General features: G+C 37.6%; 112 protein-coding genes and 5 tRNA genes (2 of these 117 cut by a window edge). 30 read left to right on the forward strand and 87 right to left on the reverse strand.

Annotated elements, in window-relative coordinates:
- The 24 genes from L323_RS38765 to L323_RS38870 form a co-directional block, all read right to left on the reverse strand.
- Positions 1-895 carry the 5' portion of a phage portal protein gene (locus L323_RS38765; RefSeq protein WP_020817069.1) on the reverse strand. It extends 347 nt beyond the left edge of the window, so only the first 895 of its 1,242 coding nucleotides appear in the window; its start codon is at positions 893-895; its stop codon lies beyond the left edge, outside the window.
- Positions 896-1,186: 291 nt separating this feature from the next.
- Positions 1,187-1,630 carry a GIY-YIG nuclease family protein gene (locus tag L323_RS38770; protein WP_020817070.1) on the reverse strand — a complete coding sequence of 148 codons (444 nt, stop codon included), beginning with the start codon at positions 1,628-1,630 and terminating at the stop codon, positions 1,187-1,189.
- A 57-nt stretch (positions 1,631-1,687) separates the two neighbouring features.
- Positions 1,688-1,972 carry a hypothetical protein gene (locus tag L323_RS38775; RefSeq protein WP_020817071.1) on the reverse strand — a complete coding sequence of 95 codons (285 nt, stop codon included), beginning with the start codon at positions 1,970-1,972 and terminating at the stop codon, positions 1,688-1,690.
- A gap of 23 nt (positions 1,973-1,995) precedes the next feature.
- Complete coding sequence (locus tag L323_RS40650; protein WP_131451056.1) at positions 1,996-2,631, reverse strand: hypothetical protein; 636 nt, start codon at positions 2,629-2,631, stop codon at positions 1,996-1,998.
- A gap of 130 nt (positions 2,632-2,761) precedes the next feature.
- On the reverse strand, positions 2,762-4,306 hold the full coding sequence (locus L323_RS38780) for a terminase large subunit (protein ID WP_020817073.1): 1,545 nt from the start codon (positions 4,304-4,306) through the stop codon (positions 2,762-2,764).
- A complete protein-coding gene (locus L323_RS38785; protein WP_020817074.1) occupies positions 4,299-4,784 on the reverse strand; it encodes a phage terminase small subunit P27 family in 486 nt (161 codons plus the stop codon). The genes L323_RS38780 and L323_RS38785 overlap by 8 nt, the downstream gene beginning before the upstream one ends.
- 94 nt (positions 4,785-4,878) lie before the next feature.
- Positions 4,879-5,367 (reverse strand): gamma-glutamylcyclotransferase family protein, encoded by a 489-nt coding sequence (locus L323_RS38790; RefSeq protein ID WP_020817075.1) that lies wholly within the window; start codon positions 5,365-5,367, stop codon positions 4,879-4,881.
- Positions 5,368-5,446: 79 nt separating this feature from the next.
- Positions 5,447-6,352 carry an amidoligase family protein gene (locus tag L323_RS38795; RefSeq protein WP_020817076.1) on the reverse strand — a complete coding sequence of 302 codons (906 nt, stop codon included), beginning with the start codon at positions 6,350-6,352 and terminating at the stop codon, positions 5,447-5,449.
- Positions 6,353-6,488: 136 nt separating this feature from the next.
- On the reverse strand, positions 6,489-7,244 hold the full coding sequence (locus L323_RS38800; RefSeq protein WP_020817077.1) for a hypothetical protein: 756 nt from the start codon (positions 7,242-7,244) through the stop codon (positions 6,489-6,491).
- 88 nt (positions 7,245-7,332) lie between these two features.
- Positions 7,333-8,571 (reverse strand): site-specific DNA-methyltransferase, encoded by a 1,239-nt coding sequence (locus L323_RS38805; protein WP_020817078.1) that lies wholly within the window; start codon positions 8,569-8,571, stop codon positions 7,333-7,335.
- Positions 8,561-9,001 carry a helix-turn-helix domain-containing protein gene (locus L323_RS0121250; RefSeq protein WP_031342519.1) on the reverse strand — a complete coding sequence of 147 codons (441 nt, stop codon included), beginning with the start codon at positions 8,999-9,001 and terminating at the stop codon, positions 8,561-8,563. Before L323_RS0121250 ends, L323_RS38805 begins: the two co-directional genes overlap by 11 nt.
- Before the next feature lie 363 nt (positions 9,002-9,364).
- A complete protein-coding gene (locus L323_RS38810) occupies positions 9,365-9,874 on the reverse strand; it encodes a hypothetical protein (RefSeq protein WP_020817079.1) in 510 nt (169 codons plus the stop codon).
- A gap of 73 nt (positions 9,875-9,947) precedes the next feature.
- Complete coding sequence (locus L323_RS38815; protein ID WP_020817080.1) at positions 9,948-10,301, reverse strand: HNH endonuclease; 354 nt, start codon at positions 10,299-10,301, stop codon at positions 9,948-9,950.
- Between the two features lie 145 nt (positions 10,302-10,446).
- Complete coding sequence (locus tag L323_RS38820) at positions 10,447-10,842, reverse strand: hypothetical protein (protein ID WP_020817081.1); 396 nt, start codon at positions 10,840-10,842, stop codon at positions 10,447-10,449.
- On the reverse strand, positions 10,842-11,264 hold the full coding sequence (locus tag L323_RS38825; RefSeq protein WP_020817082.1) for a DUF1492 domain-containing protein: 423 nt from the start codon (positions 11,262-11,264) through the stop codon (positions 10,842-10,844). Before L323_RS38825 ends, L323_RS38820 begins: the two co-directional genes overlap by 1 nt.
- Positions 11,254-11,553, reverse strand: coding sequence for a VRR-NUC domain-containing protein (locus L323_RS38830; RefSeq protein ID WP_020817083.1), 300 nt, complete (start codon positions 11,551-11,553; stop codon positions 11,254-11,256). Before L323_RS38830 ends, L323_RS38825 begins: the two co-directional genes overlap by 11 nt.
- Before the next feature lie 152 nt (positions 11,554-11,705).
- Positions 11,706-14,222, reverse strand: a complete 2,517-nt coding sequence (locus L323_RS38835; RefSeq protein WP_020817085.1) for a phage/plasmid primase, P4 family — start codon at positions 14,220-14,222, stop codon at positions 11,706-11,708.
- Entirely contained in the window at positions 14,215-14,643 is a 429-nt protein-coding gene (locus tag L323_RS38840; RefSeq protein ID WP_020817086.1) for a DUF4406 domain-containing protein, read from the reverse strand. The genes L323_RS38835 and L323_RS38840 overlap by 8 nt, the downstream gene beginning before the upstream one ends.
- A 3-nt stretch (positions 14,644-14,646) precedes the next feature.
- Positions 14,647-16,572: a bifunctional 3'-5' exonuclease/DNA polymerase gene (locus L323_RS38845; protein ID WP_020817087.1), complete on the reverse strand. Its 1,926-nt coding sequence runs from the start codon at positions 16,570-16,572 to the stop codon at positions 14,647-14,649.
- Positions 16,573-16,650: 78 nt separating this feature from the next.
- The gene (locus L323_RS38850) at positions 16,651-17,415 is read right to left on the reverse strand and encodes a hypothetical protein (protein WP_020817088.1); all 765 of its coding nucleotides are present in this window, start codon (positions 17,413-17,415) and stop codon (positions 16,651-16,653) included.
- A gap of 184 nt (positions 17,416-17,599) precedes the next feature.
- On the reverse strand, positions 17,600-18,028 hold the full coding sequence (locus tag L323_RS38855; RefSeq protein ID WP_031342522.1) for a hypothetical protein: 429 nt from the start codon (positions 18,026-18,028) through the stop codon (positions 17,600-17,602).
- Entirely contained in the window at positions 18,003-19,271 is a 1,269-nt protein-coding gene (locus tag L323_RS38860; protein WP_242835338.1) for a DEAD/DEAH box helicase, read from the reverse strand. The genes L323_RS38855 and L323_RS38860 overlap by 26 nt, the downstream gene beginning before the upstream one ends.
- A 98-nt stretch (positions 19,272-19,369) precedes the next feature.
- Positions 19,370-19,549: a hypothetical protein gene (locus L323_RS38865; protein WP_020817090.1), complete on the reverse strand. Its 180-nt coding sequence runs from the start codon at positions 19,547-19,549 to the stop codon at positions 19,370-19,372.
- Positions 19,550-19,583: 34 nt separating this feature from the next.
- Entirely contained in the window at positions 19,584-19,790 is a 207-nt protein-coding gene (locus tag L323_RS38870) for a helix-turn-helix domain-containing protein (protein WP_020817091.1), read from the reverse strand.
- 231 nt (positions 19,791-20,021) lie between these two features.
- Between L323_RS38870 and L323_RS41830 the strand changes: the two genes are divergently transcribed.
- The 3 genes from L323_RS41830 (at position 20,022) to L323_RS38880 (ending at position 21,517) form a co-directional block, all read left to right on the forward strand.
- Complete coding sequence (locus L323_RS41830; protein ID WP_242835339.1) at positions 20,022-20,282, forward strand: helix-turn-helix domain-containing protein; 261 nt, start codon at positions 20,022-20,024, stop codon at positions 20,280-20,282.
- Complete coding sequence (locus tag L323_RS41835) at positions 20,279-20,458, forward strand: hypothetical protein (protein WP_242835340.1); 180 nt, start codon at positions 20,279-20,281, stop codon at positions 20,456-20,458. Before L323_RS41830 ends, L323_RS41835 begins: the two co-directional genes overlap by 4 nt.
- Positions 20,459-20,569: 111 nt before the next feature.
- Positions 20,570-21,517: an ImmA/IrrE family metallo-endopeptidase gene (locus tag L323_RS38880; protein ID WP_020817092.1), complete on the forward strand. Its 948-nt coding sequence runs from the start codon at positions 20,570-20,572 to the stop codon at positions 21,515-21,517.
- A 92-nt stretch (positions 21,518-21,609) separates the two neighbouring features.
- Here L323_RS38880 and L323_RS38885 read toward each other — a convergent pair whose 3' ends face one another.
- The 9 genes from L323_RS38885 to L323_RS38925 all read right to left on the reverse strand — a co-directional run bounded on the left by L323_RS38885 (position 21,610) and on the right by L323_RS38925 (position 34,025).
- Positions 21,610-22,167, reverse strand: coding sequence for a hypothetical protein (locus L323_RS38885; RefSeq protein WP_020817093.1), 558 nt, complete (start codon positions 22,165-22,167; stop codon positions 21,610-21,612).
- A gap of 111 nt (positions 22,168-22,278) precedes the next feature.
- Positions 22,279-23,160 carry a GIY-YIG nuclease family protein gene (locus L323_RS38890; RefSeq protein ID WP_020817094.1) on the reverse strand — a complete coding sequence of 294 codons (882 nt, stop codon included), beginning with the start codon at positions 23,158-23,160 and terminating at the stop codon, positions 22,279-22,281.
- Positions 23,161-23,428: 268 nt separating this feature from the next.
- Entirely contained in the window at positions 23,429-24,127 is a 699-nt protein-coding gene (locus L323_RS38895) for a M48 family metallopeptidase (protein WP_020817095.1), read from the reverse strand.
- On the reverse strand, positions 24,128-27,223 hold the full coding sequence (locus L323_RS38900; RefSeq protein ID WP_020817096.1) for a type I restriction endonuclease subunit R: 3,096 nt from the start codon (positions 27,221-27,223) through the stop codon (positions 24,128-24,130).
- Entirely contained in the window at positions 27,210-28,358 is a 1,149-nt protein-coding gene (locus L323_RS38905) for a restriction endonuclease subunit S (protein ID WP_020817097.1), read from the reverse strand. Before L323_RS38905 ends, L323_RS38900 begins: the two co-directional genes overlap by 14 nt.
- Positions 28,352-30,790: a type I restriction-modification system subunit M gene (locus tag L323_RS38910; RefSeq protein ID WP_020817098.1), complete on the reverse strand. Its 2,439-nt coding sequence runs from the start codon at positions 30,788-30,790 to the stop codon at positions 28,352-28,354. The genes L323_RS38905 and L323_RS38910 overlap by 7 nt, the downstream gene beginning before the upstream one ends.
- A gap of 896 nt (positions 30,791-31,686) precedes the next feature.
- Entirely contained in the window at positions 31,687-33,072 is a 1,386-nt protein-coding gene (gene rlmD, locus L323_RS38915) for a 23S rRNA (uracil(1939)-C(5))-methyltransferase RlmD (RefSeq protein ID WP_020817100.1), read from the reverse strand.
- Positions 33,073-33,250: 178 nt separating this feature from the next.
- Positions 33,251-33,457: a ferritin family protein gene (locus L323_RS38920; RefSeq protein ID WP_014315097.1), complete on the reverse strand. Its 207-nt coding sequence runs from the start codon at positions 33,455-33,457 to the stop codon at positions 33,251-33,253.
- Between the two features lie 13 nt (positions 33,458-33,470).
- Positions 33,471-34,025 (reverse strand): mismatch-specific DNA-glycosylase, encoded by a 555-nt coding sequence (locus L323_RS38925; protein ID WP_020817101.1) that lies wholly within the window; start codon positions 34,023-34,025, stop codon positions 33,471-33,473.
- A 152-nt stretch (positions 34,026-34,177) separates the two neighbouring features.
- Here L323_RS38925 and L323_RS38930 point away from each other — a divergent pair, with 152 nt between their 5' ends.
- The 3 genes from L323_RS38930 (at position 34,178) to L323_RS38940 (ending at position 35,606) form a co-directional block, all read left to right on the forward strand.
- Positions 34,178-34,720 (forward strand): hypothetical protein, encoded by a 543-nt coding sequence (locus L323_RS38930; RefSeq protein WP_020817102.1) that lies wholly within the window; start codon positions 34,178-34,180, stop codon positions 34,718-34,720.
- Positions 34,705-35,154, forward strand: a complete 450-nt coding sequence (locus tag L323_RS38935; protein ID WP_020817103.1) for a GerW family sporulation protein — start codon at positions 34,705-34,707, stop codon at positions 35,152-35,154. Before L323_RS38930 ends, L323_RS38935 begins: the two co-directional genes overlap by 16 nt.
- 92 nt (positions 35,155-35,246) lie before the next feature.
- Positions 35,247-35,606 (forward strand): phage holin family protein, encoded by a 360-nt coding sequence (locus tag L323_RS38940; RefSeq protein WP_020817104.1) that lies wholly within the window; start codon positions 35,247-35,249, stop codon positions 35,604-35,606.
- A gap of 178 nt (positions 35,607-35,784) precedes the next feature.
- Here the strand turns inward: L323_RS38940 and L323_RS38945 are convergent, their stop codons facing one another.
- The gene (locus L323_RS38945) at positions 35,785-38,097 is read right to left on the reverse strand and encodes a methyl-accepting chemotaxis protein (protein ID WP_020817105.1); all 2,313 of its coding nucleotides are present in this window, start codon (positions 38,095-38,097) and stop codon (positions 35,785-35,787) included.
- A gap of 230 nt (positions 38,098-38,327) precedes the next feature.
- On the opposite strand from L323_RS38945, the gene L323_RS38950 reads away from it, so the two are divergent.
- Both L323_RS38950 and L323_RS38955 read left to right on the forward strand, forming a co-directional pair.
- Complete coding sequence (locus L323_RS38950) at positions 38,328-39,176, forward strand: M23 family metallopeptidase (RefSeq protein ID WP_020817106.1); 849 nt, start codon at positions 38,328-38,330, stop codon at positions 39,174-39,176.
- Positions 39,177-39,411: 235 nt separating this feature from the next.
- Positions 39,412-41,976 (forward strand): transglycosylase domain-containing protein, encoded by a 2,565-nt coding sequence (locus tag L323_RS38955; RefSeq protein ID WP_020817107.1) that lies wholly within the window; start codon positions 39,412-39,414, stop codon positions 41,974-41,976.
- 59 nt (positions 41,977-42,035) lie between these two features.
- Here the strand turns inward: L323_RS38955 and proB are convergent, their stop codons facing one another.
- From proB to fusA, 4 genes are all read right to left on the reverse strand, one after another.
- Entirely contained in the window at positions 42,036-42,854 is an 819-nt protein-coding gene (gene proB / locus L323_RS38960; RefSeq protein ID WP_020817108.1) for a glutamate 5-kinase, read from the reverse strand.
- A 72-nt stretch (positions 42,855-42,926) separates the two neighbouring features.
- Entirely contained in the window at positions 42,927-43,619 is a 693-nt protein-coding gene (locus L323_RS38965) for a phosphatase PAP2 family protein (RefSeq protein ID WP_020817109.1), read from the reverse strand.
- Between the two features lie 83 nt (positions 43,620-43,702).
- A complete protein-coding gene (locus L323_RS38970) occupies positions 43,703-44,569 on the reverse strand; it encodes a hypothetical protein (RefSeq protein WP_020817110.1) in 867 nt (288 codons plus the stop codon).
- Between the two features lie 150 nt (positions 44,570-44,719).
- Positions 44,720-46,804 carry an elongation factor G gene (gene fusA, locus L323_RS38975; RefSeq protein WP_020817111.1) on the reverse strand — a complete coding sequence of 695 codons (2,085 nt, stop codon included), beginning with the start codon at positions 46,802-46,804 and terminating at the stop codon, positions 44,720-44,722.
- Positions 46,805-47,246: 442 nt separating this feature from the next.
- On the opposite strand from fusA, the gene aroF reads away from it, so the two are divergent.
- Positions 47,247-48,272 (forward strand): 3-deoxy-7-phosphoheptulonate synthase, encoded by a 1,026-nt coding sequence (gene aroF / locus L323_RS38980; RefSeq protein WP_020817112.1) that lies wholly within the window; start codon positions 47,247-47,249, stop codon positions 48,270-48,272.
- Positions 48,262-49,362, forward strand: a complete 1,101-nt coding sequence (locus tag L323_RS38985; RefSeq protein WP_020817113.1) for a prephenate dehydrogenase — start codon at positions 48,262-48,264, stop codon at positions 49,360-49,362. Before aroF ends, L323_RS38985 begins: the two co-directional genes overlap by 11 nt.
- A 48-nt stretch (positions 49,363-49,410) precedes the next feature.
- Here the strand turns inward: L323_RS38985 and L323_RS38990 are convergent, their stop codons facing one another.
- Positions 49,411-50,049 carry a redox-sensing transcriptional repressor Rex gene (locus L323_RS38990; protein ID WP_014315111.1) on the reverse strand — a complete coding sequence of 213 codons (639 nt, stop codon included), beginning with the start codon at positions 50,047-50,049 and terminating at the stop codon, positions 49,411-49,413.
- 225 nt (positions 50,050-50,274) lie between these two features.
- Here L323_RS38990 and csaB point away from each other — a divergent pair, with 225 nt between their 5' ends.
- Positions 50,275-52,512 carry a polysaccharide pyruvyl transferase CsaB gene (gene csaB / locus L323_RS38995; RefSeq protein ID WP_020817114.1) on the forward strand — a complete coding sequence of 746 codons (2,238 nt, stop codon included), beginning with the start codon at positions 50,275-50,277 and terminating at the stop codon, positions 52,510-52,512.
- 54 nt (positions 52,513-52,566) lie between these two features.
- Here csaB and L323_RS39000 read toward each other — a convergent pair whose 3' ends face one another.
- On the reverse strand, positions 52,567-54,471 hold the full coding sequence (locus L323_RS39000; RefSeq protein WP_020817115.1) for an ABC-F family ATP-binding cassette domain-containing protein: 1,905 nt from the start codon (positions 54,469-54,471) through the stop codon (positions 52,567-52,569).
- A gap of 158 nt (positions 54,472-54,629) precedes the next feature.
- Entirely contained in the window at positions 54,630-55,628 is a 999-nt protein-coding gene (locus tag L323_RS39005; RefSeq protein WP_020817116.1) for a 3-oxoacyl-ACP synthase III family protein, read from the reverse strand.
- 258 nt (positions 55,629-55,886) lie between these two features.
- On the opposite strand from L323_RS39005, the gene L323_RS39010 reads away from it, so the two are divergent.
- On the forward strand, positions 55,887-57,371 hold the full coding sequence (locus L323_RS39010) for a methyl-accepting chemotaxis protein (RefSeq protein ID WP_020817117.1): 1,485 nt from the start codon (positions 55,887-55,889) through the stop codon (positions 57,369-57,371).
- A gap of 77 nt (positions 57,372-57,448) precedes the next feature.
- On the opposite strand, the gene L323_RS39015 is transcribed toward L323_RS39010, so the two are convergent.
- On the reverse strand, positions 57,449-58,447 hold the full coding sequence (locus L323_RS39015) for a 3-oxoacyl-ACP synthase III family protein (protein WP_020817118.1): 999 nt from the start codon (positions 58,445-58,447) through the stop codon (positions 57,449-57,451).
- Positions 58,448-58,786: 339 nt separating this feature from the next.
- On the opposite strand from L323_RS39015, the gene L323_RS39020 reads away from it, so the two are divergent.
- The gene (locus L323_RS39020) at positions 58,787-60,274 is read left to right on the forward strand and encodes a methyl-accepting chemotaxis protein (protein ID WP_020817119.1); all 1,488 of its coding nucleotides are present in this window, start codon (positions 58,787-58,789) and stop codon (positions 60,272-60,274) included.
- Positions 60,275-60,339: 65 nt separating this feature from the next.
- Here the strand turns inward: L323_RS39020 and L323_RS39025 are convergent, their stop codons facing one another.
- From L323_RS39025 to L323_RS39040, 4 genes are all read right to left on the reverse strand, one after another.
- A complete protein-coding gene (locus L323_RS39025; protein WP_020817120.1) occupies positions 60,340-61,131 on the reverse strand; it encodes an N-acetylmuramoyl-L-alanine amidase in 792 nt (263 codons plus the stop codon).
- A gap of 156 nt (positions 61,132-61,287) precedes the next feature.
- On the reverse strand, positions 61,288-62,151 hold the full coding sequence (locus L323_RS39030) for a hypothetical protein (RefSeq protein ID WP_020817121.1): 864 nt from the start codon (positions 62,149-62,151) through the stop codon (positions 61,288-61,290).
- The gene (locus L323_RS39035) at positions 62,152-62,688 is read right to left on the reverse strand and encodes a hypothetical protein (RefSeq protein ID WP_020817122.1); all 537 of its coding nucleotides are present in this window, start codon (positions 62,686-62,688) and stop codon (positions 62,152-62,154) included.
- A gap of 76 nt (positions 62,689-62,764) precedes the next feature.
- Positions 62,765-64,528 carry a leucine-rich repeat domain-containing protein gene (locus tag L323_RS39040; RefSeq protein WP_020817123.1) on the reverse strand — a complete coding sequence of 588 codons (1,764 nt, stop codon included), beginning with the start codon at positions 64,526-64,528 and terminating at the stop codon, positions 62,765-62,767.
- Positions 64,529-64,684: 156 nt separating this feature from the next.
- On the opposite strand from L323_RS39040, the gene L323_RS39045 reads away from it, so the two are divergent.
- Complete coding sequence (locus tag L323_RS39045; protein ID WP_020817124.1) at positions 64,685-65,017, forward strand: YlbF family regulator; 333 nt, start codon at positions 64,685-64,687, stop codon at positions 65,015-65,017.
- Positions 65,018-65,088: 71 nt separating this feature from the next.
- Here L323_RS39045 and L323_RS39050 read toward each other — a convergent pair whose 3' ends face one another.
- From L323_RS39050 to L323_RS39125, 16 genes are all read right to left on the reverse strand, one after another.
- Positions 65,089-65,538, reverse strand: coding sequence for a hypothetical protein (locus L323_RS39050; protein WP_020817125.1), 450 nt, complete (start codon positions 65,536-65,538; stop codon positions 65,089-65,091).
- Between the two features lie 301 nt (positions 65,539-65,839).
- Positions 65,840-66,286: a hypothetical protein gene (locus L323_RS39055; protein WP_020817126.1), complete on the reverse strand. Its 447-nt coding sequence runs from the start codon at positions 66,284-66,286 to the stop codon at positions 65,840-65,842.
- Positions 66,287-66,414: 128 nt separating this feature from the next.
- Entirely contained in the window at positions 66,415-66,660 is a 246-nt protein-coding gene (locus L323_RS39060) for a hypothetical protein (protein ID WP_020817127.1), read from the reverse strand.
- Positions 66,661-66,730: 70 nt separating this feature from the next.
- Entirely contained in the window at positions 66,731-67,114 is a 384-nt protein-coding gene (locus L323_RS39065; protein ID WP_020817128.1) for a hypothetical protein, read from the reverse strand.
- 77 nt (positions 67,115-67,191) lie between these two features.
- Positions 67,192-67,563 carry a hypothetical protein gene (locus L323_RS39070; RefSeq protein WP_020817129.1) on the reverse strand — a complete coding sequence of 124 codons (372 nt, stop codon included), beginning with the start codon at positions 67,561-67,563 and terminating at the stop codon, positions 67,192-67,194.
- Positions 67,564-67,698: 135 nt separating this feature from the next.
- A complete protein-coding gene (locus L323_RS39075; protein ID WP_020817130.1) occupies positions 67,699-68,106 on the reverse strand; it encodes a hemerythrin domain-containing protein in 408 nt (135 codons plus the stop codon).
- Positions 68,107-68,251: 145 nt separating this feature from the next.
- Positions 68,252-68,809 carry a DUF2812 domain-containing protein gene (locus tag L323_RS39080; protein ID WP_020817131.1) on the reverse strand — a complete coding sequence of 186 codons (558 nt, stop codon included), beginning with the start codon at positions 68,807-68,809 and terminating at the stop codon, positions 68,252-68,254.
- Positions 68,809-69,135: a PadR family transcriptional regulator gene (locus L323_RS39085; protein WP_020817132.1), complete on the reverse strand. Its 327-nt coding sequence runs from the start codon at positions 69,133-69,135 to the stop codon at positions 68,809-68,811. The genes L323_RS39080 and L323_RS39085 overlap by 1 nt, the downstream gene beginning before the upstream one ends.
- Positions 69,136-69,333: 198 nt before the next feature.
- A complete protein-coding gene (locus L323_RS39090; RefSeq protein WP_020817133.1) occupies positions 69,334-69,819 on the reverse strand; it encodes a DinB family protein in 486 nt (161 codons plus the stop codon).
- A gap of 333 nt (positions 69,820-70,152) precedes the next feature.
- Positions 70,153-71,154 (reverse strand): ABC transporter ATP-binding protein, encoded by a 1,002-nt coding sequence (locus L323_RS39095; RefSeq protein ID WP_038276266.1) that lies wholly within the window; start codon positions 71,152-71,154, stop codon positions 70,153-70,155.
- 23 nt (positions 71,155-71,177) lie between these two features.
- Complete coding sequence (locus tag L323_RS39100; protein ID WP_020817135.1) at positions 71,178-72,245, reverse strand: hypothetical protein; 1,068 nt, start codon at positions 72,243-72,245, stop codon at positions 71,178-71,180.
- 32 nt (positions 72,246-72,277) lie between these two features.
- On the reverse strand, positions 72,278-73,078 hold the full coding sequence (locus L323_RS39105) for an ABC transporter permease (protein WP_020817136.1): 801 nt from the start codon (positions 73,076-73,078) through the stop codon (positions 72,278-72,280).
- Between the two features lies 1 nt (position 73,079).
- Positions 73,080-73,838 (reverse strand): ABC transporter permease, encoded by a 759-nt coding sequence (locus tag L323_RS39110; protein ID WP_020817137.1) that lies wholly within the window; start codon positions 73,836-73,838, stop codon positions 73,080-73,082.
- Positions 73,839-73,867: 29 nt separating this feature from the next.
- Positions 73,868-75,403 (reverse strand): amino acid adenylation domain-containing protein, encoded by a 1,536-nt coding sequence (locus L323_RS39115; protein ID WP_020817138.1) that lies wholly within the window; start codon positions 75,401-75,403, stop codon positions 73,868-73,870.
- 43 nt (positions 75,404-75,446) lie between these two features.
- Positions 75,447-76,880 (reverse strand): PhpK family radical SAM P-methyltransferase, encoded by a 1,434-nt coding sequence (locus L323_RS39120; protein WP_020817139.1) that lies wholly within the window; start codon positions 76,878-76,880, stop codon positions 75,447-75,449.
- A 65-nt stretch (positions 76,881-76,945) separates the two neighbouring features.
- Positions 76,946-77,221 (reverse strand): phosphopantetheine-binding protein, encoded by a 276-nt coding sequence (locus tag L323_RS39125; protein WP_242835342.1) that lies wholly within the window; start codon positions 77,219-77,221, stop codon positions 76,946-76,948.
- Positions 77,222-77,818: 597 nt separating this feature from the next.
- Between L323_RS39125 and L323_RS39130 the strand changes: the two genes are divergently transcribed.
- Positions 77,819-78,928, forward strand: a complete 1,110-nt coding sequence (locus L323_RS39130) for a hypothetical protein (protein ID WP_020817141.1) — start codon at positions 77,819-77,821, stop codon at positions 78,926-78,928.
- A gap of 52 nt (positions 78,929-78,980) precedes the next feature.
- Here the strand turns inward: L323_RS39130 and L323_RS39135 are convergent.
- From L323_RS39135 to L323_RS39200, 15 genes are all read right to left on the reverse strand, one after another.
- Positions 78,981-79,055 (reverse strand) — tRNA-Cys (locus tag L323_RS39135).
- A gap of 44 nt (positions 79,056-79,099) precedes the next feature.
- A tRNA-Gly gene (locus L323_RS39140) sits at positions 79,100-79,174 on the reverse strand.
- 39 nt (positions 79,175-79,213) lie between these two features.
- Positions 79,214-79,289, reverse strand: a tRNA-Phe gene (locus L323_RS39145).
- Positions 79,290-79,293: 4 nt separating this feature from the next.
- Positions 79,294-79,370, reverse strand: a tRNA-Asp gene (locus L323_RS39150).
- 22 nt (positions 79,371-79,392) lie between these two features.
- A tRNA-Val gene (locus L323_RS39155) sits at positions 79,393-79,468 on the reverse strand.
- 145 nt (positions 79,469-79,613) lie between these two features.
- The gene (gene hslO / locus L323_RS39160; protein WP_020817142.1) at positions 79,614-80,492 is read right to left on the reverse strand and encodes an Hsp33 family molecular chaperone HslO; all 879 of its coding nucleotides are present in this window, start codon (positions 80,490-80,492) and stop codon (positions 79,614-79,616) included.
- Positions 80,493-80,641: 149 nt separating this feature from the next.
- Entirely contained in the window at positions 80,642-80,842 is a 201-nt protein-coding gene (locus L323_RS39165) for a cold-shock protein (RefSeq protein ID WP_015926262.1), read from the reverse strand.
- Between the two features lie 255 nt (positions 80,843-81,097).
- On the reverse strand, positions 81,098-81,844 hold the full coding sequence (locus L323_RS0121270; RefSeq protein WP_031342530.1) for a class I SAM-dependent DNA methyltransferase: 747 nt from the start codon (positions 81,842-81,844) through the stop codon (positions 81,098-81,100).
- Positions 81,845-81,909: 65 nt separating this feature from the next.
- Positions 81,910-82,077 carry a small, acid-soluble spore protein, alpha/beta type gene (locus L323_RS39170; RefSeq protein ID WP_004621484.1) on the reverse strand — a complete coding sequence of 56 codons (168 nt, stop codon included), beginning with the start codon at positions 82,075-82,077 and terminating at the stop codon, positions 81,910-81,912.
- 62 nt (positions 82,078-82,139) lie between these two features.
- The gene (locus tag L323_RS39175; RefSeq protein WP_020817143.1) at positions 82,140-83,375 is read right to left on the reverse strand and encodes a S41 family peptidase; all 1,236 of its coding nucleotides are present in this window, start codon (positions 83,373-83,375) and stop codon (positions 82,140-82,142) included.
- 140 nt (positions 83,376-83,515) lie between these two features.
- The gene (locus L323_RS39180) at positions 83,516-84,643 is read right to left on the reverse strand and encodes a murein hydrolase activator EnvC family protein (protein WP_020817144.1); all 1,128 of its coding nucleotides are present in this window, start codon (positions 84,641-84,643) and stop codon (positions 83,516-83,518) included.
- A gap of 58 nt (positions 84,644-84,701) precedes the next feature.
- Positions 84,702-85,616, reverse strand: coding sequence for a permease-like cell division protein FtsX (gene ftsX, locus L323_RS39185; protein WP_020817145.1), 915 nt, complete (start codon positions 85,614-85,616; stop codon positions 84,702-84,704).
- Positions 85,585-86,292: a cell division ATP-binding protein FtsE gene (gene ftsE / locus L323_RS39190; protein WP_014315148.1), complete on the reverse strand. Its 708-nt coding sequence runs from the start codon at positions 86,290-86,292 to the stop codon at positions 85,585-85,587. The genes ftsX and ftsE overlap by 32 nt, the downstream gene beginning before the upstream one ends.
- Positions 86,293-86,343: 51 nt before the next feature.
- Positions 86,344-87,423: a PucR family transcriptional regulator gene (locus L323_RS39195; RefSeq protein WP_020817146.1), complete on the reverse strand. Its 1,080-nt coding sequence runs from the start codon at positions 87,421-87,423 to the stop codon at positions 86,344-86,346.
- Positions 87,424-87,558: 135 nt separating this feature from the next.
- Positions 87,559-88,806: an MFS transporter gene (locus L323_RS39200; RefSeq protein ID WP_020817147.1), complete on the reverse strand. Its 1,248-nt coding sequence runs from the start codon at positions 88,804-88,806 to the stop codon at positions 87,559-87,561.
- Positions 88,807-89,081: 275 nt separating this feature from the next.
- On the opposite strand from L323_RS39200, the gene L323_RS39205 reads away from it, so the two are divergent.
- The 4 genes from L323_RS39205 to L323_RS39220 all read left to right on the forward strand — a co-directional run bounded on the left by L323_RS39205 (position 89,082) and on the right by L323_RS39220 (position 91,435).
- The gene (locus L323_RS39205) at positions 89,082-89,558 is read left to right on the forward strand and encodes a GyrI-like domain-containing protein (protein ID WP_020817148.1); all 477 of its coding nucleotides are present in this window, start codon (positions 89,082-89,084) and stop codon (positions 89,556-89,558) included.
- 38 nt (positions 89,559-89,596) lie between these two features.
- The gene (locus L323_RS39210; protein ID WP_020817149.1) at positions 89,597-90,094 is read left to right on the forward strand and encodes a DUF2589 domain-containing protein; all 498 of its coding nucleotides are present in this window, start codon (positions 89,597-89,599) and stop codon (positions 90,092-90,094) included.
- Positions 90,095-90,164: 70 nt separating this feature from the next.
- Positions 90,165-90,719, forward strand: a complete 555-nt coding sequence (locus tag L323_RS39215) for a DUF2589 domain-containing protein (protein WP_020817150.1) — start codon at positions 90,165-90,167, stop codon at positions 90,717-90,719.
- 122 nt (positions 90,720-90,841) lie between these two features.
- On the forward strand, positions 90,842-91,435 hold the full coding sequence (locus L323_RS39220; protein WP_020817151.1) for a hypothetical protein: 594 nt from the start codon (positions 90,842-90,844) through the stop codon (positions 91,433-91,435).
- A 126-nt stretch (positions 91,436-91,561) separates the two neighbouring features.
- On the opposite strand, the gene L323_RS39225 is transcribed toward L323_RS39220, so the two are convergent.
- The gene (locus tag L323_RS39225) at positions 91,562-92,680 is read right to left on the reverse strand and encodes an ABC transporter ATP-binding protein (protein ID WP_020817152.1); all 1,119 of its coding nucleotides are present in this window, start codon (positions 92,678-92,680) and stop codon (positions 91,562-91,564) included.
- A 336-nt stretch (positions 92,681-93,016) separates the two neighbouring features.
- Here L323_RS39225 and argC point away from each other — a divergent pair, with 336 nt between their 5' ends.
- From argC to L323_RS39260, 7 genes are all read left to right on the forward strand, one after another.
- Positions 93,017-93,958: an N-acetyl-gamma-glutamyl-phosphate reductase gene (argC, locus tag L323_RS39230; RefSeq protein WP_020817153.1), complete on the forward strand. Its 942-nt coding sequence runs from the start codon at positions 93,017-93,019 to the stop codon at positions 93,956-93,958.
- Positions 93,959-94,006: 48 nt separating this feature from the next.
- Entirely contained in the window at positions 94,007-94,918 is a 912-nt protein-coding gene (gene argB, locus L323_RS39235; protein WP_020817154.1) for an acetylglutamate kinase, read from the forward strand.
- Positions 94,919-95,112: 194 nt separating this feature from the next.
- Positions 95,113-96,315, forward strand: a complete 1,203-nt coding sequence (locus L323_RS39240; RefSeq protein WP_020817155.1) for an aspartate aminotransferase family protein — start codon at positions 95,113-95,115, stop codon at positions 96,313-96,315.
- Positions 96,316-96,359: 44 nt separating this feature from the next.
- On the forward strand, positions 96,360-97,415 hold the full coding sequence (gene carA, locus L323_RS39245; protein ID WP_020817156.1) for a glutamine-hydrolyzing carbamoyl-phosphate synthase small subunit: 1,056 nt from the start codon (positions 96,360-96,362) through the stop codon (positions 97,413-97,415).
- Between the two features lie 68 nt (positions 97,416-97,483).
- A complete protein-coding gene (carB, locus tag L323_RS39250) occupies positions 97,484-100,696 on the forward strand; it encodes a carbamoyl-phosphate synthase (glutamine-hydrolyzing) large subunit (protein ID WP_020817157.1) in 3,213 nt (1,070 codons plus the stop codon).
- Between the two features lie 26 nt (positions 100,697-100,722).
- The gene (gene argF / locus L323_RS39255) at positions 100,723-101,640 is read left to right on the forward strand and encodes an ornithine carbamoyltransferase (RefSeq protein ID WP_020817158.1); all 918 of its coding nucleotides are present in this window, start codon (positions 100,723-100,725) and stop codon (positions 101,638-101,640) included.
- A 20-nt stretch (positions 101,641-101,660) separates the two neighbouring features.
- The gene (locus tag L323_RS39260; protein WP_020817159.1) at positions 101,661-102,137 is read left to right on the forward strand and encodes a GNAT family N-acetyltransferase; all 477 of its coding nucleotides are present in this window, start codon (positions 101,661-101,663) and stop codon (positions 102,135-102,137) included.
- 87 nt (positions 102,138-102,224) lie between these two features.
- On the opposite strand, the gene L323_RS39265 is transcribed toward L323_RS39260, so the two are convergent.
- A complete protein-coding gene (locus tag L323_RS39265; protein ID WP_020817160.1) occupies positions 102,225-102,824 on the reverse strand; it encodes a DUF3794 domain-containing protein in 600 nt (199 codons plus the stop codon).
- 194 nt (positions 102,825-103,018) lie between these two features.
- Here L323_RS39265 and cooS point away from each other — a divergent pair, with 194 nt between their 5' ends.
- Both cooS and L323_RS39275 read left to right on the forward strand, forming a co-directional pair.
- Positions 103,019-105,151, forward strand: a complete 2,133-nt coding sequence (gene cooS / locus L323_RS39270) for an anaerobic carbon-monoxide dehydrogenase catalytic subunit (RefSeq protein WP_020817161.1) — start codon at positions 103,019-103,021, stop codon at positions 105,149-105,151.
- A 32-nt stretch (positions 105,152-105,183) separates the two neighbouring features.
- Positions 105,184-105,528 carry a cupin gene (locus L323_RS39275; protein ID WP_020817162.1) on the forward strand — a complete coding sequence of 115 codons (345 nt, stop codon included), beginning with the start codon at positions 105,184-105,186 and terminating at the stop codon, positions 105,526-105,528.
- A gap of 320 nt (positions 105,529-105,848) precedes the next feature.
- Here L323_RS39275 and L323_RS39280 read toward each other — a convergent pair whose 3' ends face one another.
- The gene (locus tag L323_RS39280; RefSeq protein ID WP_031342535.1) at positions 105,849-106,751 is read right to left on the reverse strand and encodes a YitT family protein; all 903 of its coding nucleotides are present in this window, start codon (positions 106,749-106,751) and stop codon (positions 105,849-105,851) included.
- Positions 106,752-106,957: 206 nt separating this feature from the next.
- Here L323_RS39280 and L323_RS39285 point away from each other — a divergent pair, with 206 nt between their 5' ends.
- On the forward strand, positions 106,958-107,701 hold the full coding sequence (locus L323_RS39285; protein WP_020817164.1) for a WecB/TagA/CpsF family glycosyltransferase: 744 nt from the start codon (positions 106,958-106,960) through the stop codon (positions 107,699-107,701).
- A gap of 289 nt (positions 107,702-107,990) precedes the next feature.
- Here the strand turns inward: L323_RS39285 and L323_RS39290 are convergent, their stop codons facing one another.
- From L323_RS39290 to L323_RS39320, 7 genes are all read right to left on the reverse strand, one after another.
- A complete protein-coding gene (locus L323_RS39290; RefSeq protein ID WP_020817165.1) occupies positions 107,991-109,868 on the reverse strand; it encodes an FAD-dependent oxidoreductase in 1,878 nt (625 codons plus the stop codon).
- Between the two features lie 141 nt (positions 109,869-110,009).
- Positions 110,010-110,540, reverse strand: coding sequence for a hypothetical protein (locus tag L323_RS39295; RefSeq protein ID WP_020817166.1), 531 nt, complete (start codon positions 110,538-110,540; stop codon positions 110,010-110,012).
- A gap of 28 nt (positions 110,541-110,568) precedes the next feature.
- Complete coding sequence (locus tag L323_RS39300; protein ID WP_004621433.1) at positions 110,569-110,919, reverse strand: type II toxin-antitoxin system PemK/MazF family toxin; 351 nt, start codon at positions 110,917-110,919, stop codon at positions 110,569-110,571.
- Positions 110,913-111,197, reverse strand: coding sequence for a CopG family ribbon-helix-helix protein (locus L323_RS39305; RefSeq protein WP_020817167.1), 285 nt, complete (start codon positions 111,195-111,197; stop codon positions 110,913-110,915). Before L323_RS39305 ends, L323_RS39300 begins: the two co-directional genes overlap by 7 nt.
- A 152-nt stretch (positions 111,198-111,349) precedes the next feature.
- The gene (gene alr / locus L323_RS39310) at positions 111,350-112,519 is read right to left on the reverse strand and encodes an alanine racemase (RefSeq protein ID WP_020817168.1); all 1,170 of its coding nucleotides are present in this window, start codon (positions 112,517-112,519) and stop codon (positions 111,350-111,352) included.
- A gap of 87 nt (positions 112,520-112,606) precedes the next feature.
- The gene (locus L323_RS39315; RefSeq protein ID WP_020817169.1) at positions 112,607-114,157 is read right to left on the reverse strand and encodes an NAD(P)H-hydrate dehydratase; all 1,551 of its coding nucleotides are present in this window, start codon (positions 114,155-114,157) and stop codon (positions 112,607-112,609) included.
- Positions 114,158-114,177: 20 nt separating this feature from the next.
- Positions 114,178-114,804 carry a hypothetical protein gene (locus L323_RS39320; RefSeq protein WP_020817170.1) on the reverse strand — a complete coding sequence of 209 codons (627 nt, stop codon included), beginning with the start codon at positions 114,802-114,804 and terminating at the stop codon, positions 114,178-114,180.
- A gap of 298 nt (positions 114,805-115,102) precedes the next feature.
- Here L323_RS39320 and L323_RS39325 point away from each other — a divergent pair, with 298 nt between their 5' ends.
- A protein-coding gene (locus L323_RS39325; RefSeq protein ID WP_020817171.1) for a nucleotide sugar dehydrogenase crosses the window boundary here: on the forward strand, positions 115,103-115,343 show its 5' portion. Its footprint extends 1,034 nt past the window's final position; only the first 241 of its 1,275 coding nucleotides appear in the window; the start codon lies at positions 115,103-115,105; its stop codon lies beyond the right edge, outside the window.

Raw genomic sequence — 115,343 nt, forward strand, 5'->3', positions numbered from 1 at the left:
GCTGCTCTATGTTGGAAAAACTAGACTTCTCAAGGTCACCTATCATATGAGGCGGTATTCTGAAAATCCTTGCAATCTCATTGATTTGAAATTTCCGAGTTTCTAAAAACTGTGCCTGCTCTGGTGGAATTCCAATGCTCTGAAACTTCATGCCCTCCTCTAACACAGCAACCCTGTGGGCATTGGAACTTCCCTGATATACACTGTTCCAACTTTCTCTTACCCTTGCCGGGTCTTTAACCACACCGGGATGCTCAAGAACACCTCCCGGATTGGCACCGTTTGCAAAGAATTTAGCACCATATTCTTCAGTGGCAATTGCCATACCTATTGCATTCTTAGCCATAGCAATAGGTGAATAACCTATGAGTCCATCAAAACCAAGTCCGGGAATGTGCAGAACCTCATAACTTTTTAGGGGATAACTTTGTCCTTCTTTGTTGTATATGTAATAAAGTTCACCTTTTTCAGTTCTGTCTACGGTCATTTTGTTAGGAAGTAAAGGATACAGGGCTATTACCTTTCCTCTTCCATCCCGGATTATCTGAGCGTATGCATTTCCCCATAATAAAAGATGACCCATAAGTGTTTCACGGAACACAAATGAAGTCATCTCGGGATTAGGTTCATCTGCAAGCAGATGATATATTTGATGTTCTGTTGCTTTTTCCTTACCATGTTGTGTGTAACGATATGTATGCAGTGGTAAAGATGCTATTGTTTCAGCTAGTATTCTGACACAGGCATACACTGCTGTGGTTTGCATCGCTGTCCGTTCATTTACCGTTTTGCCGCTTGTGGTACTGCCAAAAAAATAGCTGTATGTGCTTCCGGGCAAGCTATTTTTAGGGCCTGCTCTTGCTTCAAAAAATCTTGATAGTAATGGTAGTTTCATTCTCGTTCCTCCTAAAAATGGGCATAAAAAAGCACCCATATATGAGTGCTAAACAATTTATTTTAGTTGTAGTTTAATTGACGCTTTTTTTAACATTTCAATAGCTTTAGGATCATCTTTATTTATCCTATCAGAATCAATAATATAATTTAGGGATTCTAAAACCTTATTATCTCTAGCAATTCTCAGTAGAGCATTAACTCGTACCCTTGTATCCCCATAGTCACTACTCTACCCTGATAGTTAAAAACATCCTTTATAAAGCAGTTGCATAAATAAGTGGGTATGCTGTTAATGCTCCTCTTCAATATATATGGAATCAAGAACAAATCCTAATAATCCTTCGATATGACCTCTTTCTCTTGAATTGCTTACTCCAATGTATTTAAAGTAACAGTTGTCTTTAATCCACTTTTTGGCTTCTTCATAGTTAGTTATTTGTGGAAATCTCTCATTATCTTCAACTAAATATTTTTTCAATCTAGCTGTCGATTTATTACCTTGTAAGTGATTAGTATAAAGCCTTCTTCTTAGTTTTTTAGTCCTACCAACATATAAAGTTTGATCTGTTGTTTTATCAAAAATTGCATAAACAACTGCTAAGTCATCTTCTAACATACTTGGCAACAAATCACCGAAGTAATACTTCGTAGCATTTTGGAGTTCGGAACAAACAGTCTCTATTTCTTTAGTCTTTTCATCTGTTAAATATATCAACATTGGCATCCTACTCATTGATTTTCCTCCATAATAATAACCTTCATGAGCAACTGGTCTAAAGATGTGTTAACCTCATTTTCTCAACCAGCTATCATTGAACTTATCTCTAAATTCCTCCATTACATCTTCGAAACGTGTTAACCCCTCAGCCTTCAAGTGCTTAGAAAATGTAATTGCATTTTCTGTCGCAAGCGCTGACCAAAAATATTGAACCATTTTTTCTGCGCTAAGCCTGCCCATTCTCCCAACTGTAAGATTAACCCCGCTCTTAATCTTTGCAGGACATTTCTTTGAATCTAGGATAGGATCAAATACCTTGTTGTGAAGATATTGCATAAGTTCTTGCTCTTTAGTCATATTCATGCGCCTCCTTGTTATAGCTATTTTTTTAAACGGATTAATTCTGTTGCAGCTTTAAGCCTGCGTTCTGGGTCTGCCGACTTCAATTCTTCTTCAAGTACAGTCAAAGCGTCACTAAATAAACTGTCTAACCTTTCAGTATTCTCTTTATTCAAAGATAACTGCTTACCGGTAATCTTATCTAAGCCCGCTTCTTCAATAGAATCTGGGAATTGACATATAGTGTTTCTATTGCTAATTAGTTTTTGGATACTGCTTTCAAGCTTTGTTATAAGTACTCGGTCTGTCCATTCAACATTTCTTCTATGGCACATACCATCTTCTTCATTGTCATATTGTTGTTCATATTTATATTCTCCCACAGTCCCTATATACACCCAGCCCTTTTCAGCTATCAGTACAACATCACCAGTTTTCATCGTATTTGAAAAAGTGTTCACTTGCCCTAATGCATTTCCCAACTTATGACCTGTATAACCATAGGTTTGTTCAAGTCTTTTACGTATTTCATCTGTCGATACTTGGGTCAAATCTCCTATACCCGGCCATCCTATGCAGACAAATTTCTGATCGACAAATTCTCGAATCCTTTCGATCCCATGTGGCTTTGTTTTCATTTGAAAAATATTCATAATCATACTCCTCTTCCATCGCATCCATCAGGCTTCCTTACGTTTATCTACGATTAATATATCATAGTAATATTTTCCTGTCAATAACTTTTTTCATGATGAATCCTCATGGTTTCATGATGAATTACCACGCAAGGAAGATGTGTAACTTTTATCATAGTACTAGTATCCCTCTCTCATCATAAACACTACCCTTATTTTCATTCCTTATTGCTCTGTCCAGTGCCATAATAAGCGCGACTGCACCATCTATTCGTTCGGTACTCTTTTCTTTATCGGGTTTGATGTTACCCGCCGGGTCAATTTTCACATAGATGTTATCCATCATCCAACGTAGTACAGGATTGCCTCCGTGAGCCATTCTTTTTTCTAGTGTCAGTTTCATTAATTCCTTGGATGGCGGAGACATGTCCTTGTAGCCTTGTCCGAAGGGAACTACTGTAAAGCCCATCCCCTCAAGGTTCTGAACCATTTGGACTGCACCCCAGCGGTCAAAGGCTATTTCTTTTATGTTATATTTTGTTCCTAATTCTTCAATAAATGTTTCAATAAATCCATAGTGAACAACATTTCCTTCAGTTGTTTTTATATAGCCCTGTTGTTCCCATACATCATATGGCACATGGTCCCGTCTTACTCTTAACTTCAGATTATCATCAGGTATCCAGAAGTATGGTAGCACTATGTATTTTTCATCTACTGTTCTTGGGGGAAACACAAGTACAAAGGCTGTAATGTCGGTGGTACTTGAAAGGTCAAGCCCCGCATAGCACTCCCGACCTCTAAGTGAGTCTATATTTATCTTGAATGCACACTCATCCCATTTATCCATAGGCATCCAGCGGGTAGACTGCTTAACCCATTGGTTAAGTCTTAGCTGTCTGAATATATTTTCCTCAGCAGGGTTTTCCTTTGCACTTATGTATGCATTTCTAACCTTCTCAATATCAATTGTATGTCCAAGAGAGGGATTGGCCTTGTACCAGTTTTGTTCGCTACCCCAGTCGTCATTTTCTTCTATTCCATATATAACTGGGTAAAAGGTATGATCAATTTTTCTGCCATCAATAATATCCTGCGCCTTTTGATGTTGTTCATAGCATATGGAATTTCTGTCCGTTCCGGCTGTGGTTATAAGAAAAAACAGCGGTTGAAGTCTTGCATCACCGCTGCCCTTGGTCATTACATCAAACAGCTCCCTATTTGGCTGACTGTGAAGTTCGTCAAATATAACGGTATGAACATTAAGCCCATGCTTTGTATATGCCTCCGCCGAAAGTACCTGATAGAAGCTGTTTGTAGGTTTGTACACCAACCGTTTCACTGACATTACAGGTTTTATTCTTTTCTTTAAAGCCGGGCATTGATCAACCATGTCCACTGCCACGTCAAAGACAATTGCCGCTTGCTGTCTGTCGGAAGCACAGCCGTATACCTCGGCTCCCCATTCCCCGTCACCACAAGTCATGTATAAGGCAACACCTGCCGCAAGCTCGGATTTACCGTTCTTTTTTGGTATTTCTACATAAGCTGTGTTGTACTGCCGGTATCCGTTTTCTTTTACTGTTCCAAACACATTTCTGATAATTTTGTCCTGCCAGGAAAGTAAATCAAAGGGTACTCCACGCCACTGACCCTTTGTATGCTTTAAGCAGTTGATAAAGTTAATTGCATGCTGTGCTTTTGCTTCATCATACACTCTTCTTACCCCCGCTTAGCAGTATTAATTCCATTGGATCGTTTACCTCCTGCTGATTACTGTCGCTGACTATTCTGCTTCTTGCAGACGGTGTAAGTCCAAATTGCTCACAGAATTTGTTCATTATTTTTAAATATGTCTGGGCGATGGATACCTGTGGCACCTGCTGCCAGTACCCTGAAGGGGTTTTTACTATTGTTCCGTGCTTTGATATAAATTCTTCGGCTTCCTTCCATCTTGCATATGCCTGGCAATAGCCTGCAAAGACTGCCATATCCACCTCTGTCAATATTCCAAGCTGCTCAAGTTGCTTTGCTGTTCTTTTCCATTCCTTTTTCGCTTCATTGTCCAGCCACATTGGGCATTTGGGTGCCTTTCTTTTTGGTTTGGGCTCTTTTTTATTCAATTCCCGTTTACCGGGGTTTCCCTCAAGCTCTTTTATTGCCGTGGGTATTGGCTTTCGCCCTCTCTGTGCCATAGATATCACCTCCATTCTGAAAAGTATCTTGTATGGAAAATTCCCCACAAGAAAAGGGCCTACCTAAGTAAGCCCCTCAAATGTATTTATATATTTATCTGGTAAATGTAAACCGACTATTTTCTAGTTCAGTTACCTCCCGGTTGTTTTCAGCAATAGCTTCTCTAAGTGTCCGTAGCAGAATTTTATTATCTCGATACCCTTTCCATATAACATCAAGATAGTAGCTCGAAGGCTGTGCCGGAAGTTCTTCGTATTGCTTTGCCATCACATACACCATTGCTTGTATATTTCCGTCTTTTGTTTCTACCTCAACTTCTTTTTTTACATACAGCCTTGGATACCCTTCGTATATATCCAGTGCCTTTTCACAATCCGGGGTTATCTCCCACAAAACTATGGGTACTGTTCTGCCTTGCATTTTTTCTATGTTTGCTACTCCGGTGTTTATTCCTCTGAAGGTCAGCCTGTAATTCAGAAGCTTTCCTGTTCCTATTACCCTGGCATTGGGACACCTTCTACGCATTTGTTCAATGTTCATGTTTGAACCGTAGGCCCCATATATTTTTGTTGTTTTCTTCATTGTATCTTTTCTCCTTGTTGTTTGAAGTGAGGGCCATTCCTGCCCTCACAAGCCTTTTTTATCTATTCCTTTATCACCTTCAAGCTGCATTTCGCCAAGCCGAGTTTCCTTGTAGGTTTGTAAGTAAGTGAAGCCTGCAGGTTTCAAATTCCTCTCCGATAAGCCCCAACCTCAGCATCCAGCATCTAAAGGTGTACTTTTCATTATCTGTTTGGGTCCTTTTTGCACTTGCCGACTTTTGTGTGATTGCCTGATGGCTTATTGCCAGACAAAACTGTATGTATGCTTTAATCTTTCCGGCATGGGTTGTCCCATTGAAAAGCCTGAACTCGACTGTTCCCTTGTCAAAAACGCTGTGAAGGTTAAGCCCGTGGTATCTGCTGTTGTGGTAGTGTCTGTTTCTGTTTTCGTAACCGTAGCCTGCATACCAAATGTCTGCCAAAGCCTCCAGAGTCTTTGGTTTCTTCTTGTTAATGGTGGTTATAAGGTCTTCGTTAACCTTTTTGCAGTATCTGAGTCTGGCAGGGTCTATTTCAAGACTTTTATAAAGTAAGTCTTCTTTGCTTGCCATCAGGTTTATCAAGTTTTTCAGGCTTGTGGGAGTGTGTTTTTCTGCATCAACATGTATGTGAATCCCGCATTGATATTTGCTTTCACTTAATGCTCCAGCATGTCTTAGCTGTCTTACAAGTTCCTGAAGGGTTCCAATATCCGCGTAGGTTAGAATCGGGCTGACCAACTTTACGCTGTATTCTCTTGTTGCCGAAACTATTTGGCCCTTTACCTTTTTGCTTGCTATGATGCTTGCATCGCTTACAAATTTCCAACTCCGTCCGTCTGGCATTGTAACTCTGTATTCATCGTATGTACCACCATGGTATTCAAGCTTTGCTCTCTCTCCGAAAAACCTTGTTGCAACCTCAGCAGCCTTTGCTCTTGTTATCCCTGTCATTTCAATTTCGATCCCAAATCTCTGTGTTTTCATTTTACCCCGCCCCTCCCAAAGTAAATATTTTCCTTTTGTTAGTGTACATATTAGCTCTGAAAGAGGCTTATATCCAGTCATTTAGAGGGATTATATCAACAAAAAGCACAGCTCTTTATTGTTGATTTTTCACGTTTCATGAAAAATATTCTCCGGCGGTTTTTGTGTTTCTAAATGCTCCATTGCCACTAAGGTTTTGAAGAATTACTTCTCTTGCTTTTTTATATTCCTTACCCTTAAGCCCAAGCCTAATTAGCCAAGTTCTCATTGTAAACTTCTCATTGTCGGTGTCTGTGGCCTTGGGTAACGCGTATTTTAATTCCTTGGCACTGTTACTCAGAAGGGATACAAAATATGTGTACGCTTGGAGTTTGTGAGGTTCTTGTAGGTTACCTGCGAATTTGAAGGTTATATTTCTATTGTTAAAATCAAATTCTAACCCTCTGCAGCAACCTTGTCCGTGATCGTGTAATGCCTTTTGAAAATCCTCCAAGGTTTGAATCTCAGTTTTGTTTATGTTTGAGATAAAATCCGTGCTCACAATATCCGTTTCTGCATCAAAGGCTTTCTTTATAAGAATCTGCTTACTGTAAATCATATTTACAAGGTTTCTTAAGGTCACACCCGTATGGCCCTCCATTGGGAGCGCCACTTCTAATTCCAGTATTTCGGTTTCATTTACAGCCTCATTTACGGCTGTCATTTTCGGCCCATTGAGTAGTCTTTCAAGTTCAACCACCGTACCATCTTCTGTTGTTATCCTCCCGACTCTGTCAATCATTAGGATTTCTTCTGGCCCTTCTATCTGATAAGCAAAGCTTGGTGCTCCCATGTATTTTGCTTTAACTTCAAAGTGTTTCTCTAATGCTTTTATAATCTCTTTTCTATCCATGAGTGACCTCCTGTAATTTTTGTTATTACATATATCACTCTAAAGTACAGGATTAGCAAGTATTATACAGAGGAAAGCCGAGCTTATTTTACTCAACGCTATTATCCCTTGTGATATCACTATATTGGGTTTTAACTCCGTCTCGTATAAGGTAAACACCGCTGTCACTTCCAACCTGTTCTATGTATCTTTTTACAATAACATCAGAATACTTTTCATCCAGCTCAATAGTGTGGCAGATACGGTTTGTCTGCTCACAAGCCATCAAGGTTGAACCGCTTCCACCAAAGGGGTCAAGAACTATGCAGTTGCTCATGCTGCTGTTTGTTATAGGGTAAGCACACAGTGCAATGGGCTTCATTGTCGGATGCAAATCATTCTTCGATGGCCTGTCAAAGTTCCATATGGTACTCTGCTTTCTGTCTCCGTACCAGTTGTGTTTGCCGTCCTTCTTCCATCCGAAAAGCACTGGCTCATGTTTCCACTGATAAGGACTCCTGCCAAGCACTAAGCTCTGCTTAGCCCAAATACACACACCTGACAAATACAAACCTGCTTCCTTGAATGCCTTTCTGAAATTTAAACCCTCTGTGTCTGCATGGAACACATATATTGATGCATCCTTTTCCATAGACTCTGCCATATTAGTGAAAGCCTTTAAGAGGAAATCGTAAAATTCCTCATTCTTTAGGTTATCATTTTGTATCTTTCCTGCCTTTGCCTCGTAAGCTACATTATACGGCGGGTCCGTTACAACAAGATTTGCTTTCTGACCATCCATCAAAACATCATATACATTCGGGTCGGTGCTGTCTCCACATACGAGCCTGTGCCTGCCAAGGAGCCAAACATCGCCTTTCTGTGTAATAGCCGGTTCTTTCAAAGCTTCCTCTACATCGAAGTCATCCTCCTTGACTTCCTTCGAGTGTACATCATTAAAAAGCTGATCTATCTCAGGAGGGTCGAACCCGGTAAAGGATACATTGTAATCCAGCGACTGTAAGTCCTTAATCAAATCAGCCAGCAGTTCTTTATTCCATTCACCGCTGATTTTGTTAAGAGCAATATTTAAAGCCTTTTCCTTGGTCTTATCAATATCTATAATTACACAGTCTATTTCATTAAAGCCTAATGTTTTCAGTACTGATATTCTCTGATGCCCACCAATCACCGTTAAATCCTTATTTACTATAACCGGGTCAACATATCCAAACTCATTTATGCTGTTTTTTATTTTTTCAAATTCTGAATCACCAGGTTTTAGTTTTTTCCTTGGATTATAATCAGCAGGCACTAGGGTATCTATTTTTAATTTTTTAAATTCCATCTTCCTCATCCTTCCAAAACCTTGATTTTATATAACAGTTGTGGCTACAATATTTTCTGTTTCGATTACCATAGCAGGTGAATTCCTTGTTACAGTTGGGACAAATGTATTTATATATGGCGGATTCTTTTTTATTCCGCTTGTCCTGGTTTTCATTCCACCATTTCCTGCGACATTCTTCAGAACAGAACCGTTTACTTCTTCCCCGCTGATTTTGAACAAGTGGCTTGCTACAGCGGGCACATATAAGATGTTGATTTATTTGCTCATTTACATTGAGTGATACAGCCTTTGAATCTCCGGCAAGACCGTTGCGCTTACAATAACCTCTGATACTGTCTCTTGAAATACCGAGTATTGCGGCAATAGCCTTGTACCCTATTCCCTTAAGCCTTAGTTCATGTATCTGCTGCTTCTCAACCTCAGTCATTCTTATATCCCTTTCTGCGTAAACAGTATTTAAAAAACAACGCAAAAAACGCTTAAAGCAACTATTTTTTATAGTCTTTTAAGCGTTTTCTTTATCATTGCTTACATGCTAAATTTATTATAAAGCCATTGATTTTTCAGGACTTTAAAGTGATTTAATTGAAATGGGGCATTAATACCTTTTTGCAAAACGAAATATCCCATATGCCTCGTGTCCTGTGGCTTTCCATCCCTATTCTCATCTTAATTGATATCCCCCCTTGCTTAATTCTGCGAAAATTCGCGTCAAGGGGGGCGGCGGTTGCGGCTCTAGGGTTTGCAGAGATTTGAGGGGCCCTAGGCTTAATTCCTTGTTACTAATAAACTACACATCTTTATAATTAAATTTAGTGTTTATATAAGATATTATGCTGTATATTCTTAGCATTTCATGGATCTCAAACTCTTCGTAATTATTATAGACTGTGACACCTATCTTTATATCCGGCTTATGTTCCTCTAGTATTTCAATAGAACCTACATTATTTTCTTCAAACTCAATTAGCATGATGTCTTTATTACCATCTTTTTCTTTGAGTTTCATTCCGTACATTAAATTACTTCCGATAACTTTAAACATATCATCTACAGTTTCCAAAAAAATATCAAATCTGATTTCTTGGAGTTGATTTAATATTATATCTAATGATTCTATTTTCTCTTTGTACCATTTTTGTTTCGGGTTTAAAGATTTTTCTAATGTTTTTAAATTGTTTATAATTTCTTTAACTTCTGTTACTTCTTTCTTATTTTTTACCAACTCATCTTTTATTTTACTAATTTCATCTTTAATTTTTTTTACTAAATCAATTAACATGTCTCTCTTATCTTCCATTAGCGACACCCCCTTTATATATGCCTATTTAGAGGGGGTGCAAAATATTACAGGTTACAACAATAAATATTCTTTAGAATTTATACTCCTGATATCTATCCTCGGTCATTGTCTTCCTATCATGACATCGCTTGCAAAGTGCCTGCCAGTTGCTCTCATCCCAAAAGAGTTCCTTATTACCTCTGTGGGGAACAATGTGGTCAACTACCGAAGCCTTTACCATCTTTTTATTCTTAAGGCAAGATACACACAAAGGGTGGCTGCTCAAGTACAGCTTTCTTGCGATTCTCCATTTGCTGTCATAGCCTCGTTTCTCTGCACTTTCACGTTTATTAATAGTTAAGCTGCTGTGCTTATCACAATAACTTCCACTTGTAAGTTCGGGACAGCCCAGGTGCTTGCAGGGTTTTTTACATTTGTATGGCATTTAATCTTTTCGCCTTTAGTTGAGAAAAAGTCTTTGCAGTATACCTGCAGAGACTTTTTCTTGGAATAGTTATTTTTTCATATTACTATTATATCGGATTCACTTTGGACATTTTTGGACTTTTGAAGACTTTTTTGGACTTTTACTATCCAATTTCAAAAAAATCTTTATCAAGATAATATCCTAGTTTCGTTTGCCTCATATAGCACAACGCTTTGATAAAGTTACTTTTGATTGTATTCGGTAGGCAAACCTGATTTTTTCTTTCCTTTCTTGCTTTCCTGTAAGATACACGTTCTTCTCGTATATGGGTTTTAGTTAAATATACATAGTGTACTTCTTCCTGGTCATATCTGCTATAGGCTATGTAATACTTATCTATCCACATTTGAAATTCACCATTGTCTATACGTATTGTCCTAGGTATTGCCTTATTTATATATTTTAGCAATAATTTTATTTCAGGCAGAGTTATGCCAAACCTCTGTGCTGTCTTTTCTGCATATATCATCAAGGTAAAGTCGTTCAAAGTTTTGTTCATTACACTTTACCTCCCAGCATTACTTTTTCCATAGCTTTTAAAGCTCGATTATGTATTTTGTAAATGTATGAGGTTCTGTAATTCATTTTTGCGGCGATTTCTTCCCATGTATTAAAGCACAAATACCTTAGTTCCAACAATATTCTGTTTTCAAAGTTGTCCAGTTTTTGAATGTTACTTGAGATTTCTACTTTTAAATCTATGAATCTGTCAATGGTTCTATTTATTTCATCTTCTGCCACTACTATTTTGATTATGGCATTTTCCATTGGACTTTTTTCTTTAGTACAGGATACTCTTTCTTTGCCAAAGGAAGATGTTATTTTAGAAGTCAATGCCTTCAGCTGCTCCAATTGTTCCAATTGGTTATTTATTCTTAAATTCATTCTATAGGCTTGTCCTAAATATGTTTTAGCGTTCATAAGCGCACTCCTTCAGGTTTTCAAGTATTATTTTTACTTCCAGAACACTTGTAACCTTGTAGGCTTTGCCCTTTGCTTCATTGATTTTTTTAATCGTTGCTTCCTGCAGCTTTGTTAGTTTTCCCGATGCTGTTTTTACTTCAAAGGCCACAAACTTGCCTCCAATACAGCAAATGATATCAGGAATGCCAGCTGTTCCGTACATGCCGCCGTGTTCATTCCAACAGAAGCAATCTGGCACAGTCTTTAAGTAATTTATTATTGCATTTGTTATTTGTTTTTCTGCCATAGCTTTTTAACAGAACCGTCAATACCGGGATGACCGGGTATTATTATACTCTTTATATATCTTTCTTTTTTTCTTCTATATATATCTTATTTTCACTTTTAACGCTAAGAAATAAGAAAAAGTCGGTTTTCCCGGTCATGTTGGTCATATAATTAACAGTCCTGTCCCTTTCCTCCTTCACAATAAGTGATGCCTTTCCATGTTCTCCGCTTTGAAAGCCTGTCTCTTCCTCTTTTTATACTTTGATGGTTGCTTTCGATTTCCTTGTTGAAGTTGGCTTGTGACAATGGCAGCATCCCGGCATTGACGCAGTATTCCTTATACCTTGAAAACAAGTCATCCCTCACCATTTCGACCTTCTCGTCAAGTTCGCAGTACTCATCCACAAAGGAAAGAGCACTGTTGCTTTCCACACGGTATCGTTGAAGTTCAGCCTTCGTCCTGTCGGTTTCACTGAATTCGTAGCTGTTGTTAATCAGCCTTTTCAGTCCTTCTAAGGCCCACATTAATATACCGTCACGTTCTGCCGACAGCTTCTCACGAAGATTTGGGTCACGTTTGTTCTTTGGAACCGAGCTGTCAAAGCGTATTATAATAAGCCTTCTGTAAAATCCATCGCTGCGGTCACCATAGTTTTTGGGAATCTCATTACAGGAAAACAACAGCTTTGCATATGGCCTGAATGTAAATGGGTCCTTGTTTTTACGCTCCCCGGTGATATAGTCCTCTCCTGTAAGGGCCTTGAACATTCCGTTGTCGTCAATGTTCTTTGAGGGCAAATCAGCAAATATGTTAGCCAGCTTGCCAAACAACTCAGCCTTATTGAAACGATCACCCAGACTCTGCCAAGGTATGTTACTTACATTTTCGCTCCCCAACAGGATTTCCTGTGCTACCGACAACAACGTGGACTTTCCTGCATTTGGAGCACCTACAAATACAAAGGATTTTTGTGCCTTGTTCACTGGAATCAGAAGGTATCCGAATATTTCTTGCATTAGATTTATTTCCTCTTGATGCAGTATACTCTCAAGAAAAGCTATAAAATTTGGACATTTCGCATCTTCTCTGTAGGTTGCCATAATCTGAACTGTTGAATAGTACTTAGGGGTATGGGGCTTAAAGGCACCATCCAGTACGTTATACAAACCGTTCTGCACATTGATAATAAATGGGTTGCAGTTTATTTCCCTTACCGGCTTTCTGATGAGCATCTTCCATTGGCCCACTGTATCGTTTATTGCGGTCATACTGGCATACCGCGGTATCATAAATTCACGGACTTTTGCTAGAGCCCACAAATCCTCACTGCTACTATAAACACCATGTTCGTAGAAATAATAGCTTCCGGCTCCATAGAAGGCATCAACATTTTTTGCCATATGGTTTGCAAGAAGTCCTGATATAAGCCTGAGACCACCGTTTTCGGTTATTTCATACCATTCAGGCAGTTCAAGTTCCGCTGGCATGTGCTTTGTTTGGGCGTTGTCCAAATATTTTCTATAGATATCCTTATGGAGTGAAACTAGCGGCTTAACATCTGAGGCCTTCAGACCGAAGTGTCCTTTAACCTCGTAGTTGATAAAGGCTTCAGCTATTACGGAATCCACATTATACAAGTATTCTTTCACGAACTCCTGCGCCGCTTGAATATTCTCAACTGCATTTCTTTTCACGTCCAGCTCAGATAAAAACACCCTGAGTTCTTCTATATTGAGGGGCTTGAAGCAAAGTGCTGCCGGAGACTTGCAGCTGCACCTTCCATCAGTAAGCTTTGGGCATTTGAATCCCTTGTCCGATATGGTTTTACAGGTAATTGGCTTAGTTCCGCTTTCTAGATAGTGATGTATTTTTTGCTGTGTTTCATTAGGGTTATATTTTGGATAGTTCTTAGATAGCTGGTGAATTACCTTGTCACCACCCTCAAATACAGTAAGATTTGTAATCATTGCATACCAGTCATGTTCCGAAAGAGAAGCTGAATTGTTATTGCAGTGCTGTATGAATTCGCACCTTCGTCCTACAAGTGTCAGTCCTTTTCGACTGCCAGATAGTGTATTGTTTTTACTAATCACCGTCTCGTTTTCTATTTGGGGCAGTACCGCTTCAAGCTCTGCCTGTGTATACCTGAGTTCAGGATTGAATTTGATACATTCCACCATGACAGGTTCGCCCTTACAATGATTAAAACCGGGAAGCCGCAGTACGCGGCTCTCGTTTATACAAGAACTATCTCCGCTAAAATGTGCCGCCAGACGTTTTTGCACTCTTCGGAAGGCTGAAACATCTGCATCTTTCATCAGCCAATATGTATGAAGAGACTTTTGGGTTTTGACTATAAATGAAGGCTCAATAGGAAATGCTTTAATCTGTGCCATCTGCTCATCAAGACTCAAGCTGTCATTCTCCACAAACTGTGCATTGATTCTGGTAATGTCCCTGTCCTCATGCCCGCCATAGTTGACCACAAAGAATATTCCTCGATTCTGCTGGTTGTGCTTCTTTAAGTTCTCAATCGATGAAGCTATTTTCCCCGCCTCATATTCAAGCTTAAGCCCTTTAAATGCAGTGCCTTTTTTATCTGAAAATATCCTTATGCATACTGTTTCACCGGAATCAAACATGGGCTTTACGAATTCCTCCAGCGGTATGTTCAGGGCTTTATGCATTCTTTAAGACCTCCTCGCACCTGTCGCTAAAGTATCGTATTGTTATGTTCCGTTTGGCTGCTTTTTCAAGCTCAACAGCCATACCTTTTGAAACCCTGTTACCAAAGCACCACAGTTCCTCACATTTACTCATAAGAACAAGTCCCATAAATATTCCAAGGTTTCTCTGTTCCTTGTCATCATCATCCAGAAATTGCGGGAACAAAAGGTGTGGAGCTATAGGTATGGTATTTCTTGATACTGCAAAGCGTGAATAGCCTCTTGCCTTGTTTATGTTATATTCCGTATCACCTGCGAAGGGTGAGCATATGTAAACCAATGGCTTGTACTTCTCTCGTTTGGCCTGTCTCTCTATTTCCAATAATGCTTCATATGGTGTGGGATCATAATATCCCTCGTGGTTATATTTACTAATACTCATATATTAAACCTCCAGTTCCTTCATATCTCCAAAATTTTCTCCAACTGCAGCCTCAGCCAATATTGGTACGTCGAAGCCTTCAAAAGGTACAATCTCCATGCACTCCTTAATAAACCGGGCAGCTTCTGTAACTTTTTCGTGGGGTACTTCAAATACAAGCTCGTCATGAATTTGAAGCAAAGGCTTTAACCATTCCCGTTCATAAAGCCCGGACAGAATTCGGACTATAGCAAGCTTTAAAATATCTGCTGCTGTACCCTGAATAGGGGTATTTAAAGCACACCGTTGTGCAAAGCTCTTCTTTCCCCAGTCATCGGAATTGATGTTGGGAAGGTATCTTCTCCGTCCAAGATATGTTTCTGTATATTTTTGAATAGCAGCTTTTTTCTTCACATCATCCTGCCATGTTGTCAGCATGGGATAACCTAACTTTAGGTTAGATATAATCTGCTCACATTCCGAAAGTGAGGTATCCAGTCCTGCCTTGAATTTAAGAGTTCTCTGAAGGCCCTTTGGAAACAGCCCAAAAAATGTACCGAAATTGCAGTTCTTTGCAATCGTCCTTCGTTCCTTATATTGCTCTGCATTTTTATCAATAGCCTGCGGAAAAGGTATTTTATATATAACGCTGGTTGTCTGTCCGTGAATATCTCCACCTGTCCGGTAGGTTTCAAGCATTTTATTATCCCTGCAGAAAAATGCACCCACACGAAGCTCTATCTGAGATAAGTCTAAAGACAACAGCACATTCCCCTTCGAAGCCTTTATAAAGCTACGAACACCCACAGGGTCATTGTCCTTACGGGGGCAGTTCTGAAGATTTGGCTTTCTGCATGCAAACCTTCCGGTGTCTGTTCCAAGGGGAAAAAGGTCTGGATGTATCCTCCCGGTTTCACTGTTTATATAATCTAAGTATCCATCAATATATGTAGATTTCAGCTTTCCCCACTTCCGATACTCCTGTACAAGTTCAAACAGTTTAATAAGCTCTGGCCTGTTTTCCCTGCACCAGTCTGACAGCAGGATCATTGCTTCATCGTCTGCTGCCTCTTTGTATTTTGCTGTGGTCTTTAGCACCGGGAGCTGCAAGTCCTTGTATAGATAGTTCTTAAAAGCTGCCGTCCCTGCATTTTCACCCATGTCCACATCACCGATAAAGAAGGCTATTTCCTCCTTTATTTCTGCCAGCTTCTTCTCTGCTTCTTTTTGTTTTGAAAGCATTAACTCTCTATCCATCAGCAGGCCATTGTGCTTCATAATCCCCACATACACAGCTGTAGGTGACTCCAGCTTTTCAACTATATACCGATGTTTTGGAAGAAAGCGGTCAAACCACTTATTGAAGGTGTGGTATAGCCGTAGTGCAAAATCCGAATCGGCACAGGCATAGTGTATTGTTTCAAACTCCTGAGGATCAAGTTCGTCAAAATGTTTGCCACTTGTCACTTCCTCGAATCTTGGGAGTTCTATACCGTACAACTCTGCGACCAATGTTTTCAGGCCACTGTCAGAAAGGTTTCTGAACTCGGTATTGCTTTTGAGTGTTAACTGGCTTGCTTCCATGGTGTCATAGCAGGGAGACTTCACTATTATTCCAAGATGATAGAGGAACATGGCTTCAAAGTTCAGGTTGTGTGCAATCTTGATAATATCTCGGTTTTCAAACAGCCCGGTCTTCAAGTAGTCAAATACTTTTTTAGGGTTCTCAATATTTTTCCCTGTTCTGTGTCTCAACGGTATGTAAATTCCGCTACTTTCTTCTACGGACAAGCTGATTCCTGTAATAACTGCTTTGTACGGGTCAAGTGCCACTTTGTCACAGTCTCTGAATCTATCGGTTGGAGAGGTTTCAAAGTCAAAAGCTATTAATTGTTTGTTATTTATGTACTCCTGTATTTCTTTTATATCTAATACGCACTTGTAATCCATATCTTAGTATTAACCCTTTCTGCTCTCATAGTGGGAAAGGTGTTTATTCCACCATTTCTCCACTGTGAGAGCAATCTGCTACCTGAGTGGTTCTATTACCTCGCCTGTTTCCAAGTCAATTGAATCAACATTTGTTGTAACTCCATCCTCTGAACCTAAATCCATATCATAACCAACATTTTTACTGTAGGCTTTAATCTGCTCGGATAATGTGCTTATCAGGGAAAATTCCTCTGTGGTCAGTTGTCTATCGACCGTGAACTGTGCCTGGGAATATGCAATTCCGCCGCTGTTTACCGCCTTTTTCAGAGAGAATTTTGTTACCACACAGTTTGACTTTCTTCCCTTTGACAAAAGACGTTTGATATACTTGGTGAATTCCTTTAGTGAGCCGGTAGGAAGTGAAAGTAGCACGGGGAATATTTCACCCTCCCTCAGGACATAAATCCTTCGCCTGTTCTTGCAAGCCTTAGAACCGTTTTCACCACTACCAAACTGGTTGTATGGGCATTTGGCACAGTTTCCTCCTGGGTTGCCCTCACCGAATATTCCGTCAAAGCTTCCGCAGTCCGGTGGCTGATTGCCTCCTGAATATTTGCTTTGATAGTATGCATGAAGTGGGTGATGATATAGAATTACAGCACTGAACTCTTTAACTGAATCCGGCTCGTTGGGATCATCTCCCGGAACCTCGAATACTGTTGAACCCGCACTTGGTATTTTAATTCTTTCAAAACCACCATCAAGGCCCTCAAGCTCCTCAGCCATTGCTCCGGTCATATTAAATTCTGCTAAATTTGCAAATCCTCTATTTGAAATTTCTAACTCAGTATTTTTATTCATAGTAAATCCTCCGATTATTGTTTTGTTATTCCAATTTATGTGAAAGCAATAGCTGCCTAATTTCCTTATTCAATGTTCTTCTGCTTAATATCTTGTCTTAAATCTTTGCAATCTGCTTACTTGTCATTTCTCTTTTTTCAACATTCCTATATTCGTTATTCCTAATTCTTCGTATCAAAAAAGACTATTTCGCCGTCTTCCTGACCCCGACCGAGGTCTTTTCAAAGACTTTAACCAGTCCCTCAAGCCAATCGGGTAATAAATCCTCATTTTCTGATGTCTGCTCCTTCACAAATGCTGAAAGAGAATTTGCATTTACGGTTTCATAAACCAGATCACCAAAGCCTTTTTCTTTAAGTACCTCATAAAGTTCTGTTTTCTTTTCAGAAAGTGCCGAAGCCCTTGTTGTGGTGGTAAGAAAAAACATTGTTCCGCTTCTTGTAAAATTTTGTGTTTCACTTTCTGCCATCAATTCTGACAGGGCATAATCGGTGTTATCAATTTCTGTATTAATGTCCTTTACTTGCCGCTCAGCTTGCTTTTTAGCTTCTTTAAGTTCTCTTAACCTGTCCGCCAATTTGAACATCTTATCTTCTATCGCTTTCACCTCCATAAACAAACGGGTTGTCTCCCCTTATGTATTCATCAACCAAAATTCTGGCCAGATCTGCCTTGCTTCTTAGTGCTTTTAGTACCTTTTCATCAACAGTTCCTCTGGCAACCAGATATATGTATGTACAGTTCTCTTTCTGCCCGACTCTGTGTATCCGGGCTTTTGTTTGCTCAAAGTTACTCATGGAGTAGTCCATTGAATAGAAAACCATGGTACTCGCCGCTGTAAGTGTTATTCCAAGTCCTGCCGTTGCTATCTGTCCTATGAAGACTTTAACCTCGGGGGTGTTCTGAAACTGTGAAACCTGAATTTCTCTATCCTTTACACCGCCCATTATGAGGGAATATTCAAGTTTCTTCTTTTGTAAAAGCTTTTCAATTGCTTTTATCTCTGCCACAAACCTTGCAATTACTACAATCTTTTTGTCTTGATTAATTGCCTCTTCAATAACGTCTGATAGTGCCTCCAGCTTTGCTGTGCTAACATTAGTTACGGTACTTCTGTCATTGCCGATAAATCCCCCTGTCAATTGGGATAACCGTAGCAGCCGTGTCAGGACATTTGTAACTGTTACTTCGCCCTTTGACAGTTCCGCATAGCTGTCTTTTACTAATGACCTATATATTTTTTCTGCAGATGCCTCAAGCTTAATATGCCGTACTATGTCTGTTGTCTCAGGCAAATCAAGACACTCTGCCTTTGTTATTCTGAAAGCAATTGAGTGGAGTCGGTCCATTAACTCCTGCTCCATTGATTTTTTAAGAACCGGGGTATGATTGCCATAACCCATCATGTCAAAATATCTGCTTCTAAAGGCATAAAAGCTCTCTCCGAAAATCCCAGGATTAATAAATTTGTATTGGCTGAAAATATCAATGGCTTTGTTTGTTATGACTGTTCCGGTAAGGAGCATTCTGTACCGAGCCTTTGCACCAAGTTTATGCAGTGCTTTTGACTGCCTGGTGCTGTGTGTTTTTATCTTGTGCCCTTCGTCTGCTATGATTATGTCTGCATCAAATTTTAATAGTCCTGTCTCCATCCGCCATGCAGATTCATAATTAATAATGACTATCTGAAGAGCCTCTCCTTTCATGTGTTCAAGCGCATCCTGTTTCTTATTCATTGTCCCTTCAAGAATGACAGCGTTATATGGGAATGCTGCGAATTTTTGAAGTTCTTCCTGCCACACGTTGACAATGGATAAAGGTACCACAATCAGTGCCCTTTTAATTTTCCTTGCCATGTACATTGCACCAAGTACTGCTATTGTTGTAAGGGTTTTTCCTGTGCGGAGTTAACCCATTTCCATTAGTAAGGAAACTCCTCTGCTTCTGGAAATGTTCATCGACACCACCTCCCATCCATTAGTGCATATTCCTTGTTGAATTCATCTTCTACAAGACCAAACATCACACATACAAAATTAAATGCATTTATCTGGTGTTGATAAGGTGTTGCCTTAATCGGCATTGGAAGAAGACAGTATCCGTTTTCATGTGTTTTTCTTTCATTGAGATCCAAGTCACTTCACCTCATTTTTTGTCACCCATAGGTGTCAGTCTTGGTAAAAAAATAGCTTGTCCATTGGTTCCTCGGGAAACGCCTTGATAATTCCACCAATTAGCTTGCTCCCTCCTTTACGTTCTCCATGTATAAACCTGCTTATTTCAGTTCTTGAAACGCCTGTCTTCCTTGCTAATTCAGCATCATGCCAACCCTTTTTCCTTGCAAGAGAAATAATATATTCCTTGTTAGGTCTCATACTTTTTCACCTCCTCTTAGGGAACATATGTTCGTTTCTTTAGCGTTACGTTTATTCTATCAGTTATGTAACCTAGCGTCAAGATACTATAAAAATTTTATTGTAATATTGCTTTTCGGTAACAACTTTTATATAATATATGAAGGTAGTGGAAACACTATATTTAATCAATACCTGCCAATACCTATAAAACATAGGTGTTAACGTACTTAGGGACAACTGGAGGTTATTATGACTGAGTTTGAAAAAACAGAACTCGGAAAATTTATTGAGATGATCCGGACTGAAAGGGATCTGTCACAAAGGCAGCTTGCAGAGTTAGCGGGAATCAGCAACACTGAAATCTGGAGGCTTGAAACCGGAGAAAGAAGACGTCCTTCCCCGGATGTTCTAAAGGCAATTGCCCCCCATCTCGGAGTCAGATATGAAGATCTGATGATTAAGGCCGGATACATGGAGGAAACCTGGAACATAAGCATTTTACCGAAATGATTTTCAGGGACGATATAGGCAACGTTGTTGATATAAGCAAAAGAGCAAAAGAGATGTACAAGCTAGACAGTGACTGGGCAAACATAGCCTACAGGATTTCAAAAGAGCTCCTCCCTGAGGATATCGCAGCAATAAAAGCCGTTGCCAATTCACTTCTAAACAAGAACAAAAAATAGTCTCTAAAGGGTAACAACTATTGGTTCGTTAAAATAGGACTTTACCTAATAGGGATTTTTTTGTATAATTATATCGAACTGGTGTTCTCTTTAATCATGGAGGATTTATATATGTCGTTAATTTGTAGCAAAGACTGTAGTATTACTGACCAGATTCCACTTTACAGAAAACAGTTTATAGATTTGAAATTGAATAACTTTATGAGGGATTTCTCTATAACAAAATGGCCTCTTGACTGTGTTGCTTTAATAAAGAGGATTAAAGATGAAAAAAGATTACCTCTTCAAATAAGCACTGTCAAGGATGTAAGCGACAAGTTTGATGCTGTTTCCCGGTATGTTGAGGAAGAAAACCTGTATCAGATAATTATAGACAGGGATAAGATCCGGTATCCCTTTCAGGATTCTAGAGACAGAAGACTTAATTTTACAATAGCCCACGAGCTGGGCCATATCCTGCTCGACCATCTTTCCATTCCCGACATCCTTAAGACTGACGAAGAAAGAGAACTAGAAGACCTAGAAGCAAACGAGTTTGCAGGAAGACTTCTCATACCCGAAAAAACTTTATTACATTGTAACTTTGTTTCCATACCTAAAGTAGCAGAATTCTTCAATGTATCAAACACGGCTCTCTGGATAAGGCTTAATAACCTACAAAGGCTTGATTTACTTGAGTCCAAAATAACTCGGGTATGTAACAAATGCGGAAACACGCAATTTCACAGGGCCGCAAGGTATTGCCGTATTTGTGGTAATCATCTTAAAAATAATCTTAACGGCGTTGAAAGAAAATCGTATTATGAAACCGTATCCTTTGATGACTGCTTCGACCAAGCTGAATGTCCATACTGCGGTCAAAAACATTATCACTGGCCTGACGGCATTTGCCCCAGTTGTGACAGGAGGCTTTATAACTACTGTCACAAAGGACTATATCTTGACAAAGGTGGCTGCTCATATACCAATCCGGATTATGCAAGGTTTTGTGAAATGTGTGGAGGTGAAACGTATTTTAGTAGTATGGGGTTTTTGAGGCCACGGGAAACACACCTCTAATGTGAAAAGAAAACCCTTGTATAAATATATCTAAAGTTCGGTTCCTATTCAGGTGATAAACGTAGTAAAAAATACATGCCTGTGCAGACCTATTAATTCTGCTTAACCGTTATAGAAACCACCTTGGACCATGTTAATAGCTTACCATATTTCTTTTCAGTATAAACACATACTAATAAGGGATCTTTAATCTCTTTAAAATTATCTGATTTACCTAAATAAGCTCTAGCTTTGTAATCCCCAACCGAATCTGGAAACCAGAAACCAGTTAAGGAGACATTACTTTCATTCTCAATAATATTAATATTTTTTAACTCATTTATTGCGATAGGTTCCGTAATACCATCACTTCCAATAGAACTAGGTAAATAATAACCGGCCTTATCCTTTTCACTGAAGGCAATATCTCCAAGGCCTTTGATATATGGATAGATAATAACATGGCAATCTTTATTCTTAATCATTTTAATATTTAACATATATTCTTTATAGTCACAAACACCTGTTTTATTAGGTTGTATAACTCCCTCAACCACAATGTCTTTTTCTGTAGATGAAGGCTTGATGTAATTCTTCGATATAACTACTGCTACAATTATAAAAATGAATATAATAGCGATAGCGGCAATTCCAATAATGACCTTTTTCAATTTAACCCACCCCTTAAATAATTAAATGACAAAACCGGTATATATTATTATATTATTGAGAGCTTTAATTTAATTGATAATTCTAATATTGGTTACTGCCAAGGACTATCCTTAAGTCGGATTGCTTTCCCGCTCATTTAACTCTTTGAGGGTAATTCCTTCTTCATTTTTCCACATCACAGGGCCGCTTGTACTGTTTCCCAAAATAAAATCGGATGCAGCAGACGGACTAGTGAACAAAATTTCACGGATAAAAGTATTATCTACTATAGTACCATCTGACAAATACTGTTCTCTAAGCTTTATGATATTTTTATTAAGTGAATTTGTAGATAGTTGCTCTCTTATTACACTACCCTTGCACACAACAAATCCTTCCGGGCTTTGGAATCCCTTTGCTGAAACGCCATTCCTATTTTTTATGTATAAATACACAACTTCATTGGCATCTGAACTAACTTGGATATCACTTCTCACTGGCATAAGCATTTCGAACACTTTATGTCCTAATGCAGATACAACGATTTTCACATTATCAATAAACTCTTCCATTTCTGCTATCTCTGCCTCTGAAATAACAGAACACCTCGGTGGCTGCAAATTCTTAACTGCATACCGCCCTACTTCTTTAGCAAGTTCATAAAATCTGCTTTCAAGATATTTTATATGTGCTTTATTAAGATGGTCATCTTTAGTAATAAATACGATCGTATCTGTCCAATAATCTTTTTTAGGATCTTGAATATGCTCTCCAAGGCGTTTTATTGCATCTTCGGTTTCTCCAACATATATAACAGGTTCCCCGCTATCATTATCATGCCCAAACAGAAAATATATAGATGGTGAGCGAAGCTCTTCTCTGTCTTTACATAGTTTATATGATGTTCTTGGTATCCTAAATGCCTTTCCTGTCCAATTTGACAGCTCGCAAATCCAGCGTCCATTTGGTATCCCATCCAATAAAAATATTTTTAGACTTTTTCCACGATTCATGTATTTAATCCTCTAGGTTTATACATTAAAAATTTTATTTCAGTAACTGTAGACATCTTTTCCTTTTATACTTGAGACGTTTCTTAATCCCTATGTTTTTAGTTTCATTCATGAAATGGCCCTTTTCCCTATAGAATAGAGGCTTTATCTCATAAATCTGGGGGGAGGCTAAAATCGTAGGAAGATTAAGCGCTTAATTATTTGAAGCCTAATAAAAGTACATATCAACACAAATTCTCTCCCCGTATCCCCTGAGCCTTTCTTTTGCCTATTCCATATAGTCCAGTGTCTGCCCGTTCAGCGTCGCCTTGATTTCTCTCCACATAGGCATAAACTTATCCATTAGTGATACAAAACGTTCATTGTGGTTCTTTTCTACAAGGTGAACAAGTTCATGAATAATAACGTATTCAAGACATTGAGGTGTCTTTTTTGCAAGCTGCAAATTAAGCCATATCTTGCCTGATTGCGTATTACATGTTCCCCAACGAGACGTCATATACTTTGTTTGCCAGCTAGTTGCTTTTAAGCCGGTAGTTTTTTCACATTTGGGCAACAGCGCGTTAATCTCAGCTTTCAACAAACCTCGGTACCATTCACGGATGAAAGTTTCACGCTGAAGCGCAGTACTTTCTTTACGAACTGTTAAAATTGCTTTATCGCCAGATAATACAAGCGAGTTTTTATTACCGTATTCGGTTCTCAAATAGTATTGTTTACCCCAAACATATAGTGTTTCACCAGAAATATATTCACGCGGGGATTGGCGGGGTTGACTATCGAACTTTTCAACCTGTCGCTTAATCCAACTTACTTTCGTACGTACAAAACGCTCTATTGCTTCATCGCTCATCGAAAGAGGAGCGGACACCGTTACATTTCCGTTTGGCGGTTTAACGTAAAGGTGCATATTTTTTATACTCTTTTTACAAACCTCTATTGGTATGCCTGAAATGTTTAGCGCCACTTAGTATTCTCCTTGCTCAACAACAATATTGTAAATTCTTTCAACTTCATCTTTATTATTAAGAATTCTGTATAATGCTTGTTTAATTCTTCGCTCTTTAAATTCATTATGACGGAAATCTACCTGTTTGCTATCTCGAACAGCCTTATCGAGAGCAATTGCCAGGTCTTCATCCTCGCCACAATTATCATAAAAAGCCCGCATAGCACAACTGTGACGAATACTTTCTGGGTAATGCATGTTGTTTTCTGGTTGTTCTGATTTTCTTACCAGATCAACATATTTTTCGAGCATCTTTTCGTAGGCAATAACACCCTCTCGTCTTGCCTTAATTAACTCATCAAGAATAGTAGACATCTTTTCATAATACTTTGGATTGATGAGTATTTTCTCAACTATCTTTTTACGGATATTATTTTCAATTGCTTCAGCAGCAGATTCTTTCCCTTTACCACCAAGTTTTTCACCCTGTGTTACAACAAAATCAAGTAATGTAAAATCATCAAATTCGCCTATTTTCCTGCTGTCTTCTGCTCTTATATATGTGTCAATTAAACGGCGCATATCAGCTTCATAAGACTTAAGGTCAATAAAGTCACCGCTTTTGTTACCGATTGTATCCTTCAATGCAATGTAGAAGCCTACTTTCTTGTCAATAACTGTTTGCTGTGCAGAAGTATAACCAATTTTATCCAAATCGCCTTTAACCTCTGCATAAGCTCGGACAAGGCGGTTAACAAGCTTATACAGTTTTTCACGGCTACGTGAACAAGACTCATCATCAATGCCACCCACCCCATTTTCACCACAAAAATAGTGGATATAATCTATTTCTTCACGAGGAGCAGGGACTCCGTCACACAGGTCATCAAGTTCTTCAAGAGTTTCTTCAAGATATTTTTTTGCCTCACCAAGACGGTCTTTTAATAAACCTTCAATGTCCTCGGCTGCATAACCCTCAAATGCACCAGCAGTATATTTTTTAAGTGCTAATGTTAAATCACCAAAAAGCTGCTTGTAGTCAACAATATAACCAAAATCTTTGGCTTCACCGTCAAGTCGGTTGACACGGCATATTGCTTGAAAAAGTCCGTGATCATGCATTGACTGGTCTATATAAAGATAAGTACACGGCGGAGCATCAAATCCAGTTAGTAATTTATCTACAACGATTAACAGCTTCATTTGGGCAGGTTCTTCAACGAATTTCCGCTTTACCTCAGCTTCAAAATCCCTTGCCTTTTTGCCTCCAAGCATTTTCATGTAAATTTCGTACTTTTCAAATTCTTCTGAATCTTCATCTTCTGTACGAAGATTGCTTTCAAGTGGCACAAATGATGTTATAATAGCACACCGCTTAAAACCACGAAACTGAAAAATCTCGTAATATTTACATGCTGAATAAATCGAATCAGTCACTAGCATTGCATTTCCATTTCCATCTACAAGTCGATTTTTTAAATCAAAATCACTGATAATGTCTTCTGCTATAACCTCCAAGCGTTTACGAGAACTGTATACCTTTTGCATGTTTCCCCACTTAGACTTAAGTTTTGCCTTTGCAGCATCATTAAGCCCCCGTGTTTTAGCTTCAAAATACTCGTCTATTTTAGCTTGCGCAGTAATTATCTGTTCAATATCACGAGCCTCATATCTTAGGTCAAGTACAACACCATCTGCCACAGCTTCATCATATTTATAAGTGTGTATGTACCCAGGCGAAAACACCTCAATACTTGTTTTCTTGTCTTTAACAAGAAGCGGTGTACCTGTAAAACCAATAAATATTGCGCTGGGCAAAATTTCTTTCATTGCTTCGTGTAGCAATCCGCTTTGAGTTCTGTGACATTCATCTACGAAAACAACAAAGTCGCCCTTTGCCTTAAAGTTACTTGGCAAGGCTGCTTTTAAGTCCTTTATGAATTTTTCTACGGATTTTTTCGCTTGTGCTTCGGTGTTTTCGGTGTTTCCCCGCACTCCAAACTTATGTATAAGTGTGCAGATTAATCGCTTATCTGTTTTATCAAGTCTTTCAATAAGATCTGCACATGAACTTGTACGATAAACCTGTTCATCAACACCTTTATAGACTTTTTCCATCTGTTCATCTAATTCGTCACGGTCAGTAACTATTAAAACTCTTGAATTGGGATTATTAGCAAGTATCCACTTAGAGAGCCATACCATCGTAAGTGTTTTACCACTGCCTTGGGTATGCCAAATAATACCTCCTTGTTTCTTACTCAGTTTAACTTGAGCCTTTTTTATACCAAAATACTGGTTATGGCGGCAAACCTTCTTTTGTCCTTTATCAAAAATGACAAAATTGTGGATTATATCTAATAATCTACGCTTTTGGAACATACTAAAAAGCTGCCAGTCCAGCTTATCTGCCAACTTCTCGCATTTTTCCAAAATATCAAGAGATACTTCATCAAGTGGTTGTACAACAGTATTTACAGTATCATTCTTCCATTCAAGATAATATTTCGCTTTTGTTTTAATGGCTGCATAGCGTACTCCTTCGCTATTGTTTCCTGCAATAACAAGCTGATTTGTAGTAAAAAATGACTGATTAAAATGCTCGTTTTGGTTTGACTCATTTTGAAGAATACCGTTCACTACCGATACACAAGACTTTTTGAGTTCAATCACAGCAATAGCAATACCATTAATATAAACAACAAGGTCGGGACGGCGTTCACTTCTATCCTTTATGGTCACTTCCTCGGCAATAGCAAATTCGTTGTTGTGAGAATGTTTCCAGTCAATGAAATACACTGTATTTTCAGATTCTTCGGGGTTCTCTTTCACCTTTGCGCCGTATTTAAGCAGTGAATAAACTTCTTGATTAGCTTTGTATAAGCCTTGTTGCAAGTTCCCTGCTGCACGAACAAGGATATCAACAGCTTTTATGGACAGACTTTCGCTATATCCTCGGCTTAGAAGGAAAGCAATCAGCTTGTCCGTTATGATGTTTGTGTTTATTTGGCTGCGTAAATTTCCGTAATATTTGTAGTCCAGTAATGACTTGTTACTAAACAATTTAATAACACGCTCTTGGGTAACACGTTCGGCTTCGTTAATCTTTGCCACTTGGTGAGTCCTCCTTTAATCTTATTCTTCCTGTCAAAAGTTCGCTCATCATGCCTTGTTTGATGTTTTTAAGTTTCGTTAGCTTTACGGCAAGTGTATCTATTTCTGCATCCATGTCTGAGAGGATTTTAGCTATAGCAGTTTGTTCATCTTTTGTTGCTGGCATCAATATTGCGTATTCCTCAAACTGTTCTCTCGATAAGTAACTAATTGTTGTGCCAGAAGATAAAGTGTTCAAACGTTGCTCTTCTCTACACATAACATAAAACAAACACTCAACATCAACATTTTCATTTGGAACAAGTCCGATAAATGTTTGATTAGTAACTAATTCGTGTTTAATTATGGCACACCTTCCCAAATATGCACTACAAGAAACAATAAGCGTATTAACAGGATATACTTTCAAGTTCATATCTTTTATTGTATCCATTGAAACACCTTGATTGGATTTTGACCTATAAAGATATTTACCGTTAAAATCTTCTATTCTGCACCACGGAATGTTTCCATCTAAATTTTGGGGTTTATCACGCATAGGTACAATAAAGTTACTAATGTAGTAGTTTAGTGGCTTCTCAACCCACTCACCGCAAAGCCCCCGCAACCTCCGCTTGCCGGTAAGCAGTTCTTGCATTGTACCCTGCTTTAAGTCACGTTTTTTTGCTATTAGCTTTTCAAAGGTCACAATGTAGCTATCCATGTCAGATAATGCTTCAGCTATACGGTGTTGTTCAGGAATGGGAGGCAATGGGATTTCCATATCAGCAATCATTGCTCTGCGAACAGAATCGACCGATGACTTTGCAGTGTATTTTGCAACCTCATCAAAAAAATATCGTGAAAAATAATAGTAAAAGTATTTCCCATCAATCCCGTTAAATTGCGACATGATATAAACCCGTTGATGTGCATTAAATTTTCCATTGATATAGTGAAAAACCTTTCCAGTTCCCACTCCATCACCAGCGGTTATTACAGCTTCACAATCGTAGGCGTACTCATCAATTTGTTCAACTTCTTGAGAGCGAACAAAAAAAGGATAATTCCCTCCGTCAACACGGTCTTCTGTATTTTTGCTCCCTGTTTCAATACGCATTAATGTTTCAAGCCTTTTATTTTCCCACTCTACCATTTAAACCCCATCCTTTCCAGATGAGTTTTTACCTTAACCTCATAATCATTCACTTTCTCCTCAAGCTGTGGCAGGGTGTCCTCATAACGCTCCACCAATTCTGTGATGCGTTCGGTTATGCGGTGACATACCGATGTATAAAGTGCAAAAATGCCCTTAACCAATGAGCGATACCACTTTCGTTCAAGCAATAATTCCATACACTGGTCATCTGTCAGTTTCGGGTACTGCTCACGAGTCTTTTTATCAAGTGCAGACTTTAATTCCTTGAGTAGTTTATTTTTTTCGTCAATAAGTGCAACTTTTTCGGAAATATCTAAAAGTATTGCTGTATCTTCGTCATCTATGCTTTTTCGTGCTTTTAGTTCCTTTTTAAGTTTATCCTTTGATAAAGCGCCTTTATCGGAAAGTACCTCGTTAATAACTGAATCATCCTCTGCGTTTTCTATAATTTCATCAAGCTCAGCCTGAGCAGCAGAAATAACCGCGTCGGTGTCATCAATAACCTTTTGTTCAGCAGAAAAGAACATTTCTATGATAAGGCTTTTAGGCACGAGCTTACCTTCCCAGCCAGTCTCAGTTGTTTTGATTTCCTCTGTACCGTCCTTTTTCTTTTTGTTTGTGGTTTTTGTAAATATTTCAATATCTCGAATACTCTTATATCCATCCTCTACAAGCATATAAACATCGTCGGACATAACATCATTCCAATATGAAAGCAATACTTCATAGGCATCATATTTGTCAACAAGTGTAATATGCTCGTATTCGCTAAGTATTACCTGCGCTATTTCAGCAATCATAAGTTTAGGTTTTACTGTACTGTCGATAGTACGAAGTCTACCGTCAACACTGTTTTTCCAGTTTTCAAATGCTCTTTCTACTTTATCTGCATATGCTGAAAAGTCCGTATCGGAATAAACCGTGTCACGGATTGTGTCTTTTTCTACAGCAAGGGAATAAAAGCCATCTCGAAGTGGCATAAATAAAGCACTCTGCAACTTAGGGAACGCATGCCAGTAAGTCGAAAGGCTTTCAACATCAACACTTGGTATGCCACCTTTTAAGTGGCCTTCAATATTTTGCAAATCCTCAGCCGTTCCACCATCTATGTAACGTGAAATATTCAGGTTATAAGCATTTTTAACTTTAATTTCTTCATTAAATACAAAACGAGCATATTTGTGGTCGGTTGTTATACGTTCATTGAAAGTAGTAACAATCTTGTAAATATCGCGCTCACGCAAGCGGTTTTTGTTGCCATCTTTAATGAAATCACGGCTGGCATCTATCATAAAAATGCCGTCACGCTCGTCTGCATTTTCTTTGTCAATAATGATAATACAAGCCGCAATGCCCGTTCCATAAAACAAGTTAGAAGGTAATCCAATAATGCCTTTTATATATCCTTTATCAATTAATGTTGTACGAATTGTCGCCTCTGCATTACCACGAAACAACACACCATGCGGCAAAATTACAGCTGCTTTACCGTTTCGTTTGAGGGATTTAATAATGTGCATAAGCCATGCAAAATCACCATTTTTTTGTGGTGGACGATCACCATAACCATCAAAACGTCCGTACTCTTTAAGCCCGTGTATCCAGTTTTTATCGGAAAACGGAGGATTAACAACGGCAAAATCAAATTGACGCAAAACACTCTCGTCTTTTGGATTTTTAAATTGAGGGTCAGAAAAGGTACTATATCCGCCTTTAATTTCTGCGGTTGCGTGATTGTGTAAAACAAGATTCATTCGAGCAAGACCGGCAGTTGTTACATCCTTTTCCTGTCCCCATATAGCGACATTAACATGAGCAGCCTCTGCTGCTCGGATAAGTAGAGAACCAGAGCCGCAAGCTGGATCATATAAAGTAACGCTATCTGTTGCTTGTTCAATCCCTACAACTTTCGCAAGTATGCGTGAAACCTCGGCAGGCGTATAGAATTGACCCTTGCTTTTGCCACTTTCTGTGGCGAAATTTCGCATAAGGTATTCATACGCATCGCCAATTATATCATCACCATCTGCACGGTTTTTGCTGAAGTCCGGCATTTGATCACGGAAAATACCGAGCAGTTCACTTAGCTTATCAACCATTTCTTTACCCTTGCCAAGTTTATCTTCATCATTAAAATGAGCATTATCAATAACTCCACGAAGGTTATTTGCCTCCGCAAGTTTGGCAATAATTTTATCCATTCCTTCGCCGATATTTTTTGTTCCAATCAGCGCAAGCATATCTTCAAAACTACCGCCTTCCGGCACATCGATATCACCATATGCAACGCCTTTAAACTTGTCAGAAACATATTTCACAAATAAGAGTGTTAATATATAATCCTTATACTGGGAGCTGTCCATACCTCCACGAAGGCTGTCACAACTTGCCCAAAGGCTACTGTATAATTCGCTTTTTTTAACCGCCATATTTTTCCCCCTTGGATTTTCGATTTATTTATTCCCTAATATAACCTTATCTGCCCCATTCATCAACCTCAGAATTTTCAAGCTTGTATTTCTTGCCCGCACGGTAAACGGCAGTTTTAACGACTTTATTGAACTCGGTTCTTAAACCCCTGGTACATAACCCTAATTAAGCCCGAAAGCGTCTCCGGCTAAGACAAGCCTTGGCTTGTGCACTTCCAAAACGAGCGTTAAGAACGTACCACCACAGAGAACATGATATGCATCGTTAATCATCGTGTTTACTTATATAAACCCATTTATCTAATTTGCTCAATTTACTGTACTTACAATTGAGCACCTCTCAATGAACTACAAAGTAAGTCCCTAGAGAACGATCTCTTAGGACTTTTCAATGACACAAATTGTGTCATTTCACATAAATGTGTACTAATTCATTTTAACACAGGCCCGAATTTTTTCAATCTATGGAGGTTATTATCATGAAAAATAAAAACTGCTACACCCCAATCGATAGTGTGAAGGTCGAGATGTTTTTACGTGATACCGAGGATATTTTTATGAACAAACTCCTCCCTGAGAAATTGTTCTGAGCACTTGGGAACTTGATATCGATAGCCATCGTATATGTGAATTCATTAAACATGGCAAAGCGGAGTGTGAGATTGCGATGGAACCCAACAACTCACTAAGGATATTCTCACCATATGGAGTATTACATAAATATTGAATAAAAGTAAAAGCTTTCGAAGTTTAAATAACCTCGTAAGCTTTTATTTCGCGCATTTGTTCATTTACGCGTAAAAGTCCGCCCCCCCTAAGCTTTAAGACCGCAAAAAAGTGTGTCCATGGAAACATGAAACACACTTTGAAATATCGCAAAAAACCGCTAAACCTCACTATTCAAGCCTTTTCCGCTCTATCAACGCAACCGCCTCAACATGCCCCGTCCACGGAAACATATCAACCGGCTGCACTTCCTTCACCTCAAACCCATGCTCCGTCAGGTACTTCAGGTCCCTTGCCAGCGTGGACGGGTTACAGCTTACGTAAACAATCCGCTGTGGCTGCATTTCCACCAAAGTATTAAGCAGCACCTCGTCACAGCCTTTCCTTGGTGGGTCTACAACCACCACATCCGCTTTTACTCCCTGTGCATACAGCTCAGGGATAACCTTTTCTGCCTCACCCACCAGGAATTCCACATTAGAGACACCATTGATTTCAGCATTTCTTTTAGCATCACTGATAGCATCAGCAACGACCTCCGCCCCTACAACACGCTTAGCCTTCGTTGATAGGAAAAGCGAAATAGTTCCTATACCGCAATACAGGTCAAAAATCGTTTCATTCCCGGAAAGACCAGCATATTCAAGAGCCTTTTCATACAACACTTCTGTTTGAATTGGATTTACCTGAAAGAAAGACAAAGGTGAAATCTCAAATCTGAAGTTTCCTATATAGTCAGTTATGTACTTCTGACCGTAAATACATATATTTTTATCCCCAAGAATAATATTTGTGCTTCTGGTATTTACATTTAAAATAATACTCTTGATATCAGGAAATTCTTCGAGCAGCTTTTTAACAAGTTCATCCGATTTTATCAGTTTATCACCGTTAATAACCAGCACCACCATAATTTCACCGGTTTTAAAGCCCTTTCTCACCATTACGTGGCGAAGAAGTCCCTTGCCGGTTTTCTCATCATAAATCGCTATGCCCGTAGCCTTGCAAAAATTTCTTACAACGTCCCTTATTTCATTGCTCTCATCCGGTTGTATTTCGCACAAGTTGCTGTCAATAATATTGTGAGACCTTGACTCATAGAAGCCAATTCTGATTTCACCATTATTAGAACCAACCGGGTATTGAACCTTATTCCTATACTTATATGGGTTTTCCATTCCAATAGTGTTATTTACTGTAACATCCTGAAGGCCGCCAATTCTTCTGATATTTTGTAGAACAGTATCTTTTTTAAAATCCAACTGTGCCTGATACGTCATGTGCTGAACCGCACAACCTCCGCATTTGTCATAGACAGGACAAAATGGTTTTACTCTGTCCTCAGAAGACTTATTTATTTTAACAAGCCGTCCTACTGCATAACTCTTGGTTTGTTTTACTATTTTAACGTCAACATTTTCTCCCGGAAGAACTCCATCAACAAAAACCACAAATCCCTCAATTTTACCTACACCCTGTCCTTCATGAGTTAAACCTGTTATATCGATTTTAAATGTTTTATTTTGTAAAAATATCTTTTGAGAAGGCTGTTTCATTGGTCAACCACCGTTTCCTTAATTTATAACCAATATAATACCATATTTGCCCGGATTGATAAACCTGGGTAGAACCTACAAAAAACAAAATCTTTGGCATGGTAAATATTAGTACTTATTAACCACGCCAAAGTTTCAGATAATTTTGTCTATCTTGCAATAGTGGATAAACTCATTTTTACTGTCTTTTGTAATCCAACAGGATATTACGAAGCTTACTGGCATGCATTCCTTCGTCTTCTGCAAAATCCTTGAACACCTGCTTAATCTTTTCATCTTCAATCCTTTTTGAGTACATTTCGTAGTCCCTTACCAACTCCATGGAATTTTCCCATGCTCTCAAAAGTCTGTCATACGTGGTAAGTTCAATTTCATTTTCGTTCATAAAATCTCCTCCGTTACCCAATAGAATCCAAAAGTTTTTTCAAATCAGCAAAGCACTTGCATTGCTCTGCAAAAGGTACTGTATTCAGCCCGCTTGTACTGTAGCAAACAAAATCCAAGGTAGTTTCCAGTATATTTGCGGATTGAAGGCCGGGCAAAACATTAATTCCTGATGCAGATACCTTCAAAATACTAGAAGCATATGCACGATACACTCCGATTCCCACATAACAGGCAATTCGAGGTTTAAAACTATCCAAAAGCCTGTAAAGGTTTGCCGAACCTTCAATAGCTTCATCAGTGCCAATTTCATTGGCAACTTTAGACGGTCTGTCAACAATATTTGTGGAGCCATATCCAAGTTCAAGTATTTTCCTGTCATCCTCCGGCTCGAATCTGGAAGGTGTCAGACCTGATTCATACAAAAATCTCCAGAATCTGTTGCTTTTATGAGAATAGTGGTGCCTGTTTCTGGCAGAAAGCAAGCCCGGATTATAACCTATAAAAACAACTTTAAGTCCCGGCGCAAGGATGTCCGGCAGCGGCTTTTCATTATAAAAATTATCCATAGTATTCCTCCAAAAGGTAAAAACTACGGAGTGCTTTTCTTTATATTTAGCATTTTGTAGTTTTTTTATGTAAATATTGATAGAATAAAACTTTTTATCAAGGCAAATCTATAAAATTGTAAACAAACTTTATATATGGAGGTTATTTTTAATTGGTATTAATTATAGTTTCTCTAATAGTTTCAGCAATTAGTGCAGTATTGGCAATTTTAATTATATTACTGTTTATTATACCGTTAAAGACTGATTTCGTACTGGATACGGATAATTCAATATTACAAGCAACAGCTTTATGGCTTCATCCGTTCATAATGGCACGGATTACATTAGAAAATAGCAACCCGATTTTAAACATTCATGTTTTTGGGAAGCATGTATTAAAAAGGACATTAAAGAAAAAATCTGGTAAAGGCCACAGTATGGATTATCTGAGAGCTATAGAACCTGAAGATATAAAGGTCAGTACACATTACGGTTTTAGTAATCCCTTTGATACAGGTATTACTTGCGGAGCTGTAAATATGGTTTCGCAATTAATCAATATAAGTACTTTTGAAAACGAACCGGACTTTCTTGCAGATAAAGATTACGTATATTTAAATGCTTCAGCCAAAATGTACATGGGTCCGGCTATTATGAAAATATTTAAAATACGAAGACTTTACAGGAGGGACTTACAATGGATACAAACATGAATCAGAATGTAACTGCTTTATTTTCAAACCTTGAAGACTTTACTCAGAATGAAGGCTTAATAGGAAAGCCGGTTACACATGGGGATAAAACCTTTATTCCTGTAGTCTCAGTAACTCTTGGCTATGGAACAGGTAATACGGCTAGCAAAAACCACGGCACCAGTACAAAAGAACAAGCAGGCGGCACTACCTCCGGTATGGCCAACAACATGGCAGGAGGCGCTTTGGGACTGGGAGCAAAACTTTGTACAGATGCAGTAATAATCGTAGACAAGGACAACGTTTCAATGCTTCAGGTTGGCCCTACCGCTACAAGCCAACTTATGGATAAAATACCTCAGATAATCTCAGGTATGGGTTCCATGGGGAAACAGCAGCAACAAGGTCAACAGCAGCAGGGACAACAATCCCAAAGCAGTCAAAGTCAGCAATAATTTTAGACCAATATTTTACTGAATATGTACTGAATAAACGTGTAACACTATTATAGCAAGTAATATCTTTTAACATGAAAGGACAATATACCATGGATAAAGTAGAAAACAGACAAGGTTTTGGCCTAGGACATCTCATATTGCGTATAGTAATCGGAGCTGTCATTCTGGCAATCACAGCATTTTTAACACCAGGTTTTTCGATTTCATCATGGTTTTCATTATTGCTTGCAGCAGTAGTATTGGCAGTACTGGACTGGGCAGTAAACAAGATAACAGGTGTAAATGCAACTCCTTTCGGCCGTGGAATTTCCGGCTTCATATTGGCAGCCGTTATCATTTATGTTATCAAGTTTATAGTACCTGGATATAATATCTCACTCCTTGCTGCTGTTATTGCTGCACTGGTATATGGTGTAGTCGATGCAATTATTCCAGGACGTGGTATGTAGATACCATAGAGGAATACCTGCAAAAATGACGTTTAGGAGCGGCTTTTTTTAAAGGCCGCTCCTAATAAAAAAAAATCCCTCTCACAAGGGAAAGATAAGATTATTATTGAATCAGTATGCCGTTATATAAATTATTCCATATTATATACTGTTTATACCTTTATTTTCCATACATTTCCTATACCTTAACACTTTCAGAAATCTTGAAAAGGTCTGTAGATGCATCTTGTAGCTGCATAGAGATTTCATCCAAATCGCTAAGAGTTTTTGCTTGTATCTGAATAATAGAGTCAAAATCTTTATATTCCGTGGAATTGTCTGAAACTCCACATGCAATTTTGTCTACAGCGTCAACAAACTCTCTGGCTGTCTGATAATGAGTATATGCTTTGTCAGCAGATGCCTTAACGGTATCTGAAACATTACTAATAGATTGAATTATTTCTCCAATACCTTTCTTGACTTCATTTATTCTGGCTGCCCCATCTTCAACTCCCAACAAACCTGAATTCATCTTGTTAACAGCAGTGTTAATACTTGACTGTATTTCTTTTATCTGCTCCTTTATTTCAGCTGCTGAACTATTGCTTAAGTTGGAGAGCTTTCTTATTTCATCCGCAACAACCGCAAAACCCTTTCCCTGCTCTCCTGCCCTATTGGCTTCAATTGCAGCATTCAATGCCAGCAGGTTTGTCTGAGAAGCAATTTGAGTAATGGTATTGGTAATCTCTCCAATTCTTCCTGATGAGGATTCAAGATTTCCAATGGATGTTGCAATGGACCGAACAGTTTCATTAACAGAGCTTATAAACATTTCTGCCTCTTCAACCGTCTTTTCCTTCAACTTGGCTGTTTCCACCGCCCTGACACTATCCCCTACTGCCTTTTGTGCCTGTTCGGTTACGGTTTTTACACCGGAAATTATGCTTTCGGTATCCAGTACAAACCCTTCCCTGTCAGCAGCCTTTGTTGCAGAAATTTTCTCCATAGTTGTCCTGTTTTGATCAACAAGAGACTTAACTCTCTGCTTTAAAGTGCTTATTTCACTGCCAGTATCCTTAAACTGTTCAACCATTTTCTGTTGTCCGTCAATCACATTGTTGACCTGCTTGCCCAATTTACCTATATCATTGGAAGCAGCAATTTCAGCCCTTACGGTTAAGTCTCCCTTTTCAACCTTTGAAAGAATATTTGACAGATAGTGAATAGGCTTAACAATTCTGTTGGATAAAAGCAATGCAATCAACATACCGATAATAATAGAAATCAGCGTAATAATAATGATTATCCAGAATATGGCATGCTTAATTTTCTCAGAAGACTTTATATCATCAGAAAAATAATTGTTAAAAGAAACTCTTAGCTTATCTAAATTATCAAGAAAAGATTTATTGAGTTCAGACATACTTTTATATCCGTCTGAAATACCACCATTCTCAAGAATTGCAGCTCTCTTAAATATCTCTTGTGCAGTACTGTCTATGGAATTATTCAAGGTATTAAGCCTTTTAATTTTTTCTGAAGCAAGACCGTTTTTCAAAAGGTCTGCCAATTTTATTTCAATATCCGCTTTGTTCTTTTTAAACTCAGAGGATGAATCTTTACTGCCCGACGCAGAATATAACAAAATTGCATTGTTTCTGTTTATTAATACAGCTGTGTCCAAAATCTCATTATAGATATGTAAATCTCCCGCAACTTTCTTCATATTCCAGACCCTGTCAAAGCCTTGGGTTGACCTTGTATTTTCCAGAATATTCTGGCCGGCGGCGGCCACCGCTGCAATTCTTTGTTCAAGGTCTTCTATTTTTGCATTATAATCATTGTCCTGAACGTTTGAAACATCACTTCCTGTTGTGTTGAAATAAGTCAGAATATCAGCTAATAGCTTTTTTATCTCCGTAAACTGATTATCAATATAACCGGAATCCGAATCTACCAGCCCGATTATTCTGTTCAACTCCGTAATATCATCCGTAAGCCTTACGGACCTGTCCTCAATTGGCTTCGCCGTTGTCTTTTGCAGCTCATTTACAATGTTTTGCATTTCATCAAAATTATCCTGAACACCCTTTAAGAAATCCTCAATGCCTTTGTTTTCAAAGGTTTTGACATTAGGACTGATTTTATCATTATATAAACTTATATATTCTTTGTTAATACTGTCCAGTTTCTCAACAGTCTTTTTGTCCTCAGCGCTTATTTTAGCGCTCTTCAAAGTATTTAATGCTGCATCCATCTTGTTTCCTATGTCTGCAAAAGCTTGACTGTCATCACTAAGAGAATTTACAATATCGGTTAAAACCTGCTGTCTTTGAGCAGACAACCCGTTGAGTTCCTGTACCGAATCCTGATTTGACTTATTAGCTTCTATATTATTAACAGAATTAATTACTTTTCTATATCCAAAAAAAGAAATCGCAGATGAAATTAGCGAGATTGCAATAACAATGCAAAATGCTCCGATAATTGTGCTTTTAATATTTTTCATATATGACAACCTCCTACTTTTCAATGCAAAATAGCCGAATATAAAATAGTTCTACATTTTAGCAATAAAATCCTTTAATTCAACTACCTTTTTCGCCACTTTTTTCTTGGCTTAGAGATAGATATATTTCAAAAGCGTATCTTCATGCCATATATGTAGTAGCGAGAGGTTATTTTCATAAGAAATTTGGAAATAATCCTAGTACATATATTAGTAGAATGGTGGTTCAAATGAGAAAATTTTTTAAACCCACATGGTGTTTGGTAATTATACTACTTCTTATATTGCCGGTAATTTACTTACTTAATGCCAAATCTGCCCGTTTGGAGAAAACCAACAATGTTTTGGGCGAGCAGGTCCGGAATATGTCCAAAACACTGGCACAACAAAATAAAGTGCAAGAAGCGAACAAGGAATTAATAAGGATTCTCCAATCCGACCAGACCAACTTTAAAACAAGACTTGAAGAATTTGCAAAAACGTATACTAAGATATCAGGCAGCTATGTAAAAAAATCCAGCAGAGGTACCTCCGTTGAAAGTGCAAATCACACGATAAAAGATATAATAAAACTTAACAACCTTGTAAAAAATATGAATATGGCTTTTAACAGCAATAACGCCCTGACGTTGGAACTTGAAAAATCAAACAATGAGCTTGAGGAATTTATTGATGCACTGCCTTCTTTCATTCCGGCAAAGGGTAGAATTACATCCCCCTTCGGGATGAGAAACCATCCAATTACACACATCAGAACTGTTCACAAGGGCGTAGATATTGATGCGGAAACAGGTGACCCGATAATGGCAGCGGCTTCGGGAAAGGTAATATACTCCGGCCTCTCCGGCGGCTACGGAAAACATGTTATAATTGACCACGGTAACGGTTTTAAAACAATATACGGTCATTCATCAAAACTACTTGTCAAAGCCGGTCAAATTGTCAAAAAGGGCCAGAAAATAGCACTGGTAGGCAGTACAGGCAGAAGTACCGGACCTCATCTGCATTTTGAAATAAGAATAGCCGATACCGCAGTAGATCCGGTCAAATATGTTGAATTCAAACCCTCACCACAATAGCACTGCAAAGCTAATTCGGGAAATATTGTAATTATTACTTTAAATTTTACCAATATCCTTATAAAAGGGAAATTCCTATTAAACCGGGGACGTCTATATACATGGTAAAGCCAAGCCATTAGTATAGTTTCGTCCCTTTGCTTTGGGCATTTTCTTAACATTTAAATAATATGTACTAAAAATCGTTTTATGATATAATATTGTGAGCAAAACGTATTAATTTAAGGAGGATATTATGAAAGCTAATGAAAAGGCTGCATCAGGGACGGATAAGCAAAAAAAGAAGAAGAAAAAGACCCCTTCGTCTCCAGCTTCTAAATTTACCCTTGCAGTTATAAAAACAGTGTTTGTTATCCTCATATCTTTAGGGTGTGTTGTTGGTGGTGTATTAGGCGGGGCCGTTCTCGGATACATAAAGACTGCAGCGCCGATTACACCGGATCAGCTTGAAATGACGAAAGTAACTTTCATATATGACAAGGATGGCAAGGAGATCGCACAGGTCAAAGGCGGAGAAAACCGAATACTTGCCGAGCATTCTGAAATACCCGATAATATGAGACATGCATTTATTGCAATAGAAGATTCAAGATTCAAAAGTCATGATGGTGTTGACAAAAAGCGTTTTATAGGTGCTGCACTAAGCTATATCGTTAAATTCGGTAACGCTGACTACGGCGGAAGTACCATTACTCAGCAGCTGGTAAAGAATATAACGGGAAACACTGATTCTACAGTTAAAAGAAAAGTTCAGGAAGCCTGGCAGGCAATGGATTTGGAAAAAAAGATGTCAAAGGATCAGATTCTTGACAATTATATGAACAGAATAAACACAGGGCTGGGCTGCTGGGGTGTACAGGCAGCAGCAAAGAAATTCTTCAACAAGGATGTAAAAGATCTTTCTCTTGCAGAATGTGCCAGCATTGCAGGTGTTACAAAATCTCCGGGAACATATGATCCCACATTAAGTGAAAAAACAAAGGCTGCAAACAAAGAACGTCAGAAAATAATCCTTGATGAAATGCTGAGGCAAAAATATATTACTCAGAATGAACATGACGAAGCAGTGGCCGAGCCATTAAAAATCTATAAGGGCACAAGTGAAGGTAACAAAAAGGATAATAACGTCCAGAGTTATTTTGAGGACTATGTACTGACACAGGTTAAAAACGACTTGATGAAGAAATACAATTTATCCAGCAATAACGCTACTATAAAGCTCTATAACGGCGGTTTGAAGATTTATACAACACAAGACAGTAACATTCAGAAAATAATGAACGAGGAATTTACAAACCCCAAAAACTTCACTGCCAATGAAAAAATCAGCAATCCTGATATGCAGGCACAGGCAGCGATGCTTATTATGGATCCTGCTACAGGTCAAATCCGTGGTATGTACGGTGCATATGGCGAGAAAAAAGCTAATTTTACCCTGAACAGGGCTACGGATATGAAGAGACAGCCGGGTTCAAGCTTCAAGCCTATAGCGGTTTACGGGCCTGCTATAGACCTTGGTATAATAACACCATCTACAGTAATAGATGACGTACCTGTATATCTTGATAAAGAACATCCTACTACACCATATCCTAAGAATGCGGAAACAGGCGTATATGAAGGACTTCTCACAATCAGGAGAGCTATCCAAAAATCACAGAACGTTGTAGCAGCTCAGGTATGGATGAATTTATTGGGAGCTCAGAATTCCATAAACTATCTGAAAAAGGTTAATATAGACAGACCAAAGGAAGGTTATGTATCAATGGCCCTCGGAGGATTGAATGAGGGAGTTAACCCTTTGGCTATGGCTGCTGCATATGTCCCCTTTGACAACAAGGGAGTTTATCTGGAACCGATATCCTACACAAAGGTAACCGATGATAAAGGTAACGTTATATTGGATAAGAAAGCAGACCAGAAGAGAAATATAGCATACAAGGAAACAACCGCATTCCTTATGACAAGCATGATGAGAGACGTTGTAACAAACGGTACTGCTGCTATAGGCGGAGGACTTGGAACTGTTAAGAATTCTACAGGTAAGGTAATTCCTACCGCAGGTAAAACCGGTACCACCAACGATACCTACGACAAATGGTTTGTGGGATATTCACCATATTATGTAGGTGCTACCTGGTACGGATACAATTACAATAAGACTCTGAAAGGTCAAGAAGTTTATCAGGCATTGCGCCTTTGGAATAAAGTCATGAACAGGGCACATGCAAAGCTTGAGCCAAAAGACTTCCCGCAACCTCAGGGATTGGTAAAGAAGACGATATGTATTTATTCCGGCAAGCTTGTGGGTCCAAATTGCAGTGGTGATCCTCGTGGCAATGCAATAAGGACGGAGTATTTTGCAAAAGGTACTGAGCCAACTGATACATGTGATGTTCACATTCTTGCAAAAGTGGATACAAGCTCAAAAGATATTTACGGACGTCCGTTGTTGGCAAATCCATTCTGTCCCCCCAATTTGGTAAAGGAACGGGTATTTATAAAGAGACCTGTACCGTATTTGCCGAAGAGCCCGCTAAAAGGCTCCTTGTCGGCAACAATCAAGGACTGGATTTATCAGTTATCGGAGGAGGAGTATTGTACCAAGCATGGAGGAGGAACCACTAACGTAACTCCACCGAATAATTCGGCAACTCCATCTCCTAATACAGGCAACGGTGGTTCCGGCAATGTTATTCCCGGAGGCAATGGTTCGCCAAGCAAACCAACTAACAGTGTCGGAGGTAATCCTTCGGACAACTCAAATAACACAGATAACATTGATGATATAATTCCATAGACATAAAAAATGTCTTTTGCATATATAATGACAAAGCATTTTTTTATTAAACTAAAAGTCTATTTTAATCCAATAAACAGTGTACCAACCTGTTCTCCGCTTAATATGTCAAGAATTGCTTCGGGGTGACTACCGTTTGTGAGTACCACATCCACCCCTGCACCTGTAGCTATCTTTGCAGCACTAAGCTTTGTTACCATTCCTCCTGTGCCTCGTTTGGTTCCCGCACCTTCGGCACACTCCTCAATCTCAGGGGTAATTTTATCTATAACGGATAACATCCTGGAATCGGGATTCTTCCTAGGATCAGAATCGTAAAAACCATCTATGTCCGATAAAATTATGAGTAAATCAGCCTCTATAATCTTTGCTACAATAGCAGACAGTGTATCGTTTTCGCTAAAGGTATCCTTTTGTCCGACTTTAAGCTCAACTGTAGAAACAGAGTCATTCTCATTTACTATAGGAACAATACCCTTTTCTAAAAGAGTTTCAAATGTATTAACAACATTTTTACGGCATTTATCATCGCCCATTATGTCTCGTGTCAGTAGAATTTGAGCAACAATATGTCCGTATTCTGAAAAGAACTTACTGTACATATGCATGAGTTCACATTGTCCTACAGCTGCAACGGCCTGCTTCTCCCTTATGGTTTTAGGCCTTTCGGGCAATTTGAGCTTATCAACGCCTACCCCGATTGCTCCTGAAGTTACCAGTACTACCTCTTTACCCTGATTTGATAAATCTGAAATAATTCTTGCCAGCTTATCTATACAAGTAAAATTAATTTTCCCGGTCTCATATGTCAAAGTAGAAGTACCTACCTTAATGACAATCCTTTGTGCATCCTGAAGTTTCTGTCTCTTGAAACACATTTTTATCAATACCCCTTATACAAAAAATCGAAACACCTTCTAGATTATATAATAAATCCTTGATATTTTCCACTATACTTCTTCCTGATATGATGCACTTTTGTTTCTGATTGAATAAGAGCTTACAAAATGTTCAAGCTTACCGTACACATACCGATTTTCAAAGATCAAAAACAGTGCTATTCCCAAAACCGTAGATGCAATCGCATCAAGAATACTATGCTGCTTAGTGAACCATGTAGACATATATATGGTAATACATATTGCTACTGACGAGAATTTCATAAGCAACCCTTTACCATACCTTAATGTAAACATTGTTATCAAAATAGTGTCCAGCATATGGATGCTTGGGAAACAATTATACGGTCTGTCATTCCCGTAAATAATAAGTACTGCCTTTTTTAGCAGATTGTCAGGTGCAACCACCGGGCGTGGAACCGTTGTTGGATAGATATAGTATATTGCAAAACAAACGAACATACCAACCAATATACTGAACAAAAGTTTGTGATAAGTTTTCTCATCATAATATGCCATAATAAGAAGAACCCCAAAGGTATACAAATACCAGAATACATATGGTATTATAAACCATTCATTAAATGGTATCAGTTTATCCAGAAATATAGTTACATCGTGTGCGTTTTTGGTAGTAACATTTAGTAAAAAATATATCCCCTGTGCCATTGGTATTAATAACATCAGCAGTATCCTGCGAAAATACACCCGCAAATTGTCTCGATTTAAAAAATTATTAGTCATAAATTTTTCTCCATCAGAATATTCTATATAACAACTAATTATACTCAGATTTTGAGAAATTGTTTACTTTTTTAGCAGGAAATTTAAAGAAACTCGTACTCCCTTGACCATGTTTGTTTTTCACCCGGTTCAATATGGATATTAACGAATGCCTCCGGGCTTGCAACATGTTTTGAGCCCCATAATGCAAATTTCTGTGGAACAAAATCGTCTGTTTCCTTTACACCAGCTTCTGACTCACTGTCATATAACTCCCACGTACTGCTTCCGCAGCAATCAAAATCCTTAAACTGACTGTAGAATTCCCCACTTAAGCTGTCAGGCCATGAGATTTCTTTATCTTTAACAATAATCTCGCCGCTGACACCTTCTGGATGTATATCACAAGGAAGTTTTAATGAATAACTGCTTCCGATACTATTATTGTCTATTCCTATAAAATTGTGGCAGTACTCAGTAGTACTTATTTTTTTCTCCCCGGTGTTCTCCAATAAATAGGTTATCTTCAACCTGTTCTGGCACAAACTTATACTTTTTTTATATATGTAGCCATAACCGTTGTGTATGGGCATCACCGCTGACAAATCAGCGGAAGTCTTATGGATAATTACATTAATATCAAGGGGCTTCACCTCATATTTTCTGAAAAAGTCATAAGGCTCCATATCAGGCCTCTTCAATAGGCCTACTCCAATCTTGGGAAAGTATTCTCCCACGGGAGTTTCATCATAGCCTACAGGCTCACGTATTCCGAATTCTCCGCAGAGTCCGCAGCCTCCTGAACCCTTTCCCGTTTCTAAAGATTCTTTTACGCAAAAAGTATGCTTTCCGTCTAATGTAACCTGAGTAATAAACCCAGACCAGTCAAATCTGGAGCCATTATATTTTTCTCCGGGGTATGATATTTCAGCGGAAAGCCGCTCATTACTTAAAACAATATCTCTACTCATAGCATCCTCCTTATAAATTGGTTTTAGCCAACATAATTACCTTATATTACAAGCAAGTCTGAGTCAATAGTTTTCAAAGCAAAAGGGCTGATGTTTTGGGAACCCACCCATAACAATCAGCCCTGCAAAAATTCAATTATATAAAATTAACTACTCATCATCCTCCTCAATCATATTCTTTCTGGCCTCTTCAATGACTTTGTTTGCAACTATAGCCGGAGCTTCCTCATATCTTTCAAACCATAGCTTAAAGTATCCCCTGCCATGGGTCATGGATCTCAAATCTGTAGCATACTTGAACATTTCGGACTGAGGAACCTCGGCTTCAACCTGCTGCTGCCCATTATCCATGGGATTCATACCAAGAATTCTTCCACGTCTTTTATTCAGGTCACCGATTATATCTCCCATATATTTTTCAGGTACATAAATCTCTACATGTACAATTGGTTCCAGTAATACGGGTGAAGCCATGGGCAAGCCTTTTTTATATGCAAGTCTTGCAGCTATTTTGAATGCCATTTCCGAAGAATCCACATCATGATATGAACCGTCAACCAACGTCGCTTTAAGGTTTACAACTGGATACCCTGCAAGAATACCGTGTACGATGGCTTCCCGTAAACCCTTTTCTACGGCAGGATGATACGATTTTGGTACAGAACCTCCGAATATCTTTTCCTGGAACACAAGGTCCTCTGTATCACCACGCTCAAACTCAATCCATACATGGCCGTACTGACCATGTCCTCCGGACTGTTTCTTATGTTTTCCTTCGACCTTGACTTTTTTCTTTATTGTTTCTCTGTAAGGTATTTTAGGGTTAACTAGATTTACTGATACTCCGAACTTAGCTTTAAGTTTGCTGACAATAACATCCAGATGTTGTTCTCCTACACCTGATATAAGGGTTTGATGGGTTTCCGTATTAATTGAGACTTTGAAGGTAGGATCTTCGTCTTGTAGTTTATGTAAACCAGAGCTGATTTTTTCCTCGTCTCCTTTGGCTTTTGGCTCCACTGCCATTGAAATAGCCGGGTCTGGAAAAACTATCTTATCCAATATGACTTTGTTTGCCTGATCACAAAGAGTGTCGTTGGTATTTGTTCCGGCCAGTTTTGCAACTCCACCTATGTCACCCGCTATAAGCCTATCTGTCGGAATCTGCTTTTTACCTCTCATAATGAAAATCTGACCGATTTTTTCCGACCTCTCTGTTGTAGAATTAAAAACAGAAGAGTCTGCCTTCAAAGTTCCTGAATAAACTCTGAACATGGAGATCTTACCTACAAACGGGTCGGCGATAGTCTTGAATACCAGTGCAGCGAGAGGTGCGGATGCATCAGGCTTTATTTCAATAAATTCATCCTTTCCTGCTTTTTGAGCCTTGACTTTTACAGCTTCGGGCGATGGCATAAAAGAGACAATGGCATCCATTAACTCCTTAACTCCCAGATTTTGGTAAGCAGACCCGCAAAATACAGGTGTTATTGTCCCATCGGCGATACCTGCCTTTATACCCTTTTGCAGTTCCTCAGCCGTAAACTCTTCTCCACTGAAAAACTTTTCCATAAGTGCTTCATCAGTTTCAGCTATTAATTCATTAAGTGAGTTTTTTATTTGAGAAATTCTATCTGTTAAATCCGAAGGAATATCTGCATCTGTTAATTTATCCTTCTGGAATTTTTTCGCAGTCATATTGATTATATCTACATAACCAACATATTTATCAGCCTCATAGATGGGAAGCTGGAATGGTATAACGCTGTTGCCGAAAGTGTCCAGCATTTTATCATAGGCAGCATTGAAGTTGGCGTTCTCTTCATCCATTTTATTAATAAAGAACATTCTGGCTGCACCAAATTCTTTGGCGTAAGTCCATGATTTTTCTGTTCCCACGGAAACGCCGCTTTTTGCAGAAACAACTATTACTGCGCCCTCTGCAGCACGGATGCCCTGCATTACTTCTCCTACAAAGTCAAAATATCCGGGAGTGTCAATTACATTGATTTTATGATCCACCCATTCACAAGGTGCCATAGAAGTACTTATAGATATTTTTCTTTTAATTTCTTCGGGATCATAGTCAGACGTTGTAGTCCCGTCAGCAACTTTTCCAAATCTATCCAATACACCGGTATTGAACATCATAGCCTCTGCCAGAGTAGTTTTTCCTCCCCCACCATGTGCCAAGAGGCATATGTTCCGTAGTTTTTGCACGGAATAGTCCTTCATAATCATTCCCCCTTATTTTTACAATTATTTCACACCTGTATAATAAACCGAGTTTCCCTGCGGAAATCGTATCCGGGTCATACATACCGGCTTTATAGCCTGTTCTCATTTGTATAGAACCTTAATACAAAAAGTAAAGTGAAACAGAATAAAAGGGTTAAAATATCGTTTATTAAATTTTAAGAATAACAAATATAAATTATATTTATTATTATCTATTCTATATCAGTACAAAATTACCTTTTTTATATAATAAAAATTTTAAAATCTTGTAGCTTATAGCTGTTTATAATTTTTTAATGATGCTATATAATATAGGTTAATATAGCAATCAAGATAAATGATTGGTTATATGAAAAGGGCTTAGGGCCCTTGTGATATGGTAGAACGGTGTTTTTCTGATTTTAATAAACGTAAAACGGTAGAAAGGTGTTGAATTTTAATGATTATTGTAATGAATCCAAAGTCAAATCAAATGCAGATTGATGATGTCATCAATGTCCTCAAAAATTCAGGGTTGGGGGTACATGTATCACAGGGTACCGAAAGAACTATTATCGGTATAATCGGTGATAAGACGGTTCTCCGTGACATTCCTCTTGAAATTATGCCTGGGGTGGAAAAGCTGGTTCCAATCGTGGAGTCCTTCAAGCTGGCAGGAAAAACATTTCAGCCTGAACCCAGTGTTGTGGATGTAAATGGCGTTAAAATAGGCGGTAAGGAATTGGTTCTCATGGCTGGCCCATGTGCCGTAGAAAGCCGGGAACAGATAATTGAAGCTGCACAGGCAGTAAAAAGGTCCGGTGCCCAGTTCCTAAGAGGAGGAGCTTTTAAGCCAAGAACCTCTCCATATGCTTTTCAGGGTCTTGAAGAAGAAGGACTGAAGCTGCTCAAAGAAGCAAAGGATGCAACAGGCTTGCAGATAATCACAGAAGTAACCAGTGATAAGGCAGTAGAGTTGTCTATACCATATGTGGATATGTTTCAGGTTGGGGCACGTAATGTACAAAACTTCCAGCTTTTGAAGGAAATTGGAAAATCTATGAAGCCGGTACTTCTGAAAAGAGGCTCTGCAACTACTATTGACGAGTGGCTCAACGCTGCTGAATATATAATGAGTGAAGGCAATTACAATGTTGTTCTTTGTGAAAGAGGAATAAGAACCTTTGAAACAGCTACTAGGAATACTCTGGATTTAAGTGCGGTTCCAGTAGTTAAAAACATGAGCCATCTGCCCATAATCGTTGACCCCAGCCACGCTGCCGGAAAGTCAAAGTATGTAATCCCGCTATCTCGAGCTGCTATAGCAGCAGGTGCCGACGGCCTTATAGTTGAAGTACACCCGAACCCAATGTGTGCTTTATCTGATGCAGCACAGCAGTTAAAGCCATCCGAATTTGATTCACTTTGCAAAGACATAAGTAAGCTTGCGCCAATTCTGGAGAGAGAGTTTAACTATGGATGTTAAAAGTATATCTATTATCGGCCTTGGACTTATTGGTGGTTCATTAGCCAAAGCGTTCAGGCACGAGTTTACAGATTTAAAAATATATGCAGTTGACAATTGTACCGAGTCCCTTAGATTAGCTGAAAAAGAAGGAGTTTTAAACAAGGGTTTTAATAATTGTTGTGATGAGGTATGGAATTCCGATATCATTTTCATTTGTACTCCAGTCAGCAAAACCATAGAATATGTAAATGAATTATCCAATAAAATAAAAAAAGGCTGCATTTTGACAGATGTAGCCAGTACCAAAGGAGAATTGTTCAATTACATTAATGAGCTTGAAAACCCTCCCCTATTTGTAGGAGGGCACCCTATGGCCGGAACAGAAAAATCGGGCTATATAAATTCAATTGCTCATATGTTTGAAAATGCCTACTATGTTTTGACACCGACAAAGAGTTCCAGTGAAGATGCCATAAGTACCATGGAAAAGTTCCTTAGAAAGATAGGAGCCATACCTATAGTGGTTTCCTCCCGAGAACACGATACAGTCACAGGATGCATAAGCCATGTACCTCATATCATAGCTTCAGCATTGGTGTCTCTTGCCAAAAATAATGAAAACAGCCAAGGCCTTGTGAAGCTTCTTGCGGCAGGAGGGTTCAAGGATATTACCAGAATTGCATCTTCAAATCCTTCCATGTGGGAGGACGTGGTTATAAGCAACGGGTCTGTTGTTGTAAAGCTTTTAGAAGATTTTAAACTTATAGTTGACGGTATGATAGACAATATCAAATCAGTTGGAAATAAAGAAATATACAGTTTTTTTGATAATGCTAAAGCCTTCAGGGATGGTTTTTCCAATACTGCTACCGGGCTGCTTCCAAAAAACTTTGAGCTGATTGTAGATGTTACCGATGAGCCCGGAATTATTGGAAAAATAGCAACTTTGCTGGGCAATAGCGGAATAAACATTAAAAATATAAATGTATCCAACAGCCGCGAGTATGAGCAGGGATGCCTTAAAATCACCCTATCTGATCAGGCAAATACGGATAAAGCTTTTGAAATTCTAGAAGCTTCTTCATACATGGTATTCAGAAAAGATTAGCTTTTTTAGGCCACACAAAAGCCGGCATATAAAATGCCGGCTTTCTTATTATTCTCTTTCAAACTTGTCATTGAGTTTATATCCAAGCACCATAAGGCTGTCACTCAGATGTACGTTTTCCACTATTACATCGTATGGTATTTTTAAATCCATAGGTGAGAAGTTCCACAATCCCTTTACCCCCAACCGGGCAACTCTGTCAGCAACGGTGGCTGTCTCCCTGTACGGAACACAAAGCATTGCAATATCAACGGGGTTATGTAGTATAAACTCCTCGAGTAAATCAAGATTCATAACCTCAAGATTTTTGAGTTTTTTACCTATTACTTCAGGATTAACATCAAAAATTCCGATTACTTTGAATCCTCTTTTTATAAAGTTTTCATAATTGGATAATGCTTGTCCCATATTTCCGGCACCAATTATAATACAATAAAATGTCTTGTTAATACCCAATATGTTACCTATCTCATTATATAAAGACTCTACATTATATCCATATCCCTGCTGTCCGAAACCGCCAAAGCAATTTAAGTCCTGTCTTATCTGGGAAGCAGTTATTCCCATACGGCTACTTAGCTCTTTAGAAGACACTCTCTTAATACCAAGTTCAAGTAAATAATTCAAGTATCTATGATAACGGGGAAGTCTTTTTATTACAGCCATGGAAATTTTCTTTGAAGCCATTAAAATCTTCACCTCATAATTATTAGTGTTCGTATTATATCATCTTTGTTATTTTATTGTCAATATCAAGCCTCTACTGACTAATGCTACATCTCCTAGTTTTATTTTAACATTGTTATTACGGTTTTATACTTGTTGATTAGAAAATAGGTTAGTGTCACACTGTTAATTGTGATAAAATAGTACTTGTGTCATTTACAAAAGATTTTTAAAGGAGAAATTTTAATGAAGGTTTTGCACTTAATCGGCGGAGGGGATGTTGGAGGCGCTAAAGTACATGTCCTGTCACTTGTAAAGGAGCTTACTTCCCATATAGATGTTACTCTTCTTAGTCTCAGACCGGGAGCCTTTGCAGATGAAGCCCGTGCAATGGGAATAAACGTAAAAGTTATAAAGTCCTCTAATATAATTACAGATATACGCAACGCAATACAGTTTGTAAAAAAGAATAACTTTGATATTATTCATTCACATGGTGCCAAGGCAAATATTTTTGCCTACGCTATTAAAAAAGCCTGCCATATACCGGTAATAACAACAATGCACAGCGACTATAAACTTGATTATCTCCAAAGTCTGCCTAAAAGGCTTTCTATAGGGTTATTCAATTCATGGGTGCTTCACAGTCTGGATTATTATATTGTCGTTACCTCTGCTTTCAGAAAAATGCTTATAGACAGAGGCTTTGACACAAACTCAATATATACAATTCTTAACGGAATAGATTTTGATAAAAAGCTCAATGACTATTCCAGAGAAGAATTTGCTTTAAAATACGGAATTCAATTGAATAAAAACGATATACTTGTGGGAATCGCAGCAAGATTGACCCCTGTCAAGGGCATAAGTACTCTTTTAGAGGCAGCAAAGCTGGTTGTTGAGAAAAATCCTAATGTAAAATTCCTTATAGGCGGAGATGGAGAAGATTATAAGTCTCTTACAGCACGATGCCATCAACTGGGTTTGGAAAACAATGTATTTTTCCTTGGTTGGCTCAATGACCCCTACGAATTAATGAGTATCATTGACATAAGTGTATTAACCTCTATAAGCGAGGGTTTTCCATATTCCATTTTAGAAGGTGCCCGCTTTTCCAAGGCTACTGTCAGCAGCAGAGTTGGGGGAATTCCAGACCTTATAGATTCCTCGGTAAACGGTTACCTTTTTGAACCCCTTGATTATAGCACTCTTGCCGAATATCTTCTGGAACTGTCATTAGACCATGAAAAACGGATAGAATTCGGAAAAAGAATTTACGAAAAGGCCTACAAGAACTTCTCTCTGGATGCCATGTGCAAAACTCAGCTTGAAATCTATACAGAAATACAAAGGGATGTTTTAAACAAAGCAAAAGGTAACAAGTATGATGTAATAGTATCCGGATACTATGGCTTTGGTAATATCGGGGATGATGCAATGCTCAGGTCTATTGTAGACAATTTAAAGGAACAAAAACCCGGCATATCCATACTTGCACTATCAAGAAATCCTCTGGAAACCGCCCGCAATTACGGTGTCAGCGCCATAAACAGGAAAAATATATTCAAGGTTTATTCATCAATGAAGAAGGCCAAGCTTTTTGTATACGGCGGAGGTAATATAATTCAGGATAGTACAAGCTCACGCTCCCTGATGTTTTATCTCGGAACAGCATGGCTTGCAAAAAAGCTAAAGTTAAAAATAATGTTTTACGCAAATGGGATTGGCCCAATAAATAAATCAGGTAATACAGAACATTCCCGTAAGATATTGAATATGGCCGATGTAATTACCGTAAGAGAAAGATTTTCCTTAAACGAACTTAAAAAAATGGGTATTTCCGGGCCTAAAATTGCTTTGACAGCCGATGCTGCTTTTGCCGTCAATATTAACCCTGATGAGCTTAATGACAGCCGCAATTTATCAGGTTTGTCCCCTGATAAAAAATATGCGGGTTTCTCAGTACGAAGATGTCCCGGTTTTGAAGAACAGCAGCATGTGAAATACGAACAGGCTATTGCAGAAGCCGCAGATTACGTTTTTAATAAATATGGTCTGGAACCTGTATTCATCCCAATGGAATACAATGTTGACATTAATACTATTAAAAACATAATTTCTAAAATGAAAACTAAAAACTATATTATAAGCAATAATCACAATGTTGTGGAAACATTCTCCGTAATACATAAAATGGATATCATGGTGTCCATGAGGCTTCACGCTTTAATTTTTGCGGCTTATTTGAAAGTCCCCTTTATGGGAATCAGTTATCAGCCAAAGGTCGACGGTTTTTTAGAGTATATTAATCAACCATCTGCCGGAAATGTTAAGGAAATCACTTTTGAACGTTTGCGCTCGAAAATTGATAATGTCATGCAGAATCGTGAGCCGATTAAGGCTGTTTTGGAAAGCTCCGTGGAAGGTCTTATAAGTAAAGCCCGTGAGAACTCACACTACGCAATTGAATTAATATCTGATTAAGAAGATACTTAAAAACACGCAGTTCAAATTGGCTGCGTGTTTTTTTAATGATTTTTATGCTTCCAGCTGCTCTGTAACCTCAGACCAAACTTCATACAACTCTTCAAGCTTATGCTGGGCCTGTTGCTGTTCCTCATTCAATTCCAGCAGCTTCTCATGGTCGGTGGCAAACCTGACCATCTCTTCTTCTAACTCTTTCAAACGGGTTTCAGTTTTCTCAATAGTCTTTTCAGTGTCGGAAAGCTGTTTTTCAAGCTTACGTATTCTGCTGCGCTCCTCTTTTGTCGCAATGTGGCTCTGTTTTGCCTCTGAAAGTACAGGCTGCTCCTTTCGTACCGAAGCAACATTCTTTTTGTAATGTTCGGTAAAATAAGTATAGTTTCCAAAACAGTCTATTGCAGGAGTTGTCCCTATATCAATAATTCTGGTGGCCAGTTTGTCTATAAAGTATCTGTCATGTGAAACAACCAAAAGAGTTCCCTCATAGCTACTTAGGGCATCCTCAAGAATTTCCCTCGAATTTATATCCAGGTGGTTTGTAGGTTCATCAAGGATTATAAAGTTGGAATCCGAGAAAATCAACTTGAGCATTGCAACCCTGCTCTTTTCACCGCCGCTTAGAACGGATATCTTCTTGAATACATCTTCACCTGTGAACAGAAACGCACCCAATGCCGTTCTGACCTCTGACTGAATAAGCTTCTGGTCTACTCTCCACACCTCATCGAGAACAGTATTGTTTTCGTTCAAATCAGACATTTCCTGATCGTAATAGCCAAGGTTGACCTTTGCCCCATAGTTGTATCTGCCGGAGGATGCCTTAAGCCTTCCTGCCAGTATTTTTAAAAGTGTTGATTTTCCGCACCCGTTAGGCCCGAGCAGGAATACCCTTTCAGCTTTTTTTACTTTAAAGCTGACATTTTTAAAAAGCTCCTTATTGTCAAATGACTTTGAAACATCCTCTACATCCAGAACATCATTACCGCTTGCAATTGTCTGTCTGAATTTTATCCTGATAGTAGATGGCAAGTCGCTGGGCTTTTCTATCTTTTCCATCCTGTCCAGCGCCTTCTGACGGCTTTCGGCAGCAATTATATTTCTTTCCCTGTTCCACCTTCTCTGCTGCTCTATATAGGCTTCCTGACGGGCTATTTCCTTTTGCTGCTGTATATAGTGCTTCTCTTGAATCTCACGGTTTACTGCCTTTTGCTTTACGTAATTTGAGTAATTGCAATTGTAAACTGTGCTTGTACAGTTTTCTATCTCAATTGTCCGGCTTGTTACAGAATCCAGAAAATAACGGTCATGGGATATTATAAAAAGACATTTTTTATAGCTTTTAAGATAATCCTCCAACCACTCTACCGCTGCTATATCCAGATGGTTTGTAGGTTCGTCCAGCATAAGTATGTCCGGTTCCTCCAAAAGTACCTTTGCTAGAGCAAGCCTTGTTTTCTGACCTCCGCTTAAAATGCTTATCTTACAATCAAACTCATGTTCTTCAAAGCCAAGTCCTCGCAGCACACCCCTTATACGACTGTTGTACTCAAAGCCTCCCATATATGAAAAGCGTTCAGTCAGACGACTGTATTCCTTCATAAGTGATTCCAGCTTTTCCTGATCCGTAGTAGAACTTATTTCCTTTTCCACCCTGTTGATTGACTTTTCCATTTCAACCAACTCCCTGAAAACATCACGAAGTTCATCCCATAGCGTATTTTCTGAGTTTAACGCGGAGTTCTGCTTTAAATAGCTTACATTAAGATCTTTTGAAATAAATATTTCTCCGTTTTCCTGCTGCAGTTCACCGATTATAAGCTTGAACAAGGTAGACTTTCCGGCACCGTTGACACCGACCAGCCCTACCTTGTCATTTTCCTGTAGACTAAAGGAAACATTATTTAAAATGGTTTCTGTACCATATGAAAAATCAACATTATTACAGTTTAGTACTATCACCGTAGTTCTCCATTTGCTAGTATTTTGTATTACTGAGTTTTTATTTATTATAACAAACTATACCCCTATAAGGATAGTCTTTTTAGTTTGTCCGTTTACAGCAAAAAAGCCGGGTTATGTTATTAACAACACAATCCCGGCATATATCGGGTAAATATTTAGAATTTATAAAGAAGTGCACCCATTGTATATCCGGAACCCACGGAACAGAGTATGGCATATGAGCCCTCAACTATTTTGTTGGTCTTTTTTGCCTCATTAAGCGCAAGTATTGGGCTTGTCGGTCCCGTGTAGCCGTATTTATTTCCTACATAAATTATTCTCTCTTCCATTACATTAAGTTTTTCTATAGTAGCCATAATATCGGCCTTGGAAAACTGAGAGAATAAATAAAGTGATACGTCCTCAGGTGTGAGACTATTTTTATCCAGCAGATTATAAATTAATTTACACCAGTTATCGGACAAGAAGCTAAAATCAAACTGATTCCATTCCATCATTTTCATTCTTGTATCCACAGAATTGTCAGTAATTCTTGAGAAGCCACAAGCCGGATTTTTTATAGTCCAGTTATAGCTACAATCCGTGTAAAACCCTGAATCAATTACTCCACTTCTGTTCCTATCAGGAATTTTCTGTAGTACTACGGCAGCTGATGCATCGGCCGTTGAAGGATACACAACTATATCGTCTTCCCTTGCAAACGGGGTTATCATGCAGCTGGAAACCAATAAAACATTATTTATATCTTTATTCTTAATATATGAGTCTATTATATCTAATGCTGAAATCATACTTATACAGTTTGAATTCATATCAAATACAATATTTGCCCGTGAGTTAAGTTTACTACTTATCATCAGCGCATTGGACGGTGATACATACTCCGGAAAATCCGATGCAAACACTATCATATCAATATCATTGATATCAATATTTGCATCAGCAATAGCCTTTTTAGACGCTTCCAACGCCATGGTTACAGAATTCTCATTTCCAAATTTTTTAGCCTTAAACCTCCTTTCTCTACCTAAGTGTTTCAATAGGGGCCTTGGGTCCTTATTCATTTTTTTAAAGTGTTCGACAAAATATTTGTTGTCGATTTCGTTTTTTGGGTGGTAAGTACCCACTCCCACAATTTTAAGATTGCAAAACATCAGAATTCCTCCTAATTTTTATATTTTTGTATATTTTTTTGTATTTTGCGCCATTTATTTACTTAATTATATAATAACTGACATTTTTCCAAAAATCAATATGTTTTAACATATTTTACAGAAAATGTAACAATTATGTTGAACAATGTTTACTTAAAGGATATAATATTAACTATAAATTTTTTTTTAGCCTTACCGCACTAAATCTTTCTGCTTTTTGTTTTTCAACTTTGTAAACATTGGTTTGGGGGTAGATTAATGAACATGCTTAGTCGTTTGGTAGAAGAACAGCTGCATCAGAAAAATAAGATTGTGCTGCTGTGTTTGCTCGCTTCAATTTCATTAAGAGTGGCTGTGGATTCCATTTTTAAAATGCCTCTTGATGACATCTTGATTTTAGCTATTGTAGGATATGCCTTATGTGCTATCGGTGCTGTGTTCTCGTTTAAGAAATTATATCCGAAAGCAATTATGTATTACTTTACAATTACTATGGGAACCATCAGTTTTATCATGATCAGTAATAATCCAAGTCTTACTACATATCTTACAGTTTTTCTAGCTATTGTCATTGTAAGTATTTATAGCGATATCAGGCCTGTACTCGTTTGTTCCGTAATCGGTTGTTTTCTTACTACTTATTCCTTTTATAACTATAAGCCGGAAATATTTGCAAAAAACACATTTATTGATATGATCTTTTTTAATTTATACATATTTGTATCAGCTTTTGTTCTATTTTTCCTGAGTTATCTTACAAAGAAATTGTATATTCAGTTGGAGAATACCGCTGTAAACGCTATTTCTTCAAAAGAGAAGGCCGAAGGTCTGTATAACGAGATAAAAGCGGCCAGCCAAAGTCTAGCCCTGATAAGTGGAGACATAAAGGACAGTATAATTTCCACACAAGAAATATCTGATGGCATTGGTCAGGCTATCACCGTTGTAGCAGAAGAAGCCCAAATGGAAGTAACAAGTATCCATAAAATAAAAGAATTATTTGAAAACGGTAAAAACAAAATGGTTGTCTCCATGGAAGCGTCCAATGACATGGATTCTGCAGTGAAAAGTGCTGTATCCAACATTGAAAACGGCAGTGATTATGTAGATAATTTATCAAAAGAAATGAAGGAAGCTTTAAATACAATGACCTTGGTAGAAAAGCTTGCTACAGACTTAATCGGAAAAAATAAAATTATAAATAATATATTAACCTCTGTTAATAATATTTCAAAGCAAACAAACCTGCTTTCGCTAAATGCTTCTATAGAGGCGGCCAGAGCAGGTGATGCCGGAAAAGGTTTTTCAATTGTAGCTCAGGATGTTAGGAAACTGGCTGAAGAATCAAATATTCTGACACATAAAATAGAAAGCATCTTGAAGGAAATGGAAGAGAATGCACTTAATGTCTCGAAAGAGATTGTTAAGGAAAAGAATTACATCGATAACAGTAACTCGATTACTGAGGCAACAAAAGACATTTTTAACAAAATTAAAGATGAAATCCACTGCATAGAGGAAAAAACCAATCATATTAAAGTGACTTCGTTAAATTTGTACCAGTCCTTTGAATCAACTGACGATGAGGTTAATGCAATAAGCGATAATACCGAGAAAAATGCTGCTACAGCGGAAGAAGTAACAGCATGTATCAGCGAACAGAATAGCCGTATGAATATTATTGAAGAAAACTATATAAAGCTCAATTCATTAATAGACGAGCTGAACAATTTCAACGGTTAGGAAAAATATAAGAAAAAACTAAATGCCGGATTTATGACAAAATCATAAAATCCGGCATTTGAATTATGTTATTTATTTTAAAACTTATAGAGAAGTGCCCCCATGGTATACCCTGAACCCACAGAACACATTACTGCATATGCACCTTCAACTATTTTGTTGTTTTCCTTAGCCTCATTAAGGGCCAAAATGGGACTCGTAGGCCCGGTATATCCATATTTATTTCCTACAAAAATTACCTTGTCCTCCCTTACATGTAATTTTTCAATAGTAGACAATATATCTGCCCTTGAAAACTGTGAAAACAAGTACAGTGACACATCTTCAGGGTTCAGGTTATTGGTTTCAAGGAGACTGCTTATCAATTTAGTCCAATTTTCGGATAAAAAACTGAAATCAAATTGATTCCATTCCATCATTCTCATTCTCGCTTCAACGGAAGTGTCGGTAATCCGAGAAAACCCGCATGCTGGGAGCTTTATAGTCCAATTGTAGCTTGAATCAGTAAAGAATTTTGAGTCAATAACGCCGCTCCTGTTTTCATTCTGAATTTTTTGAAGAACTACCGCCGCAGAAGCATCTGCCGTAGATGGGTAGACAACTATATCGTCTTCTTTTGCAAAAGGGGTTATCATACAACTTGAAACCAATAGAACATTTTTAATACTTTTGTTTTGAATATATGAATTTATGATGTCCAGAGCTGATATCATGCTTATACAATTGGAATTCATATCAAAAACAATATTAGCTTTTGATTTTAGCATACTACTAATCATTAATGCATTGGTGGGAGATACATATTCCGGGAAATCAGATGCATACACAATCATATCCAGGTCCTCGGCACAAATACCTGCATCCGATATGGCTTTTTGCGATGCCTCCAAAGCCATTGTTAACGAATTCTCATCTCCGAACTTTTTTGCTTTAAATCTCTTTTCCCTTCCTAAATGGTTCATTAATGCACTTGGATCTTGATCCATTTTCTTAAAATGATCTACAAAGTATCCATTATCAATCTCTTCTTCGGGGTGGTAAGTTCCCACTCCAATAATTTTAAGATTGTTGAACATTAGCAAATACCTCCTTAAATAGTATATCGAGTTACAATTTAACTAGGATGTAATAATTATGCTAATCATATAGTAATAAACAATTTGTCATAAATCAATATGAATTTCTTATAAATTTCGTCAGATAATACTATTAATCTTTATTATGTGATATGTTTTTACGAAAAAATTTGTATATTTTTGTAATGTTTGTGTTGTATTACTAAAGTTGAAAGGATATAATATGAATTGTAAATTTTATATTTTTCTTAAAATATTGGGTTTACATTTTCTTAAAATTCCACTCTTAATGTACAACTTCATAATTATTTATTTTTTTATTCTAGGGGGTAAGTGCTAATGAATATGTTCAGTCATTTGGTCGAAGAACAGCTTTATCAAAAAAATAAGATTGTGCTGCTTTGCTTACTTGCTTCAATATCTCTACGAATTGCAGTTGATTCTATTTTTAAAATGCCTTTAAACGGTATTCTGCTTCTGGGGTCAATAGGATATCCCTTGTGTGCTGTAGGTGGTTTTCTTATACTAAAAAAATTAATCCCGAAAGCCACTATGTATTACTTTACCTGTACTATGGGGATTATCAGTTTTATTATGATAACCAGTAATCCGAGTCTCACAACGTATCTCACCGTTTTCCTGGCTATAGTTATTGTCAGTATTTACAGCGATATCAGACCTGTCCTCGTTTGTTCAATTATAGGTTGTTTCCTTACTACCTACTCATTTTTCAATTTTAAAGCAGAAATTTTTCAAGATAATAACATTATTGATCTGGTCTTTTTTAATATGTACATACTTGTATCTGCTTTTGTATTGTTTTTCCTGAGTTATTTAACAAAGAAATTGTATATCAAGTTGGAAAACACAGCAGTTAACGCCATATCATCAAAAGAAAAGGTCGAAAGCCTGTATAAAGAGATAAAAGTAACAAGCCAAAGCCTTTCAAAAATAAGTTCAGACATAAAAGTGAGCATTAATTCTACAAAAGAAATCGCCGAAGAAATCGGGAAGGCTTTTAATATTGTCGCCGAGGAAGCTGAAAAGGAAGTAGAAAGTATCCATAAAATAAAAGATTTGTTCCAGACGGGTAAAACAAAAATGGAGCTATCAATAGAAGCTTCAAATGCTATGGATTCGGCTGTAGAAAGTGCAGTAATAAACATCGGAAACGGAAGCGATTGTGTAGATAATTTATCCGAAGAGATGATAGATGCCTTCAATACAATCAATTTAGTGGAAAAGTTGGCTACTGACTTGATTGGCAAAAATAAAATGATACATAATATTTTAACCTCAGTTAACAATATCTCTACACAAACCAACCTATTGTCTCTGAATGCCTCCATAGAAGCCGCAAGAGCAGGTGAGGCCGGTAAGGGGTTCTCAGTTGTAGCTGAGGAAGTAAGAAAACTGGCCGAAGAGTCAAATAACCTTACTCATCAGATAGAAGCTATACTAAAGGAGATGGAAAAAAACGCACTGGATGTAACCAAGGAGATTATAAAGGAAAAAAAGTACATAAATAACAGTAAGGCTGTAACTGAAAAAACTAAGGACATATTTAACCAAATAAAGGGTGAAATTCATACTATCGAAATGAAAAACAATCATATTAAGGATACTTCTTACGATTTGTATAAATCCTTTGAACTTACCGATGATGAGGTAATGCTTATCAGTAATAACACTGAAAAGAATGCAGCCACGGCGGAAGAAGTAACTGCAAGTGTCAATGAGCAAAATAACAGGATGGATGTAATTGAGGATAACTATTTGAAGCTGGATAAACTTATTGAAGAACTTAACAGCTTCAAGGGCTTGTAACTCGGATTTTAAACAAAATAATTGCATGGCTTTGTTATTAAGCCATGCAATTATTTTAATATATTTTAGTCAGAGCTTCCTGCACTGCCCTGGTTCTTCTGGATATCGTTAGCGCCTTTCTTGTAATAGCTGTCTATTCCCTGCTTTATTGCAGCTGCCAGCTTATTCTGATAATCCTCCGTAGCGAGCTTTTTCTCCTCCTCTGCATTTGAAAGGAACCCACATTCAACAACTACTGTAGTTGTTTTCAAGTTTTTGAGAATAATTATCGGATCCTTTTTTACAAGAGCAACCCTGTCATTGGCGTTATCTACGTTAAGTCTGATTGCATTTTGAATTTCATCGGCCAGCTTTTTGCTTGTATCGGATTTTGGAGGAAAGAAAACCTGCGCCCCGTGATACTGTGCCTGGGGGAATTTATTAAGGTGAACGCTTACTGCCAGATCAGCACCGGAGTCATCCATTATTCCTTTTCTTCTTGTTAAATCCTCTCTTCTTTTCTGGATAATGTTATTACTCTCAGTAGTATAAACAAGACGGTCTGAATCCCTTGTAAGGATAACCTTGTAATTATCCTTTTCCATCATGTTCTTCAAAAGCATAACTATATTAAGGTTTATATCCTTTTCCTTTAGTCCAGAGTAATCGCTTACTGCCCCCGGATCCTCTCCTCCGTGGCCTGCATCCAGTATAACTGTTCTTACGGCAGGTGCAGCACCTTCTCCTGGAGCCTGATTCCCATCTGCTGTTACTGGTTTTGAGTAATTAACTGTCAATCCGATGCTTAAAACTGTTATGGACATAAGTAATAGTAAAACAACAAATAATATATTCTTTTTGCTTATTAATACAATCATGGGTATCCTTCCTTCAATCATTTTTGAGTATCTTATTATTATGGATATTCAACTTAGTCCTACTTATGCATAAAAGGAAAACAAATTGTCCTAACAGCAAAAAAACAGGAGCAATCGCTCCTGTTATCTCTAAAACCATATTTATGTTTAGATTTTTTATTTAGTGTAAGCCAAATCTTCTATCTCTCCGCCCAGCTTTTTAATTATTGCTCTCATCTGATTAAAGGTAGCAGCATCAATTTTATCCATATTTTTAAGAACATAACCCCTTAGTACCGGAATTGCCCTGCCATCACCATAATCACCAAGTATTTCTACTATCAGATTGAGGTTCGAAACTGTTCGGAAGGCATTTTTCATGAAATAGAAAACCTCGTCTGATTTATAATTATTTTCATTGCAAATTTCAGCAACACATACCAGAAAGTGCTCCTTTGCCGCCTGATCATGAGTAGTGCTAAAGGCGTTTACCACATCGTTCAAAATGCTTACACCATATGCAACTATTGCAGCACAAATTGCCTCTGAAATCATTTCATCCTGTGCATTTTCAATTAACAAATTAATTAGCTTTTGCTTATACTCGTCCTCTTGGAGGCAACCGATTGCATACACTGCTTGAGAAACAGCGGGATAAAAATCATCATGGTTCTTATCCTTACATGAAAGTGAATTATCTACATAGTCAAATAACCTGTCAGAAGCAGCTTTCCCGCCATAAGATTTAAACCTTTCAATGACAATATCAGGGACTCCAACATCTGAATCACTTGCAATACTCAAGAAAAATTCAAACAATTCATCCAAAGAAGACAGTGAATTTATAAATTCGACCGGTGTTATTCCATCCAGCTCCTGCAAACCCGTTACCAGCCATTTTCCTTCTATATCTGCAATCAAGGCTTCTTCATCTATTTTTATTTCGCTGTTTTGTGCAGCGGCTTTTTCTTCAAGGTATTGATTAAAACCCTCTTCTATTGCCTTATTGTAGCTATTTGAAATAATCCAATTTTTATTCATTTAAAAAAACCTTCTATTCCTTTTTGGTTTTGGCTTCCTTGGCTGTAATCCAAAGAGCTTTCTTGTATATTCAGTAACGTCAAACTTCTTGTAGCCTGCAAAATACCCTAAAAACGAAATCAATATAACTGTGAACCATGCCACACTATAACCTACTACTGAATAATGCATGGATTTTTCAATAAATAGCATTGGTGCAGCAAGTCCTTTAATAAGATTAGCCTTTAGCATCTGGAAGTTAACTCCCTTAATTGATAAATCAAGAAATGATATTATTACTTGAATAATTGCAAATGGGATTACAGCAAGAATTCCGTATATCAATCCGTCATAATACTTTACAGAACCATGTCTACGCTTGTCCACACCTGTTAAGTGATGAAGTTCCGCATAAATAAACGCAATCATTATTACGAATACAAAAACCGAAAACAAGCTCAGTCTTTTATAAAACCCAAGAAAAAATATGTAGAAAATAAGCATGGCGATTAAATAAGATTTTATAACTGCCCAGCTTCCGTATAAATACTTTTTCATAATTCTCCTTTCAAAACCGCAAATAAGTAAGCTTCAATATTATATCATTATGACAAAACAATGTAACTATTTCAAGTTAAAAATCACATTCAATCAGGCCTTTTTTTATTGTTTGAAGCTTAGTATAGTTTGTCAATTTATTGCCCTTAAGATACAGTATATTTAAATTTTTTAGCTTTGCAACAGATGAATAATCAGTTATGGTATTATCCCTGATATAAAGCTCTGTAAGATTAGTCAAACCTGCTAAAGCACTTATATTAGTAACCTCATTCCCATTTATTGAAAGGACTTCCAGCTTCGCCAGCCCTTTCAGCGGAGAAATATCTTTTATACTGTTTTTATACAAATAAAGGACTCTAAGGTTTTTTAACGATGCCAAAGAAGAAACACTTGTAAGCTTTGTATTACTTAAATCCAGGTACTCCAGATTGGTAAGCAGCTTTAAATCATTCAAGGTTTTGTACCCTGCCGGAATTTTCAATCTGTACACTTTCGCTAAATCCGACTTGTATAAAGTTCCGGAAGGCTTGGATATTTTTGTTCTTACCGCTTTTTCAACAACTTTATCTGTAAAGGTTACTTTTATCTGCGATACCGGAGCTGTCGCCGGAAGGGATTTAATTATTGTATCCCAAACATCAAGACCATAAATCTTTGCAGTTTTATCCGTATAGTCAGGAACATTTGAAAGGCTCCACAGGGATATTCCCCCTATACCGTATTGTTTTGAAATATCTATCTTTGCCTTTACGCTTCTGCTGTTTTCATAAAGACAAATGTTTTGTGTGTTGTTGCTTGTATTGAAATATTGCATAACAGGACTTTCAAGTTCATTGTTGTAGCCATATGTAATAGACTTACCATTACCGTCCTTGTTTATAACTCTGTCATATAGCATCTTGTACGTAGGTGGAGGAAGAACTTTCAAGCTCAAAGCCTTTTTCGCTACTTTTCCCCAGGTAGAGCCTTTTGGAACCTGAAATCTCCATTGTGCAGCATCGAAGCTTACCTGAAGCATTATTTTGTTCAGATTATTCTTACTGACGTATTTTTTAACATCCTCCATTACACGCTGAATTTCTCTTATAGGAGCAAGACTGTCTATAGGATTCAGGCTATCATAGCCGGAATACTGCATCACCTGTTCTTTTGTGAGCTTTGTCGAAGGCTCATAGTCATGGGCCATTATTATCATTCTGTCAGCTATCTGAGAAATTGTAGAATAATCGTATCCTGTGTAATAACGCAAAGCGTTAACTGCAACATACAATTTTTTATTTATTTCTGCGAGCCTTGGTTTAAGTTCTTTCAGGAACTGGTTAAAGAAGCTGCTCATTTTCTGCCCATTGAGACCTTCTATGTCAATAACAACTCCGTCAAAATAAATATTACTCCCCTGTGATATATCACTTTTCATTAAATCTACAATTGATTGAATTGCTTTATCCCTCTGCTCCTTGTAAGGGAGGATTTTTTCAGCATTTGCACTATCAGAGAAAATTCCCATTTGAATTGACTTGTTCTTGCTTTTTGCGTATTTTAGAACCTCAATATAATCAGAAGGATAATAAAAATCAATATTTCCATTTTCTCCATAAGTAGTATTTATACCGTCTGTCAGGTCACCGTCAAGTCTACCCCACAAAAAGCTGGCAGAGTCAATAGAATCTACGTATTTTTTTAAATTATCCGAAAAAGTTGCCCTTGCAGGATAAAAAGCATGTAGTTCCAGCTTTTTTACGGCTGCTGCCTGTGCTACAGGTGCTATTGGAGAAACAAAGCCAAAAGCCATAGTCAGTATAAGTATCACGCAGATAAGTGTTCTATATATTTTCATTTTTCAGCTCCCACCTATTTTAATTATATACTGATTCTATCACATCAGGCTTAGTCTATATGTTAAAAATTAGTTACAGAGCAAAGAACAAATACATGCCTGTCATCATACAATACACTATGCAATCAAAAGCCGTTTATAAAAGGAGTGTTTGCAATGAATATAGGTGATAAAGCAAAAGAACTTACAAATGCAGTAATGAGTACAAAGGAATATACAGAGCTTAAACAGGCTAAATCCGTTATTGATAAAAACAAGGAATTACGTTCTAAAATCGAGGATTTCAAGAAAAAAGAGGAGGCCTTATACAAAGGTAAGCTTTCCTCTAACGAAGCTCAAAAAAGAGCAACAGAACTGAACAAAATCTTTGAAAATCTAAATAGTATACCTGAGGTTAACAAGTTTGTTAATGCAGAGAAGTCCTTCAATGATATGCTTCAAAAAGTTTACAGACAAGTTAATGATACCCTTGAAGCATCTTTAAAATAATTTATTTACTTTTTATTTATGCCGCTAAAAAGCCGGATTTCATTTTCCGGCCTTTTAAGCTTCAAATTTTTTTATACTGCATTATGAACAAAGGAAACTATCGATGCCATCGGTATATCAGTTACCGAGCCTACTGTATAAACCGGTAAAGAGTCCCAACCTCCTGCAGTTGCAGCTCCGCTTATACTTGCCGGTAAAACTGGTCCCATGCCATATGCTCCAGCTGAATATCCTCCAGATGAAGAACAGCATCCGCCGCCCACACCAGTGCTACCGTCGTAGCCGTATCCTGGTTTAAATCCGGTACATGCATTACCTAATGAACATCCCGGTGGTGGACCAATTCTAGTTATCAGTCTTACAAAGACAGGGTTTACAGCTATTAAAACTCCGGTAAAACCAGAGCCGGATTGACCACCGCTGCTTGTAAAAATTGTTACAGTCTGACCTATATGACTTGCAAGTAATGCGTCCAGATTACATACTGGAGATACTCTGGCAAATCCACATCCTTCTCCCATTTTGACTAACTCCTTTCCAAATAAACATTTAACACGTAACCACTCTAGTTTATATTATGTTGACACTATACATAATGTTACTTTTATAAAATCACAAAATATTTTGCTGCAATAGTTTCAGCCCTTCGAGAGTTACTAATATAAGCTTATTTAAAATGGCTTTCAAAAGATATAGAGACTGGTAAAAACCAGTCTCTTTGAACTATCCCTTTCATGGTTGGTAGGAGAAAATACCAGCATTATTTGATTATGTTGCTGGTATTTTCATTAATTATGACAGTTCTATGGTTTTCCTTAACGCCTATATTGCACTATGGACAAAGGAAACTATTGATGTGATTGGTATATCTGTAACAGAACCAACACTATATACGGGAATTGAATCCCAACCACCAGCTGATTGTGCACTGTTCATGTTAGAAGGGATCATATGGCCTGACATTCCTGGTCCAAATCCACCACAGCATCCGGTTCCGAATCCAGGATCATTACCTCCGCCTACTGAAAAATTTGAACATGAATTTCCCAGAGCACACCCTGGCGCAGGGCCAATCCTGGTAAGAAGCCTTACAAACGCACAATTAACAGTCATTAATACACCGGTGAAACCTGATCCGGACTCGCCACCACTGCTTGTAAAAATGGTTACGGTCTGACCTATATATTTTGCAAGTAAAGCCTCCCAGTTCATTGTAGGTGAACATGCTTCCTTTGTTGTTCCACGATTAAATTCGAAATCCTCTGACATTCCACTTCCTCCTTATATACTTTATCTAATTTATCTTATGTGAACTTAAGAATAAATGTGACTAATTGAAATTAAAAACAACAACCTGACGGCGTCCCGTCAGGTTGTTGTTTTTAATTATATCAGGCTCAATAACCATAGTTATTGTAACCCATAATCGTTATATCCTCCGTAATTGTTGTCGTAGCCAAAGCCGTAGTCATTATCTCTGCCATAGCCGAAATCTCCGGAAAATCCGCAATGGGAACCAAAGTCATTTCCACAGCACTGATTTCCATATCCACCGTAACCCATATCTCCATACATACCAAATGGAGATCCGTAATTATAACCGTTGTAAAGTGAATAAAGATAGGGCTGCAAGGACCCTCCATAGAGTCCTCCGTAAAAAGGTAAATATCTTGTATCCGTAGTACTGACCTCCTAAGCTAAAAATGCTTTTTATTAAATTGCATTGTGTACAAATGAAACAATTGCTGCAATAGGTATATCTACTACAGAACCAACAGTATAAACAGGCAGATTGCTCCAGCCGCCCGCTCCATAACCTGAACCACATCCATAGCCGGCTCCGTATCCTCCACCATAACCACCCTGTGAAAATCCACTGCATGAATTACCCAGAGAACATCCGGGAGGTGGCCCAATTCTGGATATTAATCTTACAAAAACAGGATTTACTGTTAGAATTACTCCTGTAAAACCTGAACCTGACTGACCACCGCTACTTGTAAAAATTGTTACTGTCTCTCCGACATAGTTCGCAAGCAAGGCACCCCAATTTGCTACAGGGGATATACCTCCGCCACATCCACAACCATCTGACATAGTACGCTATCTCCTTTCATTTATTTCATACTATACTTTATGTCTACTAATTAGCCTATGTTACTTTTGAGATAACTTTAACCTTGTGTATCCTTAGATATCTCTACCCTAACTTTCTCGTAGGGTTCTTCGTCCCTGCCTTTTGATTGTGTAAAAACATGAATATCCATACATGCGTTTTGCATGTTTTCATACCCGGTGCCATCATTTGATATCACATCATAGCTTGTTATATTATGGAAATTGAATGGTATTATGTTGCCGGAATCATCCATATAGTTGATTTCCAGTTTTTCAATCTTGGAATCCACAGGACTGGTCCAATATGGCTTAAAACCAACTCCTATGATTCTTCCGTTAATACCATGGGAAGGTATATTCAGCCTGCACCCTTGCCTGGCAAGATTCAAAAGTGCAAACTTTAGATTTTCGATCTGTTTATAATTCATTAACGTCACTTCCGTAAACCTACCACCAATAATCAGCTATTACATCTTATGTTTACTTGGCTGTTTAGGTTACATAAATTATTTGCCAGGTCAGAGAATGTCGGTATTCTCCCTTTATTGAAATGAAGAAGCATGCTATATCTGTTGGTATAGATTAGAATTTTCTTTTGCTATTCTTTGTTCAAGAAGGGCAAAAATTCTTTGTGATTCACTTACAAACAAATCTATGTCATTAGTTATTTTTGTTCTTGTATTAAAACGATCTTTATACACCATAAATTCGGTACTTATAGTCCCCATTTCATCTATATAAGCCTGTGCTGTTGTCCCCACTTCAGAATTACTGCTTTTAAGGAGCTGCGGATACATGTACTGATCTTCTGTACCAAGATGAACTTTAAGTTTACCGGCAAGGTTACTTATCTTTGATGAAATCTCAAGGGCCTCTTTGGCAATATCCTTATGGTTAATATAGGATTTAATATCTGATAGAATTTCAGCAATCTCCTCATGCTGTCTCTTTAAGGTTTCTAAATATAACATTTGTCATCCTCCGGCAATTTTATAGTCTTTATATACCCCATGTAATAGCTCCAAAACATACTACACCGTAGAACAAACGCAAAAAAACCTACAAAACACTTGATTTTTGTAGGTTTTTAAGGCATCCATCTAGAATTATCTTTTGTTACTCATGAAGTTGTTTTTCCTTTTTTAACTTGAAAATCTTCCTTAGATACCCTATTACTAACCAAGTAAGGCATACACCGAATATTCCATTAATGCAAACCAGAGGGGAAATATAAGTCAGATAGCTGCTGTTATATCTAAAACTTGAAACTATTCCGTTAATAATATTAAGTAAAAATGCAAATAGGTTTATCAATCCTATAGTACCCAAAAAAGTACTTACCCTCCTATAATGATTAATCTTTGACTCTATATCGGAGTATATGTCAAATGGACCTTCTGAAGATTTCTTTCGAAGAAAAATCCAGCGCCAGTAAGTAGCAACACATTCAATACCGCTTTCCTCTAAAAACCTTATATATGCCACACTTTCAGCATGCGATGGAACATGTTCCAGAAGTTCGAGTCTGTAAATATAATCATTATTCGGTGTTTCCGTAAAAACGTACCTGCACCATGAGTAATCCGTTAATGCCATGCCCTTGGATGACATTTCATTAAGCCATTTTTCCTCTTTTTCAAAATCCCAATATGCTTTCCAAACAACATGTTTCATTAAAATTCACCCCCTGTAATCTTCTTGCCGTTTTCAACTAACTCTTCCAATCTGACTATTTCGCCACTGATAATCTCTTTACCCAAGTCAGTTATTTCGTATTCCTTTTTTCTTGAATCCTTTTCTACATTAATGGATTTAATCCAATTTTTTTCTAACAATGTATTAATTGCTCCATACAAAGTACCTGCTCCAAGATTAACTCTTTGCTTGCTTAATTCCTTTACGTTTTGCATTATCCCATATCCATGCAACGGTTTATACAGTGAGAGGAGAATATAAAATACTGCTTCCGTTAATGCACCTCGTTCTTGACTTTCAGGCATTTAAATCACTCCTTGCTTCCACAGTTCTATCGGCGTTCGTTATATCGGCTATCGTTATATCTAATACAATTATATCGGCTTCCGTTATACGTGTCAATAATTTGGCAAAAAAAAGAAGCTTGAATGTAATTCTCTAAAAAGTTATATTCAGGCTTCCTTAATACTGTTATTCGCCCTGTAGCATAACAAAGTTAATTATTATTTTGGGGAAGCTGCTTTAAACAGTTGAATATTTCTGTCAATTAGCTTTTTGTGAAAGTCAACATGCTCTATATATTGACTAAGTGCCTCTTCCAAATTTACTTTGCCTTTCTTATCATGTATATAGGCATACTTGGTCCAATCACAAGCAATAATTGTTTTTAGATGGCTTACCATGTAGCTGCGGACTAATTTCATTAAATCCATAGACATTTTAAGATCTGAAAGCTGGTAGTCTAAATTCCTTGTCCAGATTTGATCAAATGAAAGGACAGGAGTATCAGGCTGTGCAATTGCCTTTCTATAACGATGAAAATTGGCAATATCAACCTCCATGCAATGAATTATCTGCTCCTTTATAGACCAGGCATCTTCAAATGGCCTATATAGTATAAGCTCATCAGATAGTTCAAGTACATAATCAAATTCATTTGATAGAAGCTCAAATTGTTGTAAAAGACTGTTTTTTTCCTCTTTTGTCATTTTACCATTTCCTCACTTTTTTATATCTAATTGTAATATTTTACAATATTAACGTCAAATTAATGTGTATTTCCACAGGCCCATCGGCACTTATTGGCTATCCGTAACATAAAAATATTAGGCGGATGTCGAAAAGCACCCGCCTAATATTTTATGTTCTTATTGATAAATTAAACTGATAAATTACCTACCATGTAGCTCACCTCCCTTATCAAAATAGCTATTGTTTCCGGAAACAATATATATGTACTTCGAAGTACCACAAATTAAACACTTGCCTTGAAATAAAACATGTTTGTTATACTATATTTGTCTGAACTATGACTTCCTTTTTTATTGATCAATCAGAATCTTTGAATCATTACTCAGGTAGATATCGTGAATTATGTCCTCTATTGCTTTTTCTTTTATTTCAATATCCGCTATTTCAGCTATCTTTGATATTTCAAACAGCAAATGACCGGCTGAGGATACTGTTTTATCAACAACAAAGCTCCATTTTAATCCGTTTAATTCAGGCACACCCTTTACGCCGGGAATATCAAATTCATTTATAGGCGCCAGAAGGTTTACCGTTACGACGCTTGTTTTATTATAGCTATCTCTAAGATTGGTCATGGGACAATCAACAACAATGACTCCCTTATCAATTAAAATAATCCTCTCACAAATTTCTTCTATATCCTTCATATCATGAGAGGTGAGAATTACCGTGGTTTTGTACTCCCGGTTAAGCTTCAGAATAAACTCACGAATTTGACGTTTTGCCACAATATCCAGACCTATCGTAGGTTCATCAAGGAAAAGCAATTCCGGATTGTGCAATATGGAAGCAGCAATTTCCGCTCGCATACGCTGTCCGAGACTGAGTTGACGGACAGGCTGGTTCCATATGCTTTCGAGATCAAGGTATTCCTTGAAAAGATCCAGATTTTTTGCATAAACATTATCCTGAATCCTGTATATCTTCTTTAAAAGCTTAAAAGTATCACTTATGGGTAAATCCCACCACAGCTGGCTTCGTTGCCCAAATACAACACCTATATGATAAGCATTTTGTTTTCTCTTCTTAAAAGGATCGTTCCCCATAACGGTTATATTCCCTGATGTAGGAGCAAGAATTCCACTAAGCATTTTTATGGTGGTAGACTTGCCTGCTCCATTAGGACCCACAAATCCCACAAGACTACCTTTTGAGATTGAAAAATTAATATCTTTAACAGCATTTATCATCTCAAACTTCCTTGCAAACATAAATTTTAAAATGCCACCTTCACGCTTTGCTATTTTATAATCACGAGACAATCCTTTAACATTTATAAGTTGTTGTTCCATATATATTCCTCCCGTAACGGATATCATGAAAAGTCCTCATTAGTGTATTGATAATACTTCAATTCAATCAGCATTTCGCTCAGGAACTGTTCGAAAAGTTCTTTGCTGTTCATTATCATATTGCTTACCCTGTCTCTGGAGGTCATTGCAAGCTCTTTATTTGGGGATATAGTTACTTTCGTAAATAAGTTCAATGCAGTCTGGAGAGTTGTAACTATCTTTTGAATTTGACCAAGCAGTAAATCCTGTTTACGTAAAATATATTTATTATCAATTAAATAATTCAAACGCTTAAGCCATAATGTTGACATATCCTTAATAAGTCCAAGGGGTCTGAATCTGTTAAATTCAATATCTTTAATCTGCTGTGCAATTAAATCAAAGCTATCTGCACCAAAGAAAAAATCTCCCTTTTCTTTAATACTAATCGAATTAAAATTGAAATTAATATTTTCGCCTGCCATATTCCTGAATATATTTTCACATGACATGAATTGTTCAATTGAATGTATCAGTTCAGCTATACTGACGACAAAAGTATATTCCTCTCTGTACCTCAATAACATGACATTTGAGTTTTTACGGAATCCTTCAAATTCGTTAACTCCGTAGAACCCATTATGCATTTCCTCGTATGAACAAACATAGCATCCGAATTTACCTCCGGGCATATCCTTATACGGGAAAAAATCACCCAAATAGAACTCTCTTTTTTCACTGTCATAACCATAAACAATCAGATTGTGTGCCTCAGCATTATACCCCTTGTAAGCATTCATATCTTGTCTGTTAACTGCTATATAAATATAAAAATCATTATTTAAAGCGTATTCAAGATATTCAACGATATCACATTTCATATTGTCAATATAATCATAAGTTACTCCTGATATGGTAAGATAAGGGCAATTAAAAAACTCGGTGGTTCTTGCAAACCCGTCCAATACCAAGGATTTAGCCATATAAATGTTAACCAGATTGTTTACCATCCAAGGAGTTGCTTGTGGATAGCTATCTAATATTGCCATTAAGTATGTGTCTGCCGGCAAATGAGATATATCCGGTTTTGTAAATGGTAATATTTTATTCATTTTTGTCCTCTTCCTTTTAAAACTTAATTATGTTAGCTGCCGCTGCCTGAATAACGCCTCAGGCCTCTGTTAAAAATAAATATAGACAGCGCAAAAATCATGACCCCTATAAGCGGAGATAATAATCCTATAATTAAATCCGAACAAGTCTGCACTTTCATTAATATTATAAGACTTGGATAGTAATTGATAATGGCATAGGGCAGTATAAAAGTTAATATAAATCCTATATACGTCGGAAATATTGTTAGCGGATATTGAATCATAGAGCGTATGTCATAATACAATGTCACAGACAGAGAATCTGTCCGTAACAGCCAGAAGCTTAAACTTCCCAGAATAATCATAGCACCTGCCTGAAAGAAAATACCGCCGATTATGGTAAAAACCAAATAAATATACGAAAAAAATGTCATCCTATAATTGATTTTATATATTGCAAGAATCATAAATATTATTGTTACAAGAATTTGTCCGAGAAAAGTATCTCCAAAACGGCGACACATCATTTGCTTTATAACTCCCATCGGGCGTATGAGATAGCTGTCGAGGTTCCCAGAAGTTATCTCATTTTCAAGATGGTACACTGTATACCAAAAAAATATTCCTGCTATTGCATAGGTTACTACATTTAAGCCGTATAACAATGTCATTTCTTCGAAACTCCAGCCTTCAATACTATTGAACCGCTGTACCAATGCCCAAAATGTTATATAGGAAATAAAGTATCTGTAAAAATTTACGGTCAGGCCGGTAAAAAAACTTATGCGATATTCCATTCTAGACTTTAAAAATATCTTTACATAACTGCCATATATGCTTAAAAACTCCATATTACCCTCCTTGTACAACCGCTTTCCTTAATGCCATCTTATATACGATAAAATTGAGAACGATAAAAACGCAAATCCATCCAAGAAGTATTAAGTAATTTGTAAGAATGCTCTCTCCTTGTACCTTTGCAAACAAAAGCTCAAGGGGAAAAGAATATAAAAATCTAAAGGGTAAAACTGTGGCTATAGATTTAAGAAGGCCGGGCAGTATAGCAATGGGTAAAAAAGATCCGGCAAAGAGTCTAATTGTATCCTCTATCAATAATTTCAGTGGCCATATCTCAATTATTGCAAATGCCAGAAAACCAATCAAGGCATAAATCAACACCAGTAATATATGGCCTAATATCAAAGCTAAAAGAACCAATAATATATTACTGTATACACCGCGATAAAGCAGCGGAATGAAAATGATTGCTATAGGCAGGCCCTGGACAACGAATTTTGAAACAGTTTTTGCCAGTTCCGTTTGCCATGACATGGCAAAGATGTTTATGGGCCTCAGCAGGTCAATAACAAACGCACCGGAGGATACTTTACCTCCTATACTATCTGATATACCCGGGGTATAAATCATTGCTATAATATTTGACATTATCGTATACCGAATCATATATTGGATCATCTCTGTATTTTCTTTGTACAAGGATTTCCACAGCAGTATATTAATATAAATTACCAGTATGGAGCCTAAGCAAGAAAAAAACATAGAGTAACGGTATACAAAAGAATTCTTTAAAGAAATATAAAATAAATACATGTTTTATTCTTCCTTTATTAAATTATGGACTAAACTATATATTCTGACTTCAATTTCACCATATCAATTTTCCCATTATCCGTAAGTTCAAAATTATCTTTTTGTATCAAAGTCGTTGGCAGCATATATTGAGGGAGACTCAGCCCTAAATCGTTAAGTATCCTCTGCTTCATTTCTGTAACGTCAATGGACTTTTCAGATGTTTTATAAAAAGCAACTATTATGTCCGCATTTATCTTATTCTTTGCAACCAAAACTGCGGACATTTCTATATACTGCAACCTGTTTAGTTGATTCCTTATCTCTCCCAATTCAACCCTGTTTCCATTGATTTTGACAAATTGGTCGTCTCTACCCAGGTATACCAGCTCACCGTTTACATATTTAGCCTTATCCCCTGTTTTATAAAGAACCGGCGACTCATCCAAGTGATTCTGTAAAAAGGCTTCTCTGGTTTGCTCAGGTAGGTTTAAATACCCTTTTCCTACACAAATACCTGATATATATATTTCTCCTTCTACATCATTTTCAGTTATAACATGTTTATTGGAATCCAGTAAATAAATCTTCACATTATCAACAGGCTCACCCAAGGATACATATTCGTCGTCATATGATATATCAAATTCTTTTGCAGTGACACAAATAGAAGTCTCTGTAGGCCCGTAAAAATTGTATAGTTTACATTCCGGCAGTACCTTCATAAATTTCTTAATACAAGTGGGGGTCAATTCCTCACCACTACTTACTACTCTGCGCAGTGAGCTTAGAGAAGTATTTTGCATACTGCTGATTTTTTCAATGAAAATACTAAGAAGCGAAGGAACGAATTGGACTACTGAAACTTTCTTTTGTATAATCAAGCTGGTTATAAATGATATATTTTTATATGAAGTATCTTTGGTAACAATTAATCTGGCTCCTGAAACCAAGGGCAAGAAAATTTCCCATAAGGATATATCAAATCCAATTGGTGCTTTAAATAAGCAACATTGCTCCTCATCCATCTGAAAGTAATTTTTTTGCCACTTTATACGGTTGGAGAATCCGGCCTGGTGAATCAATACCCCTTTAGGAGAGCCACTCGAACCGGATGTATACAATAAATAAGCCAAATCATCCTTAGTACCGTGATACTTAGGAAAACCGACGGCTTCAGATTCCTCAGCCGGTAAAGAAATTATCTTGACATTGCTTTGGAAAGGGTTTGCATCCGGCTCATCTGTTAATACAAAAGTAATTTTTGCATCGTCAACAATAAATTGAACCCTTTTTTCCGGATACTCCCGTGAAATAGGAACGTAAACTCCTCCCAGTTTCAAAATCGCCAATAATGCATAAATATAATAATCGGATTTTTTTGCAAATAATCCAATAAAGTCCCCTTTTCTTGCACCGTTTAAATATAGTTGGCATGCTATCTGGTTAGCTTTGTTATTTATGTCATAGTATGTAAACTGCCGGTCATTAAATTCCAGACAAACTCGTTCCGGAAATGCCTGTACAGCGTTTTCAAACATATCTACAACCGTAGTAAAACCTTTTTGTATTGGAGACGTTGGCATTGACAATTCCCACTTTCCATCTATGTCTATAATATTACATCTGTTATTTTTTTCTCAGATTCTTACCCAACCTGACTTCGTTACCTATATTTCTCAAAATTGATTTAACCTCATCCAATTCAAACCCATGTGCCAGCATTTCAAACACATGATGAGTCTGTATTGTTTTAATTGTGGAATTTGTAATTCGTTTCGGGAACTCATTACACAATTCTTCTGCCTTACTGTAATCCATTGTAGCATGAGACCATTGATAGTTATTCCCAACAAGGTTATAGGCTTCTTTCTGTTGTGATATTGGTGTAGTAATGTCGTAATACCAAGGTACAACAGCATAGAAATCCGGAGCCGCGTTATTTATGAAATTAATTGTATCGTTAACGCTTTCCTCAGTTTCTCCCGGGAAGCCCACAAAGAAGAATCCCATTGTAGCAATACCATGTTTTTTGAGAAGTGATATTCCTCTGGTCAGATCTTCTACAGTGGTTTTTTTGTTCATTCTGCTAAGCATCTCCTGATTACCGGATTCCAGCCCTAATATTACTGCAACACATCCTGTTTCCTTCATCAGCTGTGCCAGTTCATCAGTAATAAACTGACAGCGTACATATGAAAACCATTTAAAGTTATATTTATTTCTTTTCATCATAAGTAACATATCTTTAAACCGCTCTGTTGGTACATTCAGATTATCATCAATAAAATGAACAATCTCCGTCTTTCCCATTTCATAAATCTGGTTTAATTCCCGTTCCACGTTATCAATTGTTCTGATTTGATGTTTTCCGCTATGAATTGGATAGGCACAGAAAGTACAGGAATATGGACATGATATGGACGCTCTGATTGGAACTATCTTTAAATTTTGATCACCAAACAGCTTCCAATCCAAATTACAATCTTCTAAAGATTCATATTCTGTTTCGGTTTCATTCTTAATAAACTGGTTGCCATTGCGGAAAGTGATATTTTTTATATCGGACAATTCCTTTTTGCCATTTAATGCTTCAATGATTTCTATGAGCTTGTCTGCACCTGCATAAGAATTGAAATATATATCCGCACCAATTTTTTTGTAAAGGAGCTGCAGTTCTCTCAATGTAAACTGTTTGGTTTTTGCAACAATAAAAGGACCTCCAACAAATATAGTAGCTGAAGGTTTATATTTTTTAACAAATGCTGCGATTTTTTCAAGAGATTCAAAATCAGTAATATGAGTAGTTGAAATACCAACATACTTGTAATCATTACTTGTTAACTTTTCTTTAAGTTCATCTTTAAAATCTTCAAATGAAGGAAGGTAATCACATGTGTATCCGTTTTTTATAAGTTTTGTACCCAAATGTGCCAAAGCACCCGGGAATGAAACATTTAATTCAACCTCTTTTTCGTCATATACCCTTCCAATCCTCTCCAACTCTTTAGAGACGTTAGAGCCTGTAAAGCTAATTAACAGAACATCATACATCTTATCCATTGTCACACCCACCCCTAACTTATTTTTGACTGCCTGAAAAAAGGCTATTCCTTGTTGAAACCTACTTATATTTGTGCCCGGGATTTTACATAGGATATAAAGTCCTCTAGAGTTTTAAATGAAGATATGGCCAGCATTTCATCATCAAATATAAAATTGAATGTCGTCTCAAGTGATGCACATATTTTAATAAAACTCATTGAGTCAATATTAATACTGCTTAAATCTAGGTCAGGTCTAATATCACTGTAAAGCATATCTAAATTTGCTTCAATCGCTTTCTTGACCTCATTTTCTACAACATCCAACTTTTCATTTTTTTCAATTTGTTCAATCATCATATCTCCCCCTAGCATAATTTTTAAAAAAAATATATAATTCAGTTCATTATTTGCCGGATATTTTTTTTACAATATCGGTAAATAATCTCTTCCATTAAAATCAATTAAAATAGTAAGTCAATTTTACATAATCAATATTTCTATTTTTAATATATTTCCAAAATCCTACATAATATAGCTAATAACATTCTACAGAAAAGAACAATTACTACCTTATTTTTTTATATTATACATATTATTTCTATTTGTCAATATTTTACCATTATATGCAATTATTTGGGACTCCCTTACCATCCTCGTATACCAAATACCCTAATTATGGTATTTACTGTTTTATGTACTTCTGTAAACTATTGACATCTCTTAACAATTTGTTTATAATTAGGACAAATTTGTTTTCTTCCATTAGGAATTAATATACGCCTTACCATTCCCCTTGAATTTGTTAAAATGCTGGCAGTATTAAACGTTTCCTATTTTCTATCAACTACCGTTATCAAATCTCAAATTCATCCGGGTATCGGATTATCAGTATGGTAATCCTCGGGACACTGAATTCTCATATTTTATATGATTGAGAATGGAGTTGAATTACAGGTGGAAATTCATGATTTGTCAAGGTTTACAAAATATAGTTCCTGCAATAAAGAAATACATGTTAAATTACAAAGAGAAATCACCACCTACCTAAATTACAGTTTGCCATTGTGTGCAATTCTATGGGATAGGAAAAAGGAAAATTGGACTTATGAGCATTTTACACAGCTCTATTGTATTAAGGATAAAAATGATTATTTATGGCTTGACTATCTGGAGGATATTCTATTTCCCCAAGATGTATCCGACTACATATTTATCCCCTCAGATGATTTAAAAAATGAAAATGATATTATTTTCTTAATAAAGGAAAAAGTAAGTCTTTGCAATTGTCTTATGATTTTTTTAGATAAATATTATATCAGCAATTCAAGGAATTACCTAAAAAGACATGATATATTTCAAGCCTTTATATATGGATACGATGATGTGTCAAACGAGTTTCTGGGAATCGGATTTCAGGATAATAACACATTTGATTATTTGCATTACTCCTATTCAGATGTATCAGAAGCTTACACATCATGTAGAAACGGATACGAGTCCTCTCCAATATGGGTCAGGTTATATGCATGTGTTCTTATTAAAGTAAAAAACTTAGGTGAAGAACATAAGTGCAATTTTACAAAAATAATATCCGACATGAAAAATTATGTATCCTCCATTGGCTATGAATCCGACCTGAGATATGAAATAAAAGTATGCCGGGGAACAAATGCCACATATGGGATAAATGTAATTAAAGAAGTCATTGATCATTTGAAGCGATTATTAGACGATACTTGGACTATAGATTATAGACATATACATTTACTATATGAACATAAAAGGCTCATGAAAAAGCGAATTGAGTTCCTTGGTCAAATATATGGTTTCAATGATGATAAATTTTCTAAATCTCTCTCAATATATACAAGTATAGAAAAAAGCTTTGAAACCGCCAAAGCAATTTATATGAAAAGCATTTTGGCTCAAACCAATTACAAAAGCATTTATGGTTGTCTAAAAAACGCTGATACTATTAAAAAAATTATAAGTATATATGAAAACGAAATACACCGAGAAGAGGAAATATTAAGCTATATTATATACCGCTGTTCTAACGGGTAGATAGTAAAAATCCTCAGATATCTGTATTTCAAGATTTCTGAGGATTTTCTTCTGGAGGCGCCACCCAGATTTGAACTGGGGAATAAAGGTTTTGCAGACCTCTGCCTTACCACTTGGCTATGGCGCCATCAATATTGAGGCAGACCACATAAGCAATCTGCCTCATTTGTTTGGAGCGGGTTAAGAGATTCGAACTCTCGACTTTCACCTTGGCAAGGTGACACTCTACCGCTGAGTTAAACCCGCATGCTAAATTGAAAAGCCTTTTAACTTATCAATTTAATTTGGTGCCCAGAGCCGGAATCGAACCAGCGACACGGGGATTTTCAGTCCCCTGCTCTACCGACTGAGCTATCTGGGCAAATTGGCGACCCGGAACGGGCTCGAACCGTCGACCTCCAGCGTGACAGGCTGGCATTCTAACCAACTGAACTACCGGGCCAATTTGTATCTCTCACGGAAAATGGTGGGAACTATAGGGCTCGAACCTATGACCCTCTGCTTGTAAGGCAGATGCTCTCCCAGCTGAGCTAAGCTCCCAAGGTTATTTCCGTGAGCGACAATTGATAGTATACATTGCTTGCTTATTAAAGTCAACAAGTTTTTTGTCTTTTTTTTAAAAATATTTTAAATACACTTTAAAATACTCTATAAAGCTTAAAATATCAAGCTTTTATTAATTATATCATTGTACATTTTCCTTTATAATATCCTCAATGTCCTGATGAGAAAAGTTGTATTTTGTATTGCAGAAATGGCATTGCAGCTCAGCACCTTTGCCATCTTCAAGTATCTCAAGCAAATCATTTTTACCGATACTGATTAGATTTCTCTCCATTCTTTCACGTGAACAATTACACTTGAAACTACAAGGAACTGTTTCTACTATTTTTGGGGCCATACCTTCTAAAAGCATATTCAATATTTCCTCAGGTGTTGTTCCTTCCGATATGAGTTTAGAAATAGGAGGAAAACCTATAAGACGTTTTTCCAAGGCTGCAACTGTTTCTTCCTCTGCCCCGGGCATCATTTGTATTATAAATCCCCCTGCACTAGTTACTCCCGAAGAATCTATTAATACTCCTAATGCTACCGTAGAAGGTACTTGTTCAGATGTTGCAAAGTAATATGTCAGGTCATCGGCTATTTCCCCAGAAACAAGCTGTGAAAGGCCAACATAAGGTTCCTTAAGACCCATATCCTTTATAACATTAATATAACCTTCGCCCATTGCAGTTCTTATATCAAGCTTACCACGTTCGTTAAGTGGAAGATAAACATTGGGATTATGCACATAACCTCTGACATTTGCCTTGGAATCAGATGCTACAACAATCCCTCCCAACGGCCCGTCCCCTTTTATCTGTATGGTAAGCTTATCTTTTTCCCCTTTAAGCATCCTGGACATCATGCCCGCCGCTGTCAGTGTCCTACCTAAAGCAGCTGTTGCTATGGGGGAGAGTCCATGTATCTCTGAAGCCTGTCCTACCATTTTGGTAGTCGTTGCTGCAAAAGCTCTCACCGTTCCCTGAGCAGCAGTTACCCTTACTATATAATCACCCATATATCCTCCGTACTCTGTAGCTATATTCGTTACAGATTCCATAATATTTACTAAATGTGTGAACTTAAATGACCCATATATATTGAAAGCCCCGATATTTATAATATCGGGGCGTTAATGGCTACTTCAGTATATAGTTAAAGCAATAATTATGCTCTCTGAACGTTTGCAGCCTGAGGACCCTTAGCTCCTTCAACAACGTCAAATACTACTTCTGAGCCTTCCTCAAGTGTTTTGTATCCATCCATAGTGATTGCTGAGAAATGAACAAATACGTCATTTCCGCCATCTCTTTCGATAAATCCAAATCCTTTTTCAGCGTTGAACCACTTTACTCTACCTTTTTCCATTATAAAATTCCTCCTGAAATATAACTAAACTGTGCGGCGACAACGTCGCCACTTTTTGATAACATATAGAAGTTTAACACATAAGACTTAAACTGTCAAATTATATTTAACTTATAATATGCCATTTATAAATCTATTCACCCGATGAAATTGATTCAAGCTTATTTTTTCACCATTATCGGCAATTATTCCTCTTCTTCTCTGGAATCTCTTTCAAATTGAGAACGTAAATTCCAAACAATTTATGTAACCATTTTATTTCCTGCAAACATAAAAATTTCTTTGGCTTCTGGGAGAAGGTTTTCTCAAAGTTAATTCCCCGAAACGGGATACAAACTCCATACCTGATTTTTTGATAAAATCCATTATTTCGCTATCGGAGTAAGCCTTTTCATAATGGGTCTCATCAAACCTTTCATACAATCCATCCTTCTTTACAAAAAAGGTAAGATCAAATCTTGCCTTCCTTGTCTTTGGGTTGTAATCATTCTCCCATATATATGTAACCTCATCGTTAATTTCATAAAAAAGATTGTCGGCAATTGTGTTTTCAAATTTGTACTGTGTATTTACATCAAAAATGAACAATCCTCCGGGATTGAGATAATTCTTTACCAACTTGAACATTTTATTTATTTGTGAAGGATTAGTGAGATAATTAAAGCTGTCCAAAAGACATACTATTGCATCCACTGTTCCGTAAAGTTCAAAGCTGCACATATTCTGATTTAATAAAAGTATATCTAAATCCTCTTTGTCAGCCTTTTCAGCTGCACAGTCCAACATGTCGGAGGATAAATCAAGGCATATCATATCGTACCCCCTGCGGGCCATTTCAACTCCAAAGCTGCCTGTACCGCAACCAAGCTCAAGTATCATAGAAGCACTCAGATTATTCTTTCTAAATATACTTTGAACATAATCCGCCCATCTTTTATAATCAATATCCAGAGTTAATTTATCGTAAACATATGCAAAATTATTATAAATAATTAAACACACCCTTCTGATTTTTATTATTGAAATAGTACCATATTATACTTAACATATACAAGAAAGCCAGCAAATTATATCTGCTGACTTTCCTGAACCTGCATTTTTTTCCTTTTTGTAACCAAGCCTCCAATGCGTCCTGTTTCTTTTGGAGTAAGGCTTTTCCAGCCATTTTTCATAACCTTTTCTATTAAACCCAGTTCCCTAGCAATTTCATACTTTAATTTTTCATTATTATCCACTTTATCAGCACCTCCTGTTGGTATTATGTGGATAATAATCAATATTTATACCTAATCCGGTATTATTTTTGACTAATAACCTCAATTGCTTTTTGAAGCTGTAAGTCATCTTCTCTTGGAATTGCCGCAACATCTGTATCTTTATACTTATCTGGTAATTTAATTTCAATATCGGGCTTTATACCCTGTCCCTGGATACAAACACCGGAGGGTGTATAATATCTTGCTATTGTTACCTTTAATCCCGTGCCGTCCTTAAAGGAATAAGTTGTTTGAACCAACCCTTTTCCAAAGGTTTTTGTTCCTATTAATGTTCCTTTTTTAAAGTCCTTAAGAGCACCGGCAAGAATTTCAGAAGCACTTGCACTGTTGCCGTTTGTAAGTACTGCTATTGGCATATTTAATTCTGTTGCATCTGATGGCTGCACATTTTTTTTGCCGTTTTTGTCCTTTGTAAATACTATAGTTCCCTCGGGTAAAAGCCGGTCTGCCAGTGACACTACTTCATCGTATAATCCTCCCGGATTATCTCTTACATCTATTATTAACCCTTTAGCCCCCTGCTTTACCAAGGTGTTTAACTGACTTATAAAGTTCTTGCTGATATTTTTATCAAACATTTTAAGCTTGATATATGCAATATTGCCATTTATCATTTCACTTCGAATGTTTACCAGAGCTTTGATCTTTTTTCGCATTACAGTGATATCTTTGGTACTACTTTCCGATTCTCTGAGTATAGTAAGAACCGTTTCCGTATTTTCAGGGCCCTTTATCATACTTGCTATAAGTGTTTCATCCTTGATACCCGTAATGTCTTTACCGTCAATTTTAAGTATCTTGTCCCCTTGCTTTATTCCTGCGGCTTTTGCCGGAGAATTATCATATGGCTCCAACACGGTTACTACTCCGTTTTTATCAAGTACTATTGGCAATCCAACACCTACGTACTCATTCTCAGTATTGTTCTGAAGGCCAGTAAACCATTTCATTTGCTCCTTATTGTAATATACTGTATAAGGGTCGTTCAAGGAATCGGCCATGCCGCTTATTGCACCTTCTACAAGCTTATTGGTATCTACATTTTCATAGTAAGCTTTCTGTAGTATGCTCCTTGCCTCGTTAAACTTTAGTATAGTGCTCCTGTCTACACTTTTTTTATTAAAAGTAAGGGAGTAACTTCCATTAAAATACATTAAACCGCCGTACACCAGAATCGATATTGTAAAACATACAATTGCTGTCATTGTTATGACTGAAAACAAACGTTTTGTTTCTTGGTCTTTCATATTCAGCATTAAGAACACCTCTTGTTTGATTTTTTTCTTAGTAATATTCTTCCATATTTTCCGACTTTTAAGTATACAATAATAGATATGTCTAAAAATATAATATTAAACCCGCATTTATAATATGCGGGTTTGTCTGAATATATATTTTATTTATAGTAAGCAAGCGGGTCTTTTGTCTCTCCGCTTGTTCTGACTTCAAAATGCAAATGCGGTCCCGTAGACAACCCCGTACTTCCAACCTTTCCAACGGTATCACCTTTTTTAAGGTAATCACCCACCTGTACCAGTATTTTGCTCTGATGGGCATAAAGTGTTGCAAGTCCTCCACCATGGTCTATAATGACACAATTACCATAGCCACCGTTCCAGCCCGCCATAATTACCTTTCCGCTATTGGCAGCAATAATTGTTGCACCTGATGGAGCATCTATATCTATACCCGTATGGAACTTTCTGACTTTATAGATAGGATGTATCCTATATCCATATGGAGATGAAATTCTTGTATAACCCGGTGTAGGCCAAGACAGTACCCCTCCCGCATATTTCGCTGTAGTACTGCTTAACTGGGTTATCTTTTTAGTCAGTTGCTTTGATAAGGCTATCATTTCATCTTCTTTTTTTTCAAGATCTTTCAACTTCGATTTTGAAGCCTCTATTTCAGATTGAACCTTTTTACTTGTACTCTTTATATCGGCAACCTTATTAGTCAAAGTTTTTAACTGTTCATTTTTTTCCTGAAGTTCTCTCAGCTTATCTTGCTTTTGAAGTTCAGTGCTCTCTCTTCCTGTTATAATCTCCTGTATTAGCTTGCTGTCATTTTCCTTTACCAGTGAAATTATCTCCAATCTGGAAAAGAATTCACTCAGGCTCCTTGATTCTACAAAAACCTCAAAGGGAGATTGATTCATATTCTGATACATAATTCTCATTCTAGTCTTAAAAAGCTCTGTTTTAGCCTTATAATCCTTATCAATCTGTTCAATCTCTTTTGTAATGCGCTCAATATCCGACTTAACATCAGAAATTTCCACCGACTTTTTGTTCAAATTACCCTGAGCCTTCTGAGCTTGGGATTCCAGATTTTCCTTGTCTTCTTTACCCTGCTCAATCTGACTTGACAAGGCTTTCTTTTCACCTGCTATCTGACTAAGCTCACCTTTGACATTTTTCTGCTGCTCTTTCGCTTTATCCAAAGTGGATGCACTGGCAGGTATAACTACACATGAAAATATGTACAATATAACCATTAACAAAGTTAACCGTTTTTTCATTTTACCCCCCTATTTATCATACGTATATAATTTAATTATTTAAAATTATAAATTCATACTAAACATGGAGGTGCTTACGGATTGACATTACACTTCCGGATGCACCTATTAAAGCACTAACCCCCAGATAGAAGAAAACAAGGGTACTCCATACATACTTGTAATCCATTATTTCAAATCCGTCACCCAATGTAGCAAGGTTGCTGGTTACTCTTGGCTGTGTAAACCCATAAAGATATGAAATAATCACAAACGCAAATAATGCACCGGTTAACCCTATGAGAATTCCCTCAAATATAAACGGCCATCTAATAAACCAATCGGTAGCACCTATGTATTTCATAATATTTATTTCCTTACGCCTTGCAAAAACTGTAAGCTTTATTGTGTTTGAAATTATAAACAGCGAAACAATTAATAATACCCCGATCAGAACAAGGCTTACTATTCTCACCCATCTTGAAACGGTAGCAATGAGGTCTATAGTTTGTTGAGAATATTTCACATTTTCCATCCCCGCCAAAGCACGGAGTTGACTTGCCACAAGCTTGCTGTTCTGAGGATCTTTCACTTTTATTATAAAAGATACGTTCATGGAGCTTTCGTCATAGCCCTCAAGTATATTTGCCCCACCCTCGTTTGACTTGTCATCGGCAAGAAATTTTTTAAATTGCTCAAAAGCTTCTTTTTTTGTCACTATAGAATAGCTCTCAATATATTTGTTATTCTTTATTTCAGTCTCTATTCCGGAAATCTGCTGGTCTGTCAATGTAGGTAAACAATATGCCTGCATCTGAGGCTGAGCGTACAATATATCAAGATTGTGATTCAGATTGACAAGTATGAGATAAAACCCTCCAAAAAGAATCAAAGCCGCACTTATTATACTGATTGAAGCCAGTGACATAAGTTTGTTTCTATATGCATTTTTAAAACTCTCTTTAAGAATATATTTTAAACTCCGTATCTTCATCCACGTAAAGCCCTTTCTGCTGATCCCTTATTATCTTGCCTTTCTCAATGGCTATTACCCTTTTCTTCATAGCATCGACTATGCTTCTTTCATGAGTAGCTACTACAACAGTAGTTCCTCTCTGGTTTACCTCCGTCAGAAGCTTTACAATCTCCCATGAATTTTCAGGATCAAGATTTCCTGTAGGTTCATCCGCAATCAGCAGGGCAGGATTATTTACCAAAGACCTTGCAATAGCCACTCGCTGCTGCTCTCCTCCCGACAACTGGTGAGGGTATGCATTCGCTTTTCGGCTCAAACCCACAAGTGCAAGGGACATAGGTACCTGTCTGCGTATTTCACGAGGGAGACACTCTGTTATTTCCATTGCAAATGCAATATTTTCATATACAGTTTTATTGGGCAGAAGTCTGAAATCCTGAAACACCATGCCTATACCCCGACGCAAATATGGTACCTGTCGAGTATGCAGTTTTGAGAGCTGGTACCCGTTTACAATGACCTCGCCCTGAGTTACGGATTCTTCCTTCATTAAAAGTTTAAGTAAAGTAGATTTACCTGAACCGCTGGAGCCAATAATAAAAGCAAAATCCCCCTTATTTATCTTAAGGTTAATTCCTTTTAATGCTACAGTACCGTTCGGGTATTTTTTATACACGTCAATAAATTCTACCACCTGCAATTAACTCCCTTGTTTGGATTTTGTGACCGTGCCTTACAGCTGAGGCTAACCGTTAAGATTAGCCAGATACTTTTTGACAAGTATTGCAACTTTAAATATTACAGCATCATCAAAGCTGGTAAGTTCAAGACCCGTGAGTCTCTTAATTTTTTCCAGCCTGTATACAAGAGTATTTCTGTGAATGTATAGCTGTCTTGCAGTTTCACTGACATTTAAATTATTCTCAAAGAATTTCTGTATTGTCAGCATTGTCTCGTTGTCCAGAGAATCTGCAGAGTTGTCCTTGAAAACCTCGTCAAGGAAAAGTTGGCACAAGGTGGTTGGAATATGATATATCAGACGCCCCATACCCAAATTATTATAATCAAATATATTTCTATCTCCACTGAATATATTTCCGATTATCATGGACATCTGAGCTTCTTTATAAGATTTTGTAATATCTTTAAGGTTATCTATGATAGTACCTATTCCTATATAGGCTTTTACCATAAGTTCCGAATTAAGTGTATCTACAATCACTCTTGCGAGTTTATATACTTCTTTGTAGTCATCCTTATTCTTGACCTCTTTTACAAGAACCACATTATCATCATCAATGACCACAACGAAGTCCTTTCCTTTATTTGGGAAAAGGCTTTCTATAATTTCATGGACATGAATATCCTTGTCACTGGTGGCGTTTATCAGATATACAACTCTCATTGCATTATAATCAATATGAAGCTCTTTTGACCTTACAAGAATATCACCGGGTAAGATATTTTCAACTACAATATTTTTGACAAAAGTATTTTTATCATACTTTTCATCATAATAGCTTTTAAGATTAAGTATATTTAAAGTAAATAATTCAAGAAATTTTGAATCCTGCGGATCAGCCGCTTGTATAAAAGTAATAAACTCTATCTTATTTTTCAAGATAACCTTATTATATAATTTCCCGTCTATAAGTGCTTGTTGTGCCCTTTCCAGTACAAAAGAAGCAGCTTGCTGGTCTTGTTGTCCTATCATCTGAAAGTTCGAATGGGCTATAACAACACCACTGTCATCTGTTACCCCAACCTCTTTGCCGAGTATTTCACTATATTTGTCAGACAGCGTCTGAAATAATTTTACAGACATCATAAACCTCCCTGCTTAAAATGAGCGTAGTAAATTGCCGTAAATGTATCACAATTAATTAGAATTATACACTATATCATTTTTTTTTACTACAACGCATATTGTAAATTTATTTTTAATGACCTTCAAATATCACTATCTGTTGATAATTGCAGGCTTATTCTTATTCTTAAACAAGCTTAGTCCGATAATCATTAAAAGCGGAAATACGGTTGCGGCGAATATCCCCGTTTTTAGACCAACCTGTTGTGCATCCAAACCATATACAGCACCAAGCTCAACAAGTTTAGCGGATTTTTGTGAATAATCGGAAATCAGTCCGGCAACCCATGGTCCCACAGAACAGCCCAAGTCACCGAAGATTGCAAGAATACCAAACATCGCCGTACCTCCACCGGGATATTTTTCGGACGTAAGGCTGAAAATACCCGGCCACATGAGACTCACAGACAAGCCACATAATGCACAGCTAAGCAAAGATATAATCGGTATCTGTACAAAAACAGCAGTTGTATAACAGATTACGCACAAGACGCTGCTTGCCAACAAAGCCTTTTTAAGATTAATCTTATGCCCGTATACACCGTAGAGAATCCTCACCAATCCCATTAATACTGCAAACAGACACGGCCCCAGCAAATCTCCCATAATTTTTGACACCTTGAGACCTTTTTGAGCAAATAGTGATGACCATTGGGACATTGCCAATTCAGAGGCGCCCGCACATACCATAAGTAACATGGCAATCAAAAAGAGCCTTGACTTCAGCAACCGCTTTACGGGAACCCTTTCATGCTCGGGTATAGCAGGGACCATGGGTACTCCCATAAATTTAAAAAAGTTATAGGCAGGGACAGCCGCCCAGATTATGGGCAATATATACCAGAATCCTTCCCCGGCTATTTTAATAAATAATGTGGATATTAATACTACAGCAACCTGTCCCCAGCAGTAAAAGGAATGGAGCAGACTCATAGCGGAAGCCTTGGCATCACCGGGAATGGAGTCTACAATTGGACTAATCAATACCTCAATTAAGCCCCCGCCTATTGCATACAGCACTACAGCCATGACCAGACCGATATATGGCGTTGGCAATAAGCCCGGCAATGTGCCCAGACCTACAAGTCCTGCAGCACAAAACAAATGTGCGGCAACAACAGATATTCTATACCCTATCTTATCCACAAATCTCACCGCCAAAGCATCTACGATAAGTTGTGTACCAAAATTTATCAATATTAATCTTCCTATCATTTCAAATGAAATATTATATTGATTCTGGAAGATTATAAAAAGAAGCGGTGCAAGATTATTTACAATTGCTTGTGAAATGTAGCCGAGATAGCAGGCATGTAGAGTATTTTTATAGGTTTTATCCATTTTACGCTCCCTTTAATTTTGAGTCTTTGTCATACAAATTTAGTTTCAAATTGATTATAGCATCTTAAGTTAAAAATTTCAGTTGTTAATTACATATTAGAGTTTACAAAATTAATTCGTCCACTGTTTGTAAATCGTTTATTATTTGCAAACCTTAAAGCTTTAAAATCTTTTAGTAATATCGTACGTTCTCAAGAATATATTTGTTTAATATACCTATATTCTATAGTTAACTCAAATCGGATATATTACAAATGTAAAAGGAGAGAATTTTTATGTTACAGATTGAAAGAGAAAAAAGCTTTAAAGCAGAAAATGTTTTATCCTTACGCAGAAAAGTCACGCAGTCCCAAGCAAATGAAGAGATGAATAAAATAGCCAAGTATTTAAAAGAAAATAGCCTAAAGCAAACCGGTCCAATCATTACGGCTACGTTTGCCATCGATTCGGGATTGAGTGAACCTTTAATAGACATGGAGATACTTGTTCCAATAGACAAAAAAATAAGCTCACCGGTAGAATATAAATTTAAAGATATTTTTCATATCAAACATGCTGTCCATGCTAAACACGTAGGCACCCCTGCAACATTGCATAAAACCTATAATGATCTTTTTACCTATATAAAGGAAAACAATCTCCAGCAGATTACAACCGCATATAATGTCTATATTAAGAATATTGAATCAAGGCAGCCTGCTGATAATCTGAATATAGATGTATATATCGGAGTTAACCCGTCTGTTTTATAGCCATAATTATACACATTTCTACAATGGAGGAAAATATCATGTTTGATAAAAACAAAGAAAAGAACATTCATACAACTCTTTCCGACATAGTGAGAGGAATGCTGCATTCCGTCAATTGTAGTCAGGAAATTCTGGATCAACATTATAATAGGATCATTGAGAGATATTTCAATTCGGATGGAACTCCGATAACTAAGTCATTTAATATAGATTCTGAAAAGTGTGTTGATATACCCCTAATTACTTTAATAAATCCCTCTGCACTAGCTCTAAAGGAAATAGATCTGGAAATGTCTCTTCATATTGACCAGGTCAATGTCAAAAAGGATGTATGTTCCAACTTGGCTGATATTCTTGACAGAGGAAGCTTTAACGTTTCTGTTGTTCCAACAAATAAACCCAACGACAAACAATCGGATATGGTGGATATTTCAATGAAGTTCAGAGCAATAGATGCACCAGAGGGAGTATCAAAGTTTTTGGATGAATTTATAAAAAAGATTAATCCAAGACATTGTGAACCCAACAAAGATTAAAGGGTTCTGTTTTTAATGTTTCTACTACGGTAGAAGTTAAATATATAATAAAAATAGGAGGTATTTTTCTATGGCTATAGGAGATAATTTTAAAGATCTGCCAATGGCGGAATTGATAGGCGCTCCTCTTCAGGCAGTTTGCCAGTCACAGGTTCAGCTTGCATCAGCATCCTGGCAGTTTATGCAGACCATAGCCTTTCAAGAAGACGGCACACCAAGGTTATTAAATTTCGAACTGGAACGTCCTGTTGAAAGCGAAGCCGGAATAGTGGTAAATAAGGTAAATGTACAGGCACCCTTTATCGGTCTTGTACCCATTCCGTCACTTCTAATCGATAATGTTACAATCGATTTCCAAATGGAAGTTACTGATGTAGTATCCAGCAAGGACACTTCCCAAAGCGAAGGCAGTATAGATGCTAGTTATAAGAGTTTCTGGGGTCTTGCCGTACAAATACATGGCAAAGTATCCTCCAGTAGAGAGAATACCAGAAGTACCAACCAAACCGCAAAATATCAAGTTCATGTTGGAGCAAGTCAGCAGCCTCCAACGGAAGGTTTAAGCAAGCTTATGGATATCATGGCAAGCTGTACAGCACCACTTTCCGTTACAAAGGGTTCATAATAAATAATTCACGCCCTTCGGATTTTGATGAACAATTATACTCCGGATTTAGCTTATATAGCTATACCCTTTATATTAAAAATTACTATAAGGTGTATTAAAGGCCGAGATAAGGAGGAAAAATGGGGTACATATTTTATGCGTTAAACAACTCCGCCAATTGTGCCGGCATGGCACCTCCTGCCCTTGCAGGAGGTGCCTTTGGGGTCGCCGCACTTCCCCTTGCCATGAACATGGCAGGAACATACATAATTGTTAATACCATGACAAATAACAGATACATAGGTATAGCGGCAAATATTCAAAACCGATTTCAAACACGACTTGCTACCGTTACCGAGATGGGGTTCGGTCCTGCTATATTAGCTAATATCGGAGTAACCTGGGGGGTCGCTCATTGTCGGAATACTTTACCTGCACCTCCTCTAGTACCTGCAGCAGCACCGGTACCCGGTAGTATTCCCATTGCACCCGCTGCCGGTGCACCATATACAGCAATTATTGACGGTGCTGTCATAAATCTGGAGCATTTGTTGATTCGTCTCATATTAACACAGCTCGGTGCCGGAGGTACGGTATCAAATAATCTAATGGTAGGCCCTTATGTTAACCCTACACCGAATCCCATTACAGTTGCATTACAATGGGGAGCCATGGGAGGACTTTTTGCGGCAAATACCATGCAAGTTATCTGGGGAGCCGGTGTAGCTTGGTAAGAACAACTAAACATTACGAGACCAACAAAATAAACAAGCCTGACACCTCTTTTAAAGGTATCAGGCCGTTATTTTTTAATATAACTTATTCTTTTTAGTCCGAACCATACGGCTTATTAACTAATATTAGTTAATAATTGTACGCTCAGTTTCCTTGTCAAATATATGAAGCTTGTTAGCGTCTATAGCAACTTTTATAACGTCACCAGCCTGAGTCTTTGTTCTAGCATTAACTCTTGCAGTAACAGTTCCGGTTGCACCTTCAATTATCATATACAGATAAGTTTCAGCACCCAGCATTTCAACCAAGTCAACTTTAGCTTCTACCATACTGTCTGGCATTGATTCAATGTACATTGCCTCATCATGAAGATGCTCAGGTCTAACACCAACAACAACTTCCTTGCCGATGTAATCAGTTCCTTCCAATTTCTTAGCCTTACCTTCAGGAATCTTAATATCATTCTTACCGAATACGAGATGTAAGTCGTTTCCTTTCTTAGTAAGAACAGCATTCATAAAGTTCATTTGAGGGCTTCCTATGAAACCTCCAACAAATATGTTGCATGGTCTGTCATACAGAGCTGTTGGTGTATCAACCTGTTGGATGTATCCATCCTTCATAACAACGATTCTTGTACCCATTGTCATAGCTTCTGTCTGGTCATGTGTTACATATATAAATGTTGTGTTAAGTCTATTGTGGAGTCTTCCTATCTCAGTTCTCATCTGAACTCTGAGTTTAGCATCCAAGTTTGAGAGAGGTTCGTCCATTAAGAATACTTTAGGTTCACGAACGATAGCACGTCCTAACGCAACTCTCTGTCTCTGACCACCTGATAAAGCCTTTGGCTTTCTGTCAAGCAAATGCTCGATATCGAGGATTTTTGCTGCTTCCTGAACACGCTTCTTTATTTCTTCCTTTGGAGTCTTTCTCAATTTTAAACCAAATGCCATGTTATCAAATACTGTCATGTGAGGATACAGTGCATAGTTCTGGAAAACCATTGCTATATCTCTATCCTTCGGAGCAACATCATTTACTAATTTATCTCCAATGTACAATTCGCCTTCTGAAATTTCTTCCAAACCAGCTATCATTCTAAGTGTAGTAGTCTTACCACATCCTGAAGGACCTACCAGAACAAGGAATTCGTTGTGTTCAATATCAAGATTAAAATCATTAACAGCAGTAACCCCACCTGCATATCTTTTGTAAATATTCTTCAGCTTTAAACTAGCCATTTTTATACCTCCCTGAAACATCCTTATAAATTTATGTTATCAACGTATCACGATTTATATATATTATGATACACTGCTGACCTATCACAAACCATATTGTTTTTTAACAAAATTAAATTTTTGCTTTTAGTACTTTTGTATAGTATTAAAAATATAATTCTTGTATTGCATAAAATTTGCATAAATAAAATAAAAATCCTCTGTTATATTGAATTTTTATGCATCGCATTGTATAATTATAAAATAATATTCATTTTATGCATAAATTTTCAATATCGAAATTTTATTGTGAATATATCTATCTGCTATATATTATATAGAAAGGATTGAATCTATATGAAATATAAAATTTATGTAGACGGAAGTGAAGGTACTACAGGATTAAAGATAAACGAAAGATTGGAAAAAAGAAACGACATTGAAATACTAAGAATAGCTCCGGAAAAACGTAAAGATATTAATGAAAGAAAAAAATACATAAATAATTCAGATATAGTTTTTCTTTGTCTGCCGGATTCTGCTGCAAAGGAAGCAGTATCACTTACTGAAAATCCTTCTACTAAAATTATTGATGCAAGTACTGCTCACAGGATAGACCCTGACTGGGCATACGGTTTGCCTGAATTAAGCAGTGGACACCGTGAGAAGATACAAAATTCAAAAAGGGTTGCTGTTCCGGGCTGTTATGCAACAGGATTTATCAGTATAGTCCACCCCCTTGTTGAAGGAAATATTCTTCCAAAGGATTACCCTGTAACCTGCCATGCTCTTTCCGGGTATAGCGGCGGAGGAAAAAAACTCATAGCGCAGTACGAATCTCCTGAAGGACATAGTTTTGAAAGTCCGCAGCTTTATGCGCTGGGTATGTCACACAAACATATTCCTGAAATGACTGTTATCAGTGGACTTGAACACCCACCTATTTTTTCTCCCATAGTATGTTCTTATTTCAAGGGTATGTCTGTATGTGTTCCTTTATACAGAAAACTTCTTTCAGGAACTCCTTCTGTTGAAATGATTTATGAATTCATTGCTGACTATTATAGTAATGAAAAGTTTATAAAGGTCATGCCACTGGGTATGGAAAAGGAGTTTCCCAACAGTTTTCTTGGTGCTACCCGTGTCAATGATACAAACTACCTTGAAATCTATGTTACGGGAAATGAAGAACAAATCATGCTTGTATCAGTTCTAGATAATTTAGGAAAAGGTTCTTCCGGCGCCGCTATACAAAATATGAATATAATGTTGGGATTTGACGAGGATACCGGACTTTAACAATTTAAATATCTGAGCCATATTTCAGATTTAACGGAGGTCAATTTTATGAATTATGATAATTTGATTAAAAAAGCAGAAATATTAATTGAAGCACTTCCTTACATACAGAAACTTTATGGTAAAACCGTTGTAATAAAATACGGCGGCAATGCAATGATTAATGATGAACTTAAAAATTCAGTAATGGAAGATATTACGCTTTTAAAATATATAGGAATGAACCCTGTGTTGGTACACGGTGGCGGGCCCGACATAAACAAGGCACTTCAGAACTACAACGTAAAGAGTGAGTTTGTAAACGGTTTAAGAGTTACTGACGCCCAGACTATAGAAGTTGCTCAAATGGTTCTTGTTGGAAAAACCAACAAGCAGATTGTATCAATGCTCAATCACAAAGGCGGAAAAGCCATAGGCCTGTGCGGTATCGACGGAAAGCTCATTGAATGTGAACAATACAAAACTGAAATAGACGGGGAACTCAGGGACATAGGTTATGTTGGTACAATTACAAAAATTAATTCAAAGGTTTTGGAGCTTATCTCAAAAGATGAATACATACCGGTTGTAGCTCCAATAGGCGTGGGCCCTGACGGTGAGAGCTACAACATAAATGCAGATACCGTAGCAGGTGAAATTGCGGCTGCATTGAAAGCGGAAAAGCTCATGCTTCTCACAGATGTAGAAGGTGTTAAGCCTTCAAAGGACAGCGAATCAATAATTCCCGCCCTTACTATTGACGAGGTTTATGACCTCATTGATAAAAAGGTTATTGCCGGAGGTATGATACCAAAAGTTTTAGGTTGTGTTGAAGCACTTGAAAAGGGCGTTGGCAGAACACATATAATTGACGGACGTATTCCTCACTGTATTCTTTTAGAAATTTTTACTTACAAGGGAATCGGTACAATGATTATGAAAGATAAGCATCTTTACCACGAAAACGAGGCTTTGTATTAATATTAATTATTAAAACCCGGCCTAAAGTAATTTTATAAGGCAATTAACACTTCCTGTACTGGCTTAGCATAGGAAGTGTTTTAATTTATAAAGAAAATCACATACATAAATTGGTTGCATTTTTATGCATATTAATGTATAATTATAAATTATACGTAACGATGATATATTTTCAGTATGAAGGAGTGATTGTCATGGATTTTGAAAAAATACAGGAATATGATGATAAATATTACATGAATACATTTGGTAAAAGAATACCTGTTGCCTTTAAAAGGGGTAAGGGCATACACTTATGGAGTACAGAAGGAGAAAAGTACACAGACTTTTTCTCAGGAATTGCAGTTAATTCTATAGGTTACGGACATCCGATTTTTACAGAAATGGTCAGTGAGCAATTGAATAATCTTGTACACTGTTCGAATCTTTACTACATAGAGCCACAGGCTCAACTTGCAAAAGAGTTGGTAGAAAACTCCTGTGCAGATAAGATATTCTTCGCTAACAGCGGCGCTGAAGCCAACGAAGGTGCCATTAAACTTGCAAGAATTTACTTCAAAAAACAAGGGATGCCGGAAAAATACGAGATTATAACCCTTAACAAGTCCTTTCACGGAAGAACCATAACAACTCTCAGCGCTACAGGTCAGGAAAAGTATGCAAAGCCCTTTGAGCCTCTTACACAAGGTTTTAAAAAGGTTCCTCAAAACGATATAGCTGCTTTGGAAGCTGCCATTACTCAAAACACATGTGCAATTATGTTGGAGCCCATTCAAGGAGAAAGCGGAGTTTATCCATGTGATTGCGAATATATGAAAAAAGTCAGGGATTTGTGCAATGACAAAAATCTGCTGCTTATATTTGATGAAGTTCAGACCGGCATAGGCAGAACCGGCAAGCTCTTCGGATACCAAAACTTTGACATCGAGCCGGATATATTTACTCTTGCAAAGGCTTTGGGAGGGGGAATTCCTATAGCTGCGGTATGTGCCAAAGAATCGGTTGCAGAGGCATTTGCTCCCGGCGACCACGGTTCAACTTTCGGAGGAAATCCTTTAGCCTGTACAGCTGGTCTTGCAGTTATGAAAATAATGAAGGAAGAGAACCTTCCTGAAAATGCTGAGAAAACCGGCAGCTACATTAAGAGTGAACTGGAAAAAATGGCATCCGCCTCCTACCCTATAATTTCTGAAGTGAGAGCGGCAGGCCTTATGATTGGTATAGAGCTTAACAAGCCTATAGCTCCCGATGTCAAAAACAGGATGTTTGAAAAGAAATACCTTATTGCCAATATAGGTCAAAATATTTTGAGAATTCTTCCGCCTCTTATTATTACGCAGAAGGACGCAGATGATTTTATTACAACATTAAAAGAATCATTGGAAGAATTAAATTAAATATATTAGCGAGTCGCTGTCAGGCTCACGGAGGTTTATATATAATGAAAGCAGTTCTATTACTTGAAGACGGTACATATTTCTCAGGAGAAGGTTTTGGAAAAAGCGGTGAAACAGCCGGAGAAATTGTTTTTAATACTTGTATGACAGGGTATCAGGAAATAACTACTGACCCTTCCTATAACGGACAGATTGTCACAATGACTTATCCCCTAATCGGTAACTACGGATTCAATTCCATCGACAATGAATCCTACAAGCCTCATGTTCAGGGCTTTATAGTTAAGGAACTCTGTTCTACTCCCAGCAACTGGAGAAATGACATGGACCCGGATCAATATTTTGCAAAACACAATATCGTAGGTATAAAAAGTATTGATACCAGAGCGTTAACCCAGCATATTCGTAAACACGGGAGCATGTACGGGATTATATCCACTGAATGTGGAAATCTGGATACCCTACGCAAAAACCTTGAAAACTATAAAAGTATCCCAAGAAACCTGGTAATGGAGGTTACGTCAAAAACTCCCACTCATATTTCCGGTTCGGGAAAAAGGGTGGTACTTCTGGATTTCGGTGTAAAAAGCAACATAATACGTTCTCTTGAAAGCAGAGACTGTGATATACACATCCTCCCTGCTTTCAGTACCTTTGATGAGATTATGGAATTAAATCCTGACGGTATTCTTCTTTCCAACGGGCCCGGCGACCCCAGGGATTTAACTGTTGCTAAAAAAACAGTTCAACAGCTTCTGGGAATAAAACCAATCATGGGGATTTGCCTTGGACATCAACTTTTGGGACTCTCATTAGGATGCAATGTTAAAAAACTTAAATTTGGCCACCACGGCGGCAACCATCCTGTTAAGGATTACATTACAGGAAGATGTTATATAACTTCTCAGAATCACAATTATGCAATTGACAGCAGTTCAAATGATGATATCGTGATAACACACAGAAATGTAAATGATGATACAATTGAAGGCTTCAGACACAAAACGCTTCCATTGATAAGCGTACAGTACCATCCTGAAGCAGCACCGGGTCCACAGGATTCCGCATATATTTTTGATGACTTTGTAAAAATGCTGTAGTTTATAAAATTATTAGCAAGCAGTTAATTCATTATATTACCGCATTGCGGCTCATGGAGGCGAATGGTATGCCAAGGAATATAAATATAAAAAAGGTTTTGGTAATAGGTTCAGGGCCTATCGTAATAGGTCAGGCTGCAGAGTTTGACTATTCCGGTACTCAAGCCTGCAAGTCCTTACGGGAAGAAGGTATTGAGGTTGTTCTGATTAACAGTAATCCCGCAACAATTATGACAGATACCCAATCAGCAGATAAGGTATATATTGAACCCATTACTCTTGAATTTGTTAAAAAAATCATATACAAGGAAAAGCCAGATGGAATTCTTGCTTCACTTGGCGGTCAGACCGGCCTTAATATGGCTGTTGAACTGGCTGAAGACGGAATTCTTGACGAGCTTAACATAGAACTTCTGGGGACTTCCCTCTCCTCTATAAAAAAGGCCGAGGACAGAGAGCTTTTCAAGGAGACAATGCAAGAAATTGACGAAAAGGTTGCACCAAGTAAAATTGTAACAACCATGCAGGATGCTATTGAATTTGCAAAAGAAATCGGATTCCCTATTATTATCAGACCTGCTTACACACTGGGAGGTTCCGGCGGTGGAATAGCAAATAATATGGAAGAATTCAAATATATTTGCGGAAAAGGTCTCAAGCTCAGTATGATTAGTCAGGTTCTGCTTGAACAGAGCGTTGCAGGCTGGAAAGAAATTGAATACGAAGTAATGCGTGATAGCAATGACAACTGCATTATCATATGTAATATGGAGAACTTTGACCCGGTTGGAGTACATACCGGTGACAGTATAGTTGTTGCTCCCAGCCAGACCCTGTCTGACGTTGAGTATCAGATGCTGAGAACCGCTTCCATAAAGATAATAAGGGCTTTGGATATAAAGGGCGGCTGCAACATACAGTTTGCTTTAAATCCCGACAGCTTTGAGTATGTTGTTATTGAGGTAAATCCAAGAGTCAGCCGTTCAAGTGCATTGGCATCAAAAGCCACCGGATATCCAATTGCCAGAGTTACGGCAAAAATAGCTATCGGAATGACACTTGACGAAATAAAGAACTCTGTTACAAAAACCACCAGTGCGTGCTTTGAGCCGTCTTTGGACTATGTTGTAACCAAGGTTCCCCGTTGGCCTTTTGACAAGTTTGCCAATGCTGACAGAAGCCTTGGAACACAGATGAAGGCTACGGGCGAGGTTATGGCCATCGGACGTACATTTGAGGAATCCTTGCTTAAAGCAATTGACTCTCTTGATATAAAATTTAATTATCAGTTAGGTCTCAGCTTGTTTGACAGCATGAGCCGCGAAGACCTTGTTAAGTATATAAAGCACGCCAGTGATCAGCGAATATTCGCAATTTGCAAAGCTATACAAAAGGGTGTTTCAGCAGGTGAAATCGTCAGAATTACAAAAATTGACGACTTCTTTATAAGAAAACTGAAAAAGATTGTTAGATTGGGAGAAGAAATAACAAATGCAGGTATTGCATGGCTTGATTATGATTTATATGCAAGGGCAAAGAAAATAGGCTTTGGTGATTCCTATATAGCCAATCTTGCCAATGTACCTCTTGAAAAAATACTTGAATTAAGACAAAAATATCCTATCAACCCTGTTTACAAGATTGTTGATACCTGTGCGGGTGAATTCGAAGCCGCTACTCCGTATTACTATTCAACATACGAGGAAAAAGACGATGTTGAGGTTACCACAGGTGATAAGGTTCTGGTTATAGGCTCAGGCCCCATAAGAATCGGTCAGGGTATAGAATTCGACTATTGCAGCGTACATTCCGTTGAAACCCTTAAAGAAATGGGAATTGAATCAATTATTATAAATAATAATCCCGAAACTGTAAGCACGGACTTCGATACCTCCGACAAACTGTATTTTGAACCTCTTACAAAGGAATGTGTCCTGGATATTATTGAAAAGGAAAAACCCCTTGGGGTTATTGTTCAGTTTGGCGGTCAGACTGCAATAAATCTGGCCGAAACCCTGCATCAGGAAGGTGTTAAGATTCTCGGAACCTCAGTCCGCAGTATAGATGTTGCAGAGGACAGGGACAAATTCTTAAAGCTTCTGGAGTCATTGGATATTCCTATTCCCGAAGGCAATACGGCTTATTCTTTCCAACACGCTAAAGAAATTGCCAATAAAATCGGCTATCCAGTTCTGGTAAGGCCATCCTACGTACTTGGGGGCCGTGCCATGGAAATTGTATATAACGATAAGACTCTAGAAGAATATATCACTATGGCCTCAGAAATTTCCACTGAACATCCTATTCTAATCGACAAATATGTAGTTGGTAAGGAAATGGAAGTGGACGGAATTTGTGATGAAAATGAAGTTCTCATCCCGGGAATCATGGAACATATTGAACGTGCGGGAGTTCATTCCGGAGACAGTATTGCCGTTTATCCTCCGAGAAATCTTTCCCAAAAGGTAAAAGATACTATTGAGGACTATACCATCCGTCTTGCCAAGGCTCTGAAAGTAAAAGGTTTGTTTAATATACAATTCGTTATGGATAGCAATGAAAAAGTGTACGTAATCGAAGTTAATCCCCGTGCCAGCAGAACTGTCCCTATAATGAGCAAAATAACGGGAATTCCTATGGTAGGTGTAGCAACTAAGTTGATTATGGGCAAAACCCTTAAAGAATTGGGTTATAAAAACGGCCTTGCTAAAGAAACCGATTTTTACGCAGTAAAAGCACCTGTATTTTCATTTGCAAAGTTGACTACAGTTGATACATTTCTGGGGCCTGAAATGAAATCTACAGGCGAGGTTATGGGTGTTGACAGAGATTACTACAATGCATTGTACAAGGCTGTCGCCGCTTCCGGTACTAAGATACCTTCCGGCGGAAATGTACTTTTGTCGGTTGCCGACAGGGATAAAAACGAGTGCCGGGATATAGCCAATAAGTTACTGGAGCTTGGATTCAGACTTTCGGCTACTAAAGGAACATATGAAGCACTAAAGTATGCAAACCTTCCTATTGAATTTATTGAAGATGAAAAAGTTCTTGATTTGATTAAGGAAGATAATATAACACTGGTAATTAATACTCCTACAAGAGGCAAAATACCTGAAAGAAAAGGTTTTGTCTTAAGAAGAACCGCAATGGAATACAATATTCCGTGCATAACTTCTCTGGATACAACCAATGCGGTTTTAAGTATTTTAGAACGTCTCATAGCAGACAATAAGGCCGACGTTTATGCCCTTGATGAATATTCGGTATATAGAGGATAAAATCTATTAATGGAGGTAATATTGTTATGAAACATTTATTAAGTCTTAATGATTTAAGTACTGATGAGATACATGATTTATTAAAACTTTCGGCAAAGCTTAAACGGCAGACTAAGGAAGGAGTCCAGCACCACCTTCTAAAGGGTAAGACACTTGGAATGATTTTTACAAAGTCGTCCACCAGAACCAGAGTTTCTTTTGAAGTTGGTATGTATCAACTGGGAGGGTATTCCCTCTTTCTAAGCTCAAACGATATACAGCTTGGCCGGGGCGAGTCCATTTTTGATACTGCTAATGTTCTGTCCCGTTACATAGATGGAATTATGATAAGAACCTTCAAGCAAAGCGACGTTGAAGACCTTGCAAAGTATGGAACTATACCGGTAATAAACGGTTTAACTGATGAAATGCATCCGTGTCAGATACTTGCAGATTTGCTGACTGTTTATGAACACAAAGGGAAACTTGAAGGTCTGAAACTTGCATATATAGGTGATGGAAATAATGTTGCCCACTCCCTGCTACATGGCTGTGCCAAAACAGGAATGGATATTGCAATTGCTTCTCCTAAAGGCTATGAATGTGACAGCAGATATGTGGATGAAGCAAAAGAAGCTGCAAAGTCCAGCGGTTCCAAGGTAGTACTAACCCAAGACCCTGTTGAAGCAATTGCTAATGCGGACGTTGTTTATGCAGATACATGGATAAGCATGGGTCAGGAAGACCAAAAGGAAGAAAAGCTCAATATATTCATGCCTTATCAGATTAACTCCCAGTTATTTGCCAAAGCAAAGGAAGACGCAATCTTCCTTCACTGCCTGCCGGCATACAGAGGCTACGAAGTAACCGAGGACGTTATTGACGGTGCCCAGTCAGTTATTTTCGACGAAGCAGAAAATCGTCTTCACGCTCAGAAGGCAGTAATGGCAACCCTAATGGGTTAAAATCAGAATGAGGGACCAACATGAATTATTCATTTATTATCAGAAAGGCTACTATAGAAGATGCCCCTGCTATTGCAACTATTATACAGGAAGCTTTTAAGAAATATATGCAGGATGCAGGTTTATCTGTAATGATGGATGCTTTGACAGAAAGTATAGATACTATAGAAGCCGATATTGCTGAAAAAGAAGTTTACATAGCGCTTATTGACAATAATCCGGTAGGTACTATCAGGATTAAGATAATGCCGGATAAATCAGCGTATATAAGCCGTTTTGGAGTCATGCTTGATTACCACAATATAGGTATTGGAAAATCCCTTATGAACCTTGCAGATAAGATTCTAAAACATCATGGGGTAAAAAAAGTAAGTCTCCATACTGCTTCAAAATACCGCGACCTTATTCGCTTTTATTATGGTAGAGGGTTTTACGTAGAATCTACCAGTACGGATCGGGGCTATATAAGAGCATTACTGGTAAAAGAATATTATTAGGCTGTATATAAATTCAGAGGGTATGAAAGTTTTTCGGACTTTCATACCCTCTCTTTTGTTTATTCAGTTATATTAATCTTAAAAATTTTACGGGCATATATTGCATTTTTCAGGCTTTACTGTTATCTGTACATCTCTTAATACTTTAAGATCAATTTTTATAATAACTTTTTCTCTTAGTCTCCTATATTCTTTAACCGGTCCCTTACTTGGACATGGGTCTTCAAGAATATCTATTTCACATGTGTCTTCAACATCAGCATATTCTATCTGGTAGTCGTCACCAGGACAAGCACCGGGAATCTCAATAAAACATGCGAATGGTATATTAACCGCAACATGCCTTACGTCTCCGTAATAGCTGTCGTATTTCTGATAACAGCAATAATAATCACTATTACCCTCATAAGTTTTGTAATTGATGTTCTTATGCAGTATACCATTAATCAAGACTTTATTTTTACATACATGAACTATCAGGTCACGTATTTGCTTTTGTATATCTTTGATTTCAATAGCAGGATATTGCTCTGGGAATGGAATTACACACTCCACTAAAGTCTGACAACTGTTTCTACCAATAACCTCAGGTACCTTAATACACTTTTCACCGTGTTTTTTACCTTCGTCATGATCAAATTCTTCGCCAAAATATTGGCCTTTGGGGTTAGTTTCAAATTGTGCCATTTTTTTAATCCTTTCTATAATATTTGTTTACTAATATATACTATTCATAAAACAACAAGAAGTTGCATTATGTTAACTTATTTTTACAAATTTTGTTATTAAATGCAGTCTTATACTATATACTATAACTCATGCATACTGAAATCCACAATTGTACAACATATATATGAAATTACAATTTAGGAGGCTTTTTAATGTCAGATAAGGAGATAAAAAACTCTTTTGAAAAAAGTGCTGAAACTATGAGGGGGGATAACACAACCTTCGGTTCAAAGCTTACAAAAGAAGACTCAAATGATCCCAACACTCACTCGGATATTCATAATCGTATCAAGATTGATTATGACAAGATTGAAAAATCTCCGTCAATGGAGGAAGTTCACAAGTGGCAAAGAGAACATATTAAGAAAAATGACCAGTCCAAGGAAGGTTATCCTCTTAATGTTATTATCGATCCTGCTATGAGGGAGATGTACCAGGTTGTCCACGACTCTGGAATGACCAATGTATTTGACAGGTTCAGTCAACAGCAGCCAATTCAATGTAAATTCTGTATTGAAGGTCTTTCCTGTCAGCTTTGCGCAAATGGCCCTTGCCGTATTAACGACAAAGTACCTAGAGGAACCTGTGGTGTTGATGCCCACACAATGGTTGCAAGAAACTTTATGTACCGTCATGTTACAATAGGTACATCAGCAAATATATTTCACTGCCATCAAGCAGCAAGAGCTTTGAAGGCAGCCGGAGAACACCCTGACAGCGGACTTAGAATAAGAGACCCCGAAAAGTTAAAGAAATATGCCGACATGGCAGGTCTAAACGCTAATCAGCCTATAGAAAAACTGGCGATAGAGTTCGCCACATGGGTTATGGACGATATTCACGCTCCGTTCCATGTTCCGTCAAAGGCTGTAGAGGCCTTTGCTCCGACTCAGCGCAAGGATCTTTGGAACAAGTTGGGTTTGTTCCCCGGAGGCGGTTATAGCGAAGTTGCCTATGCACAGACACGTTGTATGACAAACTTTACATCAGACCCCGTAGAATTCCTCTTAAACAGTGTACGCCTTGGTGTTGCAAATGAATATCAGGGACTGTTCCTATTGGATATTATACAGGAAATCCTCATGGGAACTCAGGAAATTGCCCAAAAGAAGCAGAACATGGGACTTCTGAAGGAAAATATGATAAATGTTGTTACAAACGGGCACATGCCACTTCTTGCCCATGTTGCAATCGATTTGGCATCAACCGATGAGTGGCAGCAAAAAGCGAAGGCAGCAGGTGCAGACGGAATTCAGATACTAGGCCATGTATGTGAAGGCCAGCAGTTGATGAACTATCAGGGAACACACAACCAGAAGGGTTATGGAGGCCAGGAAGGTGAATGGCTTTCGCAAGAATATCTCCTTGCAACGGGGGTTGTGGATCTTTTCATGTTCGACTATAACTGTACGGTAGCTACCATGCCTCTGTTTGCAAAAAGATTTGGTACAAAGCTTTTAAGTACCCACCCTGTTATACAGCTGCAGGGAACAGAAACTTTGGACTTCGTTCCCGAAAAAATGAACCAGCAGGCTTCAAAAGCACTGGATATGGCAATTGATGCCTTCAAGCAGCGTAAATCAGAAAACAGAAAAACCTATATTCCACCTCATGTTTCTTATTGTACAGTCGGTTTCAGCACAGAACCTATCAGAAATGCTCTCGGCGGAAGCTTTGACCCCCTTATTGAACAAATAGCAAACGGTAATATCAGGGGTATTGCGACCATAGTTGGATGCACCACAGCCCGCTTTGGTCAGGGTGGAAGCAATATATTCAAGATAACAAAAGGACTTATTGCCAATAACATTCTGGTTCTTTCAGGCGGATGTACTTCTTCTGTAATGGAATATACCGGGTTAACAGACCCAAAGGCTGCCGACGAATGCGGTGAGGGTTTGAAGGCTGTCTGCAAACAGCTTGGAATCCCTCCTGTACTTTCATATGGTGCTTGTGTGGATATCGGGAAAATGACTCATACCGCAAAAGAGCTTGCAGATGCCCTTAAAGTGGATACAAACAAGCTGCCGCTGGTAATCGGAGCTCCTGAATACCTTGAACAAAAGGCTGTGGCAGACGCATGTACCGCAGTAGCTCTAGGCTGGCTTGTGCATATCGCTCCCGTACCTTCTATTACAGGTAGCGATGTAGTTGTAAAGACTCTTACCGAGACAACAGAGACTCTTGGTTTAGGTAAGGTAGTAGTAGAACTGGATGCCGAGAAAACTGTTCAAATTTATGTTGACCACATTGAAAAGAAACGTAAAGAATTGGGCTTGAACTAATACCATTTACAACATTGGAAAGGAGAACCGGAATGGAATTGAAAAATATTCAAGACAGTATGGTTTTTAATGAAAAAAATCTGACCAAGCGAATACTATTTGCCAACCCAAAAGTACTGGCCTTTGTACTGAATTTAAAAGCAGGACAAACCCTCCCAGTTCACAAGCATGAAAATTCAGAACTCATTTATTATGTCCTCACTGGCAGTGCTCAAGTCAGGATCAATGATGATGTGTCTGAAATCTCTTTTGGTTCGGTAGGCACTGCCAGTGGTCAGGACGATTTCAGTGTTCCTTTAGTAAAAGAGGATTTAAGTCTTTATGTTACCATCAGTCCTAATCCGTCAAATGAAATGTACTCAAAAGGAATAGACTGATACTGGGGCTGTCGCAAAATTAATTTTTATCTTTCTTAATCTGTACTCAGAGTATAAATTGTATCAATGGAAGCTTGGTTAAAGATATTTGCAGTTGTTTATGGTTGAACACGGATATTTTACCGGAAAATCCACACGATGTAGGTTTTAGCGACACAATGAATCATGGACGATGAATGTGAGCGACGGTAAAATATCCTAAGATGAGCCGCTATAAACTATTGCAAATATCTTGGAAGCAATCATTGATATAATTTTATACGGGAGTACGGTGTTAAAACGAAAACTTTCTATTTTGCAACAGCCCCTTCTTAATTTCCTTACTTTGAAACAGTTCCTGTAAACCCTTCTCCCAGAACCTCCCTCACATCGGTAAGTATCATAAAAGCATTTTTATCAATCTCATGTACAATTTCTTTCAGCTGTTGAACCTGCGTCCTTGCCGCTACACACAGCAGTACATTTTTGTCTTTTCCTGAATAAACTCCTCTACCCTTTAATTCAGTAACTCCCCTGTCCAATTCCACAAGCAGTCTTCGGGATATTTCATCCTGCTTCTCCGAAATTATAAAAATTGCTCTGGCGTAGTCTACACCCTCAACAATAGCATCTATTACTTTGATAGTGATAAAAAGGCTCACAAGAGAATATAACCCTATTAGAATACTGTTAAAGACAATAATAGCAAACATAATTATTATTGCATCTATGGCAAGGAGCATTTGTCCTATAGTAAGACTATGAAATAACTTGTTTAAAAGCTTTGCAGCAAGTTCAGTTCCACCCGTGGTAGCGTCCATTTTCAGAACAATACCAAGTCCGATTCCGCTTAAAAAACCTCCGATTATACTATATAACAGTATATCGGGAGCCACAGAACTCGATGTTCCGTCAAGGAGAAGTTTTTGTGCTATATTCCCGATATACTTTTCGGTTGCATCGATGATTACCGATAAAACAACTGTTCCGTACACTGTTCTTATAAAAAATTTTCTTCCTATAAACCTGTAACCCATGAGGAAAAGGGGCACATTAATTGCAAGCATTGTGATTCCTATACTTAGTTTCCCGTTTGTCAGGTAGTAGAGAACTGTTGCCAGTCCGCTGAGTCCTCCGGGTGCTATCTTGTAAGGAACAAGAAATATATTTATTGCCAAAGCGGTTATTACTGCACCAAATGTTATCAGCAAATAGCTTTTAAGCGTAGATAATACTTTTCCCATATTTAACAACTAACTCCCATCTGATTAAAGATAAAAAACATATATACATAATATATGTTTTTTAAAATTATATAAACAGTTATTTTATTTACAACAATATTCTGTCGCATGTTTTTTCAAGGTGATTTGCACAACATTGACAAATAAATATAGATAATCTAAACTTTAAAGTGTTTTTAACAAACAATGGAGGTTATTTATTTTTTATGAGGAAACTGGTTAATATTGCAGGAATTAATATAGATGATATAACTATGGAACAAGCGGTTGAAAGGGTTTACGAATTTATACAATCAGACAGAAACCATTCAATATATACTCCAAATGCAGAAATCATGATGGACGGAATTACAAACAAAGAACTTAAAAAGATTCTTAACTCAGCGGACATGTTAGTTGCAGATGGTGCCGGAGTAGTCCTTTCCTCAAAAATATTGGGGAAAAGCGTTGCAGAAAAGGTGTCAGGCTTTGACTTGGCTAAAAATCTCCTTATAGCTTCATCAAAAAGACCTGTAAAGTTTTTCCTTTTCGGTGGAAAGCCGGGTATACCTGAAAGAGCTCATGCCAATGTTATATGTGATTACCCTGGAGCTGAAATCGTCGGTACCAGAAACGGCTACTTTTCACAGGAAGATGAAAGCGAAATAATCAACCAGATAAACAATTCCGGAGCAGATGTTCTTTTTGTCTGCCTTGGAGCTCCAAAGCAGGAACAGTGGATTCATCAGCACAAGGAACAGCTGAAGGTCAAGGTATGTATGGGTTTAGGCGGTACAATTGATATTCTGGCCGAAAATGTAAAGCTTGCACCTGATTTTTTCAGAAACCATGGTTTAGAATGGCTCTACAGGCTATACAAGGAACCTTGGCGTTTCAAAAGAATGTTAAGGCTTCCAAAATTTATTATCTACATTTTAGGTGTAAAAGTGGGATTTATTAAAATCAAATAACTAACTCCCGTATAAAATTATATCAATGATTGCTTCCAAGATATTTGCAAGAGTTTATAGCGGCTCATCTTTGGATATTTTACCGTCGCTCACATTCATCGTCCATGATTCACTGTGTCGCTAAAACCTACATCGTGATAGGTTTTCCGGTAAAATATCCGTGTTCGCCGGTAAACATCTGCAAATATCTTTAACCAAGCTTCCATTGATTCAATTTATACTCCTTAGTACAGGTAAAGAAAGATAAAAATTAATTTTGCAACATCCTCATTTAGTTCCTTCACACAACTTATTCTATGGCCTTTCCCGTTATCTTCTCTATAGCCTTTACAGCGGCATAATACATTTCTGAGTATTCCACATCGGATTTATTTCTGAGTTTCTGTATAAGAGTTTCGTCAATGAGTCCCTGCTTGCAGGCTTCATCATAATATTTTTTGTCTGCAGCCTTCTTCCCTGACACATCCAAAAGTATCTGTGCCAACTTATCCTTTGTCAAAGGTTCATCCTTTAAATAGACTCTGAGGGTTGCATCAAAACCATAGTTATACTTATCCGGTGCTGTTCTAACCACACCATTTAATATTACATATGCAAAATCCTGACTTTTAGCCTTCTTGTTGAATTTAAGATCGTTTGTTACTCCTCCGCTAAGCAAACCTATATTAAGTAGCTTTTCAGCATAGGGATAACTCCAGTTTGCAGTCAGGCTTGTCAAGTCCTCTTTGATATCCGACATGAATATTCCCTTTTTCCGCAAAACCTTTTCTATTTCAGCCTGAGTATCCAGATTGTAATCCTCAACTATATGAGGAATATCTATTTTCTTTGAAATGCTATAGGCGGAAATTATTCCTGCGGCATACCCTGAACCCGACTTACTGGAATTTGAATTTATGGCACTCTGTACCAATGACGAGCAAGAAATTTTATCCCCTGTCATAAGAACATTATTCAAACCTTGAGGTATCATTGAGCGCAGCGGAATATAAAACATCTTTGGATTGCAGATGATATACCCGTTTCCGTCCTCCATGGTCATTGTGACGGGTCTTGATGCAGTGCTGATTCTGTCGCTGAATCTCTTACCTGTAAGTATATCTCCAAGTGTTAAATTATAAAGCCCTTTGAAGTGATATGCCGAAGGTCTGATAAATTGTGCTGCAATGCTTAATCCCCCTGCATTTTTGAAGGGCTCCAGATTTAGCTTTAGAAATTGGAACAAGTCCATACATTCTTTTGAAGCAATATTATAATATTCCTGAATCTTTTTCTTATTTTGCAAATCAACATTTTTTACGGTAATTCCTTCAATAAGAACCTTGTTGTCTCCTTGGTCTGATACATTAAAACCTGAAACGGAAACATTTAAATTACTTGTATTATATTGTTTTAATAGGCTGCTAATAAGCATTTTCTGCTCATCCACTAATTTTTCAATCTGCTTGTAATCAACTCCAGATACCATAAAATTCAGATATACGGGAGGGAACAAATTTTTTATGCCAATATCGCTATATCCTGCGCTATACGGCACATTGCCCTGTTTAAGTATTTCTCCCTCTTTCGTTGAGTCAATGTACTGTTTAGCGATTATTGTTCTTTTTCCCTTGGGAGTATTAAACTCTATTTTCTGAACCCGGCCGTTTTGGATAGCCATTTCGGTAATCTGGGAATCATACATTACATCAAGGTTCTTTTCTTCTGAGACCATTTCCTTGACTGTTTTTATATAATTACCTATGTTTATAGCTTCTCCTGCTTTGTACCTGATTTCCTTAAATATGTCTGAGCTTACGTTGTTTCCTGTTGGAGTAACATCCGGTGACCAGCTTGTGTCATAGGAACCACCCATCTGACTCCCAAGTTCCTTATCTGAGCAAACCAGAAGGGTTTTAGCACCCACATCCGCCGCTCCCAGCGCCGCACTGATTCCATCAATACTGTCACCGATAACTGCTATATCATAATTATCAGAACCTTTGTCACTTCCCAAATTTTCAAGAGTAACATCATTGCCGGTTTGAAAATAATAGTCTTTTTTAAAAATCATTGGCCGGATTGCGAAGAAAAAGACTATTATGGCAATTGTCAGAACTAACACGACCCTGACCAGAATATCAATCCTTTTATCCAGTTTGGTTGATGGCTTGGTTTTCTTTTTCATTTCGTCATTATCCTCTTTAATATTTTTATTTTTATATATCCGGTTATCTTGTTTTCAAACAAACAAAAAAAAGAAGCTATTTATAATATCGACTATAAGCTTCTTTTTCTTAATAATTGTATTTTATATGTAAGTTTAACACTATTTTATCGTGTATGTACCTTTTATCATTATATCTGCGGGTGCATTTGCCTTAATACCTCTTCCGTCAGCTTTAGGTATGAGAAGAAGCTGATTGTCGGGAATTATCTCGCCGTTTTTAATATCTCTTCCTGATATCAGATTTGAAACTCCGCCTGTGGCTGTAGAAGATACATAAGCGACAACTTTATTTTTCGTCCTGACAATAATTTCACAACTTTCACTGCCAATAAGGGTCTGTCCGGTCTGAAGTTTGATTATTTTAAAAGTCATACTCGCTTTCAGATCAGCAACTTCTTTTTCCAGCTCCGCTACCTTTTTTTGTGCATCACTTGTCTGTATAAGAGTTTTTAATTCAGTCTCCAAAGCATCTATGTAGGTTTTGTCATACAAAACTGGGGAACTGCTTGTAGAAGTTGGCGTTGTAGACGCCATAACAGCAGGGGCAATATGTAGCAATGCGAATCCGCCAATCAGTATTAGAGCTGTAATTATATACTCTTTTTTTATTCTCCTAAACAATCCTCTCATAAATTACCTCTCTTTCGTATATTAATATCTATATTTCAGAAAGCCCGAAGCTAACCTCCAGAGCATTGTTGACTTTTGTCATCAGGTCATCATCAAGGTGCCCTATTTTTTCCCTTAGTCTCTTCTTGTCAATAGTTCTTATTTGTTCAAGAAGAATAACGGAATCTTTTGCAAGACCGTATTCCAGAGCACCTATTTCAATATGGGTCGGCAACTTAGCTTTATTAATTTGAGAAGTAATTGCAGCAGCAATTACCGTAGGGCTGTATTTATTGCCAACATCGTTCTGTACAATTAAAACCGGCCTGACGCCGCCCTGTTCTGAGCCAATAACAGGGCTCAGATCAGCGTAATAAATGTCTCCTCTTTTAATTACCACGTTTCCTCCATCTCCCCAAGCCGTTCCTCATACTTGCATTGCTGCTCATTGTCGGCTGCAAGGCAAACCTCCGCCAGCTTAAGATTTATTTCAGCCATTTCTTCGTAGCCAAGCTTCATTTCTTCCCTCAAACGAATTTTACGTCTTTCCCTCAAATAAAGTGTCATCGCTTCTCTGACGAGTTCACTTCTATTGGTTTTTTCGACGTTAACCATGTTATCTATTTCCTCAAGTAAATTATCCGGAATACTGACCATTATCTTTTTATATTGAGACAATTTAAACCCCCACTCTCTACTTTAACCCTTTATTTTATTTTATGCGGTTCAAAGAAGATAATTATAGTTTATGTTATCATATAGTAGTATTATAATATTCCGACATATGTGAGGTCAAATTAAGTTTTTATTACCAAATCCTCCAAAACCGCTTATATCAAATAATTCAGGATTTTCGATATCTTTCCATCTTTGACAAAAGCCCTTGGAATTCTTTTACCAACTATACAAACCAATTCATAATTAATCATGCCGATTGTGTGGGCAACATCTTCTGCTGTAATATTATTTTGTCCCTGAGAACCAATTAGTACAACCTCATCCCCTACTTTAACACTACTTCCAATATCAGTTATATCTACCATACACTGGTCCATGCATATCCTTCCGACTACAGGTGCAAACTCACCGTTAATAAGTACCTTCCCTTTATTGCTTAGCATTCGGTTGAATCCGTCAGCGTAACCGATGGGTATTGTAGCAATCTTTGAAGTTCTGCCGGTTGTAAATATCCTGCCGTAGCTTATGGAGGTATTTTTTTCGACTTCCTTTACCATAATTACATTTGCTTTGAGGGTCATAGCCGGTTTTAAATCAATCTTTGACTTATCGACTTCATCGGAAGGGTACATGCCGTAAAGTATTATCCCCGGCCTGACCAAATCAAGATGCATCTCTGGATATTCAATGATTGCCGCACTATTTGCACAGTGCTTAACCGGAATATGTATTCCTATTCGCTGAAGCTCACAGCAAATACTCATAAACCGTTCAAACTGAGTGTACGTGTATTCCCTGCTTTTTTCATCGGCAGTAGCAAAATGTGTAAACAGCCCTTCAATTATGATATTTGGTAGACGGCTTATTTCAACAACGTTTTTTACGGCACTGTACCCAGGCAAAAATCCTATTCTGGACATTCCGGTGTCAATCTTTATGTGGACTTTTACCCTTTTGCCCTGCCTAACTGCCTCATCGGATAAGGCCTGCGCCAAATCATGGCTGAATACCGACTGTGTAACATCATTTTCTATTATTTCGCTGGCTCTTACAGGGTCAGTATATCCAAGTATAAGTATAGGAACCTCAATACCTGCTCTCCTTAACTGTATTGCCTCATCCAGCATTGATACCGCAAACCGTGATGCCCCATTCTCAAGTAGGGTTTTTGCCACCTCCATTACTCCGTGTCCATAAGCGTCTGCCTTGACTACTCCCATTATCTCAGCGTTTTTGCCGGTAATTTTCCTTATTTCTCTAATATTGTGCGCAATATTATCAAGGCTTATTTCAGCCCATGCCCTATTTAGTTTATATTCCATTTCCTTTGCCCCCACACAACTTTATCTATATGTCTTTTATTATCTTTTAGTATATCCAAATAATGTTTTTTGAAAACATGTAATCAATTAAATTGTTTCAAGTATCGCAACAGGTATATTTTCTACTATATCCATTGCGTTAAGTCCGTATTCACCTTTAGAACGTGCAGCTATATCTCCTGCCCGTCCGTGTAGATACACCCCTGCGATTGCAGCAGAAGCGGCATCAGCCCCTTGTCCCACCAAGGACGCTATTATGCCTGTGAGTGAATCCCCGCTTCCGGCGGTGGCCATACCCGCATTTCCCGTAGAATTAATATATACATGTCCTTTTTTATTTGCAATAACCGTTCTTGCACCCTTTAGTACAACAGTAACACCCCATAGTGCTGCAAACTTTTTTGTCACTTCAATGCGGTTATCCTGTATATATGAAATACTAAGACCTGTAAGCCTTGACATCTCGCCGGGATGTGGAGTTACAACAACCTGATTTTTGAAAATCCTAAACAGTTCGGTATTTTGGGCAATTATATTCAAAGCATCGGCATCAATAATCATAGGTAAATCAGATGTCTCTGCCACCCTTTTTATTATATTATATAAACTTTTTTCAGAAGAAAGACCCGGGCCTATAGCAGCAACATCACATTTTTTTAATAATTCAGTTATTTCATCAAGATTCTTTTCGCTGATTGCGTCTCTGCTCTCAGCAAGGTTGACCGCTACTGCTTCGGGTACAACAGTTTGGCAAATATTTATAAGATTTGACGGAACGGCCATATATACAAGTCCTGAACCCGTACGAAGACAAGCCTTGGCAGTAAGACAGCCGGAGCCAGCCATGCCCGTTGAGCCTGAAACAACTGCAACCTTGCCACAGTTTCCTTTATTATATTCTGCTTTTCTGGATGGAATCAAAGATTTGACATATTCCCGGTCAAGCCATGTTGTTGTCTCAGTTATATATTCAACTGCCTGACTTGGCATACCAATGCTTTCCACTACCAGTTCACCCGTATAGTCCGCTCCAGGATAAACCAGCTGTCCGATTTTCGGACATTGGAAGGTAACGGTTTTATGTGCTTTTATACATGTCTCTGAGGTTCTTCCCGTGGCTGAATCAATACCTGATGCAATATCTATAGAAATAGTATGGCGAGAGTATCTGTTTACGATATCTGTAACTTGCTTGAATATCCCTTGGATTTCTCCTCTGAAGCCCGTTCCGAAAATACCGTCCAAAACCAACTCTGCTTTTTCAATATCGGTGCAAAGCTCTTCTTGTGTTGAGTTGACACCTAAATATTTTACGGGTAAATCCATAGACTCCAGTATTTCAAAATTTACCTTTGCATCACCTGTTAAAGCTTCCTTCCCAAAAAGGCAGTACAACTCTATTTTTTTGCCCTGAATCCAAAGGTGCCTTGCTACTGCAAAAGCATCCCCGGCATTGTTTCCTTTTCCTGCTATTATTACTGCATGTATTGGTAAAGGATGTTCTTTTCCCAGATATAAATTTACATGTCTCACTACTTTTAAAGCAGCGTTTTCCATAAGTACAATACCGGGTATCCCAATATTATCAATGCAGTACTTATCTATCATTCCCATTTCTTTTCCGGTAACAGCTTTCAAACTTAATCACCTGCTTTTTCCTATTTGCTAAAATAAATTTCATCCAGTTTTTGCAACTCATCTTTTCCAAGTAAATCATGAAAGTATGAATATGTGTCAGAGTAATCTTCTGCCAGAAGCTCTCTCTCCTCAATCATTTTCTTGAGTCTTTCTTTAGCTTCAGCAATCTCCTTGTCAAGTTCCGCAACCCTTACCTGATTTTCCCTTATCGAAAAGTACACCTGCTTTACAGTGTACTCCAAAAGCTGCAGATTTTCCTCCCTGATTTCCTTTGGAATATCCAGAAGCCTTTCTTCATTTTCTTCCATTTTTTTATTTATAGCTACTATGGATTTTTCACATTCCTGCATTTTAGTATGTGCTTCCTTGTTATTTTTGTCAAAAACCTCTGTTGTAAGCCTAATAATGCTGTCCATACATTCTTTCTTTTTTATTGAAATATCCTTGGATTCTGTGATTAATCGGGATTGTTCTTTTAAAAGCTCCTTTATACGATTTTCACATTCTGTTATATCATTGGTTTTTTCCATTTTTTTGAAAATCCCGTTCCATCTTTCGTCAAGTGTAAGCAACGAAATATCGTTTTTGAAAAGGACCTTTAGGTCAAAGCCGTGATCTTTATTCCTTTTATTAAAAATGTTCCACATTTCAGCCTCCGCAGCATAAGCCTTATCCCCTGACTACAATGACACATATTTTTAAATTATACATGAATAGTCAATTAAAAGGATTAATTTAGTATATTAATATATCGGTATAAATAGGAAAATGTTTCACTTTTTAATATTTATTAATTTAATGTAAACATCATATACATGGCCTCTTAAAATTTGACATTGAAAAATGGAAATGTTAAACTATTGTAGTGTCAAAATATTGTCAATACTCGTTTTTGGAGTATTTTTACATTAAATTTTGATGTTTATTTTTTAAACAATAAGGGAAGTGATTGTCATTAACAATAAGAAAAAAATATGTATTATCGGTCTTGGTTATATCGGTCTTCCAACTGCCGCTATGTTCGCAACACACGGACACAGTATTGTAGGAGTTGACGTAAAAAAAGAAGTTGTTGATTCACTTAACCAGGGAAGGATAATCATTGAGGAACCTTATCTGGACATTATGGTACAGGCAGCTGTCACATCAGGGAATTTGAGGGCACAGCTCACTCCTGAGGAAGCTG

It is taken from the genome of Ruminiclostridium papyrosolvens C7 (genome assembly GCF_000421965.1).
GTDB classification, from domain to species: domain Bacteria; phylum Bacillota; class Clostridia; order Acetivibrionales; family DSM-1351; genus Ruminiclostridium; species Ruminiclostridium papyrosolvens_A.

What these genes read in the sequence shown, in the direction of transcription:
- L323_RS38950 (WP_020817106.1), top strand. Translation starts at nt 38,328, where the DNA reads ATGAGAAAATTTTTTAAACCCACATGGTGTTTGGTAATTATACTACTT.
- L323_RS39275 (WP_020817162.1), top strand. Translation starts at nt 105,184, where the DNA reads ATGGAATTGAAAAATATTCAAGACAGTATGGTTTTTAATGAAAAAAAT.
- L323_RS39240 (WP_020817155.1), top strand. Translation starts at nt 95,113, where the DNA reads ATGGATTTTGAAAAAATACAGGAATATGATGATAAATATTACATGAAT.
- L323_RS39115 (WP_020817138.1), bottom strand. Translation starts at nt 75,403, where the DNA reads ATGCCAACGTCTCCAATACAAAAAGGTTTTACTACGGTTGTAGATATG.
- L323_RS39050 (WP_020817125.1), bottom strand. Translation starts at nt 65,538, where the DNA reads ATGGGAGAAGGATGTGGATTTGCCAGAGTATCTCCAGTATGTAATCTG.
- cooS (WP_020817161.1), top strand. Translation starts at nt 103,019, where the DNA reads ATGTCAGATAAGGAGATAAAAAACTCTTTTGAAAAAAGTGCTGAAACT.
- argC (WP_020817153.1), top strand. Translation starts at nt 93,017, where the DNA reads ATGAAATATAAAATTTATGTAGACGGAAGTGAAGGTACTACAGGATTA.
- L323_RS40650 (WP_131451056.1), bottom strand. Translation starts at nt 2,631, where the DNA reads ATGCGATGGAAGAGGAGTATGATTATGAATATTTTTCAAATGAAAACA.
- L323_RS39285 (WP_020817164.1), top strand. Translation starts at nt 106,958, where the DNA reads ATGAGGAAACTGGTTAATATTGCAGGAATTAATATAGATGATATAACT.
- L323_RS38890 (WP_020817094.1), bottom strand. Translation starts at nt 23,160, where the DNA reads ATGAATCGTGGAAAAAGTCTAAAAATATTTTTATTGGATGGGATACCA.
- L323_RS39175 (WP_020817143.1), bottom strand. Translation starts at nt 83,375, where the DNA reads ATGCTGAATATGAAAGACCAAGAAACAAAACGTTTGTTTTCAGTCATA.
- L323_RS39015 (WP_020817118.1), bottom strand. Translation starts at nt 58,447, where the DNA reads ATGTTCAACAATCTTAAAATTATTGGAGTGGGAACTTACCACCCCGAA.
- L323_RS38810 (WP_020817079.1), bottom strand. Translation starts at nt 9,874, where the DNA reads ATGGAAGATAAGAGAGACATGTTAATTGATTTAGTAAAAAAAATTAAA.
- L323_RS39215 (WP_020817150.1), top strand. Translation starts at nt 90,165, where the DNA reads ATGGCTATAGGAGATAATTTTAAAGATCTGCCAATGGCGGAATTGATA.
- L323_RS38965 (WP_020817109.1), bottom strand. Translation starts at nt 43,619, where the DNA reads ATGACTAATAATTTTTTAAATCGAGACAATTTGCGGGTGTATTTTCGC.
- L323_RS38910 (WP_020817098.1), bottom strand. Translation starts at nt 30,790, where the DNA reads ATGGCGGTTAAAAAAAGCGAATTATACAGTAGCCTTTGGGCAAGTTGT.
- L323_RS39100 (WP_020817135.1), bottom strand. Translation starts at nt 72,245, where the DNA reads ATGAATAAAATATTACCATTTACAAAACCGGATATATCTCATTTGCCG.
- L323_RS39010 (WP_020817117.1), top strand. Translation starts at nt 55,887, where the DNA reads ATGAACATGCTTAGTCGTTTGGTAGAAGAACAGCTGCATCAGAAAAAT.
- L323_RS38990 (WP_014315111.1), bottom strand. Translation starts at nt 50,049, where the DNA reads ATGGCTTCAAAGAAAATTTCCATGGCTGTAATAAAAAGACTTCCCCGT.
- L323_RS39020 (WP_020817119.1), top strand. Translation starts at nt 58,787, where the DNA reads ATGAATATGTTCAGTCATTTGGTCGAAGAACAGCTTTATCAAAAAAAT.
- L323_RS38920 (WP_014315097.1), bottom strand. Translation starts at nt 33,457, where the DNA reads ATGAACGAAAATGAAATTGAACTTACCACGTATGACAGACTTTTGAGA.
- argB (WP_020817154.1), top strand. Translation starts at nt 94,007, where the DNA reads ATGAATTATGATAATTTGATTAAAAAAGCAGAAATATTAATTGAAGCA.
- csaB (WP_020817114.1), top strand. Translation starts at nt 50,275, where the DNA reads ATGAAGGTTTTGCACTTAATCGGCGGAGGGGATGTTGGAGGCGCTAAA.
- L323_RS38790 (WP_020817075.1), bottom strand. Translation starts at nt 5,367, where the DNA reads ATGAAGAAAACAACAAAAATATATGGGGCCTACGGTTCAAACATGAAC.
- L323_RS38785 (WP_020817074.1), bottom strand. Translation starts at nt 4,784, where the DNA reads ATGGCACAGAGAGGGCGAAAGCCAATACCCACGGCAATAAAAGAGCTT.
- L323_RS38880 (WP_020817092.1), top strand. Translation starts at nt 20,570, where the DNA reads ATGTCGTTAATTTGTAGCAAAGACTGTAGTATTACTGACCAGATTCCA.
- L323_RS39195 (WP_020817146.1), bottom strand. Translation starts at nt 87,423, where the DNA reads ATGTCTGTAAAATTATTTCAGACGCTGTCTGACAAATATAGTGAAATA.
- L323_RS39290 (WP_020817165.1), bottom strand. Translation starts at nt 109,868, where the DNA reads ATGAAAAAGAAAACCAAGCCATCAACCAAACTGGATAAAAGGATTGAT.
- L323_RS39060 (WP_020817127.1), bottom strand. Translation starts at nt 66,660, where the DNA reads ATGGAGGGTCCTTGCAGCCCTATCTTTATTCACTTTACAACGGTTATA.
- carB (WP_020817157.1), top strand. Translation starts at nt 97,484, where the DNA reads ATGCCAAGGAATATAAATATAAAAAAGGTTTTGGTAATAGGTTCAGGG.
- rlmD (WP_020817100.1), bottom strand. Translation starts at nt 33,072, where the DNA reads ATGAAACAGCCTTCTCAAAAGATATTTTTACAAAATAAAACATTTAAA.
- L323_RS39075 (WP_020817130.1), bottom strand. Translation starts at nt 68,106, where the DNA reads ATGTTATATTTAGAAACCTTAAAGAGACAGCATGAGGAGATTGCTGAA.
- L323_RS39320 (WP_020817170.1), bottom strand. Translation starts at nt 114,804, where the DNA reads ATGTGGAACATTTTTAATAAAAGGAATAAAGATCACGGCTTTGACCTA.
- L323_RS39035 (WP_020817122.1), bottom strand. Translation starts at nt 62,688, where the DNA reads ATGAAAAAGTATTTATACGGAAGCTGGGCAGTTATAAAATCTTATTTA.
- L323_RS38815 (WP_020817080.1), bottom strand. Translation starts at nt 10,301, where the DNA reads ATGCCATACAAATGTAAAAAACCCTGCAAGCACCTGGGCTGTCCCGAA.
- L323_RS39095 (WP_038276266.1), bottom strand. Translation starts at nt 71,154, where the DNA reads ATGGAACAACAACTTATAAATGTTAAAGGATTGTCTCGTGATTATAAA.
- argF (WP_020817158.1), top strand. Translation starts at nt 100,723, where the DNA reads ATGAAACATTTATTAAGTCTTAATGATTTAAGTACTGATGAGATACAT.
- L323_RS38870 (WP_020817091.1), bottom strand. Translation starts at nt 19,790, where the DNA reads ATGAGACCTAACAAGGAATATATTATTTCTCTTGCAAGGAAAAAGGGT.
- L323_RS38855 (WP_031342522.1), bottom strand. Translation starts at nt 18,028, where the DNA reads ATGGAGGTGAAAGCGATAGAAGATAAGATGTTCAAATTGGCGGACAGG.
- L323_RS38955 (WP_020817107.1), top strand. Translation starts at nt 39,412, where the DNA reads ATGAAAGCTAATGAAAAGGCTGCATCAGGGACGGATAAGCAAAAAAAG.
- L323_RS38795 (WP_020817076.1), bottom strand. Translation starts at nt 6,352, where the DNA reads ATGAAAACACAGAGATTTGGGATCGAAATTGAAATGACAGGGATAACA.
- L323_RS39265 (WP_020817160.1), bottom strand. Translation starts at nt 102,824, where the DNA reads ATGGCACAATTTGAAACTAACCCCAAAGGCCAATATTTTGGCGAAGAA.
- L323_RS39120 (WP_020817139.1), bottom strand. Translation starts at nt 76,880, where the DNA reads ATGGATAAGATGTATGATGTTCTGTTAATTAGCTTTACAGGCTCTAAC.
- L323_RS38940 (WP_020817104.1), top strand. Translation starts at nt 35,247, where the DNA reads ATGGATAAAGTAGAAAACAGACAAGGTTTTGGCCTAGGACATCTCATA.
- L323_RS41835 (WP_242835340.1), top strand. Translation starts at nt 20,279, where the DNA reads ATGATTTTCAGGGACGATATAGGCAACGTTGTTGATATAAGCAAAAGA.
- L323_RS38840 (WP_020817086.1), bottom strand. Translation starts at nt 14,643, where the DNA reads ATGAGTATTAGTAAATATAACCACGAGGGATATTATGATCCCACACCA.
- L323_RS38935 (WP_020817103.1), top strand. Translation starts at nt 34,705, where the DNA reads ATGGATACAAACATGAATCAGAATGTAACTGCTTTATTTTCAAACCTT.
- L323_RS39125 (WP_242835342.1), bottom strand. Translation starts at nt 77,221, where the DNA reads ATGATGATTGAACAAATTGAAAAAAATGAAAAGTTGGATGTTGTAGAA.
- L323_RS38830 (WP_020817083.1), bottom strand. Translation starts at nt 11,553, where the DNA reads ATGGCAGAAAAACAAATAACAAATGCAATAATAAATTACTTAAAGACT.
- L323_RS39295 (WP_020817166.1), bottom strand. Translation starts at nt 110,540, where the DNA reads ATGAGAGGATTGTTTAGGAGAATAAAAAAAGAGTATATAATTACAGCT.
- L323_RS38805 (WP_020817078.1), bottom strand. Translation starts at nt 8,571, where the DNA reads ATGGAATTTAAAAAATTAAAAATAGATACCCTAGTGCCTGCTGATTAT.
- L323_RS38775 (WP_020817071.1), bottom strand. Translation starts at nt 1,972, where the DNA reads ATGACTAAAGAGCAAGAACTTATGCAATATCTTCACAACAAGGTATTT.
- L323_RS38860 (WP_242835338.1), bottom strand. Translation starts at nt 19,271, where the DNA reads ATGGCAAGGAAAATTAAAAGGGCACTGATTGTGGTACCTTTATCCATT.
- L323_RS38835 (WP_020817085.1), bottom strand. Translation starts at nt 14,222, where the DNA reads ATGCATAAAGCCCTGAACATACCGCTGGAGGAATTCGTAAAGCCCATG.
- L323_RS39110 (WP_020817137.1), bottom strand. Translation starts at nt 73,838, where the DNA reads ATGTATTTATTTTATATTTCTTTAAAGAATTCTTTTGTATACCGTTAC.
- aroF (WP_020817112.1), top strand. Translation starts at nt 47,247, where the DNA reads ATGATTATTGTAATGAATCCAAAGTCAAATCAAATGCAGATTGATGAT.
- L323_RS38825 (WP_020817082.1), bottom strand. Translation starts at nt 11,264, where the DNA reads ATGAACGCTAAAACATATTTAGGACAAGCCTATAGAATGAATTTAAGA.
- L323_RS39165 (WP_015926262.1), bottom strand. Translation starts at nt 80,842, where the DNA reads ATGGAAAAAGGTAGAGTAAAGTGGTTCAACGCTGAAAAAGGATTTGGA.
- ftsX (WP_020817145.1), bottom strand. Translation starts at nt 85,616, where the DNA reads ATGAAGATACGGAGTTTAAAATATATTCTTAAAGAGAGTTTTAAAAAT.
- L323_RS38945 (WP_020817105.1), bottom strand. Translation starts at nt 38,097, where the DNA reads ATGAAAAATATTAAAAGCACAATTATCGGAGCATTTTGCATTGTTATT.
- L323_RS39210 (WP_020817149.1), top strand. Translation starts at nt 89,597, where the DNA reads ATGTTTGATAAAAACAAAGAAAAGAACATTCATACAACTCTTTCCGAC.
- L323_RS38985 (WP_020817113.1), top strand. Translation starts at nt 48,262, where the DNA reads ATGGATGTTAAAAGTATATCTATTATCGGCCTTGGACTTATTGGTGGT.
- L323_RS39005 (WP_020817116.1), bottom strand. Translation starts at nt 55,628, where the DNA reads ATGTTTTGCAATCTTAAAATTGTGGGAGTGGGTACTTACCACCCAAAA.
- fusA (WP_020817111.1), bottom strand. Translation starts at nt 46,804, where the DNA reads ATGAAGGACTATTCCGTGCAAAAACTACGGAACATATGCCTCTTGGCA.
- L323_RS39055 (WP_020817126.1), bottom strand. Translation starts at nt 66,286, where the DNA reads ATGTCAGAGGATTTCGAATTTAATCGTGGAACAACAAAGGAAGCATGT.
- L323_RS38770 (WP_020817070.1), bottom strand. Translation starts at nt 1,630, where the DNA reads ATGAGTAGGATGCCAATGTTGATATATTTAACAGATGAAAAGACTAAA.
- L323_RS39025 (WP_020817120.1), bottom strand. Translation starts at nt 61,131, where the DNA reads ATGATTGTATTAATAAGCAAAAAGAATATATTATTTGTTGTTTTACTA.
- L323_RS38905 (WP_020817097.1), bottom strand. Translation starts at nt 28,358, where the DNA reads ATGGTAGAGTGGGAAAATAAAAGGCTTGAAACATTAATGCGTATTGAA.
- L323_RS39180 (WP_020817144.1), bottom strand. Translation starts at nt 84,643, where the DNA reads ATGAAAAAACGGTTAACTTTGTTAATGGTTATATTGTACATATTTTCA.
- L323_RS39260 (WP_020817159.1), top strand. Translation starts at nt 101,661, where the DNA reads ATGAATTATTCATTTATTATCAGAAAGGCTACTATAGAAGATGCCCCT.
- L323_RS39220 (WP_020817151.1), top strand. Translation starts at nt 90,842, where the DNA reads ATGGGGTACATATTTTATGCGTTAAACAACTCCGCCAATTGTGCCGGC.
- L323_RS39280 (WP_031342535.1), bottom strand. Translation starts at nt 106,751, where the DNA reads ATGGGAAAAGTATTATCTACGCTTAAAAGCTATTTGCTGATAACATTT.
- alr (WP_020817168.1), bottom strand. Translation starts at nt 112,519, where the DNA reads ATGGAATATAAACTAAATAGGGCATGGGCTGAAATAAGCCTTGATAAT.
- L323_RS39105 (WP_020817136.1), bottom strand. Translation starts at nt 73,078, where the DNA reads ATGGAGTTTTTAAGCATATATGGCAGTTATGTAAAGATATTTTTAAAG.
- proB (WP_020817108.1), bottom strand. Translation starts at nt 42,854, where the DNA reads ATGTGTTTCAAGAGACAGAAACTTCAGGATGCACAAAGGATTGTCATT.
- L323_RS39045 (WP_020817124.1), top strand. Translation starts at nt 64,685, where the DNA reads ATGAATATAGGTGATAAAGCAAAAGAACTTACAAATGCAGTAATGAGT.
- L323_RS0121250 (WP_031342519.1), bottom strand. Translation starts at nt 9,001, where the DNA reads ATGACTGAGGTTGAGAAGCAGCAGATACATGAACTAAGGCTTAAGGGA.
- L323_RS38845 (WP_020817087.1), bottom strand. Translation starts at nt 16,572, where the DNA reads ATGGATTACAAGTGCGTATTAGATATAAAAGAAATACAGGAGTACATA.
- L323_RS39225 (WP_020817152.1), bottom strand. Translation starts at nt 92,680, where the DNA reads ATGGCTAGTTTAAAGCTGAAGAATATTTACAAAAGATATGCAGGTGGG.
- L323_RS39080 (WP_020817131.1), bottom strand. Translation starts at nt 68,809, where the DNA reads ATGAAACATGTTGTTTGGAAAGCATATTGGGATTTTGAAAAAGAGGAA.
- L323_RS39040 (WP_020817123.1), bottom strand. Translation starts at nt 64,528, where the DNA reads ATGAAAATATATAGAACACTTATCTGCGTGATACTTATACTGACTATG.
- L323_RS38970 (WP_020817110.1), bottom strand. Translation starts at nt 44,569, where the DNA reads ATGAGTAGAGATATTGTTTTAAGTAATGAGCGGCTTTCCGCTGAAATA.
- L323_RS38800 (WP_020817077.1), bottom strand. Translation starts at nt 7,244, where the DNA reads ATGGATAGAAAAGAGATTATAAAAGCATTAGAGAAACACTTTGAAGTT.
- carA (WP_020817156.1), top strand. Translation starts at nt 96,360, where the DNA reads ATGAAAGCAGTTCTATTACTTGAAGACGGTACATATTTCTCAGGAGAA.
- hslO (WP_020817142.1), bottom strand. Translation starts at nt 80,492, where the DNA reads ATGGGTGATTATATAGTAAGGGTAACTGCTGCTCAGGGAACGGTGAGA.
- L323_RS38925 (WP_020817101.1), bottom strand. Translation starts at nt 34,025, where the DNA reads ATGGATAATTTTTATAATGAAAAGCCGCTGCCGGACATCCTTGCGCCG.
- L323_RS39085 (WP_020817132.1), bottom strand. Translation starts at nt 69,135, where the DNA reads ATGCCTGAAAGTCAAGAACGAGGTGCATTAACGGAAGCAGTATTTTAT.
- L323_RS39205 (WP_020817148.1), top strand. Translation starts at nt 89,082, where the DNA reads ATGTTACAGATTGAAAGAGAAAAAAGCTTTAAAGCAGAAAATGTTTTA.
- L323_RS39065 (WP_020817128.1), bottom strand. Translation starts at nt 67,114, where the DNA reads ATGTCAGATGGTTGTGGATGTGGCGGAGGTATATCCCCTGTAGCAAAT.
- L323_RS39090 (WP_020817133.1), bottom strand. Translation starts at nt 69,819, where the DNA reads ATGACAAAAGAGGAAAAAAACAGTCTTTTACAACAATTTGAGCTTCTA.
- L323_RS39070 (WP_020817129.1), bottom strand. Translation starts at nt 67,563, where the DNA reads ATGAATTATAAACAGATCGAAAATCTAAAGTTTGCACTTTTGAATCTT.
- L323_RS41830 (WP_242835339.1), top strand. Translation starts at nt 20,022, where the DNA reads ATGACTGAGTTTGAAAAAACAGAACTCGGAAAATTTATTGAGATGATC.
- L323_RS39200 (WP_020817147.1), bottom strand. Translation starts at nt 88,806, where the DNA reads ATGGATAAAACCTATAAAAATACTCTACATGCCTGCTATCTCGGCTAC.
- L323_RS38820 (WP_020817081.1), bottom strand. Translation starts at nt 10,842, where the DNA reads ATGAACAAAACTTTGAACGACTTTACCTTGATGATATATGCAGAAAAG.
- L323_RS38850 (WP_020817088.1), bottom strand. Translation starts at nt 17,415, where the DNA reads ATGAATAAAAATACTGAGTTAGAAATTTCAAATAGAGGATTTGCAAAT.
- L323_RS39030 (WP_020817121.1), bottom strand. Translation starts at nt 62,151, where the DNA reads ATGAATAAAAATTGGATTATTTCAAATAGCTACAATAAGGCAATAGAA.